This is a genomic window from Streptomyces sp. RKND-216, assembly GCF_004795255.1.
Classification (GTDB): Bacteria; Actinomycetota; Actinomycetes; order Streptomycetales; family Streptomycetaceae; genus Streptomyces; species Streptomyces hazeniae.
This window is the reverse complement of sequence record NZ_SSBQ01000002.1, coordinates 1,295,344-1,410,686: the sequence shown is the minus strand read 5'-3', so window position 1 is coordinate 1,410,686 and position 115,343 is coordinate 1,295,344. Positions and strand designations below refer to the sequence as shown.

93 protein-coding genes, 3 tRNA genes and 1 pseudogene (1 of these 97 running past the window's edge) are annotated in these 115,343 nt (G+C 72.7%); 80 read left to right on the top strand and 17 right to left on the bottom strand.

Annotation, left to right across the window (positions count from 1 at the left end; all coding sequences use genetic code 11):
• Nucleotides 1–116: 116 nt before the first annotated feature.
• Nucleotides 117–782, top strand: a complete 666-nt coding sequence (locus E4198_RS06040; RefSeq protein WP_247597865.1) for an N-acetylmuramoyl-L-alanine amidase — start codon at nt 117–119, stop codon at nt 780–782.
• Between the two features lie 374 nt (nt 783–1,156).
• Nucleotides 1,157–2,068, top strand: a complete 912-nt coding sequence (locus E4198_RS06035; RefSeq protein ID WP_136182259.1) for an aminoglycoside phosphotransferase family protein — start codon at nt 1,157–1,159, stop codon at nt 2,066–2,068.
• Between the two features lie 343 nt (nt 2,069–2,411).
• Here the strand turns inward: E4198_RS06035 and E4198_RS06030 are convergent, their stop codons facing one another.
• Nucleotides 2,412–4,520: a glycogen debranching N-terminal domain-containing protein gene (locus tag E4198_RS06030; RefSeq protein ID WP_136182258.1), complete on the bottom strand. Its 2,109-nt coding sequence runs from the start codon at nt 4,518–4,520 to the stop codon at nt 2,412–2,414.
• A 116-nt stretch (nt 4,521–4,636) separates the two neighbouring features.
• Between E4198_RS06030 and E4198_RS06025 the strand changes: the two genes are divergently transcribed.
• The 5 genes from E4198_RS06025 (at nt 4,637) to E4198_RS06005 (ending at nt 9,932) form a co-directional block, all read left to right on the top strand.
• A complete protein-coding gene (locus E4198_RS06025) occupies nt 4,637–5,683 on the top strand; it encodes a LacI family DNA-binding transcriptional regulator (protein WP_136182257.1) in 1,047 nt (348 codons plus the stop codon).
• 32 nt (nt 5,684–5,715) lie between these two features.
• Nucleotides 5,716–6,951 (top strand): extracellular solute-binding protein, encoded by a 1,236-nt coding sequence (locus tag E4198_RS06020; RefSeq protein WP_136182256.1) that lies wholly within the window; start codon nt 5,716–5,718, stop codon nt 6,949–6,951.
• Nucleotides 6,948–8,063 (top strand): sugar ABC transporter permease, encoded by a 1,116-nt coding sequence (locus E4198_RS06015; protein WP_136182255.1) that lies wholly within the window; start codon nt 6,948–6,950, stop codon nt 8,061–8,063. The genes E4198_RS06020 and E4198_RS06015 overlap by 4 nt, the downstream gene beginning before the upstream one ends.
• Complete coding sequence (locus E4198_RS06010) at nt 8,060–8,983, top strand: carbohydrate ABC transporter permease (RefSeq protein WP_168711376.1); 924 nt, start codon at nt 8,060–8,062, stop codon at nt 8,981–8,983. The genes E4198_RS06015 and E4198_RS06010 overlap by 4 nt, the downstream gene beginning before the upstream one ends.
• An 88-nt stretch (nt 8,984–9,071) precedes the next feature.
• A complete protein-coding gene (locus E4198_RS06005) occupies nt 9,072–9,932 on the top strand; it encodes a methyltransferase domain-containing protein (RefSeq protein WP_136182254.1) in 861 nt (286 codons plus the stop codon).
• A gap of 28 nt (nt 9,933–9,960) precedes the next feature.
• Here the strand turns inward: E4198_RS06005 and E4198_RS06000 are convergent, their stop codons facing one another.
• Together E4198_RS06000 and E4198_RS05995 are read right to left on the bottom strand one after the other, a co-directional pair.
• Nucleotides 9,961–11,139, bottom strand: a complete 1,179-nt coding sequence (locus E4198_RS06000) for a cysteine desulfurase family protein (RefSeq protein ID WP_136182253.1) — start codon at nt 11,137–11,139, stop codon at nt 9,961–9,963.
• Between the two features lie 96 nt (nt 11,140–11,235).
• Nucleotides 11,236–11,712 (bottom strand): DNA starvation/stationary phase protection protein, encoded by a 477-nt coding sequence (locus tag E4198_RS05995; protein ID WP_136182252.1) that lies wholly within the window; start codon nt 11,710–11,712, stop codon nt 11,236–11,238.
• A gap of 256 nt (nt 11,713–11,968) precedes the next feature.
• On the opposite strand from E4198_RS05995, the gene E4198_RS05990 reads away from it, so the two are divergent.
• Entirely contained in the window at nt 11,969–13,615 is a 1,647-nt protein-coding gene (locus E4198_RS05990; RefSeq protein ID WP_247597569.1) for a class I SAM-dependent methyltransferase, read from the top strand.
• A gap of 63 nt (nt 13,616–13,678) precedes the next feature.
• Here the strand turns inward: E4198_RS05990 and E4198_RS05985 are convergent, their stop codons facing one another.
• Complete coding sequence (locus tag E4198_RS05985; protein WP_136185205.1) at nt 13,679–15,646, bottom strand: NAD-binding protein; 1,968 nt, start codon at nt 15,644–15,646, stop codon at nt 13,679–13,681.
• Between the two features lie 94 nt (nt 15,647–15,740).
• On the opposite strand from E4198_RS05985, the gene E4198_RS05980 reads away from it, so the two are divergent.
• The 13 genes from E4198_RS05980 to E4198_RS05920 all read left to right on the top strand — a co-directional run bounded on the left by E4198_RS05980 (nt 15,741) and on the right by E4198_RS05920 (nt 33,717).
• The gene (locus E4198_RS05980; protein WP_136185204.1) at nt 15,741–16,265 is read left to right on the top strand and encodes a TIGR00730 family Rossman fold protein; all 525 of its coding nucleotides are present in this window, start codon (nt 15,741–15,743) and stop codon (nt 16,263–16,265) included.
• A gap of 14 nt (nt 16,266–16,279) precedes the next feature.
• Complete coding sequence (locus tag E4198_RS05975; RefSeq protein ID WP_037790977.1) at nt 16,280–16,987, top strand: SDR family oxidoreductase; 708 nt, start codon at nt 16,280–16,282, stop codon at nt 16,985–16,987.
• Nucleotides 16,984–18,030, top strand: coding sequence for a methionine synthase (locus E4198_RS05970; protein ID WP_136182250.1), 1,047 nt, complete (start codon nt 16,984–16,986; stop codon nt 18,028–18,030). The genes E4198_RS05975 and E4198_RS05970 overlap by 4 nt, the downstream gene beginning before the upstream one ends.
• A 32-nt stretch (nt 18,031–18,062) precedes the next feature.
• On the top strand, nt 18,063–20,255 hold the full coding sequence (gene ligA, locus E4198_RS05965; protein WP_136182249.1) for an NAD-dependent DNA ligase LigA: 2,193 nt from the start codon (nt 18,063–18,065) through the stop codon (nt 20,253–20,255).
• A 248-nt stretch (nt 20,256–20,503) separates the two neighbouring features.
• Entirely contained in the window at nt 20,504–22,603 is a 2,100-nt protein-coding gene (locus tag E4198_RS05960; protein ID WP_136182248.1) for a bifunctional diguanylate cyclase/phosphodiesterase, read from the top strand.
• Between the two features lie 147 nt (nt 22,604–22,750).
• On the top strand, nt 22,751–23,047 hold the full coding sequence (gene gatC, locus E4198_RS05955; RefSeq protein WP_136182247.1) for an Asp-tRNA(Asn)/Glu-tRNA(Gln) amidotransferase subunit GatC: 297 nt from the start codon (nt 22,751–22,753) through the stop codon (nt 23,045–23,047).
• 5 nt (nt 23,048–23,052) lie between these two features.
• Complete coding sequence (gene gatA / locus E4198_RS05950) at nt 23,053–24,546, top strand: Asp-tRNA(Asn)/Glu-tRNA(Gln) amidotransferase subunit GatA (protein WP_136182246.1); 1,494 nt, start codon at nt 23,053–23,055, stop codon at nt 24,544–24,546.
• Nucleotides 24,543–24,794, top strand: a complete 252-nt coding sequence (locus E4198_RS05945; protein WP_136182245.1) for a hypothetical protein — start codon at nt 24,543–24,545, stop codon at nt 24,792–24,794. The genes gatA and E4198_RS05945 overlap by 4 nt, the downstream gene beginning before the upstream one ends.
• Before the next feature lie 15 nt (nt 24,795–24,809).
• Nucleotides 24,810–26,318: an Asp-tRNA(Asn)/Glu-tRNA(Gln) amidotransferase subunit GatB gene (gene gatB, locus E4198_RS05940; RefSeq protein ID WP_136182244.1), complete on the top strand. Its 1,509-nt coding sequence runs from the start codon at nt 24,810–24,812 to the stop codon at nt 26,316–26,318.
• Nucleotides 26,319–26,484: 166 nt separating this feature from the next.
• Complete coding sequence (locus E4198_RS05935) at nt 26,485–27,744, top strand: AAA family ATPase (RefSeq protein ID WP_168711375.1); 1,260 nt, start codon at nt 26,485–26,487, stop codon at nt 27,742–27,744.
• 179 nt (nt 27,745–27,923) lie between these two features.
• Entirely contained in the window at nt 27,924–30,176 is a 2,253-nt protein-coding gene (locus tag E4198_RS05930; RefSeq protein ID WP_136182242.1) for an MMPL family transporter, read from the top strand.
• Nucleotides 30,177–30,355: 179 nt separating this feature from the next.
• The gene (locus E4198_RS05925) at nt 30,356–30,541 is read left to right on the top strand and encodes a hypothetical protein (RefSeq protein ID WP_136182241.1); all 186 of its coding nucleotides are present in this window, start codon (nt 30,356–30,358) and stop codon (nt 30,539–30,541) included.
• Nucleotides 30,542–30,636: 95 nt separating this feature from the next.
• Entirely contained in the window at nt 30,637–33,717 is a 3,081-nt protein-coding gene (locus E4198_RS05920; RefSeq protein ID WP_348771287.1) for an AAA family ATPase, read from the top strand.
• A 94-nt stretch (nt 33,718–33,811) separates the two neighbouring features.
• Here E4198_RS05920 and E4198_RS05915 read toward each other — a convergent pair whose 3' ends face one another.
• From E4198_RS05915 to E4198_RS05905, 3 genes are all read right to left on the bottom strand, one after another.
• Entirely contained in the window at nt 33,812–34,048 is a 237-nt protein-coding gene (locus tag E4198_RS05915) for a DUF6191 domain-containing protein (protein WP_136182240.1), read from the bottom strand.
• 70 nt (nt 34,049–34,118) lie between these two features.
• Entirely contained in the window at nt 34,119–35,225 is a 1,107-nt protein-coding gene (locus E4198_RS05910; protein WP_247597864.1) for a PQQ-dependent sugar dehydrogenase, read from the bottom strand.
• A gap of 181 nt (nt 35,226–35,406) precedes the next feature.
• Nucleotides 35,407–36,402, bottom strand: a complete 996-nt coding sequence (locus E4198_RS05905) for an aldo/keto reductase (RefSeq protein ID WP_136182238.1) — start codon at nt 36,400–36,402, stop codon at nt 35,407–35,409.
• 83 nt (nt 36,403–36,485) lie between these two features.
• Between E4198_RS05905 and E4198_RS05900 the strand changes: the two genes are divergently transcribed.
• The 6 genes from E4198_RS05900 to serA all read left to right on the top strand — a co-directional run bounded on the left by E4198_RS05900 (nt 36,486) and on the right by serA (nt 46,945).
• Nucleotides 36,486–37,475 (top strand): 2-hydroxyacid dehydrogenase, encoded by a 990-nt coding sequence (locus tag E4198_RS05900; protein WP_136182237.1) that lies wholly within the window; start codon nt 36,486–36,488, stop codon nt 37,473–37,475.
• 410 nt (nt 37,476–37,885) lie between these two features.
• Complete coding sequence (locus E4198_RS25315; RefSeq protein WP_247597863.1) at nt 37,886–41,137, top strand: diguanylate cyclase; 3,252 nt, start codon at nt 37,886–37,888, stop codon at nt 41,135–41,137.
• Between the two features lie 263 nt (nt 41,138–41,400).
• Nucleotides 41,401–43,257 (top strand): acetolactate synthase large subunit, encoded by a 1,857-nt coding sequence (locus E4198_RS05885; RefSeq protein ID WP_136182236.1) that lies wholly within the window; start codon nt 41,401–41,403, stop codon nt 43,255–43,257.
• Between the two features lie 20 nt (nt 43,258–43,277).
• Complete coding sequence (gene ilvN, locus E4198_RS05880) at nt 43,278–43,802, top strand: acetolactate synthase small subunit (RefSeq protein WP_027764919.1); 525 nt, start codon at nt 43,278–43,280, stop codon at nt 43,800–43,802.
• A 122-nt stretch (nt 43,803–43,924) separates the two neighbouring features.
• Nucleotides 43,925–44,923 carry a ketol-acid reductoisomerase gene (gene ilvC, locus E4198_RS05875; protein ID WP_136182235.1) on the top strand — a complete coding sequence of 333 codons (999 nt, stop codon included), beginning with the start codon at nt 43,925–43,927 and terminating at the stop codon, nt 44,921–44,923.
• Nucleotides 44,924–45,355: 432 nt separating this feature from the next.
• On the top strand, nt 45,356–46,945 hold the full coding sequence (gene serA, locus E4198_RS05870) for a phosphoglycerate dehydrogenase (protein WP_136182234.1): 1,590 nt from the start codon (nt 45,356–45,358) through the stop codon (nt 46,943–46,945).
• A 72-nt stretch (nt 46,946–47,017) separates the two neighbouring features.
• On the opposite strand, the gene E4198_RS05865 is transcribed toward serA, so the two are convergent.
• Nucleotides 47,018–48,358 carry a helix-turn-helix domain-containing protein gene (locus E4198_RS05865; RefSeq protein ID WP_136182233.1) on the bottom strand — a complete coding sequence of 447 codons (1,341 nt, stop codon included), beginning with the start codon at nt 48,356–48,358 and terminating at the stop codon, nt 47,018–47,020.
• A gap of 183 nt (nt 48,359–48,541) precedes the next feature.
• On the opposite strand from E4198_RS05865, the gene E4198_RS05860 reads away from it, so the two are divergent.
• The 9 genes from E4198_RS05860 (at nt 48,542) to E4198_RS05820 (ending at nt 59,075) form a co-directional block, all read left to right on the top strand.
• On the top strand, nt 48,542–49,468 hold the full coding sequence (locus E4198_RS05860) for a proline dehydrogenase family protein (RefSeq protein ID WP_136182232.1): 927 nt from the start codon (nt 48,542–48,544) through the stop codon (nt 49,466–49,468).
• Between the two features lie 115 nt (nt 49,469–49,583).
• On the top strand, nt 49,584–51,215 hold the full coding sequence (gene pruA, locus E4198_RS05855) for an L-glutamate gamma-semialdehyde dehydrogenase (RefSeq protein WP_136182231.1): 1,632 nt from the start codon (nt 49,584–49,586) through the stop codon (nt 51,213–51,215).
• A 72-nt stretch (nt 51,216–51,287) separates the two neighbouring features.
• Nucleotides 51,288–51,989, top strand: coding sequence for an HAD family hydrolase (locus E4198_RS05850; RefSeq protein WP_136182230.1), 702 nt, complete (start codon nt 51,288–51,290; stop codon nt 51,987–51,989).
• Nucleotides 51,990–52,292: 303 nt separating this feature from the next.
• Complete coding sequence (locus E4198_RS05845) at nt 52,293–52,430, top strand: hypothetical protein (protein ID WP_136182229.1); 138 nt, start codon at nt 52,293–52,295, stop codon at nt 52,428–52,430.
• A gap of 140 nt (nt 52,431–52,570) precedes the next feature.
• Nucleotides 52,571–53,608 carry a 3-isopropylmalate dehydrogenase gene (locus tag E4198_RS05840; RefSeq protein ID WP_136182228.1) on the top strand — a complete coding sequence of 346 codons (1,038 nt, stop codon included), beginning with the start codon at nt 52,571–52,573 and terminating at the stop codon, nt 53,606–53,608.
• Nucleotides 53,609–53,848: 240 nt separating this feature from the next.
• A complete protein-coding gene (locus E4198_RS05835) occupies nt 53,849–54,955 on the top strand; it encodes a branched-chain amino acid aminotransferase (protein ID WP_136182227.1) in 1,107 nt (368 codons plus the stop codon).
• 378 nt (nt 54,956–55,333) lie between these two features.
• Complete coding sequence (gene cimA, locus E4198_RS05830) at nt 55,334–56,977, top strand: citramalate synthase (protein WP_247597568.1); 1,644 nt, start codon at nt 55,334–55,336, stop codon at nt 56,975–56,977.
• 245 nt (nt 56,978–57,222) lie between these two features.
• Entirely contained in the window at nt 57,223–58,788 is a 1,566-nt protein-coding gene (locus E4198_RS05825) for an acyl-CoA carboxylase subunit beta (RefSeq protein WP_136182226.1), read from the top strand.
• A gap of 62 nt (nt 58,789–58,850) precedes the next feature.
• Complete coding sequence (locus E4198_RS05820; RefSeq protein ID WP_136182225.1) at nt 58,851–59,075, top strand: acyl-CoA carboxylase epsilon subunit; 225 nt, start codon at nt 58,851–58,853, stop codon at nt 59,073–59,075.
• 88 nt (nt 59,076–59,163) lie between these two features.
• On the opposite strand, the gene E4198_RS24805 is transcribed toward E4198_RS05820, so the two are convergent.
• On the bottom strand, nt 59,164–59,340 hold the full coding sequence (locus E4198_RS24805; protein WP_168711374.1) for a hypothetical protein: 177 nt from the start codon (nt 59,338–59,340) through the stop codon (nt 59,164–59,166).
• A 548-nt stretch (nt 59,341–59,888) separates the two neighbouring features.
• On the opposite strand from E4198_RS24805, the gene E4198_RS05815 reads away from it, so the two are divergent.
• From E4198_RS05815 to E4198_RS05755, 13 genes are all read left to right on the top strand, one after another.
• Entirely contained in the window at nt 59,889–63,329 is a 3,441-nt protein-coding gene (locus tag E4198_RS05815; RefSeq protein WP_136182224.1) for a nitrate- and nitrite sensing domain-containing protein, read from the top strand.
• Between the two features lie 9 nt (nt 63,330–63,338).
• A complete protein-coding gene (locus E4198_RS05810; protein ID WP_136185200.1) occupies nt 63,339–63,752 on the top strand; it encodes a roadblock/LC7 domain-containing protein in 414 nt (137 codons plus the stop codon).
• Nucleotides 63,753–63,819: 67 nt separating this feature from the next.
• On the top strand, nt 63,820–64,233 hold the full coding sequence (locus E4198_RS05805) for a DUF742 domain-containing protein (protein WP_027765239.1): 414 nt from the start codon (nt 63,820–63,822) through the stop codon (nt 64,231–64,233).
• A 73-nt stretch (nt 64,234–64,306) separates the two neighbouring features.
• Nucleotides 64,307–64,834, top strand: a complete 528-nt coding sequence (locus tag E4198_RS05800; RefSeq protein WP_136185199.1) for an ATP/GTP-binding protein — start codon at nt 64,307–64,309, stop codon at nt 64,832–64,834.
• A gap of 502 nt (nt 64,835–65,336) precedes the next feature.
• Nucleotides 65,337–68,291, top strand: coding sequence for a nitrate- and nitrite sensing domain-containing protein (locus tag E4198_RS05795; protein WP_247597567.1), 2,955 nt, complete (start codon nt 65,337–65,339; stop codon nt 68,289–68,291).
• A 10-nt stretch (nt 68,292–68,301) separates the two neighbouring features.
• On the top strand, nt 68,302–68,715 hold the full coding sequence (locus E4198_RS05790; RefSeq protein ID WP_037791334.1) for a roadblock/LC7 domain-containing protein: 414 nt from the start codon (nt 68,302–68,304) through the stop codon (nt 68,713–68,715).
• A 131-nt stretch (nt 68,716–68,846) separates the two neighbouring features.
• Nucleotides 68,847–69,533: a DUF742 domain-containing protein gene (locus E4198_RS05785; RefSeq protein WP_136182222.1), complete on the top strand. Its 687-nt coding sequence runs from the start codon at nt 68,847–68,849 to the stop codon at nt 69,531–69,533.
• The gene (locus tag E4198_RS05780) at nt 69,514–70,098 is read left to right on the top strand and encodes an ATP/GTP-binding protein (protein WP_136182221.1); all 585 of its coding nucleotides are present in this window, start codon (nt 69,514–69,516) and stop codon (nt 70,096–70,098) included. The genes E4198_RS05785 and E4198_RS05780 overlap by 20 nt, the downstream gene beginning before the upstream one ends.
• Nucleotides 70,099–70,223: 125 nt before the next feature.
• Nucleotides 70,224–70,991 (top strand): fumarylacetoacetate hydrolase family protein, encoded by a 768-nt coding sequence (locus tag E4198_RS05775; protein WP_136182220.1) that lies wholly within the window; start codon nt 70,224–70,226, stop codon nt 70,989–70,991.
• A complete protein-coding gene (gene gltX / locus E4198_RS05770) occupies nt 70,984–72,504 on the top strand; it encodes a glutamate--tRNA ligase (RefSeq protein ID WP_136182219.1) in 1,521 nt (506 codons plus the stop codon). The genes E4198_RS05775 and gltX overlap by 8 nt, the downstream gene beginning before the upstream one ends.
• A gap of 213 nt (nt 72,505–72,717) precedes the next feature.
• Nucleotides 72,718–72,789: transfer RNA gene (locus tag E4198_RS05765), tRNA-Gln, on the top strand.
• Between the two features lie 37 nt (nt 72,790–72,826).
• Nucleotides 72,827–72,899: transfer RNA gene (locus E4198_RS05760), tRNA-Glu, on the top strand.
• A 28-nt stretch (nt 72,900–72,927) separates the two neighbouring features.
• A tRNA-Glu gene (locus tag E4198_RS05755) sits at nt 72,928–73,000 on the top strand.
• Between the two features lie 94 nt (nt 73,001–73,094).
• Here the strand turns inward: E4198_RS05755 and ndgR are convergent.
• Nucleotides 73,095–73,829, bottom strand: a complete 735-nt coding sequence (gene ndgR, locus E4198_RS05750; protein WP_027763835.1) for an IclR family transcriptional regulator NdgR — start codon at nt 73,827–73,829, stop codon at nt 73,095–73,097.
• A gap of 160 nt (nt 73,830–73,989) precedes the next feature.
• Between ndgR and leuC the strand changes: the two genes are divergently transcribed.
• The 4 genes from leuC (at nt 73,990) to E4198_RS05730 (ending at nt 77,219) form a co-directional block, all read left to right on the top strand.
• Nucleotides 73,990–75,414: a 3-isopropylmalate dehydratase large subunit gene (gene leuC / locus E4198_RS05745; RefSeq protein WP_136182218.1), complete on the top strand. Its 1,425-nt coding sequence runs from the start codon at nt 73,990–73,992 to the stop codon at nt 75,412–75,414.
• Between the two features lie 3 nt (nt 75,415–75,417).
• Nucleotides 75,418–76,011: a 3-isopropylmalate dehydratase small subunit gene (leuD, locus tag E4198_RS05740; protein ID WP_027763837.1), complete on the top strand. Its 594-nt coding sequence runs from the start codon at nt 75,418–75,420 to the stop codon at nt 76,009–76,011.
• 135 nt (nt 76,012–76,146) lie between these two features.
• Nucleotides 76,147–76,437: a hypothetical protein gene (locus tag E4198_RS05735; RefSeq protein WP_136182217.1), complete on the top strand. Its 291-nt coding sequence runs from the start codon at nt 76,147–76,149 to the stop codon at nt 76,435–76,437.
• Between the two features lie 128 nt (nt 76,438–76,565).
• Nucleotides 76,566–77,219 (top strand): HU family DNA-binding protein, encoded by a 654-nt coding sequence (locus tag E4198_RS05730; RefSeq protein WP_027763838.1) that lies wholly within the window; start codon nt 76,566–76,568, stop codon nt 77,217–77,219.
• Nucleotides 77,220–77,559: 340 nt separating this feature from the next.
• Here E4198_RS05730 and cofC read toward each other — a convergent pair.
• A pseudogene (cofC, locus tag E4198_RS05725) lies at nt 77,560–78,216 on the bottom strand (2-phospho-L-lactate guanylyltransferase); the annotation flags it as partial.
• A 191-nt stretch (nt 78,217–78,407) separates the two neighbouring features.
• On the opposite strand from cofC, the gene E4198_RS05720 reads away from it, so the two are divergent.
• The 3 genes from E4198_RS05720 to E4198_RS05710 are packed head-to-tail and all read left to right on the top strand — an operon-like array spanning nt 78,408 to nt 81,475.
• The gene (locus E4198_RS05720; RefSeq protein ID WP_136182215.1) at nt 78,408–79,268 is read left to right on the top strand and encodes a lysophospholipid acyltransferase family protein; all 861 of its coding nucleotides are present in this window, start codon (nt 78,408–78,410) and stop codon (nt 79,266–79,268) included.
• Nucleotides 79,265–80,266, top strand: coding sequence for an NAD(P)H-dependent glycerol-3-phosphate dehydrogenase (locus E4198_RS05715; RefSeq protein ID WP_136182214.1), 1,002 nt, complete (start codon nt 79,265–79,267; stop codon nt 80,264–80,266). Before E4198_RS05720 ends, E4198_RS05715 begins: the two co-directional genes overlap by 4 nt.
• Before the next feature lie 39 nt (nt 80,267–80,305).
• Nucleotides 80,306–81,475 carry a D-alanine--D-alanine ligase family protein gene (locus tag E4198_RS05710; protein WP_136182213.1) on the top strand — a complete coding sequence of 390 codons (1,170 nt, stop codon included), beginning with the start codon at nt 80,306–80,308 and terminating at the stop codon, nt 81,473–81,475.
• A gap of 71 nt (nt 81,476–81,546) precedes the next feature.
• On the opposite strand, the gene E4198_RS05705 is transcribed toward E4198_RS05710, so the two are convergent.
• Nucleotides 81,547–82,002, bottom strand: a complete 456-nt coding sequence (locus E4198_RS05705; RefSeq protein ID WP_247597861.1) for a DUF3515 domain-containing protein — start codon at nt 82,000–82,002, stop codon at nt 81,547–81,549.
• Nucleotides 82,003–82,103: 101 nt separating this feature from the next.
• Complete coding sequence (locus E4198_RS05700; RefSeq protein ID WP_027763842.1) at nt 82,104–82,337, bottom strand: Lrp/AsnC ligand binding domain-containing protein; 234 nt, start codon at nt 82,335–82,337, stop codon at nt 82,104–82,106.
• A gap of 188 nt (nt 82,338–82,525) precedes the next feature.
• On the opposite strand from E4198_RS05700, the gene E4198_RS05695 reads away from it, so the two are divergent.
• Nucleotides 82,526–83,521, top strand: coding sequence for a thiamine-phosphate kinase (locus tag E4198_RS05695; protein ID WP_136182211.1), 996 nt, complete (start codon nt 82,526–82,528; stop codon nt 83,519–83,521).
• A 33-nt stretch (nt 83,522–83,554) separates the two neighbouring features.
• Complete coding sequence (gene thiD / locus E4198_RS05690; RefSeq protein ID WP_136182210.1) at nt 83,555–84,358, top strand: bifunctional hydroxymethylpyrimidine kinase/phosphomethylpyrimidine kinase; 804 nt, start codon at nt 83,555–83,557, stop codon at nt 84,356–84,358.
• A 147-nt stretch (nt 84,359–84,505) separates the two neighbouring features.
• Here thiD and rpmB read toward each other — a convergent pair whose 3' ends face one another.
• Entirely contained in the window at nt 84,506–84,691 is a 186-nt protein-coding gene (gene rpmB / locus E4198_RS05685) for a 50S ribosomal protein L28 (protein ID WP_027763845.1), read from the bottom strand.
• Nucleotides 84,692–84,956: 265 nt separating this feature from the next.
• Between rpmB and E4198_RS05680 the strand changes: the two genes are divergently transcribed.
• From E4198_RS05680 to mutM, 9 genes are all read left to right on the top strand, one after another.
• Nucleotides 84,957–86,630 (top strand): DAK2 domain-containing protein, encoded by a 1,674-nt coding sequence (locus E4198_RS05680; RefSeq protein ID WP_136182209.1) that lies wholly within the window; start codon nt 84,957–84,959, stop codon nt 86,628–86,630.
• 58 nt (nt 86,631–86,688) lie between these two features.
• Nucleotides 86,689–89,004: an ATP-dependent DNA helicase RecG gene (gene recG, locus E4198_RS05675; RefSeq protein ID WP_136182208.1), complete on the top strand. Its 2,316-nt coding sequence runs from the start codon at nt 86,689–86,691 to the stop codon at nt 89,002–89,004.
• A 112-nt stretch (nt 89,005–89,116) separates the two neighbouring features.
• Nucleotides 89,117–89,716, top strand: a complete 600-nt coding sequence (rsmD, locus tag E4198_RS05670) for a 16S rRNA (guanine(966)-N(2))-methyltransferase RsmD (RefSeq protein WP_136182207.1) — start codon at nt 89,117–89,119, stop codon at nt 89,714–89,716.
• Complete coding sequence (gene coaD / locus E4198_RS05665; RefSeq protein WP_136182206.1) at nt 89,710–90,219, top strand: pantetheine-phosphate adenylyltransferase; 510 nt, start codon at nt 89,710–89,712, stop codon at nt 90,217–90,219. The genes rsmD and coaD overlap by 7 nt, the downstream gene beginning before the upstream one ends.
• 39 nt (nt 90,220–90,258) lie before the next feature.
• On the top strand, nt 90,259–91,479 hold the full coding sequence (locus E4198_RS05660) for a cell division initiation protein (RefSeq protein ID WP_348771286.1): 1,221 nt from the start codon (nt 90,259–90,261) through the stop codon (nt 91,477–91,479).
• 178 nt (nt 91,480–91,657) lie between these two features.
• Complete coding sequence (locus E4198_RS05655; RefSeq protein WP_136182205.1) at nt 91,658–92,293, top strand: DUF177 domain-containing protein; 636 nt, start codon at nt 91,658–91,660, stop codon at nt 92,291–92,293.
• Between the two features lie 2 nt (nt 92,294–92,295).
• On the top strand, nt 92,296–92,469 hold the full coding sequence (rpmF, locus tag E4198_RS05650; protein WP_023527756.1) for a 50S ribosomal protein L32: 174 nt from the start codon (nt 92,296–92,298) through the stop codon (nt 92,467–92,469).
• Between the two features lie 19 nt (nt 92,470–92,488).
• On the top strand, nt 92,489–93,283 hold the full coding sequence (gene rnc, locus E4198_RS05645) for a ribonuclease III (RefSeq protein ID WP_136182204.1): 795 nt from the start codon (nt 92,489–92,491) through the stop codon (nt 93,281–93,283).
• A 118-nt stretch (nt 93,284–93,401) separates the two neighbouring features.
• Nucleotides 93,402–94,334, top strand: coding sequence for a bifunctional DNA-formamidopyrimidine glycosylase/DNA-(apurinic or apyrimidinic site) lyase (gene mutM / locus E4198_RS05640; RefSeq protein WP_136182203.1), 933 nt, complete (start codon nt 93,402–93,404; stop codon nt 94,332–94,334).
• On the opposite strand, the gene E4198_RS05635 is transcribed toward mutM, so the two are convergent.
• On the bottom strand, nt 94,328–95,311 hold the full coding sequence (locus tag E4198_RS05635) for a CAP domain-containing protein (RefSeq protein ID WP_136182202.1): 984 nt from the start codon (nt 95,309–95,311) through the stop codon (nt 94,328–94,330). The genes mutM and E4198_RS05635 overlap by 7 nt on opposite strands.
• A gap of 168 nt (nt 95,312–95,479) precedes the next feature.
• Here E4198_RS05635 and E4198_RS05630 point away from each other — a divergent pair, with 168 nt between their 5' ends.
• The 5 genes from E4198_RS05630 to ftsY all read left to right on the top strand — a co-directional run bounded on the left by E4198_RS05630 (nt 95,480) and on the right by ftsY (nt 103,472).
• Complete coding sequence (locus tag E4198_RS05630; protein WP_281728003.1) at nt 95,480–95,794, top strand: acylphosphatase; 315 nt, start codon at nt 95,480–95,482, stop codon at nt 95,792–95,794.
• A gap of 316 nt (nt 95,795–96,110) precedes the next feature.
• Nucleotides 96,111–96,317, top strand: coding sequence for a hypothetical protein (locus E4198_RS05625; RefSeq protein WP_027763854.1), 207 nt, complete (start codon nt 96,111–96,113; stop codon nt 96,315–96,317).
• Between the two features lie 278 nt (nt 96,318–96,595).
• Nucleotides 96,596–100,465, top strand: coding sequence for an AAA family ATPase (locus tag E4198_RS05620; protein WP_136182200.1), 3,870 nt, complete (start codon nt 96,596–96,598; stop codon nt 100,463–100,465).
• A 156-nt stretch (nt 100,466–100,621) separates the two neighbouring features.
• Nucleotides 100,622–102,058, top strand: a complete 1,437-nt coding sequence (locus E4198_RS05615) for a sugar porter family MFS transporter (protein WP_136182199.1) — start codon at nt 100,622–100,624, stop codon at nt 102,056–102,058.
• Nucleotides 102,059–102,260: 202 nt separating this feature from the next.
• Nucleotides 102,261–103,472: a signal recognition particle-docking protein FtsY gene (gene ftsY / locus E4198_RS05610; protein WP_136182198.1), complete on the top strand. Its 1,212-nt coding sequence runs from the start codon at nt 102,261–102,263 to the stop codon at nt 103,470–103,472.
• Between the two features lie 185 nt (nt 103,473–103,657).
• Here the strand turns inward: ftsY and E4198_RS05605 are convergent, their stop codons facing one another.
• Entirely contained in the window at nt 103,658–104,401 is a 744-nt protein-coding gene (locus E4198_RS05605; RefSeq protein ID WP_136182197.1) for a bifunctional DNA primase/polymerase, read from the bottom strand.
• Between the two features lie 312 nt (nt 104,402–104,713).
• Here E4198_RS05605 and E4198_RS05600 point away from each other — a divergent pair, with 312 nt between their 5' ends.
• The 8 genes from E4198_RS05600 to E4198_RS05565 all read left to right on the top strand — a co-directional run bounded on the left by E4198_RS05600 (nt 104,714) and on the right by E4198_RS05565 (nt 114,744).
• Nucleotides 104,714–106,297 (top strand): hypothetical protein, encoded by a 1,584-nt coding sequence (locus E4198_RS05600; RefSeq protein WP_136182196.1) that lies wholly within the window; start codon nt 104,714–104,716, stop codon nt 106,295–106,297.
• A gap of 273 nt (nt 106,298–106,570) precedes the next feature.
• Nucleotides 106,571–107,893 (top strand): ammonium transporter, encoded by a 1,323-nt coding sequence (locus E4198_RS05595; protein WP_136182195.1) that lies wholly within the window; start codon nt 106,571–106,573, stop codon nt 107,891–107,893.
• The gene (locus tag E4198_RS05590; RefSeq protein WP_027763861.1) at nt 107,890–108,228 is read left to right on the top strand and encodes a P-II family nitrogen regulator; all 339 of its coding nucleotides are present in this window, start codon (nt 107,890–107,892) and stop codon (nt 108,226–108,228) included. The genes E4198_RS05595 and E4198_RS05590 overlap by 4 nt, the downstream gene beginning before the upstream one ends.
• Before the next feature lie 134 nt (nt 108,229–108,362).
• Entirely contained in the window at nt 108,363–110,867 is a 2,505-nt protein-coding gene (locus E4198_RS05585; RefSeq protein WP_136182194.1) for a [protein-PII] uridylyltransferase, read from the top strand.
• 76 nt (nt 110,868–110,943) lie between these two features.
• Nucleotides 110,944–112,497 (top strand): signal recognition particle protein, encoded by a 1,554-nt coding sequence (gene ffh, locus E4198_RS05580; protein ID WP_136182193.1) that lies wholly within the window; start codon nt 110,944–110,946, stop codon nt 112,495–112,497.
• A gap of 26 nt (nt 112,498–112,523) precedes the next feature.
• Complete coding sequence (locus tag E4198_RS05575) at nt 112,524–113,042, top strand: GNAT family protein (protein WP_136182192.1); 519 nt, start codon at nt 112,524–112,526, stop codon at nt 113,040–113,042.
• 140 nt (nt 113,043–113,182) lie between these two features.
• Nucleotides 113,183–113,590, top strand: a complete 408-nt coding sequence (locus E4198_RS05570) for a YciI family protein (RefSeq protein ID WP_136182191.1) — start codon at nt 113,183–113,185, stop codon at nt 113,588–113,590.
• A gap of 8 nt (nt 113,591–113,598) precedes the next feature.
• Nucleotides 113,599–114,744 (top strand): DUF6596 domain-containing protein, encoded by a 1,146-nt coding sequence (locus tag E4198_RS05565; RefSeq protein WP_136185198.1) that lies wholly within the window; start codon nt 113,599–113,601, stop codon nt 114,742–114,744.
• Between the two features lie 87 nt (nt 114,745–114,831).
• Here the strand turns inward: E4198_RS05565 and E4198_RS05560 are convergent, their stop codons facing one another.
• Nucleotides 114,832–115,343, bottom strand: partial view of a class I SAM-dependent methyltransferase gene (locus tag E4198_RS05560; protein WP_136182190.1) — the 3' portion only. 310 nt of this gene lie beyond the right edge of the window; 512 of the gene's 822 nt are visible here — the last part of the coding sequence; its start codon lies off the right edge, out of view; its stop codon occupies nt 114,832–114,834.

The window sequence follows — 115,343 nt, the reverse complement described above, 5'->3', positions numbered from 1 at the left end:
CCCTCCAGGGTACGGCCCGCCGTGGAACCGAACGGGGTCCCGTCCGCGTTGTTCCGGCCGTGAGCCGCACCACAGAATCCCAGTCCGGATCCCCCCGCCGCGCCGACGGCCGTCACGTGCAGCGCCGCCGGAGGCCCGGCCGCGGGCCCGGTCGCCGCGCCGTCGTTCTCGGCGCCGTCGCCGCGACACTCGGCGGCGCCGGCTACCTCGTCCACGAGGACCTCGAACGGTGGTGGTGGCGGATGCCCGGCAACCAGCGCGACCGCGAGCCCGGCGCCGTCGACCACCCCGGCGCCGAATGGGTGCCCGCCTCCGAGGAGAACTACAACCTCGCCGACCGCCCGTACGACTGGGAGATCGACAAAATCGTCGTCCACGTCGTGCAGGGAAGCTACGCCGTGGCGCTCAAGGTCTTCCAGGACCCGGAACACGGCGCCGCCGCGCACTACGTGGTGCGCGCCGAGGACGGGCACGTCGCGCAGATGATCCGGGAACTCGACGTCGGCCACCACGCCGGCAACATGGAGTACAACCGGCGCAGCATCGGCATCGAACACGAGGGCTTCGTCGACCGGCCCGAGGGTTTCACGGACGCGATGTACGAGTCGTCGGCGAAGCTCGCCGCCGGCATTTGCGCCCGGTACGGCATACCCGTCGACCGGGAGCACATCATCGCCCACCACGAGGTGCCGGGGGCCGACCACACCGACCCGGGGCCGCACTGGGACTGGGACCGGTACCTGTCGCTCGTACGGCGCGCCACGGCTTCTCGGCGGGGGTGACGGGGTGGGGGGTGTTGGGGCTCGGTGTGGGCGCGGGGCGGTGGCTGGTGTGTGGGGTGCGGGTCGGGGGCGTGGGCTGCGGTCCGGGCCGATGACCCGGAAACCCATGATTTACGGGTCGCGTTCTCGGCGAACAGAGGGCACGACTCGTATGTCGCGGCCCACACATCACGGGCAGGTGTTTCCGGGCGCATCGGCCCTGCCCTCCGCCCACGCCCCCTCACGTCCCACGCCGCCGCCCCCGGCCCACCCCCGTGCCCCTGGGGGAGGGGTAGGTCGCAAGGGGAACCCGGCGCAGTCCCGTGCCCTCCCGCCGGGCGACCCGGGGGGAGATGTGAGCGCTTGCGGGCCGGGGCTCGCTAGGGTCGCACCGCATGGGACACGGGGAGATCGACATCGACGCGGGACTGATCCGGGACTTGCTTCGGGAGCAGCACCCGGACTTGGCCGGGCAGCCGGTGCGGCTCGGGGCGCGGGGCTGGGACAACCAGTTGTGGCGGCTGGGGGACGATCTGGCTGTCCGTCTGCCCTGGGCGACGGAGTCCGCGGACGAGCTGCTGCGCAAGGAGCATGCCTGGCTTCCGGCTCTCGCCCCGCACCTTCCGCTGCCCACTCCGGTTCCGCAGCGGCTGGGGGAACCCTGCGAGCGGTTTCCGCGGCCGTGGATCGTCACCACCTGGGTGCCGGGGGAACCTGCCGACCGTGCGCCCGCCACGAACGGAATCGGTGCGGCCGACTCCTTGGCCGCCTTCCTGACGGCTCTACACAAGCCCGCTCCCGCCGGGGCCCCCGTCGGTCTCCGCGGAGGTCCGCTGGCCGACCTGGCGGAGGGGTTCGCCCGGCATCTTGCTATGGCGGACGGGCTGGGGCTGATCCCCGAGCCGGACGCCGTCCGCGCGATCTGGGAGGACGCCGCCGCCGCGCCCGCATGGGACGGGCCCACGCTGTGGATTCACGGCGACCTGCATCCGGCCAACGTCCTGACCGCGGGCGGCACCTTCTGCGGGGTGATCGACTTCGGTGAGCTCTGCGCGGGAGACCCCGCCTGCGACCTCGCTGCTCCGTGGGCGCTGCTGCCGGACGGCGCCGTCGACCGGTTCTACGGTGCCTACCGGCCGACCCCGGACGCGGCGACCCTGCGGCGCGCCCGCGGCTGGGCGGTGCTGCGGGCTCTGGTATGCATCCTGATCGGCGACGCAGGAGTCCACGGCCGTCCTGGCGGCAAACCGTCCTGGGGCCCGCCTGCCCACGCCACCCTGCGCCGCCTCACCACGACGACTGGCTGAGAGCCCACCTTCCTGCCTCGGGTCGCCCTGCGGGAGGGTACGGTCCTGCGCCGGGTGCCCCTTGCGACCTACCCGTCCCCCAGGGGCACGGGGGTGGGCCGGGGGCGGCGGCGTGGGACGTGAGGGGGCGTGGGCGGAGGGCAGGGCCGATGCGCCCGGAAACACTTGCCCGTGATGTGTGGGCCGCGAAGTACGAGTCGTGCCCTCTGTTCGCCGAGAACGCGGCCCGTAAATCATGGGTTTCCGGGTCATCGGCCCGGACCGCAGCCCACGCCCCCGACCCGCACCCCACACACCAGCCACCGCCCCGCGCCCACACCGAGCCCCAACACCCCCCACCCCGTCACCCCCGCCGAGAAGCGGCGGAAACCGGGGCCGCCGTCGTGGCCCGCACCTCACCCCCCACGTCGACAGCCACCGACAACGCGTGGCCCGCCACGGACAGCTCCTCGGCCCGCAGCGGACGCCAGCACTCCGCGACGGAGTCCGCCACCCGGAGCGTGCCGCCCGGGACGTCGGCCTCCAGCCCGAGCAGCGCCCGCAGCATGTGGACTGAGGACGCGGCCGCCCACGCCTGGGGCCGGCAGGCCGCCGGGTACGGGGCGGGCCCCGTGTCCACGCCGCTGCCGTGCCCGGCGAACAGTTCCGGCAGGCGGGCGTCGAACGTCTCGGACGCCGCGAGCAGGCCGCGTACCAGGGAGTCGGCCTCGTCCGGGAACCCGGCCCGCGCGAGGCCGTGCACGGCGATGGCCGTGTCGTGGGGCCAGACGCTGCCGATGTGGTAGCCGAGCGGGTTGAAGCCGGTGGCGCCGGTCTCCAGGGTGCGCAGCCCGAAGCCGCAGTCCAGTTCGGGGGAGGCGAGGCGGCGGGCGAGCAGCCCGCTCTCCTCCTCCGTGAGCAGCCCGGTGCCCAGCAGGTGCCCGTGGCTGGAGGTGTCCGTGTCGAGGGGGCGCTTCTGCCCGTCGAGCGCTGCCGCGCAGTAGGGGCCGCGCGCGTCGTCGAGCCAGAAGCGGTCGCGGAAGCGGTCACGGAGCCGGGCCGCCCACGCCTCCCAGCGGTCCGCCTCCGGCCGTCCGAACGCCCGCAGCAGTGCCGCGCCGCCCACCGCGGCCTCGTGCGCGTAGGCCTGGACCTCGCTCAGGGCGACCGGCGCGACGGCCAGGCGGCCGCTGCGCCAGCGCATCGAGTCGCCGGAGTCCTTCCAGCCCTGGTTGGCCAGGCCTTTGCCGGTGCTGTCGACGTATTCCAGTAGGCCGTCGCCGTCGGCGTCGCCGTGTTCGGCCATCCAGGCCAGGACGCGTTCGGCGTGCGGGAGGAGGGCTTCCACTTCGGTCTCGGCGAGGCCCCAGCGCCACGCGTCGTGCAGCAGGGCGACCCAGAGGGGGCCGGCGTCGACCGTGCCGTAGTAGAGCGGGGGGAGGGTGGTGCCCTCGTCCAGCAGCTGCGACGTGCGGCGGACTTCGTGCAGGATCTTGCCGGGCTGCTCCTCGGTGGCCGGGATGTCGCGGGTGCCCTGGCGGCGGGCGAGGGTGCGGAGCGTGCCGGCCGCCAGGTCGGTGCCGAGCGGCAGCAGCATGCGGGCGGCCCACAGGGCGTCGCGGCCGAAGAGGGTGAGGAACCAGGGCGCTCCGGCGGCGAGGAAGGTGTCCTGCGGGTGTTCGGGGTCGGTGAGCAGGAGGCCGGCGAGGTCGTCGAGGGAGCGGTCGAGGAGGCGGGGGAAGCGGTGGTCCGGAACGCGCAGCCGCGGCCGGCTCCACGGCACCCGGCGCGTGGGGGCCGGGGCGAACGGGAAGCCGTCGCGGTCGACGGCCGCGCAGTCGAGGTCCACGCGGGCACGGCCGCCTGGCGGCAGCGTCAGCCGGTAGTGCGCGCGGACGGCGGTGCCGCCCTCGTCGTCGACGGAGTCGGGGGCGGGGGTGGAGGTGAGGCGGGACTCCCACTCCTGCCAGTGCCAGCGCAGTGCGCCGTCGGCGCGGCGCACGCCGGGGGGCGCGGCCCGACGGCCGGCCTTCACGTCGTCCATGGCGGCGAAGTCGGCGTCGAGGGAGAGGGCCAGAGGCACGGTGACGTCGAGGGGACCGGCGTTGTGGAACTCGAAGGACTCACGGAGTCCTTCGGGGTGGACGGTGCGGGTGTGGCGAAGCGTCACGGCGGGGTCGGCGGTCTGCTCGCCGACCCCGCGCAGCACGGTGCGGAAGGCGGCCGTGGAGGCGTCGGAGTGTCCGGTGCGCACGGGGGCCAGGGGCACGCCTTCGACGTCGGCGACCAGGCGGGAGAGGAAGCGGCGGTCGCCGCGGAAGAAGCCGTCCGCGCCGGAGCGCATGGCGCCGGCGGGCCGGGAGAGCGCCACGGCGGGCGCGGCCAGCACCACGCAGGCGTCGTGCAGGAAGGGCTGCAGTCCTGTCGCGGCGCCGGAACCCGTGGGCGCCTGACTCTTGACAGTGGTGTCCATCGGCGGCCAATCTCTTCGCTCATTGGATCGATCAAACCGCCCTGACGATATTTCCCCGTCCACGCATGGGGGAAGAGGTTTGATCGATCCAATTCAGACCACCGAGGAGGCCGGGCATGCCGAGGGACGACGTGAAGGGCGACGGGGGACCCGTCACGATGGCCACCGTCGCGGCACGGGCGGGCGTCAGCCGGCAGACCGTCTCCAATGCGATCAACACCCCCGAGCTGCTGCGCCCGGAGACCCTGGCGCGCGTCAACGCCACCATCCGTGAGCTGGGTTACCGCCCGCACCGGGCGGCGCGTTCGCTGCGCACCCGGTCGAGCAGGCTCATCGGGTACGCCGTGCGGCCGGTGGCCGCCGCCGTGCCGACTCCGGTGCTGGACCGCTTCCTGCACGCCCTCACCGAAAGCCTCGACGACGCCGGCTACCGGGTGCTGCTCTTCCCCTCGCCCGGCGGCGAGGAGGAGACCGGCACCTACGCCGAACTGCTCCGCGAGGACTCGGTCGACGCCTTCGTGCTGACCAACACCGTGGTCGGCGACCGGCGGCAGAGCTGGCTGCACGAACGCGGAATCCCGTTCGTCGCGTTCGGCCGCGCCTGGGGCACCCGGGACGCCGGGGACTGGGTGGACGTGGACGGTGCGCACGGCACGACCGCGGCCGTCGACCATCTCGTCGCGCGGGGGCACCGGCACATCGCGTTCCTCGGCTGGCCCGAGGGCTCGGGTGTCGGCGACGACCGCGCGCGGGGCTGGCGCGAGGCCCTGGAGCGGCACGGACTGCCGTCGGAGGGCCTGCGCGCCCGGGCGGACGGTTCGATCGAGGCCGCGGCCGACGCGGCGCACCGGCTGCTGGACGACACCCCGGCCACGGCCGTCGTAGCCGCCAGCGACTCTCTGGCCATGGGCTGCTACCGCGCGCTCGACGCACGCGGCGAACCGCCCGCTCGGCTGGCCGTCGTCGGCTTCGACGACGCCCCTTTCGCCCCGCTGCTGCGGCCCTCCCTGACCACCCTGCGGCAGCCGCTGGAGTTCCTCGGCCGCGAGTGCGTACGGCTCCTGCTGCAGCGCATCGGCGAACCCGACGCCCCCGACCGGCACGCGCTGGTCGCGCCCGAACTGGTCGTGCGCGACAGCTCACCGGCGCCTCCCACCGCCTGAACCGCCCACCCCCCTGTGACGGAGGAAGACCCATGCGACCCCCGATACGCACCGCCGCACTGCTCACCGGCGCCGCGCTCGTCCTCTCCGGCTGCGGATCGCAGTTCGGCAGCAGCGAGAAGACCGCGCAGGACGACTCGGCCCGGCAGAAGCTGGCGATGATGATCGCCGCCTCCACCGACGCCGAGGCCGACTCCCTCAAGAAGGCCGTCGCCCGCTGGGAGAAGAAGACCGGCCACCAGGTCAGGGTCCAGGTGGCGCAGGACCTCAACCAGCAGCTCGGGCAGGCCCTCGCGGGCGGCGAGCCGCCGGACGTCTTCTACGTCACCTCCGACCAGTTCGCCAACTACGCCGACGGCGGCTCGCTGTACGCCTACGGCGACCAGGTGGAGGCGGACGGCTTCGTCGAGGGACTGCGCGCCTCGTTCAGTCACGAGGACGAGCTGGTGTGCGTGCCCAAGGACTCCTCCACGCTCGCCCTCGCGATCAACAACGACCTGTGGAAGAAGGCGGGGCTCACCGACGACGACGTTCCCACCGACTGGCAGGAACTGGAGGACGTCGCCGGGAAGCTGACGAAGGGCGACGTCACCGGCCTCGTCTTCGACCCGACCTACAACCGGGTCGGCGCCTTCATGCGGCAGAGCGGCGGCTGGATCACCGACGACGGGCAGCAGAAGATGGCGGCCGACACCCCGGAGAATCTGCGCGCCCTGACCTACGTCAAGGACATGCTGCGCAGCGGCTCGCTGAAGTACTCCAAGCAGGTCGACTCCGGCTGGGGCGGCGAGGCGTTCGGCAAGGAGCGCGCGGCCATGACCATCGAGGGCAACTGGCTGACCGGCGCGCTGCGCAACGACTACCCGGACCTGGACTACCGGACGGTCGAGCTGCCCGGGGGCCCGGAGGGCCAGGGCACGCTCTCCTTCAGCACCTGCTGGGGCGTCGCCGAGAAGAGCGCCCACCACGAGGCAGCCGTCGACCTGGTGGAGGCCCTGACCGCCCCGGACCAGCAGATGACGTTCGCCGAGGCGTTCGGCGTGATGCCCTCGCGCACCGAGGCGCTGGGGGAGTACGGGACGGCGTTCCCGGAGAGCGGCGCGTTCGTCGCGGGCACCGGGTACGCCGAAGGGCCGGTGACGCTGCCGGGGTTCGCCAAGGTGCTCCAGCAATTCGACACCGACCTGGCCGGCCTGCGTACCGGCGACCCGGAGAAGATCCTCGCCGAGCTGCAGCGCAACGGTGAGCAGGCGCTGGCCGACCGATGAGCGCGCTCACCACCCCGTCGGCCCGCCGTTCCGGCCCGCTCCCCGGAGGGCGGAACGGCGGCCGCCGCGGCCGCGAGGGCCTGTGGGGCTGGCTGTTCGTCACCCCGGCCGTCACCGTGCTGGGTCTCTTCCTGCTGGCGCCGATCCTGATGGCGCTGTGGGTGAGCCTCCTCGACTGGGACGGGCAGTCCAACCCTTTCACTGGCACGGAGAACTTCGTCGGCCTGGACAACTACGCCGACCTGCTGGCCCGGGACGGCCTCGACCGCGAACAGCTGATGACGTCCCTGCGCAACAACTTCTTCTACGTCCTGCTGGTGGTCCCGCTCCAGACGGTCGTCTCGCTGGGCCTCGCCCTCGCGGTCAACCAGCGCGTGCTGAAGGCGAAGAGCGCCTACCGGACGGCCTTCTACTTCCCGTCGGTGACCAGCTCCATCGCCATCTCGACCATCTTCCTGTTCCTCTTCCAGGGCAGCGGAGCGGTCAACACCGTGCTCTCCCACGTCGGTGTGGACGGACCGAACTGGTTCACCGACGCCCGGGGCCTCACCTGGGTCGTCCTGGACGGCCTCGGTCTCGTCGACGCCGCCCGCCCGCCGCAGGCGCTGGCCGGCAACGAGGTGCTGGGACTGAGCTGGTGGGACTGGCTGGCCGGGCCCTCGGTCGCGATGACCACCATCATCCTGCTCGCCGTCTGGACCACCTCAGGCACCTTCATGCTGATCTTCCTGGCCGCACTCCAGGACGTTCCCGCCGAGCTTGAGGAGGCCGCCCGCATCGACGGTTGCGGCCGCTGGGGCGTCTTCCGGCACGTCACCCTGCCTGCCCTGCGGCCGGTGACCTTCCTCGTCCTCACCCTGGGACTGATCGCCACCTGGCAGGTCTTCGACCAGGTGTACGTGATGAGCCAGGGCGCCCCCGCCAACACCACCCTCACACCCGCCTACCTCTCCTACACCGAGGGCTTCGACAACGCGCAGTACGGCAAGGGCGCCGCCATCGCCTTCCTGCTGCTCGCGATCATCCTGGTCTTCACCGCCCTCCAGCGGTACGTGCTGCGCGACCGGGACGCGGAAGGGACGACACGGAAGCAGAGGAGCCGCACCCGGTGAGCACCGACACCCCCACCCGCCTCCGTACGCGCCCGGCGGCGGCCGCCCCCCGCCGCCGCCCCGTCGCCCGCGGCACCTCCGGACGGCCGCTGCGCCTGGCCGGCTACCTGCTGATCACCCTGGGCGCGCTGCTGTACGTCTTCCCCTTCGCGGTCCAGGTCGCGACCTCCTTCAAGACCACCCCGGAGGCCGCGGCCGACCCGCTGTCCCTGATCCCCGGCGCCGCGACCCTGGACGCGTACCGGCGGCTGTTCGGGCTGGGCGGAGTCGACGGGGTGCCGTTCCTGCGCTGGCTCGGCAACTCGGTGGTCGTCACCCTGCTGGTCACGGCCGGCCGGGTGCTGTTCGACTCTGCGGCCGGATACGCCCTCGCCCGGCTCGACTTCCGCGGCCGCTCGCTGCTCTTCGCCGCGCTGCTGTCGGTGATGGCGGTGCCCGGCGTCGTCCTGCTCATCCCGAAGTTCCTGGTGTTCAACACGCTGGGCATCTTCGACAGCTACCTCGCCATGATCGTGCCGCTGATGGCCGACGCGGCCGGGATCTTCATCATGAAGCAGTTCTTCACGTCCATCCCGCGCGAGATCGAGGACGCGGCCCGGATCGACGGCGCGGGCGTCGTCCGCACCTTCTGGTCCGTCGTGCTGCCCATGGCCCGCCCGGCGCTCATCACGCTGACCATCCTGTCCTTCCAGGGGTCCTGGAACGAGTTCACCCACTTCCTCGCCGCCACCCAGTCCCCCGAGTACGAGACCCTCACCACCGGCCTCGCACGCTTTGTCGCGGGGGGGCTGGGACAGGGCACGCAGTACCCGCTCAAGCTCGCCGCGGCGCTGCTGTCCACGATTCCCGTGGCCCTGCTCTTCCTCTTCTTCCAGCGGCACTTCATCCGCGGCGCCAACGCCGGAGCCGTCAAGCAGTGAGCCCGGCGGCGCCGGTCGGTCTCCTCCGGTTGCCGCCCACGGCTCAGGTGCCAGGCTGAGAGGAGGGGCCCTCGGCCAAGGAGGAGCCATGACCACCGGAGGAACCAGGGGAGCGGCCGCCGCCCCCGTCGACGACAGGGCGATGAAGGCGGCGCACCGCGAGATGTGGGCCCTGGGCGACTATCCGAAGATCGTTCGCACTGTCATCCACGAGTTCGGTCCGCGCCTGGTCCGCGCCTGCGGGATCGGGCCCGGCATGCGCGTGCTCGACGTGGCCGCCGGCACGGGCAACGTGGCGCTCCGGGCCGCCGAGGCCGGCGCCGACGTGGTCGCGTCCGACCTCACTCCCGCACTGCTGGCGGCCGGCCGGCAGGAGGCCGAGGCCCGCGGCCTCACGCTGGAGTGGCGGGAGGCCGACGCGGAGGCGCTGCCCTTCGAGGACGGCGCGTTCGACGTGGTCACCTCGGCGGTCGGTGCCATGTTCGCGCCCCACCACGAGGCCGCCGCCGGCGAGATGCTGCGCGTGTGCCGCCCCGACGGCGTCATCGGGATGATCAACTGGACGCCCGAGGGCACCATCGGCCGGTTCTTCCGCACCCTCGGGGCGTACGCGCCACCGCCCCCGCCGGACGCCGAGTCACCGCTGCTCTGGGGCACCGAGGAGCACGTACGCCGGATGCTCGGCGGCCGGGCGCGTGCGGTGGAGACCTCACGCGAGGTGATCACCAGCGGTCCGTTCGAGGACCCGGAGGCGATGTGCGCGTTCTACAAGGAGAACTTCGGCCCGGTGATCAACGTCTACCGGGGTCTCGCCGACGACCCGACGCGCACCGCCGAACTCGACCGCGACTACCTGGAGTACGCCCGGAGCACCAACCGCGGCCGCCCCGGCGAACCGGCCCGCTACGAACTGGAGTACCTGCTGGTCGTGGCCCGCAGGGCGGGCTGAGCGGACGCGCCCCCGGCCGCCGCGCGGCTCAGCTCAGGCCCGCGGAACGCGCCCGCTCCACGGCCGGGCCGATCACCGCCGCCAGCGTCTCCACCTCGTCCTTCGTCGAGGTGTGGCCCAGCGAGAAGCGCAGCGTGCCGCGTGCGAGGTCCGGTGCGGCCCCCGCCGCCAGCAGCACGTGACTGGGCTGCGCGATGCCCGCCGTGCACGCCGACCCCGTCGAGCAGGCGATGCCCTGGGCGTCCAGGAGGAGCAGTAGAGAGTCGCCCTCGCAGCCCGGGAAGGAGAAATGCACGTTCGCCGGAAGCCGCCCGGCGGGGTCGGGGTCGCCGTTCAGCACCGCGTCCGGCACGGCCTCGGCCACCGCCGCCACCAGTAGGTCCCGCAGCGCGCCGACGTCCCGGGCGAAGTCCGCGGTACGGGCGGTGGCCAGTTCGGCGGCCGTGCCCAGGGCCGCGATCGCCGGCACGTCCAGCGTGCCGGACCGCACGTCCCGCTCCTGCCCTCCGCCGTGCAGCAGCGGCACCGGCGCGTACTCCCGCCCCAGCAGGAGCGCCCCCACTCCGTACGGGCCGCCGATCTTGTGACCGGTCATGGTCAGCGCGGCGAGACCGGATCCGGCGAAGTCGACCGGTACCTGCCCCACCGCCTGCACCGCGTCGGAGTGCAGCGGGACGTCGAACTCGGCGCATACGGCAGCCAGTTCGGACACCGGCTGAAGGGTCCCGATCTCGTTGTTCGCCCACATCACCGTCGCCAGGGCGACGTCGGACGGATCGCGGGCGAGCGCCTCGCGCAGCGCCTCGGGGTGCACCCGGCCCAGCGAGTCGACCGGCAGCCATTCCACCACCGCGCCCTCGTGGTCGGCCAGCCAGTGCACCGCGTCGAGCACCGCGTGGTGCTCCACCGGGCTCGCCAGCACCCGCGTACGCGCCGCGTCCGCCGCCCGGCGGGCCCAGTACAGGCCCTTCACGGCCAGGTTGTCCGACTCGGTGCCGCCCGCGGTGAACACCACCTCGCTGGGGCGTGCGCCGAGCGCGGCGGCCACGGTCTCCCGCGCCTCCTCGACGGTGCGACGCGCCAGCCTTCCGGCGGCGTGCAGCGAGGAGGCGTTGCCGGTCACCGGGAGGTGGTCGGTCATCGTCCGGACCGCCTCCGCGTACATCGGAGTGGTGGCGGCGTGATCGAAGTAGGCGGAGTCAGCCATGATGCCCCCGATTCTACGAGCCGCCGGGGGCACGCCTCCGGCCCCGGCGGCGGAAGAGTCCGCCCCCCGGGGCCGGAAACCGGCAGGAGTGCCCGGTCAGCGCTGGTTCTCGGCCTCGAACATCCAGCGGTGCTTCTCGAGGTCACCGGTGAGCTGGATGAAGATGTCCTCGGTGACCGGGTCCACCTCGCCGACCGCCGTCATCCGCGTGCGCGCCCTCGTGATCACGGCGTAGAGGGCGTCGGCCATCGTCCGCACCGCGTCGGAGTCCTGGAGCCAGCCCTCCTTGACCGTGTCGATGACGGTGCCCGAGGCGACCGTGGAGGAACGTCCGTCGGGCGCGACGCCGAGCGCGGACGCACGTTCGGCGACGGTGTCGGTGTACTCGCGGGCGTCCGTGACGACCTCGTCGAGCTGGAGGTGGACGGAGCGGAAGCGGGGGCCGACCACGTTCCAGTGGATCTGCTTGGCCACGAGAGAGAGGTCCACCAGGTCGGTGAGGGCACCCTGCAGCGCCTCGCCGACGACCTTGAGGTCCCCCTCCGGGAGCGTGCTCTTGACTGCGTACGACACGATGGTTCACTTTCTCTCGAACTGCACCTTGGGTCTCTTTCGTCCCCCGGGTGCCCCGGGCGCCGCAGGCCCACACACCAGGGATTCGAAGGCATGGACCCGCCCCGCACTGGACAGGGATCGCCTTGGAGCTCCCGGCGTGGTTCCCCGCGGACCTCCGGGTGAGGGCGGGAACGCGCGGTGCTCCCGCCGCCGTCGACAACCGGGAGGTCTCGTCATTTCAGCGCGCCCCGCACAGGAATTCGGTGAGAACCCCGTGGAGGTCCGGGACACCGGGCACTACACTGAGGAGTACATACCCGGCTTCGTCGAGAAATGGGACTCCCTGATCGACTGGGAGAGGAGGAGGCAGAGCGAGGGAAGCTTCTTCGTCGACCTGCTGCGGAAGCGCGGCGTGAAGAGCATCCTGGACGTGGCCACCGGCACCGGTTTCCATTCCGTGCGACTGCTCGACGCGGGATTCGAGACGGTCAGCGCCGACGGCAGCGCGGAGATGCTGGCCCAGGCGTTCGACAACGGCGTGCGCTACGGGAACCACATCCTGCGCGTCGTGCAGGCCGACTGGCGCTGGCTCAACCGCGACGTGCACGGCCAGTACGACGCGATCGTGTGTCTCGGCAACTCCTTCACGCACCTCTTCTCCGAACGCGACCGGCGCAGGGCGCTGGCCGAGTTCTACGCCATGCTGAAACACGACGGAATTCTCGTGCTCGACCAGCGCAACTACGACGCGATGCTCGACCGCGGATTCTCGACGAAACACACCTACTACTACTGCGGCGAGGACGTCGCGGTGGAACCGGAATACCTGGACGACGGACTGTGCCGCATGCGGTACACCTTCCCCGACGATTCGGTCTACCACCTCAACATGTTTCCGCTGCGGAAGGACTACACGCGGCGGCTCATGACGGAGGTCGGATTCCAGCACGTCGAGACGTACGGCGACTTCCAGCACACCTACCGTGACGAACAGCCCGATTTCTTCGTCCATGTCGCGGAGAAGGAGTACCGGATGGACACCGCAGACCTCGGCGCCGCCTACTCGCCGGCGGTGACCACCGCCCGCAGCTACTACAACTCGGCGGACGCCGACGCGTTCTACGCCTCGGTCTGGGGCGGCGAGGACATCCACATCGGCCTCTACGAGCGCCCCGACGAGCCGATAGCCGACGCGAGCCGGCGCACGGTCGCGCGGATGGCGGCGCGGCTGGGCCCGGCCGGGGAGGAGGCGGGGACGGGCCTGGGGGAGAGCACGGTGGTCCTCGACCTCGGCTCCGGGTTCGGGGGCAGCGCGCGCCACCTGGCGACGGAGTTCGGGTGCCGTGTGCTGGCGCTCAACCTCAGCGAGGTGGAGAACGCGCGGCACCGCGCCCTGAACGCGGAACGCGGCCTCGACGACCGGATCGACGTCGTCGACGGCTCCTTCGAGGCCGTCCCGTTCGAGGACGCGAGCGTCGACGTCGTCTGGTCCCAGGACGCGTTCCTGCACAGCGGCAACCGGCTGCGGGTCCTCCAGGAGGCGGCGCGGGTGCTGCGGCCGGGAGGGCAGCTGATCTTCACGGACCCGATGGCCGCCGACGGCGTGCCCAAGACCCGGCTGCAGCCGGTCCTGGACCGCATCCACCTCGACACGATGGGATCACCCGGCTTCTACCGCCGCGAGCTGGCGAAGCTCGGCTTCACGCCGGTGGGGGACGACGGCGGTTTCGCCGAATACCGCGAGCAACTGGTCCGCCACTACGCGCGCGTGCTGGAGGAGACCGAACGCCAGGAGGCGGAGGGCCTGGGCACGAAGGTCAGCGCGGACTATCTGACGCGGATGAAGAAAGGGCTCGCCGACTGGGTCCGCGGCGGGCGCGCCGCCGACCTCACCTGGGGCATCCTCCACTTCCGCCGCTGATCCCCGGCCCGCTCGCGCCTGCCCCTCGCCGTCGCGGTGTCCGGCCACGACAGCGGAGGGCGGTCAGGGCCGGGTCTGGCGGGGGAGGCCAGGAGGCTCGTCCGCGGCGGCGGAAGCCGCTTCGGGAGGCGCTCCGGCGAGCAGCGTCGCCAGGCCCTGCCGCGTGGCCGCCACGACCACCCGGTCATCCTGCCGCAGCACGTAGCCCGGGTGCAGCCGCCAGGTCAGCTCGCCGACGCCGACCGCGTGCGACGCGCCGTCGTCGTACGCGCCCGCTGGAGTGGTCCCCGGGGCGTCGGCCGGGCGGGGCGTGCCCTCGCGGGAGCGTTCCATGACGTCGAGCGCCAGCACCCGCCACGCGTCGCGCCGGAAGGCCTCGGCGACCGTTCGGCCCTCCAGGAGCGGATTGCCCCGGACGTCGAGGGCGGCGAAGACCAGGACCCGGCGCCCGACCGGGATCGCCCCGAGCACCTGCCGGCCCATCATGGCACCGGCGAACGCGGGCGCGGCCAGCGCGGACACGGAGCGGCTCCTGGTCTGCGCCAGCGGGTAGGTGTCGCGCAGCGTCCGGTAGACGGTGAGCGCGAACTCGTCGTCGAACAGCCGCATCGCGACACGCAGTTCGGGCTTGACCTGGCGTGCGTACAGCACGGCCTCCAGGTTGGTGCCGTCGTCGCTGGTGAGCGCGAGCAGCGCGCGGGCGCGCTTTATGCGTGCCTCCTCCAGCACGCCGCCGTCGTCGGTGACGTCCGCGATCAACGTCGGCACCCGCCGCGACCGGGCGAGCGCGATGCCCCGCGCCTCGGGGTCGCGTTCGATGCAGACGACGGGGATGTCGAGTTCGAGCAGCCGGTCCAGCACCCGGGTGCCGACCTTGCCGAGGCCGAGCAGCACCACGTGGCCGGTGAGCCCGCGCGGGGGACTGCGCAGCGAGGTGGCCCTGCGGAAGGCGCCGTAGCTCTCCAGCACGACCGCCAGCAGCAGCGGCAGCATCATCAGCCCCGCGAAGCTGGCGAGGAGTTGCAGGAACTGCTGCGGGTCGGGCTCCTTGACGTTGGGCTCGTTGATGGCCAGGAAGTCGAGCAGTGTGAGGTACGCGGCGTGCAGTGGACCGCCGTTCCCGAAGCGCCAGTTGAGTCCGGCGAGCACCGTGACCAGTAGGGCCATGGTGCCGAGGGAGGCTCGCAGCCGCGGGGAGAACAGGGTGCCCAGGTCGCGGACGGCGGGTAACCGGGGGAGGCGCCCGGTGACCGGGTTGGGCCGGTCGCGGGGCGTGATGGCCTCCAGTACGACGGCGCCGCGGCCGGGCGCGAGGCCCTGCAGTTCGGCCTCGTCGGGCAGCAGGACGGGGCCGATCCCGTCCACGTCCTCCTCGGCCGCGTCCTCTGCGGCGTACTGCCTCGCCCGGGCGCCGCGCCGCCGCCCGCCCTCGGGAAGCAGCGCCAGGGTGCACAGGGGCTCGCGGTCGCCCCGGCTGCCGGGGCGGGAGACGGCCCCCAGTGCGCGTTCCTTGGCCCGCAGGAGCATCCCGTCGGCGTGGACGATCTTGTCGCTGCCGACCACGGCCGCGGCCACCAGTGACGGCGCGGCGGTGTCGGAGTCGGACAGCACCGTGGTGGAGGCGTCGACGGCGGAGGGGTCCAGCTCCGGGTGCGCGACCTCCACGGCGCGGTCCAGGAGCTTCTCCAGGTAGTCGCCCAGCGTCCGGTTGAACATCCGGATGACCAGCCGCAGCCGTGGGTTGAGCCGCCGTGCGCGCAGCGCGATGTGCACGTTGAGCTGGTCGTCGCCCGAGGTGAGGGCGAGCGCGGCGGCCTCCGTGACCCCGGCGGCGCGCAGCGCCGCGTCGTCCGGAACACGTGCCTCGACGGCGGTGACGGCGGTGGCCGGGTCGCCGACGAGGGCCGCGATCTGCGGCCCGTGGTCACCGCCGCGCAACGACGGCAGCACGACGGTGACCCGCTGCTCGTACACGACGGCGAGCTCCCGGGTGAGCCGCTGGGCCAGCGCGTTGTCGCCGCACACCACCATGTGGCGGCGCGGCGCCGTCGGCACGCCTACGCTGCTGCCCATGGTCTCCACGGACAGTGCCTCCCCCCTGAAGCCCCCGCAGGGTCTGCGGCCGCTGAACATCTGCGTCTTCTGCTCCGCCGCCGAGCTCGACGAGGTCTACACCGGCGCGGCACGCGAGTTGGCCGAGCTTATCGGCAAGCGCGGACACACGCTGGTGTGGGGAGGAAGCGACTGCGGCCTGATGAAGGTGGTCGCCGACGGCGTGCAGGGTGCCGGCGGGCGGCTGGTGGGCATCTCGGTGGAGTTCCTCCACCACAGGGCGCGGGTCGCCGCCGATGAGATGATCATCACGGCGACGCTGGCGGAACGGAAGGCGCTGCTGCTGGAACGCGCCGACGCCGTGGTGGTGATGGTCGGCGGTACCGGCACCCTGGACGAGGCGACGGACATCCTCGAGCTGAAGAAGCACGGCCTGCACGGCAAGCCGGTCGTGGTGCTCAACACCGCCGGCTTCTACGACGGTCTGCGGCGGCAGATGGAACGGATGGACGCCGAGGGCTTCCTGCCGGTGCCGCTGCCGGGCCTGGTCACCTTCGCCGACGATGCCGAGGCGGCCATCGCCGCGCTCGGCGCGTGAGGGACGATGTCGGCATGTCGACCCACACCTCCCCCGCCACCCACCTGATCACCGGAGCCGGCTCCGGCATCGGCGCCGCCGTCGCCCGCCGGCTGCTGGACCGCGGCGACGTGCTGTGGCTGCTCGCCCGCGACGCGGGCCGCGCGAAGGAACTGGCCGCCGAGTTCCCCGGCGCGCACACCGTCGTCGGCGACCTCGCCGAGCCGGAGCGGCTGTCCTGGGCGCTGAGCCACCAGACCCTGCCCGACCGGCTGGACTCGCTCCAGCACATCGCCGGAGTGGTCGAGCTGGGGTCGGTCGGCGACCTGACGCCGAAGGTCTGGAACGCCACGCTGGCCGCCAACCTGGTGGCGCCGGCGGAGCTGACCCGGCTGCTGCTGCCGCAACTCCGCCTGGCCCAGGGCCACGTGCTGTTCGTCAACTCCGGCGCCGGCCTGCGAACGAACGGCGAGTGGGGGGCGTACGCGGCGAGCAAGCACGGCCTGAAGGCCCTCGCGGACGCGCTGCGCTGGGAGGAGAGCGGCAACGGCCTGCGCGTCACCTCCGTGTACCCCGGCCGCACGGCCACGCCGATGCAGGAGAAGGTGCACCGGCAGGAGGGCAGGGACTACGACCCGGAGCGCTGGATCACCCCGGACGCGGTCGCCACGACCCTGCTCACCGCCCTGGACCTGCCGCGCGGCAGCGAGGTCACCGACCTGTCCGTGCGCCCGACCGCATGAGCGCGCCCGACCGCACCGCCGGACACGTGTGGGGTCCGGGCGCGGCGACCGGCATCGGCTCGATGCCCGGCGGCGACGCGCGCGAGACCGCCAAGGCAGTCACGGGCACGCTGGAGGCGTTGCCGTACCTGCCCGAACTGCCCGCGCGCGGGCCCGGCGCCGACATGACCGGCCGGACCGCCGGGATGCTCGCCGAGCTGTACGCACAGCTGGAGCCCAGCGGCTGGCGCCTGGCTGACCGGCCGGGGCGGGACACCCGCCGGGCCCGGGCCTGGCTCCGCGAGGACCTGGACGCCCTGGAGGAGTTCACCCAGGGCCACACCGGCGCCCTGAAGGTCTCCGTGGTGGGGCCGTGGACGCTCGCCGCCGCCCTCCAGCTGCGCGGGGGCGAGGCGATGCTCACCGACCCCGGTGCCTGCCGGGACCTGGCCGCCTCACTCGCCGAGGGTGTGCGCGCGCACCTCGACGACCTGCGGCGACGCGTGCCGGACGGGCGGCTGGTGCTCCAGCTGGACGAGCCGTCGCTTGCCGCCGTGCTGCGCGGACGGGTGCCCACCGCGAGCGGCTACCGCACCTACCGGGCGGTGGACCGGGCCGTGGTGGAGGGGACGCTGCGCGACCTCGTGGGGGTGCACGACGGGCCGGTGATCGTGCACTCGTGTGCCGCGGAGGTGCCGTTCGCACTCCTGCGCCGGGCCGGTGCGGCGGGCGTGTCGTTCGACTTCGGCCGGCTCACGTCCGGCGGCACGGACACGGAGAGTGTCGAGGACGCGATCGGCGAGGCCGCCGAGGCGGGCACGGCGCTCTTCGCCGGCGTCGTCCCGGGCGACGGCGCGGATGCCGCGTCGTTGTCAGACCCGGCGAGTAGCGTCATGGGTGTCAGGTCGCTGTGGCGCAGGCTGGGGCTGTCGCCGGCTCTGCTGACGGAGTCGGTGACGGTCACTCCGGTGTGCGGTCTCGCGGGCGCCTCCCCGGCGTACGCGCGGGCCGTCCTGGAGCACTGCGTACGGGCCGCGAGATCACTCGCTGACAACCCTGAGTGACGGGGCTACGGGACGCACGGGAGGACGAGACGGTGGTCGGCGCACAGCAGTCGGAGCAGAGCGGCATCCCCGCCGAAAAGCGGGAGGAGCACCAGCTGCTCGCGGAGCAGATCGAGGAACACCGCTTCCGTTACTACGTCAAGGACGCGCCGGTCGTCAGCGACACCGAGTTCGACCGGCTGCTGCGCACGCTGGAGGCCCTCGAGGAGGAGCACCCGGGGCTGCGCACGCCCGACTCGCCGACGCAGAAGGTCGCCGGGCAGTACGAGACGGAGTTCACCGAGGTCGCGCACCGGGAGCGGATGCTCTCCCTGGACAACGCCTTCGACGAGGAGGAGCTGGAGGGCTGGGGCGACCGGCTGGCGCGCGAGCTGGAGGGCGTGCCGTACCGCTTCCTGTGCGAGCTGAAGATCGACGGCCTCGCCGTCAACCTCACCTACGAGCACGGCCGTCTCACGCGTGCCGCGACCCGCGGCGACGGCCGGACCGGCGAGGACATCACGCCGAATGTCCGCACCATCGCGGACATCCCGCAGCGGCTCACCGGCGCGGACGTTCCGGCCCTGGTCGAGGTGCGCGGCGAGGTCTTCTTCCCGATGGAGGGCTTCCAGGAGCTCAACGCGAGGCTGGTGGAGGCCGGTGACAAGCCGTTCGCCAACCCGCGGAACGCCGCGGCCGGCTCGCTGCGGCAGAAGGACCCGCGGGTCACCGCGTCCCGCCCGCTGCACATGGTGGTGCACGGCATCGGCGCCCGCGACGGCTTCCGTATCGACCGGCTCTCCGAGGCGTACGACCTGCTGCGCGGCTGGGGCCTGCCGGTCTCCCCGCACATCCGGGTGGTCGACGACCTGGCGGGGGTACGGACGTTCATCACCGAGTACGGCGACCGGCGCCACTCCGTCGAACACGAGATCGACGGCGTCGTGGTGAAGCTGGACGAGATCCCGCTCCAGGGCCGGCTCGGCTCCACCTCCCGCGCGCCGCGCTGGGCCATCGCCTGGAAGTTCGCCCCCGAGGAGGTCAACACCAGGCTTGTCGACATCCGGGTGGGCGTCGGCCGCACCGGCCGGGTCACGCCGTTCGCCGTGGTCGAACCGGTCACCGTCGCCGGCTCCGAGGTCGAGTTCGCCACCCTGCACAACCAGGACGTGGTGAAGGCCAAGGGCGTCCTCATCGGGGACACCGTGGTGCTGCGCAAGGCCGGTGACGTCATCCCGGAGATCCTCGGCCCGGTCGCCGACCTGCGGGACGGCTCGGAGCGCGCCTTCGTGATGCCCGCCGAGTGCCCGGACTGCGGGACGGCGCTGCGCCCCATGAAGGAGGGCGACGTCGACCTGCGCTGCCCAAACGCCCGGTTCTGCCCGGCCCAGCTCCGCGAGCGGATCTATTACCTCGCCGGACGCAAGGCGCTGGACATCGAGCACTTCGGCTACGTCGCGGCCACCGCGCTGACGCAGCCGCTGGAGCCGGCCGAGCCGCCGCTGCGCGACGAGTCCGGCCTGTTCGAGCTGACCGTCGAGGAGCTGCTGCCGATCCGGTCGCACGTCCTGGACCAGGACACCGGGCTCCCCAAGCGCGACCCCGACACCGGCGAGGCGAAGGTCGTCACCTTCTTCGCCAACAAGCAGGGCGAGCCGAAGCGCAACACCCTCGCGCTGCTGGAGAAGATCGAGGAGGCGAAGCGGCGGCCGCTGGCCCGCGTCATCACCGGGCTGTCCATCCGGCACGTCGGTCCGGTCGCGGCGGAAGCCCTGGCCCGCGAGTTCCGGTCGCTGGACCGCATCATGGCGGCGAGCGAGGAGGAGCTGGCGGCCACCGAGGGCGTCGGGCCGACCATCGCGGCCTCGCTGAAGGACTGGTTCGCGGAGGACTGGCACCGCGAGATCGTGGAGCGCTGGCGCACCGCGGGTGTGCGGATGGAGGAGGAGCGGCCCGAGGGCGACGAGGGCGTCCGGGCCCTGGAGGGGATCACCGTGGTGGTCACGGGCACCCTCGCCTCGCACACCCGGGACGGCGCCAAGGAAGCTCTGCAGCAGCAGGGCGCCAAGGTGTCCGGGTCGGTCTCCAAGAAGACCGGATTCGTCGTTGTGGGTGATAACCCTGGCTCAAAATATGACAAGGCGGTCCAGTTGAAGGTGCCGATTCTCGACGAGGACGGCTTCGCCGTCCTGTTGGCCCTAGGCGCCGACGCCGCCCGCGAGGCCGCCCAGGCGCCACCCGAGTAGCCCGCCCGCATGCCCGTGCCGCCTGCGCGTTCGCCGGCACCCGGCCCGGCGGGGCGCCGGCAGGTGGCAGCTCGCGCAACGAGGTTTGGACACCACCCGATCGGCCTATACCAGAGGGGAGTCCACGACCGGACGGCATTCGGGCAACCGCGGCAGATCGGTGCCCCTGGCAGCCAGTTCCGGCCTACTGTTGAACGGTGAGCCTGTCGTGGCGGCGTCAGGCGCGGACGGTCGTGAGAGGGACGGGCATGCAGGAACCCCGCGGTGCCGAGACCGTGTCATGGCTGCGGCGCGTCTTCCCGTTCGGCGTGCCCGGTGTGGCGCCCGCCGTGGTCGCCCTCGCGGCCGTCGCCCTCGCGGCCGGCGTGTACCGGGTGCTGCACGGCGGACACGCCCTCTTCCCCGACGGCGCCGCCGGCTGGTCGTTCGCGATCCTCACCGGCCTCGTGGTGGTGCACCTCGTCGCCCTCGGACGTGACCGGTGGTGGGGCGGCACCGGCTCCGGCGCAGCCCTCACCCTGGCCATTCTGCTGCTGTACGGCTGGGTGCCCTCGGTGCTGGTGTCCCTGGCCGTCGTCACCCTGGTCGGTGCCGCCCGCCTGAACCGGTGGCGCCAGGCGCTGGTCCACGGCGCCTCGGACATTCTCGCCGTCGGCGGAGCCGCCCTCACACTGGGGCTCTTCGAGGTCAGCGCCTCCGTCGAGGACCCGTGGACGCCGGCCGACTGGGACGCCTACGCGGTGCCCGAACTCATCGGTGCCGCCACCGTCTACCTGCTTCTCAGCCGGGCCCTGCTGTGGTGCTGCTTCGCCTCCCCGGCCGCCGACCTCGTCGGCTGCGCCCGCACCGCGCTGCTGCGGCAGGGCCTGGTCGTCGTCGCGTTACTCGGGATCTCCCCGCTGATCGTGGTCGTCGGCGTCCACATGCCGCTGGTGCTGCCGTTGTTCGCCGTCCCGCTGATCGCCCTCGACTCCACCCTGTGGATCGCCCGCGCCCGCGCCGAGGAACAGCTCCGCGACCCGCTCACCGGTCTCCCCAACCGCCAGTGGCTGATGCAGCGCGCCCGGTCCGCGCTCGGCGAGGCCGGCCGCGCGGAGAGCCGCACCGCACTGCTGCTCATCGATCTCGACCGGTTCCGTTCCGTCAACGACACCCTCGGCCACCCGGCGGGGGACCGGCTGCTGCTCCAGATCGCCGACCGGCTCCGCGCCGTCCTGCCGCGCGGTGCCGAGGCGGCCCGGCTCGGCGGCGACGAGTTCGCCGTCCTGCTGCCGAGGGTCGACTCCACCACCAGCGCCCAGCGCGTCGCCCGCCACGTGGTCGGCGCGCTCGGCTCCCCGCTCGACCTGGACGGGCTCACCCTCGTCCTGGAGGCCAGCGCCGGCGTCGCCGTCTTCCCCGAGCACGCCCAGGAGGCCGAGGGGCTGCTGCGGCGCGCCGACGTCGCCATGTACGAGGCCAAGCGCGACCGCTCCGGTGTCGAGGTGTACGAGGCCACCCGCGACGGCAACACCCCCGACCGCCTCGGGCTCCTCGCCGACCTGCGCCGCGCCCTGGACGCCGGCGAGGTCGAACTCCACTACCAGCCCAAGGTGGGCTTCGACGGCCGCGTCCTCGGCCTGGAGGCCCTGGTCCGCTGGAAGCATCCGGACCGCGGCCGGGTCCCCCCGGACGAGTTCATAGCGATCGCCGAGACGTCCGGCCTGATGCCGCGGCTCACCGAGTACGTGCTGGAGACCGCGCTGGCGCAGGTCGCCCGCTGGCGCGCCGCCGGACTCACCGTGCCGGTCGCCGTGAACGTCTCCCCGCGCGACGTGCGCAGCCCCGGCTTCGCCGGCGCCGTCGCCGCGCGCCTCGCCCGGCACTGCGTACCGCCGAGCGCCCTGCAGTTGGAGATCACCGAGCACGTGCTGCTGGAGGAGCCCCAGCGCGCCGCCGACACTCTCGCCGCCCTCGTCGGCCACGGGGTGCGGATGTCGCTCGACGACTTCGGCACCGGCTACTCGTCGCTGGTCCACCTGCGGCGGCTCCCGGTCGGCGAACTCAAGATCGACCGCTCGTTCGTGGCCCGCCTCGCCGTCGACCCGGAGGACGCGGAGATCGTGCGCTGCACGGTCGACCTCGCGCACTCACTCGGGCTGCAGGTCGTCGCCGAGGGCGTCGAGGACGACGAGACGTGGGAACGGCTGCGTGACCTGCGCTGCGACGCGGTGCAGGGGTGGCTGGTGGCCGCCGCCATGCCGCCCGTGGAGGCCACCGCATGGCTGCGCTCGCGCGGCGCCGGCCCCGCGAAGCCCCGCGCCCTCCCGGCCGCGCCCCTTCGCGGCGCCGACCAGCCGGCCCTCTGACCCGCACCCTCGGTCCCGCGCCCGCTGACGCCCCGTGCTCCCGCCGCGCCGACGAGCGGCCGCCGGGCAAACGGTTTAGGCCACAGGCCGCGGTCGCCATAGGATTGGGCGGAGCCCACCACACGCAACTCACCCTCGAGGATCCGCATGCCTGGCATCACGCGCGAGGAGGTCGCCCACCTCGCCCGGCTGGCACGTCTGGAGCTGAAGGACGAAGAGCTCGACCACTTCGCCGGACAGCTCGACGACATCATCGGCGCCGTCGCCGCCGTGTCCGACGTCGCCGACGAGGACGTACCGCCGACCTCCCACCCGCTGCCGCTGACCAACGTCATGCGCCCGGACGAGGTCCGTCCGAGCCTGACGCCCGAGCAGGCGCTCTCCGGCGCACCCGCGCAGGAGCAGCAGCGTTTCAAGGTGCCGCAGATCCTGGGGGAGGACTGACCGCCATGAGTGAACTGATCAAGCTCACCGCCGCGGAGATCGCCGCGAAGATCGCCTCCGGCGAGGTCACCGCCGTCCAGGTCGCCGAGGCCCACCTGGCCCGGATCGACGCCGTCGACGAGAAGGTGCACGCCTTCCTGCACGTGGACCGCGAGGGCGCGCTCGCCCAGGCGCGCGAGGTCGACGCGAAGCGGGAACGCGGCGAGAAGCTCGGCCCGCTGGCCGGCGTGCCCCTCGCGCTGAAGGACATCTTCACCACCGCGGGCATCCCCACGACCGTCGGGTCCAGGATCCTCGAGGGCTGGATCCCTCCGTACGACGCCACCGTGACCCGCCGCCTCAAGGAGGCGGACGTGGTCATCCTCGGCAAGACCAACATGGACGAGTTCGCCATGGGGTCCTCGACCGAGAACAGCGCCTACGGCCCGACCGGCAACCCGTGGGACCTGACCCGCATCCCCGGCGGCTCTGGCGGCGGCTCGTCCGCCTCCCTCGCCTCCTACCAGGCGCCGCTGGCGATCGGCACGGACACCGGCGGCTCGATCCGCCAGCCCGCCGCCGTCACCGGAACGGTCGGCGTCAAGCCGACCTACGGCGGCGTCTCCCGCTACGGCATGGTCGCCTTCTCCTCCTCCCTCGACCAGGGCGGCCCGTGCGCCCGCACGGTGCTGGACGCGGCGCTGCTGCACAGCGTCATCGCGGGCCACGACCCGATGGACTCGACCTCCATCGACCAGCCGGTCCCGGACGTCGTCGAGGCCGCGCGGAACGGCGGTGTCGAGGGCCTGCGCGTCGGAGTGGTGAAGGAGTTCCGCGGCGAGGGCTACCAGGCCGGCGTGATGCAGCGCTTCGACGAGGCCGTCGAGCTGCTGAAGGAACTGGGCGCCGACGTCGTCGAGGTGTCCTGCCCGTCCTTCACCAAGGCCCTGGCCGCTTACTACCTGATCGCGCCGAGCGAGTGCTCGTCCAACCTGGCCCGCTTCGACGCCATGCGCTACGGCCTCCGCGTGGGCGACGACGGCACCCGTTCCGCCGAGGACGTGACCGCGCTGACCCGCGAGGCCGGCTTCGGCGACGAGGTGAAGCGCCGCGTGATGCTGGGCACCTACGCGCTCAGCTCCGGCTACTACGACGCCTACTACGGCTCCGCGCAGAAGGTCCGCACCCTCATCACGCGCGACTTCGAGAAGGCGTACGAGCAGGTCGACGTACTCGTCTCGCCGACGACCCCGACCACCGCCTTCCCGATCGGCGAACGGGCCGACGACCCGATGGCGATGTACCTCGCAGACCTGTGCACCATCCCGTCCAACCTGGCCGGCAACGCCGCGATGTCGCTGCCCTGCGGCCTGGCGCCGGAGGACGGGCTCCCGGTGGGGCTGCAGATCGTCGCCCCCGCCATGGCCGATGACCGTCTCTACCGTGTCGGTGCCGCCGTCGAGGCCGCGTACCAGGCACGTTGGGGACACCCGTTGCTCGAGGAGGCTCCGTCGCTGTGAGTGGAAAGCTGCAGAAGGCCAAGGGATTCAAGAAGTCCCGGACCGGCATGTACATCTCCATCGCCACCTCGCTGTTCGGCGTCGTGGGCACCGTGAAGCGTGGCAAGCAGGCCCGTGCGGAGGGCGACACCCTCCAGCTCGTCGACGTGGCCGTGTCGGCCGCCGGCATCGTCACGGGCGTCGCGCTGCTCGTCCGCGAACTGCGCCGGATGGACCTGGAAGACGTCGTGGACGACGTCCTCGACTGAGAGGCTTGAATTTCCGTGACCGTCACTGAACTGGTGTCCTACGAGGACGCCCTGGCCGACTTCGACCCCGTGATGGGGCTTGAGGTGCACGTCGAGCTCGGCACCAGGACCAAGATGTTCTGCGGGTGCTCCACCGCCCTGGGCGCGGACGCCAACACCCAGACCTGCCCCACCTGTCTGGGGCTGCCCGGCTCGCTGCCGGTCGTCAACGCGACCGGCGTCGAGTCCGCCGTGCGGATCGGTCTCGCGCTGAACTGCGAGATCGCCGAGTGGTGCCGCTTCGCCCGGAAGAACTACTTCTATCCGGACATGCCGAAGAACTTCCAGACCTCCCAGTACGACGAGCCGATCGCCTTCGGCGGCTACCTCGACGTGCAACTGGAGGACGGCGAGGTCTTCCGCGTGGAGATCGAGCGCGCCCACATGGAGGAGGACACCGGCAAGTCCACCCACATCGGCGGCGCGACCGGCCGTATCCACGGCGCCTCGCACTCGCTGCTGGACTACAACCGGGCCGGCATTCCGCTGATCGAGATCGTCACCAAGCCGATCACCGGCGTCGGCGCGCGCGCCCCCGAGGTCGCCAGGGCGTACGTGGCCGAACTGCGCGAACTTATCCGCGCGCTGGACGTCTCCGAGGCCCGCATGGAGATGGGCCAGATGCGCTGCGACGTCAACCTGTCGCTGCGCCCGCACGGCCGGGAGACGTTCGGCACCCGTTCCGAGACCAAGAACGTCAACTCGCTGCGGTCCGTCGAACGGGCGGTCCGCTTCGAGGTGCAGCGGCACGCGGGCGTACTCGGCGGCGGCGGGACGATCGTGCAGGAGACCCGCCACTTCCACGAGGAGGACGGCTCCACCACCTCCGGGCGCGTCAAGGAGGAGGCGGAGGACTACCGGTACTTCCCGGAGCCCGACCTCGTCCCGGTCGCCCCGTCCCGCGAGTGGGTGGAGAAGCTCCGCGCCGAGCTGCCCGAACTGCCGCGCGTGCGCCGCAACCGGCTGCGCGAGGAGTGGGGCATCTCCGAGCACGAGATGCAGTCGGTGCTCAACGCGGGCGCGGTCGGCCTGATCGTCGCCACCATCGACGCCGGCGCCCCGTCCGACCAGGCCCGCAAGTGGTGGATGGGCGAACTGGCGCGCCGCGCCAACGAGCAGGAGGCCGAACTCGGCGACCTGCCCATCACGCCCGAGCAGGTCGCCCGGCTCTGCGCGCTGGTCGCCGAGGGGTCCCTCAACGACAAACTCGCGCGGCAGACCATCGAGGGCGTCCTCGCCGGAGAGGGCGGCCCGGACGAGGTCGTGGACAAGCGCGGCCTCAAGGTCGTCTCCGACGAGGGCGCACTGGGCAAGGCCGTCGACGAGGCCATCGAGGGCAACCAGGCGATCGCGGACAAGATCCGCGGCGGCAAGGTCGCGGCGGCCGGAGCCCTCGTGGGCGCGGTCATGAAGGCCACCCGAGGCCAGGCCGACGCCGCGCGCGTGCGCGAGCTCATCCTCGAGCGGCTTGCCCCGAGAGAATGACCGAGCACAGTCTCGAGAAGCTCGGCGTCGAGGGCTGAGCACCGGCGCGGGCACGTGAGCAGGACGGTGAAGGGCGGTTCCGCAGCAGCGGAGCCGCCCTTCCGCCGCTCCGGGGGCTAGGGTGGCGGTGGCTGTCCGCGCAGGTCCGTTAGGAGGAGGTGGAAACGTGATCACCCGGGTGGAGATCGACGGGTTCAAGTCGTTTCTGAATTTCGAGTTGGACGTACACCCGTGCACGGTGCTCATGGGCACCAACGGTTCGGGGAAGTCCAACCTGCTGGACGCGCTGGACTTCGTCCGCAAGGCCGTCACCAGTGGCTTCCCCTCGTCGCTGGGCACCGACCCGCCGCTCGCCCCGCGGCACCTGTTCCACCACGCCGCCGGCAGCGACGGCACGTACTCCTCCACCGTGATGAGCATCAAGGTCGGCATGATCGTGCCGTCCGCCGACGGTCCGCTGCCGATGGTCGTGTGGCTGGAGGTGGAGCGCGACACGCGGCCGCCCGAGTCTTCCCGGGCGACGCCGCTGCCGGTGCGCGCCAGCGTCTGGGTCAGCAGCATGGACCGCACCGGCTGGATGGGCCGCCTGGGCATGCCCGAGGAGCTGAAGGCCGCCCTGTCCGAGGCGCGCGAGAAGTTCCTCAAGCGCACCGGCACCGACTGGGTGTCGCTGGACGCCGAGTCCGCCGGGGCCGGCCGGGACGGCGCCGAACTGCTGGCCCTGCTGCACCGGGAGTGCGCCACCTGGCAGCCCATCGCCCTCGACCCGGCCGCGCTGCGCAGGCCGTTCGGCGGCAGCGAGGTCGCGCCGCTCCAGGCGGACGGCGGCAACCTGGCCGCCGTGCTGCACCGCGTCGGCCGTGACGAGCGCAGCGCCATGGAGGCGGACCTGGCCGCGCTGATCCCCGAGACCGACGGCATCCGGCCGCTGTTCGACGAGCGGCGCGGGGAGTACGACTTCGACGTGCTGTTCAGCCACACCGGCTGGACGTCGCCGCCGATGCTGTCCGGCGGCACGCTCCGCGTGCTCGCGCTCCTCGCCGCCTGGTACGACGACCGGCGGGCCGGCGTCCTGGCCGTCGAGGAGCTGGAGAACGGCCTGCACCCGTCCCGGCTGCCGGAGTTGGTGCGGCGGCTGCTCCGCGGGGTCGACGGGTACGACGACCTGACCCGGCGGGCCACGCAGGTCAGCGGCTTCCGCCAGCTCATCGCGACCACGCACTCGCCCGCGCTGCTCTCGGCGCTGCGCGACGAGACCTCCGGCGGGCTGGTCTTCCTGGAGCCGGACTCCCGCGTCGACGCGGACTCGCACACGGTGTCCACGGTCACCCGGGCCCGTCCGGTGCGCGAGCGCCGCCCCGGCGAGGACGCGGACGCGACCGTCTCCGTCGACGAGGCGATCGCCCAGCTCGGCGCCACGGCCTGACCTCCGCCGAAAGAGCGCTTCGCACGGCTTCCCCCGGATTCCGCCCCCGCGCGGGTCCGGGGGGAAGCCGTGTCGGACGGCACGTGTGACGAGCGGCACGAAAGCCGCAAACGATCACGTCCGGATGGCACAGTACGGCCCTGGGGAACCGCAATCGGAAAACCAGGAAAGCACACGGTATGGCCGCTCTCGCCCGCTGGTGTCTGCGACGCCGCCTCGTCGTCGCCGCGCTGTGGCTCCTCGCCCTCGCCGGCACGGCGGCCGCCGTCACCGCCGTCGGGACCGCCTACACCAGCGACTACGGCGTCTCCGGCACCGAGTCCTCCCGCGCCCACGACCTGCTGCGCCAGGGTTTCCCCGACACCGCCGGCGAGAGCGACACCGTGGTGTGGCACGTGCCCGCCGGCCGGGACGGCGACGGGGTGAGCGAACCGGCCGTGCGGGAACGGATGGGGCAGGCGCTCCGGCAGATCGCGGACGTCCCCACCGTCTCCGGCGTCACCAGCCCCTACGCCGAGAACCCCCGCGCGGGCGACCGGATCAGCCGCGACAAAGAGACGGCCTATGCCACGGTGCACTTCGACCCGGCCGTCGAGGAGGTGCCGCAGGCGGACAGCGCACGCGTCGCCGACCTGGCCGCGGCCGCGGCCGCGGACGTCCCCGGCCTCCGGACGGCCGTCGGCGGTGCGAACGTCCCGGAGGCCGACACCGGCTCCACCCGCCTCAGCGAGGCCATCGGCGTCGCCGCCGCGGCCGTGGTGCTGCTCTTCGCCTTCGGCTCCCTGGCGGCCATGCTGCTGCCGCTCATCACCGCCGTGGTCAGCGTCGGCACCGCCTACCTGGTCACCGGCCTGCTCGGGCACGTCATGACGCTGGCCGACTTCGCACCCATGCTGGGCACCCTGATCGGACTCGGCGTGGGCATCGACTACGCCCTGTTCATCGTCACCCGGCACCGGCGCGGGCTGCGCCGCGGACTCACCGTCGCCGAGGCCGCCGAGGACGCCGTCTCCTCCGCCGGCCGGGCCGTGATCTTCGCCGGCGCCACCGTGTGCATCGCCCTGCTCGGCATGCTCGTGCTGCGTCTGGACTTCCTCGTCGGCGTCGCGGTCGCCGCCTCGGTGACCGTGCTGCTCGCCGTGCTCGCCTCGATCACCCTGCTGCCCTCCCTCCTCTCCGTCATCGGCGTGCGGGCCCTCAGCCGCCGCGAGCGGCGCAGGCTGGCGCGGTCCGGCCCGGCGGCCGAGGAGGGGACCGCCGGGCCGGCCGCGCGCTGGTCCGCGTTCGTCGAACGCCGCCCCCGCGTGCTCGGTGCGCTCGCCGCCGCCCTCATGGTGGTGCTCGCGCTTCCGGTGCTGGGCCTGCACCTGGGCACCGCCGACGGCGGCACCGCCCCGGCGGGCTCCTCCACCCGGCAGGCGTACGACCTGAGGGCCGACGGCTTCGGGCCCGGCATCAACGGGCCGCTCACCCTGGTCGCCGAGATCGACGGCCCCGAGGACCGCTCCGCGCTCGAACGGCTTCCGGGCGCGCTGCGCGACGCGCAGGGCGTCGCCGGCGTCACCGGCCCGGCGGTGAGCGAGCGCGGCGGTGTCGGCACCGTCACCGTGCTGCCCGACTCGGCCCCGCAGGACGTACGGACCTCGCAGCTCGTCGAACGGCTGCGCGCCGACGTGCTGCCCCGGGCTCTGGACGGGGCGCCGCTCACCGTGCACGTCGGCGGGCTGACCGCGAGCTACGACGACTTCGCCGACACCATCCTGGAGAAGCTGCCGCTCTTCCTCGGCGTCGTCGTCGCCCTCGGTTCGGCGTTGCTCCTGCTCGCCTTCCGGAGCATCGGTATCCCGGTCAAGGCGGCGCTGATGAACGTGCTGGCCGTGTCCGCGTCGTTCGGCGTGGTGGTCGCGGTCTTCCAGTGGGGCTGGGGCAGCGAGGGGATGGGTCTGGGAGGCGCGGGGCCGATCGAGCCCTTCCTGCCGGTCATCATGATCTCGGTCCTCTTCGGCCTGTCCATGGACTACCAGGTCTTCCTGGTCAGCCGCATGTACGAGGAGTGGCGCCGTACCGGCGACAACCGGCGCTCGGTGCGGGTGGGGCTCGCCGAGACCGGCCGCGTGATCAACTGCGCGGCGGCCATCATGATCGCGGTCTTCAGCGCGTTCGTGCTCAGCGGCGACCGGATCATCGCCATGTTCGGCATCGGCCTGGCGACGGCCGTCGCCCTGGACGCGTACGTCCTGCGCACCCTCCTGGTGCCCGCGCTGATGCACCTGCTCGGCGGCGCGAACTGGTGGCTGCCGAAGTGGCTGGACCGCATCCTGCCCCGGGTCACCATCGAGCCCCCGGAGCGTCCGGAGGCCGTCGGACCGGGCGCCGGCGAGCCGGCGTTCGTCCCGCACCAGCGGGACGGGGACCGCGTCTCCTCCGGCTGAGCCCCGGCCGCGCCCGCTCTGAGGTCCCTCGCAGCCCGCCTAAGACCTCCGCTCGCGGAACTAAGGCCCCCGCCGCCCCCGGAACGCGTCGGTCGCCCGATGTGCCGCACCCCCCTCACGGCGGAGGCTGGAGGTCGTCCGGGAGAACCGGACTCCGCACTCCAGGAGGGAAGCCCGACATGCTCGCTCAGGACTACGACCCGTACGCCGACGCACACCTGCTCCGCGCCGCCGACCTCCGGCGCCGCGCCGAGGCCGAGCGCCGCGCCGACGCGGCACGCGCCGCCCGGCGGGAGCGCCGGCTCAGCGACGAAGCGGAGGGGCGGGTGAGGCGGCTGCGCGACCGGTTCGTGCACGCGGCCTGAGGTCCGTCGTGACGGCCGCGCCCGCCACCGTCCCCGACCGGACGCCGGCATCCGCGCTCACCCGGATGCCGGCGTCCGGTGTCATGCTGGGGTCCGTGCTGAACGACATCGCCGGAAGCCCGGTTTTCGTCGGTCGCTCCCAGGAGCTGGCCGCCCTGCTCGACGCGCTGGCCCGGGCGGGGTCCGGCGAGCCGCAGGCGCTGCTCGTCGGCGGTGAGGCCGGCGTCGGCAAGACCCGACTGCTGGACGAGTACCTCGCTCGTGCACGCGCCGCCGGGGCCGTCACGGCGGTCGGCGGGTGCCTCGAACTCGGCGCGGACGGCCTGCCGTTCGCGCCCTTCGCCACCGCCCTGCGTGCCCTGCACCGCACCCTCGGCGCGGACGCCCTGAGCGTCGCCGCGGGCGGGCGCGAAGCCGAACTCGCCCGGCTGCTCCCCGACCTCGCCCCCGCGCATCCCGGTGCGGCCGCGGAAGGGCGGGCTCTCCGGGAGGCGTGGGACGAGGAGGACGGCCGGGCCCGGCTCTTCGAACTCACCGCCCAGCTGCTCGAACGCCTCACCGCCGAGCGCACGGTCGTCCTCGCGCTGGAGGACCTGCACTGGGCCGACCGGTCCACCCGCGAACTCCTCGGCTACCTCTACCGATCGCTCCAGGCGCCGTCCCGCCTGGTGCTGCTGGCCACCTATCGCGCCGACGACATCCACCGGCGGCACCCGCTGCGGCCCTTCCTCGCCGAGACCGACCGGCTGCGCACGGTCCGCCGCATCGACCTGCCCCGGCTGAGCCGGGACGAGGTGCGCGCGCAGATCGCCGGAATCCAGGGCGTGGCCGAGCCGCCCCGCGACCTCGTCGCGTCGGTCTACGCACGCACCGACGGGAACCCGTACTTCGTGGAGGAGCTGACCCACCACGGCGCGACCTGCTCGCTCAGCGACACCCTGCGGGACCTGCTGCTGGTCCGTGTCGAGGCGTTGCCCGAGGAGGCCCAGCAGGTGGTGCAGGTCGCGGCGCAGGGCGGCTCCGCGGTCGAGCACGCGCTGCTGGCCGCCGTCTGCGGGCTGCCCGCCGAAGAACTGCGCGGCGCGCTGCGCGCGGTGGTCGGCGCGAACGTGCTGATACCGACGGACGACGGCGACGGCTACCGCTTCCGGCACGCGCTGCTGCGCGAGGCCGTCAGCGAGGACCTGCTGCCCGGCGAGGGCGCCGGGCTCAGCCGGCAGTACGCCCGCGCCCTCGAGGCCGACCCTTCGCTGGTCCGCGCGGAGGTGCGCGCGACCCGGCTGGCCCACTACTGGTACCGGGGCCGTGACGCGGCGAAGGCGCTGCCCGCGGTGCTGGCCGCTTCCGTGGAGGCCCGCGCCCGGCACGCCTTCGCCGAGCAGCACCAGTTGCTGGAGCGCGCCGTCGAGCTGTGGGACGACGTCCCGGAGGACGTACGGGTCGCGCTGCGGCCCGTCGACCACGCCGAGGTCTATCCGCCGTGTGCGGGCGATCCGGGAGAGGGGTCGCTGCGCTTCATGGACCTGCTCGCCGAGACGGTGGTCGCGGCCCGGGTGGGCGGCGCGCTGGAGCGGGCCCTGGCCGTCGCCAAGCGGGCTCTGGCGTTGCTCGACGAAGGCCGCGACCCGCTGCGCGCGGCCTGGTTCTGGGTGCAGCGCGCCCGTCTCGCCGAGGGGCTGGCGCGGGGCGACGGCTGGGACGAGATCTCCCGCGCCCAGGAACTCGTGCGCGGCCTGCCGCCCTCGGCGGTGCACGCGGAGGTGCTCGCCTCGGCGGCCGGCTGGGGCATGAAGCACGATCCCGGGCCGGACACCCTGTCCACCGCCCTGCAGGCCGTCGGCCTCGCCCGCGTCGTCGGCGCCCGCCACATCGAGCAGAACGCCCGGATCACCCTGGGTGTGCTGATGGTGCAGGGCGGAGACGTGGGAGCGGGGCTGGCGGAGATCGGCATCGCCCAGGAACGGGCCGCCGGGATGGGCGAGTTCGGCCTGGTGATCCGCGCGGGGACCAACCTGGCCGCCGAACTGGAGTACGTCGGGCGGTCGGAGGAGGCCGTGGCCGCCGCGGCCGGCGCGGCCCGTACCGCGGCGGCGCACGGACGCCGGAACCAGCGAGCCTTCGCCCTCGGCAACCAGGCGGAGTCGCTCCACGCGCTGGGCCGGTGGGACGAGGCGGCGGAGGTGGTCGAGGAGGCGCGACAGCTCGCGGTGTGGCCGCACACCCGCGCCTCGCAGGAGGTGCACGCGGGCGAACTCGCCCTGGACCGGGGCGACCTGGCCGCGGTGGAGGCCGCCCGCCGCACTGCCGTCGAGCAGTACGCGCGGCAGCGCCGGCCGGAGCCTCAGAGCGAACTGCCGCTGCGGCGGTTCGCCCTCGCCCTCGCCGCCGGCCGGGGCGACTGGCGGGCCGCGCGGGCGGAGACGACACGGGTGCTGGACGAGGGCCTCCCGGTCGGGACGCACCCGTACGTCTGGCCGCTGCTGCACACGGCGGTCAGAGCGGAAGCGGACCTTCTGGGGCTGCCGGACGCCGAGGACGGCCGCTCGGAACTGCTGGCGCGGCTGCGGGTCGCGGCACGCAGGCTCCCGCACCCGGCGCCCGTGTGGACGGCGTGGTCGCTGCTGGTCGCCGCCGAACTCGACCGCGCGGAGGGCCGCTCGGACCCGCGGCGCTGGGCGGAGGCCGTCGCGGCGTTCGCGTCGCTGGAGCGCCCCTTCCAGCTGGCGCAGGCCCGCCAGCGGCTGGCCGAGGCGCTGCTGGACGACGGTGGCGACCGTGCCGAGGCGGCCCGGCTGCTGCGCGCGGCGCACGGAACGGCGCGGCGCCTCCGCGCCCGGGTGCTGCTGGAGGAGACCGCACAGCTCGCCGCACGGGCCCGCATCGCGGTGAACGGCGACACGCCCCGGGGGGAAGAGCAGGAGCCGGCTCCCGGCGACCCTGCGGACTCGTTCGGGCTCACGGCCCGCGAACGCGACGTGCTCGGCCTGGTCGCCGCCGGGCGCAGCAACCGTCAGATCGCGGAGCGGCTGTTCATCTCGCCGAAGACAGCCAGCGTGCACGTGTCCCGCATCCTGGCGAAGCTGGGCGTCGCAGGGCGCGGCGAGGCGGCGGCGATGGCGCACCGGCTCCGGCTCGTGGGGCCGGAACCGGAGTCGGAGGCGGCAGCACGGCGCTGACCGGCGGACGGTGCGCGGGACCACACCCCCGGGGGCGCCCGGGCCGTTCGGACGCCGGGGCGTTCCGACGTCCGGGCGTTCAGCGTCGGGCCGTTCAGACCTCCGGCTCGTCCTCGTCGTCCTCGGCCTGCTCCTCCACTCGAACCTTCGGCGGAAGGATCATGCCGGCGTCCGACGGCACCATCAGGACCGTGCCGGAGTCGAGGTCGACCGGACCGCAGCCCGGCTCGTGGTCGCCCTCGGCGACGCGGGTGTGCTCCAGCCGCTGCCGCTCGTCCTCGGTGTGCTTGGCGCTCGGGTTGAACAGCTCGTTGACCGCACCCAGGTCCATGCCAGCCCTCCCCGTGCCCGCTCCGGGCAACGTCGTGTGCGCGCGTCGTGTCCCTCGGCCCGGTGCGCGCTCAGCGCACCGTCAACCTCAGGATACGGTCGTCACCCTCTTCGGGGGTGCCGCGCGTGTCCGTCTCGTTGGTGACCAGCCACAGCCCGCCGTCGCCGTCGGCCACGACGGTGCGCAGTCGCCCGTACTCGCCTTCCAGGAACGCCTGAGGGGCTGCCGAGGGTTCCCCGCCGTTCAGCGGGATGCGCCAGAGCCGTTCGCCGCGCAGGCCGGCCATCCACACCGAGCCCTCGGCGACGGCGACCCCGCTGGGCGACGCCTCGGACGGACGCCACTGCGCGACCGGGTCGACGAAGCCCTCTTCCCCGGCCTTCCCCTCGACCTCCGGCCAGCCGTAGTTTCCGCCGGCCTCGATGCGATTGAGCTCGTCCCAGGTGTTCTGTCCGAACTCCGCGGCCCACAACCGGCCGTCCTCGTCCCACGCGAGCCCCTGCACGTTCCGGTGGCCGGAGGAGTAGACGACCGAGTCGTCCCGGGGATTGCCCTTCGCGGGGGGCTCGCCCTCGGGGGTCATGCGCAGGATCTTGCCGGCCGGGGAGGACGCGTCCTGCGCGAGCCCTTCGTCGCCGGTTTCTCCGGTGCCGACGTACAGCATGCCGTCCGGGCCGAAGGCGATCCGGCCGCCGTTGTGGATGGCGCCCTTGGGGATGCCCTTGTAGACGGTGTCGGGGGCGCTCAGCCGTTCACCGGCCGGGGCGCGGTCGTCGTACCGCATCCGCACCACGCGGTTGTCGGACGCCGTCGTCACGTACGCGTACAGGCTGCGGGCGTCGTCGCGAGGGAGGGCGATGCCCAGCAGGCCGCCCTCGCCGCCCGGTTCGGCGCCGGGCACACCACCCGCCGGGGTCTTCTTCCCCGTCTCCCCGTCGACGTGCACGATCTCCCCGGTGTCCCGGGAGGAGACCAGCAGATCGCCGTTCGGCAGCGGCGCCAGACCCCACGGGGACCGCAGGTCGGTCGCGACGGTGCTCCCGACGTCGACCGAGCCCTTCGCCGGCGGCGCGTCGCGGGTCGGCGACGCCGATCCGGACGTCGTGGGCCCGCCCTGCCCGGTGCGGCCCTCGTCCGGCTGCGCGCCGTCCTCCGCGGAGCAGCCCGCCGCGAACAGCGCGAACGCCGCGAGCGCGGCCGCGCAGGCCGTACGGGTGCGTGCCCGGTCCGGTTGTCCGGCCGGTCGATGCGTCCCCACGATCAGTGCCTCCTGACGTCGCCGGGCGGTCACCGACGGTCCGTCACCGGTGAGCGCTTCCCCCTCCAGCAGACCACATGCCGCGGCTCCCGGGGCCGCGTCAGTCCCACGAGCCCTGCGCGGGCGGCAGCGTGTCGATCTCCAGCAGGTCCTCCGCGGTGAGGCGCAGACCGGCGGCCGCCGCGTTCTCCGCAGCCCAGCGCGCCTTCTTCGCCCCCGGCACCGGTACCACGTGACGCCCGCGCGTGAGCAGCCAGGCCAGCGCCACCTGCGCCGGCGTCGCCTCGCCGTGGCGCTGGGCGACCCTCCGGAGCCCGGCCACCAGCGGCTGGTTCGCGGCCATCATCTCGCCGGTGAACCGCGGGTGCCGGGCGCGTACGTCGTCCGCCTCGAAACCGCCGCCGGTGGTCAGCGTGCCGGTCAGGTAGCCGTTGCCCAGCGGCATCGCGGCGAGGAATCCGACCCCGCGCGATTCGCACCACGGCAGCAGCGCGTCCAGCGCCTCCCGCGACCAGACCGACAGCTCCGCCTGCACGCTGCTCACGGGGAAGACCTGCTGGACCCGGTGCAGCAGGTGCAGCGTCGCCTCGTGGATGCCCGTGCCGGGGCGCCGGTCGGCGCGGGCGCCCATCGCGCTGAGCCCGAGCGCCCGCACCTTGCCCGCCCGCACCAGCTCCGCCATCGCGCCCCAGGTCTCCTCGACGGGAACCTCCGGGTCGGCGCGGTGCAGGTGGTAGAGGTCGATCACGTCCGTCTGCAGCCTGCGCAACGAGGCGTCGCAAGCCCGTTTCACGTACCCCGGGCGGCCGTTGGCGACGATGTGCTGGTCGCCCACCAGCAGGCCGCATTTGGTGGAGACGAACGCGTCCCCGCGCCGCTCCTTCAGCACCCGTCCGAGCAGCAGCTCATTGGTGAACGGGCCGTACATGTCGGCGGTGTCCAGCAGCGTGGACCCCCGGTCCAGAGCGGTGTGCACCGTGCGCAGCGACGACTCGCCGTCCTGCTCCGAGGTGGAGTAGGCCCAGCTCATCGGCATGCAGCCGAGGCCGACGGCCCCCACCTCCAGTGCGGCGGCACCGATCGTCCTGCGCTCCACCTGGCCGCCACTCCTCCCCGCGTCCGCTCCGACGGCACCAAACTAGCGGGTGGCTCCGCCGACGTTTCGCATAGCCTCTGGCCATGGCTTCCGATACCTCCGCGACCATCGCACAGCAGGCCACGGACGTGTGGCTGCCCGTACCGCCCGCCGAGATCGACGGTCTGCCCGAGGGGCCGGCGTACCACTTCTGGGACGGCGCTGAGGAGTTCCCCGCCGACCCGGCGCGCTGCGGCTTCTACGTGGTGCCGTACATGAAGGGCCCGGTCGTCGCCGCACGCCCGCTGCCGGACATGACGCACGTTAGGGTGGTGCAGACCCTCACCGCGGGCATCGACCACGTCGTGCCCGCCGTCCCGGGGCTGCCCGAGGGCACCGTGCTGTGCAACGCCCGCGGCGTGCACGACGCGAGCACCGCCGAGCTCGCCCTCGCCCTCACGCTGGCCTCGTTGCGCCGCATCCCGGAGTTCGTCCGCGCCCAGCCGTCCGGCGACTGGCTCCAGGGCATCTACCCGGCGCTGGCCGACCGGACCGTGCTGATCGTGGGCTACGGCGCGATCGGCGCGGCCATCGAGGACCGGTTGCTGCCGTTCGAGGTCGCCGAGGTGCTGCGGGTCGCGCGTACGGCGCGCACCACGGCGCGCGGCCCGGTGCACGCGCTCGCCGAGGTGGCGGAACTGCTGCCGCGCGCCGACGTCGTGATCCTGTGCACCCCGCTGACCGACGAGACCCGCGGCCTGGCCGGAACGGGATTCCTCGGCCGCATGCGGGACGGGGCCCTGCTGGTCAACATCGCGCGCGGGGGAGTGGTCGACACCGAGGCGCTGCTCGTCGAGCTGGAGTCCGGTCGGCTGCGAGCAGCCCTGGACGTCACCGACCCGGAGCCGCTGCCCTCGGAGCACCCGCTGTGGCGGGCGCCCGGCGTGCTGATCAGCCCGCACGTGGGCGGTCCCACGAGCGCGTTCCTGCCCCGCGCGAAGCGGATGCTGCGGGCCCAGTTGACCCGCTGGGTCGCCGGCGAGCAGGTCGAGCACGTCGTCGCGACCGCGGGGAGGGAGCAGGGCGAGAGGTGACGGGATGAGGGGGCGAGGGGGAGTGACGGGGCGACGCCCCTGCGCCCGCGCGCTTGTCACGTCCCGCAGCACGGGAGCCGCTCATCACCCCAGGTCGTCACGTTCTGTATCGGAAGTATGTCCCTGCGTGACGAATCTGGTGTATCGTCCCGTCGGGGGCCGAACCAGGACACCGAGGGGGGCGACGGGCGCATGCGGGACCGAGGGACGAACCGCCGAAGGCGGCACGCACAGTGCGGAGTACGCAGACGGTCCCTCCGGCACGGGACGACGCATCCACCGTCCCGGGAGGACCGGTGAACACCCAGGGCGGCCCCGGCACCTGGGCGCGGCCCAAGGTGCACGGCGCGGCCGGCGGGGACGGCGCTGACGTCCCTCCGGCCCCCCGCTGCGGCGCCGGACCGCGACTCCTGCTCGCCGCCGTCTGCGGCGCCTACGCCACCGGCGCCGCCTTCGGCTGGGGTTCCCCCCGCATGGCCCTGATCATGGGGGACTTCGGCCTCGCCGCAGCCGCACTGCTCGCCGCCGCCTCCTGCTTCTGGTACGCCCGTACGCGACGCGGCGGCCGCTTCCGTCCGGCCTGGTACCTCTTCGCACTGTCCTCCGCCATGGCGGCGCTGGGCAACGGCGTGTGGGGATGGTACGAGGTGGTGCTCGCGGCGCCCGTGCCGCACCCGTCCGTCGCCGACTTCTGCTTCCTGCTCTTCGCGCCGCCGGCCGTGGTGGGCCTGCTGGTGCTGGCCAGCCGGCCCGTGACCCGGGCCGGCTGGGTCTGCCTCGGCCTCGACGCCTGGCTCATCGGCGGCTCCCTGCTGACCGTCTCCTGGTCCCTCGCGCTCGCCCACACCGCATCCCCGCAGGGCGACTCGGTGGCCTACGCGGCGCTCACGCTCACCTACCCGCTGCTCGACATCGTGCTCGTCAGCATGGTGCTGGCCCTGCACTTCCGCCGCACGGCTGCCGACCGGTCCGCGATCAACACCGCGATCGGCGCACTGGCGCTGACAGTACTGTGCGACGCGTTGTTCACCTCGCCCCTGCTGCGTGAGCACTACAGCTCCGGGCAGCTCCTGGACGCCGGCTGGTTCGCCGGCTCGCTGCTCCTCGCCTACGCCCCCTGGGTCGGTGCCCGCCGCTCGGCGGGCGCTCCCGCTGCGGCCGCCGGGCGCGCCCGTTCGCCGCAGGGCGGGGAACCGGCCCGCACGGACACCGGGGCCGGGCGCGCGGCCCAGGCGCGTCAGCCGCAGGGCCGCCCCCTCGCCGGCTCCCTCGCTGCCCTCACCCCCTATCTGGCCGCAGCCGTCTGCACGCTCAGCATCATCTACAACTCCCTCAATGGGCGCGCCGTCGACCGGGTGGTGCTCCTGACGGGCTGCACCGTGGTCCTCGCGCTGGTGGTGCGGCAGGGCATCATGCTGCTCGACAACATCACCCTCACACAGGAACTCGCCCAGAAGGAGAACCACTTCCGCTCCCTGGTGCAGGGCTCCAGCGACGTCATCATGATCGCCGCCTCCACCGGCGTGCTGCGGTACGTCTCGCCCGCCGCCGCCGGCGTCTACGGCCGGGACGGCGACCAGCTCGTCGGCTCCGAACTCGCCTCCCTGATCCACCCCGAGGACCTCGCACGCGTGTTGCACGAGATCCGTCGTTTCCTGGCCGCGCCACCGGAGTCCGAGCACTCCACGCGCATCGAGTGCCGCTTCCGGCACGGCGCCGGCCACTGGCTCAACGTCGAGTCGACGGTCAACCGCTACCAGGGTGGGCTCATCCTCAATAGCCGCGACGTCACCGAACGCGTAAGGCTCCAGGACCAGTTGAAGCACAACGCCTCGCACGACCCGCTCACCGACCTGCCCAACCGGGCGCTGTTCACCGACCGCGTCCGCCAGGCGGTCGCGGGGCGCCGCGGAGGGGACGGGGACACCGCCGTCCTCTACATCGACCTGGACGGCTTCAAGGCGGTCAACGACACCGTCGGCCACCACGCGGGCGACGAACTGCTGGTGCAGGCCGCCCAGCGGCTGCGGGAGTCGGTGCGGGCCGGTGACACGGCGGCCCGGCTCGGCGGCGACGAGTTCGCCGCGCTGATCCTGGGCGATCCGGCCACCGCGCACGACACGGAGGCCCGCGAGCGCCGCGTCCTGGAGATCGCGGACCGGCTGCGGCTCACCCTCTCCCAGCCCTACCGGGTGCATGACGGCACCGAGGTCCGCGTGGCCGCGTCCATCGGCGTCGCGTTCGCGGAGTCCGGCGTCACCCCGGCCGTCCTGCTGCGCCACGCGGACCTCGCCATGTATCGCGCGAAGCAGTCCGGAAAGAACCGCGTCGAGTTGCACCGCCCGCAGACGCCGCAGGCGACCCGCCGTGCGGCGGCCGGCGAGGCGCCGACCGCGAGGCCGAAGGCCGCGGCAGTACCAGCCGCGGAAGTACCGGCGGCCGGAGCGCGCGCCTCCGGAGTGCCGCTGCTCCCGCAGCAGCCCGGCCCCGAGCGTCCCGTGGCCACCGGTCCCGCCGCCCCGCCCGCCTCTGTGCCGGCCGCAGCGTCGGCACCCGTACGCCCCGCCTCCGCGGCACCCGGACGCGTCGCAGGTCCGCCCCCCGACGGGCCCCGGGACGGCGGCTTCGCCCTGCTGCACCAGCCCGTGGTCGAGCTGAGCACCGGGCGCGTCACCGCCGTCGCGGCACAGCCGCGCTGGCGTTCACCGCAGGGCATCCTCTTCACCCCCGGCGAGTACCTGCGCACCGATGGGCGCCCCAGGCTGGAGAGAGCCGGGGAACGCGCCGCGCCGGGGAGCCGCCGGCTGATCGCGGAGGCCGTCGCCCAGGCCGCCGACCGGCACCGCGCCGGCCTGACCGCCCCGGTGACGGTACGGGTGTCCGCGCGCGGCCTGACCGCTGCCGCGCTGCCGGGCTGCGGCGTCGAGGAGCTGCTCGACCGGCACGGCCTGCCGCCGTGCGGGCTGGTGCTGGAGATCTCCGTCGGCGACCCGCGCACCGCGCTCGACGAGCTGGCACAACGGCTGACCGGTCTGCGGGACCACGGCGTCCGGGTCGCGCTGGACGGCATCGGCAGCGGGTACGCGGCGCTCGCCGCGCTCCGGCGCCTCCCCCTGGACGTGCTCTGCCTCGACCAGGGTCTCGTCGAAGGGCTCGTGGAGTCCCCGCGCCTGCGGAAGATCACCTCCGGCCTGCTGCGCATCGCCGACGACATCGGACTCACCTCCGTCGCCGACGGCGTGGACCTCCCCGAGCAGGTGCTCGCCCTGCGCGCGATGGGCTGCACCCACGGCCGGGGCGCCGCGTTCTCCGGGGCGCTGGACGAGCACCGGCTGCGCCGCGCCCTGACCGTCGGCGGCTATCCGCTCCCCGTGCCGTCCGTATGCGGAGTGGGTGGGGCGGGCGGGGCGCACACGGGTGAACCGCGAGGAGCGGACACGCGCGCGGGGGAGACGCACCGGGGTGACTCGCGAGGCGGTGACCCGGGGGGGCACCGTCCCGTCGTGGCGGCGGGCAGGCTGCCGGTCCGTCGCGGCGGCCTGAGCGGTCCCGACCCGCTCACCCACCACTCCGCGCTCGGCTCCCCGGGCGCACCCTCCGCCGGACCCTCCGGCGGACCACCGTACAGTTCACATACTGAGACACCCGTCCCACCCACTTGACACCCCGAGGGGGCCAGGAGGAAGGTCATGCCATGCGCACCCGAATTCTCGTACTTGGCAAGCGCGTCGGCTGAACGGGGCCTCGAAGACCCCGCGACCCTCACCGACGCGCTCCCCTCGCCTGCCTCACGGCACGAGGGGTTTTTTGTTGCACCGGTGCCCGGGAGCAAACCCCTCCCACCCGGCACAGACCGTTGGCAAAGCCACCGGCAACACCCACACCACGAGCGCCATCACCCTCACTCTCCGGGAAGAGAGAACCGATGACCGAGCAGGCCACCGGGGCCCCCAAACCGCAGCCGCGGCCCCGTACCGGCGGACAGCAGCAGCCGGGCGCACCGGCGCCCACCCCCGAGACCGTGACGGGCGCGCAGTCCCTCATCCGGTCCCTGGAGGAGGTCGGCGCCGACACGGTATTCGGGATTCCCGGCGGCGCGATCCTGCCCGCGTACGACCCGATGATGGACTCCTCCCGGGTGCGCCACGTCCTCGTCCGGCACGAGCAGGGCGCGGGTCACGCCGCCACCGGCTACGCCCAGGCCACGGGCCGCGTCGGCGTCTGCATGGCCACCTCCGGCCCCGGCGCCACCAACCTGGTCACCCCCATCGCCGACGCGCACATGGACTCGGTGCCGCTGGTCGCCATCACCGGGCAGGTCGCCTCCCGGTCGATCGGCACCGACGCCTTCCAGGAAGCCGACATCTGCGGCATCACCATGCCGGTCACCAAGCACAACTTCCTGGTCACCGACCCGGCCGAGATCCCCCGGACGATCGCCCAGGCCTTCCACATCGCCTCCACCGGACGCCCCGGCCCGGTCCTCGTCGACATCGCCAAGGACGCGCTCCAGGCTCGGACGACGTTCGCCTGGCCGCCGCAGCACGATCTGCCCGGCTACCGTCCCGTCGTCAAGCCGCACTCCAAGCAGATCCGTGAGGCCGCCCGGCTGATCACCGAGTCCCGGCGCCCGGTGCTGTATGTCGGTGGTGGCGTCCTGAAGGCCGGTGCCACCACGGAGCTGAAGGTGCTCGCCGAACTGACCGGCGCTCCGGTCACCACCACCCTGATGGGCATCGGCGCCTTCCCGGACAGCCACCCGCAGCACCTGGGCATGCCCGGCATGCACGGCACCGTCGCCGCCGTCACCGCGCTCCAGAAGGCCGACCTGATCGTCGCCCTCGGAGCCCGGTTCGACGACCGTGTCACCGGCAAGCTGGACTCCTTTGCCCCGCTCGCCAAGATCGTCCACGCGGACATCGACCCGGCCGAGATCGGCAAGAACCGCGCGGCGGACGTGCCCATCGTCGGCGACGCCCGCGAGGTCGTCGCCGACCTGATCGTTGCCGTCCAGGGCGAGCACGAGCGCGGCCGCAAGGGCGACCACACCGCCTGGTGGCAGCTGCTCGACCGGTGGCGGGAGACCTACCCGCTGGGCTACGACCTGCCGGAGGACGGTTCCCTCGCCCCGCAGCAGGTCATCCAGCGCATCGGCCAACTCGCCCCGGAGGGCACGGTCTACGCGGCCGGCGTCGGCCAGCACCAGATGTGGGCGGCCCACTACATCGACTACGAGCGGCCCGCCACCTGGCTCAACTCCGGCGGCCTGGGCACCATGGGCTACGCGGTGCCGGCGGCGCTCGGTGCCAAGGTCGGTGTCCCGGACAAGACCGTCTGGGCCATCGACGGTGACGGCTGCTTCCAGATGACCAACCAGGAACTGGTCACCGCCGCGCTCAACGACGTGCCCATCAAGGTCGCGATCATCAACAACGGCGCCCTCGGCATGGTCCGCCAGTGGCAGACCCTCTTCTACAACCAGCGCTACTCCAACACCAAGCTGCACGACGGCGAGGGCAGTGAGCCCTGCCGCGGCACCCGGGTGCCCGACTTCGTGAAGCTGGCCGAGGCCATGGGCTGCGTCGGCATCCGCTGCGAGGACCCCGAGCAGCTCGACGCGGTCATCGAGAAGGCCAACTCCATCAACGACCGCCCGGTCGTCGTCGACTTCGTCGTCCACGAGGACGCGATGGTCTGGCCGATGGTCGCGGCGGGCACCTCCAACGACGAGGTCATGGCGGCGCGCGGCGTGCGCCCCGACTTCGGCGACAGCGACGAGTGACGAGCGGAGCCACGCAAGCGATGTCCAAGCACACCCTGTCCGTCCTGGTGGAGAACACGCCCGGCATCCTCGCCCGGATCGCCTCGCTGTTCTCCCGCCGCGGCTTCAACATCGACTCCCTCGCCGTCGGCGTCACCGAGCACCCCGACATCTCGCGCATCACCATCGTGGTGAACGTCGAGGACCTGCCGCTGGAGCAGGTGACCAAGCAGCTCAACAAGCTCGTCAACGTGCTGAAGATCGTCGAGCTGGAGCCCGGCGGCGCCATCCAGCGCGAACTCGTTCTGGTGAAGGTGCGGGCCGACAACGAGACCCGTTCGCAGATCGTCGAGATCGTGCAGCTGTTCCGCGCCAAGACCGTCGACGTCTCCCCGGAGGCCGTCACCATCGAGGCCACCGGCGGCAGCGACAAGCTCGAGGCGATGCTGCGGATGCTGGAGCCGTACGGCATCAAGGAACTCGTGCAGTCCGGGACCATCGCCATAGGGCGCGGCGCCCGCTCCATCACCGACCGCTCGCTGCGCGCACTCGAGCGCAGCGCCTGACCCCGGACCGGGTGCCCCGCCCGCAGCGCCCCGTCCACGCTGCGGGCGGCCCCGCCCGTCGACCGCCGCTCCGCCGTACGGTGAGGCGGCACCCACCAGGAAGAAACAAGGAGAGACCCCAAGTGGCCGAGCTGTTCTACGACGCCGACGCCGACCTGTCCATCATCCAGAACCGCAAGGTCGCCGTGCTCGGCTACGGCAGCCAGGGGCACGCCCACGCGCTGTCGCTGCGCGACTCGGGCGTGGACGTCCGCGTGGGCCTGCACGAGGGCTCGAAGTCCCGGGCCAGGGCCGAGGAGCAGGGCCTGAAGGTGACCACGCCGGCCGAGGCCGCGAAGGAAGCCGACGTCATCATGGTCCTCGTGCCGGACCCGGTCCAGGCCAAGGTCTACGAGGAGTCCGTCGCTCCCCACATCAAGGAGGGCGACGCGCTCTTCTTCGGCCACGGCTTCAACATCCGCTTCGGCTTCATCAAGCCCCCGGCCGGCGTGGACGTCTGCATGGTCGCCCCGAAGGGCCCCGGCCACCTCGTCCGCCGCCAGTACGAGGAGGGCCGCGGCGTTCCGTGCATCGCGGCCGTCGAGCAGGACGCCACCGGCAAGGCGTTCGAGCTGGCGCTCTCCTACGCCAAGGGCATCGGCGGCACCCGCGCCGGGGTCATCAAGACCACCTTCACCGAGGAGACCGAGACCGACCTCTTCGGTGAGCAGGCCGTGCTCTGCGGCGGCGCCTCGGCGCTGGTCAAGGCCGGATTCGAGACGCTGGTCGAGGCCGGCTACCAGCCGGAGATCGCGTACTTCGAGTGCCTGCACGAGCTGAAGCTCATCGTGGACCTCATGTACGAGGGCGGCCTGGAGAAGATGCGCTGGTCCGTCTCCGAGACCGCGGAGTGGGGCGACTACGTCACCGGCCCGCGCATCATCAACGACCAGACCAAGGCGGAGATGAAGAAGGTCCTCACCGACATCCAGGACGGCTCCTTCGCCAACAACTGGATGAAGGAGTACAACGCGGGCCTGCCGAAGTACAACGAGTACAAGAAGGCCGACGGCGACCACCTGCTGGAGACCACCGGTCGCAAGCTGCGCAAGCTCATGAGCTGGGTCGACGACGAGGCCTGACGGCCTCCGGCCCTCCGGCCGAGGGCGCACCGGGGCACACCGCGCCGGTGCGCCCCCCTTTCCGCGACCGTGGAGGGTCCCGGACGCGCCGCCCGCCCTCCAGGGCGGGCGGAACCGCCGCCCCGGGCCTCGGAGCGCGAGGGGCCGCTCTCCCGCACGCTCTCCGGCCGCGTGCGGCCCCCGCGCCAGCGGCGGGCGTTCTCGGGGGCGGCCGACCCGGGTGAAGCCGCGGGGTCGCACACGCGGGTGACCTTCGGCCGGAGGAGCGGCACAAGCCGCCCCGCCGCGGCTACACTGCGAAGCAGAAACGCGTCACAGGCTCACAGCGTCGTGTGTCTTACGCGGCTGCCAACCCTCCACCGCCTTCGGCCGTCGGGATCGGCCGTCTGCGAGGACACCGTCCGCAGAGGACAAGTGAGGACTGAGACCCCTGTGAGCAAGCCCGTAGTACTCATCGCCGAAGAGCTCTCCCCGGCCACCGTCGACGCACTCGGACCGGACTTCGAGATCCGTCACTGCGACGGCGCGAACCGCGCCGAACTCCTCCCCGCGATCGCCGGCGTCGACGCCGTCCTCGTCCGCAGCGCGACCAAGGTCGACGCCGAGGCCATCGCCGCCGCGAAGCGGCTGAAGGTCGTCGCCCGCGCCGGAGTCGGCCTGGACAACGTGGACGTCTCCGCGGCCACCAAGGCCGGCGTGATGGTGGTCAATGCCCCCACGTCCAACATCGTCACCGCCGCCGAGCTGGCCTGCGGCCTGCTGGTGGCGACGGCGCGCAACATCCCGCAGGCCAACACCGCGCTGAAGAACGGCGAGTGGAAGCGCAGCAAGTACACCGGCGTCGAGCTGAGCGAGAAGACCCTGGGCGTGGTCGGCCTCGGCCGCATCGGGGTGCTGGTGGCGCAGCGCATGTCCGCGTTCGGCATGAAGATCGTGGCCTTCGACCCGTACGTGCAGCCCGCCCGGGCCGCGCAGATGGGCGTCAAGCTCGTCACCCTGGACGAACTGCTGGCGGTGTCGGACTTCATCACCGTGCACCTGCCCAAGACCCCGGAGACGCTCGGCCTGATCGGCGACGAGGCGCTGCGCAAGGTCAAGCCGGAGGTCCGGATCGTCAACGCCGCGCGCGGCGGCATCGTCGACGAGGACGCTCTGTTCGCCGCCCTCAAGGAGGGCCGCGTCGCCGGCGCCGGACTCGACGTCTACACCAGCGAGCCGTGCACCGACTCCCCGCTGTTCGCGTTCGACCAGGTCGTCTGCACCCCGCACCTCGGCGCCTCCACCGGCGAGGCGCAGGAGAAGGCCGGCATCTCGGTCGCCAAGTCCGTGCGTCTCGCGCTCGCCGGTGAACTCGTGCCGGACGCGGTGAACGTCCAGGGCGGCGTCATCGCCGAGGACGTGCGTCCGGGGCTGCCGCTCGCCGAGAAGCTGGGCCGCATCTTCACGGCGCTGGCCGGCGAGGTCGCCCACCGGCTCGACGTCGAGGTCTACGGCGAGATCACCCAGCACGACGTGAAGGTGCTGGAGCTCTCCGCCCTCAAGGGCGTCTTCGAGGACGTCGTCGACGAGACGGTCAGCTACGTCAACGCGCCGCTGTTCGCGCAGGAGCGCGGCGTGGAGGTGCGGCTGACCACCTCCTCCGAGTCCCCGGAGCACCGGAACGTGGTGGTCGTGCGCGGCACCCTCGGCAACGGGGAGGAGATCTCCGTCTCCGGCACGCTGTCGGGCCCCAAGCACCTGCAGAAGATCGTCGCCGTCGGCGAGCACGACATCGACCTGGCCCTCGCCGACCACATGGCCTTCCTGCGCTACGGCGACCGCCCGGGCGTCGTCGGCACGGTCGGCCGGGCCCTGGGCGAGGCGGGTCTGAACATCGCGGGGATGCAGGTGTCCCGGTCGGCGGCCGGTGGGGAGGCGCTCGTCGCGCTCACCGTGGATGACACCGTCCCGGCTTCGGTACTGGCGGAGATCGCCGAGGAGATCGGCGCCACGTCCGCCCGCACGGTCAACCTGGAGGACTGACCGCGCGGTTCCGCGCCTGACGAGGGGCCGGCGCGAGCGCGTCGGCCCCTCGTCCTTTTCCGGAAGTCCGACTCAGGACAGCCGGGCCGCCTTCAGGGCGACGTGCAGCAGCAGCCGGTCGGCGCCGTCGTCGAGGTCCAGCCCGGTCAGCCGCTCCACCCGCCCCAGGCGGTAGTACAGCGTCTGCCGGTGGATTCCCAGGTCCGCCGCCGTTCGGCCGGCCTGACCGGCGCGGTCGAGGAACGCCTCGGCCGTGCGCGCCATCTCGCGGTGCGCCGGCTCCAGGAGCTCCCGCACCGAGGGGTCCGGTGCCGCGTCCGCGGGGAGCCGTCCGAGCAGGCGGTACGGGCCGATGTCCGCCCATTCGGCGACGGAGCCGAATCGCTCCGGTTCGGCCGCCGCCGCCCGTGCGGCGACCAGCGCCTCTCGCCACGCGGTGTGAGCCGTTGCGGCCAACTCGCCCCGCACCGTCCCGATTCCGGCGGCCAGACGGGACGGGCCCGGCGAGCGCTCCGGGGACGCCGGGCGCGCGGCCGGGCCCACGTCGTCCGAGGGCGGGAGACCCAGCAGGCGCCGCCCGACCGCGTGCGCCGGCGCGAGTACGGCGGCGGCACGCAGACGGGTCAGCACGGCCAGCGCGCCCCCGGCAGTCTTGGCTTCCGCCGCGCCTGTCGCCCCGGACCCGGACCCGCCTGCGGTGCCGCTCGCCTGGTCGAGCCCGTCGCCCGTCCGGGTGCCACCAGCGCCGGGCACCAGGCAGTGGGCCGCCACGCCGGGCAACGCCGCAGGCCCGCCGCCCGGCGAGGTGAGGGTTCCGGTGTCGGGGGCCGTTTCCGACGCCTCCCACGGGGACACCGCCACCACCGCCAGCGGCCCTTCCAACGTGGCGCCCAGCGTGGTCCGCAGCTCCTCGGCAGCCCTTGCCCGCCCGGCCGCCGGGCCGGTGAGCAGCTCGCGCAGCAGGGCCCCCGCGTGGGCGCCCGCCTGCGCCTCGGCAGCCAGCAGGGCGCCGATCCGGGTCGCTGTGTGCTGGGCCCGGGCCACCCGCGGGTCGCGCAGGTCGAGCGCGCCGTCGTCCAGCAGCCAGACGTAGCCGTACACCACGCCGCCGTGCCGCACGGGCAGGCAGAGGCGCCCGGTCCGCACCCCGGCCGCCGGGTCCGGCGGAATGCGTACCGGTTCCCGCGCGCGGGTGATGCCGAAGTTCTCGAACCACTTCCGTACCGCCGCCGTGGAACGTCGCTGGAGGATGGTCCGCGTGCGGACCTGGTCCAGGTCCGCGTCCGGGCCGCGCTCCTCGTCGCCCTCGTGGGCGGCGAAGGCGATCAGGGTGAAGTCGCGGTCCTCCAGCGTCGCCGGGGTCCCGAGTGAGGCGGAGACGTCGTCGACCAGCGTCTGGTAGTCCTCGCGCATCCGGCTCCGCCTCCTGTCCCGTCCCCGAGTGCTCCTCCGCTCATTCTCATACATCTGTCTGAGATCAGGGACACGGATACGTGACAGCTGTCGATGGCCCGGTACCGGAGCGATCCTTAACTTTGCACGGTGGGCGGCTCACCCCTGTCGTCCGAGGAAACACCGTGAAAAGTGGAGGTGCCCGTGCTGGGTCCCGTGCTTCTCGCCGCCGCACGCAGCGATGCCATCCGTCGCGCGGTCTCGGCCGCGCCCGTCACCCGGCCGGTGGTCGACCGTTTCGTCGCGGGGGAGCGGCTCGACCAGTCGCTGACCGCCGTACGGGACCTCGCGGATCGCGGCCTGGAGGTGACCCTCGACCACCTTGGCGAGGACATCACGGACCGCTCGGAGGCCGTGCGGAACCGCGACGCCTACCTCACCCTGGCAGAGGCCCTGGCCGGGGAGGGGCTGGGGGAGCGGGCCGAGATGTCCGTGAAGCTCTCCGCTTTCGGCCAGGCGCTGCCCGGCGGCGAGGACATCGCCTACGGCAACGTGCTCCCGGTCGTCGAGGCCGCCGCGCAGGCCGGCACCACGGTCACCCTCGACATGGAGGACCACACCACGGTCGACTCGACCCTCCGCATCCTCTCCGAGCTGCGCGGGCGCTTCCCGCAGACGGGCGCCGTCGTGCAGAGCTACCTCTTCCGCACCGAGGAGGACTGCCACGCGCTGGCCGGGGAAGGCTCCCGGGTGCGACTGGTGAAGGGCGCCTACAAGGAGCCCGCCGAGGTCGCCCACCAGGACAAGCGCGAGGTCGACCGGGCGTACGTCCGCTGCCTGAAGATTCTCATGGCGGGTAAGGGCTATCCGATGATCGGCTCGCACGACCCGCGGATGGTCGCCATCACGCAGGAGCTGGCGCGTACCGCGGGCCGCAAGATCGACAGCTACGAGTTCCAGATGCTCTACGGCATCCGCGAGGCGGAACAGGAGCGGCTGGCCGCGGCCGGTCACCGTATGCGCGTCTACGTGCCCTACGGCACCGACTGGTACGGCTACTTCATGCGGCGCCTCGCGGAGCGCCCGGCGAACCTCGCCTTCTTCCTCCGGAGCCTGATCAGCCGCCGCTAGCGGCGGCTCGCCCCGGGGAGGGGCCGTTAGCCTCGAAGCGGGGCCGTCACCCCCGGCCCCCTCCGCACCGACTCTGCCTTCAGACAACCTCGAACCGCGAAGGAGCACGCGACCCATGGACGCCGTGACCCACGTCCCCGCCCCGTACAACGAGCCGGTGCACACCTACGCACCCGGCAGCGCCGAGCGGGCCCGGCTGGAGAAGAAGCTCAAGGAGCTCTCCGAGAACCCGATCGACCTCCCCATGACCATCGCCGGGGAGAAGCGGATGGGCGGCGGCGAGCGCTTCGACGTCGTGCAGCCGCACGACCACAAGGCGGTCATCGGCACCTACGCCAACGCCACCCGCCAGGACGCCCAGGAGGCGATCGACGCCGCTCTGGCCGCCGCCCCGGCCTGGCGCGCGATGTCCTTCGACGACCGCGCGGCCATTCTGCTGAAGGCCGCCGACCTGCTGGCCGGCCCGTGGCGCGAGACCATCGCCGCCTCCACCATGCTGGGCCAGTCCAAGACCGCCCAGCAGGCCGAGATCGACGCTCCCTGCGAACTGATCGACTTCTGGCGCTTCAATGTGCACTTCGCCCGCGAGCTGCTGACCGAGCAGCCCCCGATGCAGCCGCACGGCGTCTGGAACCGGCTGGACCACCGTCCGCTGGAGGGCTTCGTCTACGCCATCACGCCGTTCAACTTCACCGCCATCGCGGGCAACCTGCCGACGGCTCCGGCGCTGATGGGCAACGTCGTGGTGTGGAAGCCGTCGCCCACGCAGACGCACTCCGCCATCCTGCTCATGGAGCTGCTGGAGGAGGCGGGCATGCCCAAGGGCGTGATCAACCTCGTCACCGGCGACGGCAAGGAGGTCTCCGAGGTCGCGCTGCCGCACCCGGACCTGGCCGGCGTCCACTTCACCGGCTCCACCGCCACCTTCCAGTACCTGTGGAAGTCGGTCGGCGAGAACATCGAGAAGTACCGCTCCTACCCGCGCCTCGTCGGCGAGACCGGCGGCAAGGACTTCATCGTCGCCCACCCCAGCGTGGACCGCGCCGTGCTGAAGACCGCCATGATCCGCGGCGCCTTCGAGTACCAGGGCCAGAAGTGCTCGGCCGCGTCCCGCGCCTACATCCCGCGCTCGGTGTGGGAGGACGGCTTCAAGGACCAACTCGTCGCCGAGACCGAGGGCCTGACGATGGGTGACGTCAGCGACCTGTCGAACTTCGTCGGCGCCGTCATCGACGCCCGCGCGTTCGCCAAGAACAAGGCCGCGATCGACCGCGCCCGTCAGGACCCGACCTGTGAGATCGTCGCGGGCGGCACCTACGACGACTCCGTCGGCTACTTCGTCCGCCCGACGATCATCGCCTGCACCGACCCGGAGAACGAGCTCTTCTCCACGGAGTACTTCGGCCCGATCATCGGCGTCCACGTCTACGAGGACGCCGAGTGGGAGACGATGCTCGACCAGATGGAGTCCGTCTCCGCGTACGCCCTGACCGGTGCCGTGCTGGCGCAGGACCGGCAGGTGCTGGCCGAGGCGAGCGCCAAGCTGCGCTTTGCGGCCGGCAACTTCTACCTGAACGACCGTCCCACCGGCTCCATCGTCGGGCAGCAGCCGTTCGGCGGCGCCCGCGCCTCCGGCACCAACGACAAGGCGGGTTCGAAGTTCAACCTGCTGCGCTGGATGTCGCCGCGCTCCATCAAGGAGACGATGGTGGCCCCGACCGACTACCGCTACCCGCACATGGGCTGACCCCTACGGGCTCCGGCCCTTGGAAGGCCCGCGCCCCTTCGGGGCGCGGGCCTTCGCGCTACCGTGGGCCGCATGCCGATCCGCGCCGTGCTCTGGGACGTCAACGACACCCTGTTCGACTACACCGGTTCCGACGACGCCGCGGCGCTCGCCCACATCGAGGCGGAAGGGCTGCTTTCCCGGCACGCCTCGCCGGAAGCGGCGCTCGCCCGGTGGCGGGCGGTGATGGAGGAGCAGTACGCCCGGTTCACCTCCGGCGAGATCGCCTTCCTCGACCATCGCCGCGAACGCGCCCGGCAGTTCCTCGGCGCACGGCTCTCCGACGAGGACGCCGACGCCTGGTTCGGCCGGTACGTGACCCGGTACGAGGCGGCCTGGACGCTCTTCCCCGACACCGTCGCCGCGCTGGACGCGCTGGCGCGCAGCCACCGGCACGGCGTGCTCTCCAACTCCTCCGTGCGCAACCAGGACCGCAAGCTCACCCGGCTTGGCATCCGCGACCGGTTCGAGGTGCTCCTGTGCTCAGACCGGCTCGGCGTCGCCAAACCGGACGCCGCCGCCTTCCTCGCCGGCTGCGCGGCCCTGGACCTGCCGCCGCACGAGGTGGCGTACGTCGGGGACCGGCTGGACCTCGACGCGGAGGCTGCCGTCGCTGCGGGGCTGACGGGCGTGTGGCCGGACCGTAACGGTGGTTCGGCCGCCGCCTTCTCGCCACGCATCAGCGTCCTCACGGACCTGCCCGCCGTGCTGGAGACGGCGTCGGCGTCGCCCTGACACCGCGCCGGCCCCCCTCCGGTCACGGAGAGAAACCGCAGGTCGGAGCTTTCAGCGTCTCAGATAGTAGGAAGCCCAAGTAAAAACGAGACATCGGGGCCCCGGGCTCTTACCGTGGTAGCAGCCGATATGTTTCGTCGCTCCATCAGCGACCGGCGGACGAGGCGCGGTGCCCGTACGCAGGTGATCCCTGCCGCACCGTTCGCCCCCGCCCCTTCCGGCGCGTTGCATCCGCATCCCCAGCCCCGAGGCATGCCCGCCCCGGCGCTCCGCAGAACTCGACGCCTCGCAGAAGGAGCCCCCATGCACGAGACAGCCCGCCGCCGCGCCCGCCACGCCGCCGTCCGCCGCACCCGCCGCGACAGCGACCGCCAGAACGCCGCCGCCGCGCTCCAGCGCGCTCTGGACCGCCGGGACAACGGCGGCGCCACCGGCCACTGAACCGCCGTACCCCGGACAGGAAGCATGCGTACCGGCGTCCTCCCGGCGCGCACCTGCCCCGGAGCAGAACGCCACGACACGACGCGTCCGGATGCTGGACGCGTCGTGTCGGTGGATGGGACGGAGAGTAGGGTCCCGGTATGTCTCGCAGCCTCAGCCTCGCAGTGATCCCCGGTGACGGCATCGGCCCGGAGGTCGTCACCCAGGGCCTCAAGGTCCTCGGCGCCGTTCTCCCGCCGGACGTGAAGCTGGAGACCCGGGAGTACGACCTCGGCGCCGCCCGCTGGCACGCCACCGGCGAGACCCTGCCGGACGCGGAGCTCGAACGGCTCGCCGGGCACGACGCGATCCTGCTCGGCGCCATCGGCGACCCGACCGTGCCCTCCGGCGTGCTGGAGCGCGGCCTGCTGCTCAAGCTGCGGTTCGCCTTCGACCACTTCGTCAACCTCCGTCCGTCGAAGCTCTTCCCGCAGACCGCGACGCCCCTTCAGGGCAGCCCGGACATCGACTTCGTCGTCGTCCGCGAGGGCACCGAGGGCCCGTACACGGGCAACGGAGGCAGCCTGCGCACCGGAACACCGGCCGAGGTCGCCACCGAGGTGAGCGTCAACACCGCGTACGGCGTGGAGCGTGTGGTGCGCGACGCGTACGAGCGGGCGCGCGCCAGGCCGCGCCGGAAGCTGACCCTCGTCCACAAGAACAACGTGCTGGTGCACGCGGGCCACCTGTGGAAGAACACCTTCGACCGGATCGGCCGCGAGTACCCCGAGGTCGCCACCGACTACCTGCACGTCGATGCGGCGACGATCTTCTTCGTCACCGATCCCGCACGGTTCGACGTGATCGTCACCGACAACCTGTTCGGCGACATCCTCACCGACCTGGCCGCGGCCGTCACCGGCGGCATCGGCCTCGCCGCCTCCGGGAACATCAACCCCACCGGCACGTTCCCCTCGATGTTCGAGCCCGTGCACGGCTCCGCGCCCGACATCGCGGGCACCGGTCAGGCCGACCCGACGGCGACGATCCTCTCCGTCGCCCTGCTGCTGCGGCACCTCGGCCACGAGACCGAGGCCGCCCGGGTCGAGGACGCCGTGACCGCCGACCTCGCCGAGCGATCCGGCCCGCGCAGCACCGACGGGACGGGCGACGCCATCGCCGCCCGGGTCACCGGCTAGATCCGACCGAGTACGGAGTACGTTCGCGGACCGGCGCCCGCCGCCCGTCCGCTGGGCAAGCACGCGGCCGGGTGCCACCATGCACCCAGGACCGCCACCCCCGTCCGCCCGACGGCGGCCCGCGCGCGATAATCGGATGCGGGACCGCGCAGGGAGGGAAGCTCGGACGTCCTACTACTCCCGGGAACAGGGGTAACGGCGTCGCGGTCCGCCACGACACTCACCGAAGGACGCGCTCACATGACGACGACGCCCCGCATCGACTTCGACCTGAAGCCCTCAGCGCAGCCGCTGTCCGCCGCCGAGCGCGAGGCCGTGCTCGCCGATCCCGGCTTCGGCCGCCACTTCACCGACCACATGGTCACCATCCGCTGGACCGAGGGCCGCGGCTGGCACGACGCGCAGCTCCAGCCGTACGCGCCGCTGTCCATCGACCCGGCGAACGCGACGCTGCACTACGCGCAGACGATCTTCGAGGGCCTCAAGGCCTACAGGCAGGCGGACGGCTCCATCGCCAGCTTCCGCCCCGACGCCAACGCGCGCCGCTTCCAGCGCTCCGCCCGGCGCCTGGCCATGCCGGAGCTTCCGGTCGAGACCTTCGTCGAGGCCTGCGACCTGCTGGTGAAGCAGGACCGCGAGTGGGTGCCGAGCGAGGGCGAGCAGTCGCTCTACCTGCGCCCCTTCCTGTTCGCCACGGAGGTGGGGCTGGGCGTCCGCCCCGCGAACGAGTACCTGTTCATCGTGATCGCCTCGCCCGCCGGCGCCTACTTCCCGCGCGGCGTGAAGCCGGTCTCGGTCTGGCTCTCCGAGGAGTACGTCCGCGCCGCCCCCGGAGGCATGGGCGAGGCCAAGACCGGCGGCAACTACGCCGCCTCCCTGGTCGCCCAGAAGGAGGCCGCCGCGCAGGGCTGCGACCAGGTGGTCTGGCTGGACGCATTGGAGCGCCGCTACATCGAGGAGATGGGCGGCATGAACCTCTACTTCGTCTACGGCAGCGGAGCGGACGCCCGGATCGTCACGCCCGAGCTGACCGGCACCCTGCTGCCCGGCATCACCCGTGACTCGCTGCTCAGCATCGCCGAGGACCTCGGCCACAAGACCGCCGAGGCGCGCATCTCCACAGAGGACTGGCGCCGCGGCAACGAGGACGGCACCCTCACCGAGGTCTTCGCCTGCGGCACCGCCGCCGTCATCACCCCGGTCGGCCATGTGAAATCGGCCCGCGGCGAGTGGGCCGTCGGGGACGGCGAACCCGGCGAGGTCACCATGAAGCTGCGCGAGGCGCTGCTCGCGCTCCAGACCGGCCACGCCCCCGACCCGCACGGCTGGATGCACCGGCTCGGCTGAACGACGCCACGGCTCCGGACGCGCGGTTCCACCGCGCGTCCGGCGTGCTGTGCGGAGCGGTGTCCGGGACGGCGTCCGGGCGATGTCCGCATGGTGAGATGCGATGGTGGGCCGGACCGACCTGTGCCACGCTCGTCGCGTGCTCTCGTTCACCATGATTATCGGTGACAGCGCGCCGGTCCGCTGTGACCGCTGACCGCATCCGACCGGATGCGTCGGCGACCACCGTGTCCCAGACCCGCGCGCAGACCTCTCGCGACCAGCGAGGGGTCTTTTCGTTTTCCGGCCCACCCCGCAGGAAGCGGAGCGCGAGGGATGATGGGGACAAGTGGAGCCGTGCCTTCCGGATCGCTCATCCCGACAGGAGCCCTGACCACCATGCCGCAGGACGCCCCCAGCGACGCCGTCCCCCGGGACGCCCTCCCCGGAGACGACTTCCACGTCTTCGACACCACGCTGCGCGACGGAGCACAGCGCGAAGGCATCAACCTGAGCGTCGCCGACAAGCTCACCATCGCCCGGCACCTGGACGACTTCGGCGTCGGCTTCATCGAGGGCGGCTGGCCGGGGGCCAACCCGCGCGACACCGAATTCTTCCAGCGCGCCCTGGCGGAGATCGACTTCCGGCACGCGCAGCTCGTCGCCTTCGGCGCCACCCGCCGTCCGGGCGTCGCGGCGACCGACGACCCGCAGGTCGTCGCCCTCGCCGAGTCCGGTGCTCCGGTCGTCACGCTGGTCGCCAAGTCCCACGACCGGCACGTCGAACTCGCGCTGCGCACCACGCGTGAGGAGAACCTGGCCATGGTGCACGACACCGTCGCCCACCTCCGCGGTCTGGGCCGCCGGGTCTTCGTCGACTGCGAGCACTTCTTCGACGGCCACCGCGCCGACCCCGCGTACGCCACGCAGGTCGTGCGGACCGCGCACGAGGCGGGCGCGGACGTCGTGGTGCTCTGCGACACGAACGGCGGCATGCTCCCCGGCGACGTCCAGGCCGTGGTCCGCGCGGTGCTCGCGGACACCGGCGCCCGCCTGGGCGTGCACGCCCAGGACGACACCGGCTGCGCCGTCGCCAACACCCTGGCCGCCGTCGACGCCGGTGCCACCCACGTGCAGTGCACGGCCAACGGGTACGGCGAGCGCGTCGGCAACGCCAACCTCTTCCCCGTCGTGGCCGCCCTGGAGCTCAAGTACGGCCGCCGGGTGCTCCCGGAGGGTGCACTCGCTGAGATGACCCGCATCTCGCACGCCGTCGCCGAGGTGGTGAACCTGACCCCGTCCACCCATCAGCCCTACGTCGGCACCTCCGCCTTCGCGCACAAGGCGGGCCTGCACGCCTCCGCGATCAAGGTCGACCCCGACCTGTACCAGCACATCGACCCCGAACAGGTCGGCAACTCCATGCGCATGCTGGTCTCCGACATGGCCGGCCGCGCCTCGGTCGAACTCAAGGGCAGGGAGCTGGGGTACGACCTCAGCGGCGACCGCGACCTCGTCGGCCGGATCGTCGAACGGGTCAAGGAGAAGGAGCTGCGCGGCTACACCTACGAGGCTGCCGACGCGTCCTTCGAACTGCTGCTGCGCGACGAGGTGCACGGTGGGCCGGACCGCAGGGCCGAGCGCTTCTTCCGGCTGGAGTCATGGCGCGCCATCGTCGAGGACCGCCCCGACGGCTCGCATGCCAACGAGGCGACGGTACGGCTGTGGGCCAAGGGCGAACGCGTCGTCGCCACCGGAGAGGGCAACGGCCCGGTCAACGCGCTGGACCGCGCGCTGCGCGTGGGCCTGGAGCGCATCTACCCCGGACTTGCCCGGCTGGAGCTCGTCGACTACAAGGTCCGCATCCTGGAGGGCACGCACGGCACCGAGTCCACCACCCGCGTGCTGATCTCCACCTCGGACGGCGCCGCCGAGTGGTCCACGGTCGGCGTCGCCGAGAACGTCATCGCGGCCTCCTGGCAGGCGCTGGAGGACGCCTACACCTACGGACTGCTGCGCGCGGGAGCGACACCGGGGGAGTAGGGTCCCGACAACGCCCGGCGGGCTCGGGCGCGTCCGGGTGCGGCCAGGGAGGTGAACCCCCGCGCGCCACCCGCACGCCTTCCGTCCTGTAGGGATCCCACAGCTACAGCCCCCTGTCGTGGGAGAGTTCGCTGTGTCGCGTGGCGGGAAGCGCCAGGTTCTGTTCGTGGCGGCCATTTATCCGGCGCGGAGACTGTACGAATCTGACGAGGGCACGAGGCGGGGTCGTTTCGTAGGGTCTGCACATGACCGATTTGCCTCAGGACTCCCGCGGCCGAGTGGCCGAGCTGCACGCGATCCGTGACGAGGCCCTTGGGGGGCCGAGTGAGCGGGCGACGGAGGCGCAGCATGCGAAGGGCAAGCTGACGGCTCGGGAGCGGATCGATCTGCTGATGGATGCGGGGTCGTTCCGTGAGGTGGAGACGTTGCGGCGGCATCGTGCGTCGGGGTTCGGGCTGGAGGCGAAGCGGCCGTACACCGATGGTGTGGTGACGGGGTGGGGTGAGGTCGAGGGGCGGACGGTGTTCGTGTACGCCCACGATTTCCGGATCTTCGGTGGTGCGCTGGGGGAGGCGCATGCGGCGAAGATTCACAAGATCATGGATATGGCGATTGCGGCGGGTGCGCCGTTGGTGTCGTTGAACGACGGTGCGGGGGCGCGGATTCAGGAGGGTGTTTCGGCGCTTGCGGGGTATGGGGGGATTTTTCAGCGGAACACGCGGGCGTCGGGGGTGATTCCGCAGATCAGTGTGATGCTGGGGCCGTGTGCGGGGGGTGCGGCGTATTCGCCGGCGTTGACGGATTTCGTGTTCATGGTGCGGGAGACCTCGCAGATGTTCATCACGGGTCCGGATGTGGTGCAGGCGGTGACCGGTGCGCAGGTGTCGCAGAACGGTCTGGGTGGTGCGGATGTGCACGCGGCGACGTCGGGTGTGTGTCATTTCGCGTACGACGACGAGCAGACGTGTCTGGAGGAGGTCAGGTACCTGCTGTCCCTCCTCCCGCAGAACAACCGCGAGAACCCGCCCGTGGTCCAGACCTCCGACGAGGTCGCCCGCCGCACCGACTCCCTCCTCGACCTGGTCCCGGCCGACGGCAACCGCCCGTACGACATGCGCGCCGTCATCGAGGAACTCGTCGACGACGGTGAGCTGCTGGAGGTCCACGAGCGGTGGGCGGGGAACATCCTGTGCGTGCTGGGGCGGATGGGTGGCCAGGTCGTGGGGATCGTGGCCAATCAGCCGCAGGTGCTGGCGGGTGTGCTGGACATCGAGGCCAGTGAGAAGGCGGCGCGGTTCGTGCAGATGTGCGACGCGTTCAACATCCCGATTGTGACGCTGCTCGACGTTCCGGGTTTTCTCCCAGGAGTGGACCAGGAGCACGGCGGGATCATCCGGCACGGGGCGAAGCTGCTGTACGCCTACTGCAATGCGACGGTGCCGCGGATCTCGGTGGTGCTGCGCAAGGCGTACGGGGGTGCGTACATCGTGATGGATTCGCAGTCGATCGGGGCGGACCTGACGTTCGCGTGGCCGACGAACGAGATCGCGGTGATGGGCGCGGAGGGCGCGGCGAACGTGATCTTCCGGCGGCAGATCGCGGCGGCGGACGATCCGGAGGCGATGCGGGCCCGGATGGTCAAGGAGTACAAGGCGGAGCTGATGCACCCGTACTACGCGGCCGAGCGGGGGCTGGTCGATGACGTGATCGACCCGGCGCAGACGCGGCAGGTGCTCGTCGACTCGCTGCGGATGCTGCGCAGCAAGCACGCGGACCTGCCCTCCCGCAAGCACGGCAACCCGCCCCAGTGACAGGCCCGTCCCGCACCGCGAAGCACACCCCGACCGACCGACGCAGAGAGACGGAGTACGAAGTGAGCACTGCAGGCACCCGACTGGTCCGCGTCGAGAAGGGCCACGCGAGCGACGAGGAACTCGCCGCCGTCACCGCCCTGCTGCTGGCGCGTGCGACCGCCGCCCCGCTGCGGGCCGCCGCCGGCCACAGCGCGGCCGCCGCCCGCGGTGCGGCCGGCAAGGCGGGCTGGCGCCGCCTGGAGCGCACCCCGGGCTTCCGGGCCCCGCACAGCTGGCGCCACTGATACACCGGCTGTCCCGGGAGACGGCACGACGAAGCCCCGCACACCGAGGTGTGCGGGGCTTCCTCGTGTGCGCCGCGGCCGTGGGTCGTCAGCTGCGCGGGTCGTCCATCAGCACGGTGCGGAGCGGATTCGCGGTCTGCAGGGGAAGTTCCGTCTCACCCTGCCCCTCGACCGACTGCGGCGCCAGCTCGTCCGCGCTGTCGAGGTGCGCGAGAGTGGTGCGGCGGGGGTTGGCTATGGTGCTGATGCGCATCGTCGTCTTCACGTGTCGAGTTCCCCAGCGAGTCGCTTGTCGTTTCGGTACGGCGTGTAAACGCCGAGCGTAGGCCTCCGATTCCCCAGAGCCATGTGATTCAGACAACCCCTGGCTTGTGAGTTTCCTCACTTACTCACCAATAAAACCGGCATACCGGTCAGGCTGCGGGGAGTGATGAAAGGGGCGAATGTGAGGATCGTGATCAAGTGCGTCGCACTGCGCGCTACCGGGGCAGGGGGGTGAGCCGCCACGCTCGTGCGGATACATCCGGCATGTCGGGTGGGCGTCCGCACGGGAGGTGATCGCATGTCTCCAGGGCGTCACGTATGTCACAGGGTCATCCACAGGCCTTGTTGCAGATCCGGCACTGTGCTGGAATTCCACGGACCGCCGCGGGAGAACAGCCGGCGCGCAGGGGGCGCACAGGAGCGCCGCGCGGCGGTGGAACGGGACGCGCCGGCCACTCACGACCGCCCTGGGGGCCCGGGAAACCCCCTTATCGATACCGTCCCGCTGCGCTGAGCGGGGGGACGCCTGGTCCAGAGGTTGCGACGCTAGTGCAGGGACGTTTCAAGAGGGATGGCAGCGCTGCGGGAGACCCGGAGCTGCGCGGTGCGACCGACCGCGGCTCCTCGCCCCAGCGTGCCCGGGAGAGCAGCCCGACGGCGGCCGTCCAGGAATCCGAGACCACGGAGACGCTGTCCAGCGGCCGGTCCGCGGGCGACGGCGGCACCGCCGGCGGCAGGGGCCGGGAGTCCGGCGGGCCGGGGTCCCGACTGGCCCTGCGCAACTGGCGGATCAGCACGCGCCTGGTCTCACTGCTGGCCCTCCCCGTAGTCGCGGCCACCACCCTCGGCGCCCTCCGCATCGAGGACTCCCTCTCCAACGTCGACCAGCTCGAAAACATGCGGCTCCTCACCGAGATGACGGAGCACGCCACCGAACTCGCCGCCGCCCTCCAGGAGGAGCGGGACAAGGCGGCCGGCCCGCTGATCAGCACGGGCAACGAGAAGGACGACTCGGTCGTCTCGACCCGCGAGGCCACGGACCGGGCGCGCGCCGCCTTCCGTGCGGCCTCCGGTGACATCAACCCCGACGACCGGGTGCTCGCCGGTGTCCAGGCCACGGTGTACGACATCAGCCGTCAGCTCCAGGACCTCAAGAGCATCCGCGAGAACGCGTACGAGAACTCGAAGTACACGTCGCAGACCGTTGACCGGTACAGCCGGCTCATCGACTCGCTGCTGTCCCTCTCCCAGGACATGGCGCAGGCGACCAGCAACCCGGACATGATCCAGAGCACCCGCGCGCTGGCCTCCTTCTCCTCCGCGAAGGAGTACGCCTCCATCCAGCGGGCCATCATCAGCGCCGGCCTGGCCCACAAGGGCGGGCCGGAGCTGTCCGAGAACGACCGTCTGTACGCCAAGAGCGCCATGGAGGCCGAAGCCTCCAGCCTCGGCTCGTTCCGCGCCGTCTACGGACCGCAGGCATCCGAGGACCTGCTGGAGCCGCTGGACGGCGGCATCGTCAACATCAGCGCTGCGAACACCTACCGCGACCGGGTCCTCAGCTCCGACGACGGCATCGCGCAGGAGGACCGCTCCTACCTCGACTGGTACGACCAGGACTCCACCAAGATCTACGAGATGGAGAAGATCGAGGAGTCCCTGCTCAACGACATGGAGCAGGAAGCCCGTACGCTCCGCTCCGAGTCGCAGCGCAACGCGATCATCAACGGTGCCCTCATCCTGCTCGTGCTGGGCATCTCGCTGGTCGGCGCCTTCGTCGTCGCCCGCTCGATGGTCCGGTCGCTGCGCCGCCTCCAGGACACCGCCCAGGACGTCGCCCGCAAGCGGCTTCCCGAGCTGGTCAAGCAGATGTCCGAGGCCGAGCCGCAGGACGTCGACACCTCCGTCGAGTCCGTGGGCGTGCACAGCCGGGACGAAATCGGCCGGGTGGCCGCGGCGTTCGACGACGTCCACCGCGAGGCCGTGCGGCTCGCCGGCGAGCAGGCCCTCCTGCGGGGCAACGTCAACGCGATGTTCACCAACCTCTCGCGTCGCAGCCAGGGCCTCATCCAGCGCCAGCTGTCGCTGATCTCCGAACTGGAGTCCCGCGAGGCCGACCCGGACCAGCTGTCCTCGCTGTTCAAGCTGGACCACCTGGCGACCCGCATGCGCCGCAACGGCGAGAACCTCCTCGTCCTCGCGGGCGAGGAGCCGGGACGCCGCTGGACCCGGCCGGTCCCGCTCGTCGACGTGCTCCGCGCCGCGGCCTCCGAGGTGGAGCAGTACGAGCGCATCGAACTCAACTCGGTGCCCTCCACCGAGGTCGCCGGCCGTGTGGTCAACGACCTGGTCCACCTGCTCGCCGAGCTGCTGGAGAACGCCACCTCGTTCTCCTCCCCGCAGACCAAGGTCAAGGTCACCGGCCACGCGCTGCCCGACGGCCGGGTGCTGGTCGAGATCCACGACACCGGCATCGGTCTGTCTCCCGAAGACCTCTCCTCGATCAACGAGCGGCTTGCGAACCCGCCGACCGTGGACGTCTCCGTCTCCCGCCGCATGGGTCTGTTCGTGGTCGGCCGCCTGTCCCTGCGGCACGGCATCCGGATCCAGCTGCGGCCCTCCGACTCGGGCGGCACCACCGCGCTGGTCATGCTTCCGGTCGACGTCGCCCAGGGCGGCCAGGCGCCCAAGGGCAAGCCGGGCGCCCGCGCAGGCGCCCCCAAGGGCGGCGGAGGCCTTGCCGCGGCGCTCCAGCGCCAGCCTCGCGGCGGCGCGGGCTCCCCGTCGGCCGGCCAGTCCCCGCTCGGCGCCGGCGGCTCCCGCGGGCAGGTCGGGGGAGGCACGGCCCGTCCTGCCTTGCCCGGCGGTGAGCCGGGCGGCAGTCCTTCCGGTCTGCCCAAGCGTCCCGTCGGCGGCGGAACGCCCGTCGGCGCGGGCTCCGGTGCCCCGCAGGCGTCCGGCGGCGACTTCTTCGGCGGCGGCGCGCCGGGAGCCGGTGCGGGCGGCCCGCAGCGCCCCGGACTACCCGTGCGCGGCGGCGGCTCCGCGGGCGAGTCGCCCGGCGGCGGCGCCGCGTCCGCAGCGGGTGCCGGCGGCTTCCCGAGGCCGCAGAGCGGCGGCCCGGGCCGCCCCGGCGGCCCTGGTGACACCGCCCAGTTCGAGCGCCCCGACTTCGACGGACCGCCCCCGGCGGTCCGCCCGGCGCCCGGCGGCGCGCTGGAGCCGCCCCGGCCGAGCTGGGCTGCGGCGGACAGCCCGCGCGGCCACGACGAGCCGGTCACCGGCGACTACCCCCGGGCCGCACACCCGCAGGCCGGGCCGCAGGACACCGGAGAGTTCGCCCTGCCCGCCGGACCGTCCGCGTCCGGGCCGGACCAGGGCGGCCCCTCCTACGGGGGCCCGTCGTACGGCGGCCCGTCGTACGGGAACGACGACTTCGGTATCCCCGCAGGGCCGTCGGCCGGCGCCGACACCCGTACCCCGATTTTCGAGTCGATGGAATCGAGTTGGTTCCGCGGCTCCTCTGGGTCCCAGAACCGGAACGCCGGTACCCCGGCGTCCGCGAACGGTGACCCGCAGTCGCAGGCGCACACCCCGCGCCCCGGCCCCGCCTCCGCTGAGATGGCGCCGCAGCGGCCCGCGCGCGGCATGCCGAACGGCGAAGGCCCCGGCACCGGTGGCTCCCACGACACGGGAGCCAACTGGGGTGCCGCCCCGAACGACGAGCGCTGGCGTCAGGCGGAACAACTGCGCCAGCCCGCCGCCGGGGGCGTCACCACGTCCGGCCTGCCGCGTCGCGTGCCCCGTGCCAACCTGGTGGCGGGGACCGCGCAGCAGCAGGACGGCCCCGCCCGGTCCGGTCCCCAGGTCTCGCGTGCGCCCGATGACGTGCGCGGGCGGCTGACGAATCTCCGTCGTGGCATCCAGCAGGGCCGTCAGGCCGGTGCGGACGGCCGCGGCATCGGTCCCACCTACCAGCAGGAGCGTTAGTTGAGTCCGATGAGCCAGGCGGCGCAGAACCTGAACTGGTTGATCACCAACTTCGTGGACAACACCCCCGGGGTGTCCCACACGGTGGTGGTCTCCGCGGACGGACTGCTCCTCGCGATGTCCGAGGGCTTCCCCCGCGATCGTGCCGACCAGTTGGCGGCGGTCGCGTCCGGGCTGACCTCGCTGACCGCCGGGGCCTCTCGTATCTTCGAGGGCGGCAGCGTCAACCAGACCGTCGTGGAGATGGAGCGCGGCTTCCTCTTCATCATGTCCATCTCGGACGGCTCCTCCCTCGCCGTCCTTGCCCATCCCGATGCCGATATCGGCCTCGTCGGGTACGAGATGGCCCTCCTCGTGGACCGCGCGGGCACCGTCCTCACCCCGGACGTCCGCGCGGAACTGCAAGGCAGCATCCTCAACTGAGTGTCAGCTCCCCCCACATGAGCAGCACAGTCCGCATCGCCGACAGAATGCCTCGCCCGGAGGAGCCATGATCCCGCCGCACGCCTCGCCCGGCCCGTACGGTGCGCCGCAACACCACGCCTCCTACGGCGATGACGGCGATCAGCCGCTGGTGCGTCCGTACGCGATGACGGGCGGCCGTACGCGTCCGCGCTACCAGCTGGCGATCGAGGCGCTGGTGAGCACCAGCGCCGACCCCGCGCACCTCCAGGGCCTGCTCCCGGAGCACCAGCGAATCTGCCACCTGTGCCGTGAGGTCAAGTCGGTCGCGGAGGTCTCCGCGCTGCTGGCGATACCCCTGGGCGTGGCCCGGATTCTCGTCGCCGACCTCGCCGAGGCCGGGATGGTGGCCATCCACCAGCCCGGCGGCAACGCCGAGCCCGGCGGCGCCCCCGACGTGACCTTGCTGGAAAGGGTGCTCAGTGGACTTCGCAAGCTCTAGCCCGCAGGCGGGGCAGCCGGCGTACGGGGGCGGAGGCGGAGTCCCCACCCCCCGGTCCACGACTTCGGCCAAGATCGTGGTGGCCGGCGGCTTCGGTGTGGGCAAGACGACGTTCGTCGGCGCGGTCTCGGAGATCAATCCGCTGCGTACCGAGGCCGTGATGACCTCCGCGTCGGCCGGCGTGGACGATCTGACCCACACCGCGGACAAGACCACGACCACGGTGGCGATGGACTTCGGCCGCATCACCCTGGACGACGATCTGATCCTGTACCTCTTCGGTACGCCGGGGCAGGACCGGTTCTGGTTCATGTGGGACGACCTGGTGCGCGGTGCGATCGGTGCCGTGGTGCTGGTGGACACGCGCCGGCTGGCGGACTGCTTCCCGGCGGTGGACTACTTCGAGAACAGCGGTCTGCCGTTCGTGATCGCGCTCAACGGCTTCGAGGGTCATCAGCCGTACACGCCGGAGGAGGTGCGGGAGGCGTTGCAGATCGGACCGGACGCGCCGATCATCACCACCGATGCCCGGCACCGCGCCGACGCCAAGAGCGCGCTGATCACCCTGGTCGAGCACGCGCTACTGGCCCGCCTCAAGTGACGCTCCTTGCGATCAACTCGTCCCGCAGCGGGCCGAGTTGATCCACCCGGCCGTTCCGGTCCCGAGTGTGTTCTTCGCCATGGTTGAGACACGTTTCATAACGTTTCCGCAGCTGATTGACGACCTGTCGACACGCCGGGCGAGCAGAGCGTTTCGTTCTGCGCACAGATATTTGAGTTTTCGCACCCCTTGTCCCTTTTGTGACAATTTGAACCTTGCGTGCTGCCACGAATCGAGGGCTCCGTCAAGTGTTTGGAAAGCGGCGCCTTCACGTGCTGGAATTCGCTGAACTCAGCAGTAGGTACGGCTTCATCCAATTCGAGGGGCCGCGCGCCGAGAGGTGAGAAGTCGAGTGAGGCGTAGGAACGAGGACTCCGCTCCGCGGGACACGGGCGGGTCACGGGGCAATTTCACCCCGCCCGCCCGCGTGTCGACGGAGCGTGGACGGCCGTCCGAGCCGGTCCCGCCGAGCGGCAGCCGGCTGTCCGTGCGCAACTGGCGCGTGCCCACCAGACTGAACGCGATCCTGCTGATTCCCGTGCTGGTCGCGCTCGTCTTCGGCGGATTCCGGGTGCAGAGCTCGGTCGACACCTGGAACGAGGCCGAGGAGGCGCACGACATCGCCCGCCTCGTCGAGGCCGCGTACGACTACAGCAACGCCCTGCTCAACGAGCGTGATCGCTCCGCCGAACCCCTCCTCGACGGGCGCAGGAACGATCCGACGGTCCTCAAGCTGCGCGCGGCCACGGACCGTGCCAAGGAGGCGTTCGACGCCGAGGCCGAGAACATGCCGTCCAAGCCGGGTCTCGAGCGCCGCCTGGAGCAGTTCCGCGAGGCAGAGCCGCAGCTGGAGAAGCTGCGTCAGGTCGCCTACACGGGCAGGCTCGACGGTGTGAAGACCGAGGAGGGCTACACCGAGGTCCAGCACTTCCTGATGCAGTTCGCGAACGAACTGGGTCTCGGCTCCGGCAACGTCACCTCCTACGGCCGGTCGGTCTACGCCGTCGCTCTCGCCAAGGGCGCCGAGTCGCTCCAGCGTTCCATCGGCATGCACCTGCTGCTGAAGCCCGCCGAGGACCCCGCCGAGCTGAAGCGCCAGCTCACGGCCTTCTCCTCGTACGCCTACCTCGAGCGGATCGCCGTGGAGGAGTTCGTCGGCGGTGGGCGCCCCCAGGACATCGCGCTCTTCGAGAACAAGATGCGGCAGGCGCAGCAGGCCGGCAAGGAGAAGGCCGCCGCCGCCCGGCAGGCGGCTGAGGCCCAGGGCAAGCCGTTCGTCGCCCCGCCGCCGATGGAGGACATGATCCGGGCGATCGCCGGCGGTGCCGAGGCGAGCGAGCTGCGCCGGCAGGGCGTCACCCCGCAGACCTGGTCCGCCGCCGCCACGGCCAAGTTCGACGCCTACCGGACCGTGGAGACCGAGCTGGTCGACAGCGCCGTGGCCGAGACCGAGCAGATCGCCGCCGAGTCCCGGATCGACACCTTCGTCACCGGCGCCATCGTGCTCACCGCGCTGCTGATCGCCTTCGCGCTGGCCGCGCTGATGGCCCGCTCCATGAGCCGCAGCATGCTCTCGCTGCGGACGGCCGCGTTCGACGTCGCCGAGCAGCGCCTGCCGATGCTCGTCGACCAGCTCTCCCGGACCGAACCCGGCCGGGTCGACACCCGCGTCGAGCCCATCCCCATCACCAGCACCGACGAGATCGGCGAGGTCGCCCGCGCCTTCGACCAGGTGCACCGCGAGGCCGTCCGGCTCGCCGCGGAGCAGGCGCTGCTGCGAGGCAACGTCAACGCGATCTTCACCAACCTCTCCAGTCGCAACCAGGGGCTCATCGAGCGCCAGCTCGCCCTGATCACCGAACTGGAGAACAACGAGGCCGACCCCGACCAGCTGGAGAACCTCTTCCGGCTGGACCACCTGGCCACCCGCATGCGCCGCAACGGCGAGAACCTGCTGGTCCTCGCCGGTGAGGAGCCGGGCCGCAGCTGGAGCCGGCCGGTGCCGCTGGTGGACATCCTGCGGGCCGCTTCCTCGGAGGTGGAGCACTACGAGCGGGTCGGGATGTCCTCCGTCCCGGACAGCGAGATCCACGGCGCGGCCGTGACGGACCTCGTGCACCTGCTGGCCGAGCTGCTGGAGAACGCCACCTCCTTCTCCTCGCCGCAGACCCGGGTCGAGGTCGCCGCCACGCGCCTGCCGGACGGCCGGGTGATGATCGAGATCCACGACAAGGGTATCGGCCTGACCGCGGAGGACTTCGCGGACATCAACCACAAGCTGGCCAACCCGCCGACCGTGGACGCCGCCGTCTCCCGCCGGATGGGCCTGTTCGTGGTCGGCCGTCTGGCCGACCGGCACGGCATCCGCGTGCAGTTGCGGCCCTCGGGCGAGCAGGCCGGCACCACCTCTCTGGTCATGCTTCCGGAGGCCATCACGCAGGGTGGCGGCGCGGAGGAGATCGAGCAGGACTTCACCGTCTCCAGGATCATGCCCGAGCAGCCCGCTGCCGCGCAGCCGGTCTTCGACCAGCACCTGCGCTCGGCCGCCGACCTGGGCTTCGACGACTCGCGTTTCGCCTCCGAGGGCGAGCCGGTCCCCGACGGGGCGCAGTACGACGCCCTCGGCCGCTCCCTCCTGCGTGAGGAGCGCCGCGCCGCGCTGGAGGGCCGCCGGCCCGACGAACCGGAGGGTGCCTGGAACGAGACCGGCGACGGGTACGAGTACGGCGACGGCCACGGAGCCGGCGACGGTTACGCCGCCCGTACCGGGTACGAAACGGACGGCGGGTCCTCGAGCGGCGGCTATGCCGCGGGCACCGCAGACCGGTCCGGATACGGGCAGAGCGGATACGACCCCGGCCCGGAGTTCCCGGCCGGTGACCAGCCCGGTTATGATCACCGGACCTCGGGCTGGCCGGAAGCGGAATCCGCTCCCGGCGTTCACGAGGGCACCGGTGAGCGCGTAGGCTTCGAACGACCGGGCCCCTCACCGAGCAGCTACCACTCCACGACCGGCGCGGGACTCCCGCGGCGGGACCCGGGGCGACGGCCGCACGAAGAGGGACCGGCAGCGCAGCACCAGGTCCGAGCGGAATCTCCGTCCCAGCAGCCGCAGCAGTCCCTGCCGCAGCAGCCGGGCTCCCCGGAGAACACCGGCGGCCAGTGGAGTTCGACCAACGACGACCGCTGGGGCCGGGCCGAGAAGCTGCGCAACCCGCAGGCCGGCGGTGTCACGCACTCCGGCCTCCCGCGACGGGTGCCCAGGGCCAACCTGGTCGAGGGCACCGCGGCGCAGAGCCCGCAGGGCGGCCCTCAGGTCTCCCGCGCCCCCGAGGACGTACGCGGCAGGCTCAGCAACCTGCACCGCGGCGTCCGGAGGGGACGCAACGCGAGCGATGCCCACCAGAACGACCGACAGGGCTTCGGCCCCGGCAGCACCTACGATCAGGAGCGTTAGTGTGAGCCCGATGAGCCAGGCGGCGCAGAACCTGAACTGGTTGATCACCAACTTCGTGGACAACACCCCCGGGGTGTCCCACACCGTGGTGGTCTCCGCGGACGGACTGCTCCTCGCGATGTCCGAGGGCTTCCCCCGCGATCGTGCCGACCAGCTGGCGGCGGTCGCGTCCGGGCTGACCTCGCTGACCGCCGGGGCCTCTCGTATCTTCGAGGGCGGCAGCGTCAACCAGACCGTCGTGGAGATGGAGCGCGGCTTCCTCTTCATCATGTCCATCTCGGACGGCTCCTCCCTCGCCGTCCTTGCCCATCCCGATGCCGATATCGGCCTCGTCGGGTACGAGATGGCCCTCCTCGTGGACCGCGCGGGCACCGTCCTCACCCCCGATCTGCGTGCTGAATTGCAGGGATCCCTTCTCAACTAGGCATCGAAAAGGCGACCAGGCAGTGCGCATCGCGTCTCCGCCCCATAGGGTGCCGGGGACGCGGTGCCACCGGGAAACCGTGGCAGCAACTGGCAGTTGTGGCCCGCTAGTCCGTAGCCGGAGGAGGAAACGTGACAACGTCACCAGGCGGACCGTCGTACGGCGACGGCCGGGAACAGCAGCAGGGCTCACCCCTGAAGCGGTTCAACTTCCCCTCCGCGCCCAGCGAGCGCGTGGCCTCCCGGCCCGCCCCTGCGCAAGCGCCGGCGGATCCGCAGCCGTATGACACCTCGCCCCACTACGACGAGCAGCCGCAACGGCCGGAACGCCCGCTCCCCCCTCAGCCGCAGCACCACTCCCCGACGCCACCGCCCCACCGGATCGAGCCGGTGCAACCGCCGCAGCACCGGCCCGAGCCCGGCTCGGGCGGTCCGCGGGGCGGTGACTTCGACGTCGACGACGGCCGCAGCGACCAGCAGCCGTTGGTGCGTCCCTACGCCATGACGGGTGGCCGAACCCGTCCCCGCTACCAGCTGGCCATCGAGGCCCTGGTGCACACCACGGCGGACTCCGCACAGCTCCAGGGCCAGTTGCCCGAGCACCAGCGGATCTGCCGGCTCTGCTACGAGATCAAGTCGGTCGCCGAGATCTCCGCACTTCTCTCCATTCCCCTCGGCGTCGCACGGATCCTCGTGGCGGATCTGGCGGAGGCCGGCCTCGTCGCCATCCACCAGCCCGGTGGCGGCGACTCCGGCGCCGATGGCCAACCAGACGTGACACTGCTCGAAAGGGTGCTCAGTGGACTTCGCAAGCTCTAGCGGCGGTGCTGCTGCCCGCTCCACCACTTCCGCGAAAATCGTGGTGGCCGGCGGCTTCGGCGTGGGCAAGACCACCTTCGTCGGCGCGGTCTCGGAGATCAATCCGCTGCGTACCGAGGCCGTGATGACCTCCGCGTCGGCCGGCATCGACGATCTGACCCACACCGCGGACAAGACCACGACCACGGTGGCGATGGACTTCGGCCGCATCACCCTGGACCAGGACCTGATCCTGTACCTCTTCGGTACGCCGGGGCAGGACCGGTTCTGGTTCATGTGGGACGACCTGGTGCGCGGTGCGATCGGTGCCGTGGTGCTGGTGGACACGCGCCGGCTGGCGGACTGCTTCCCGGCGGTGGACTACTTCGAGAACAGCGGCCTGCCGTTCGTGATCGCGCTCAACGGCTTCGAGGGTCATCAGCCGTACACGCCGGAGGAGGTGCGGGAGGCGTTGCAGATCGGACCGGACGCGCCGATCATCACCACCGATGCCCGGCACCGCGCCGACGCCAAGAGCGCGCTGATCACCCTGGTCGAGCACGCGCTGATGGCCCGGCTCCGCTGACAGAAGCCACCGATCCCCGCGGACACCGGACGGGCTCCGGCAGGGCCGAGCCCGTCCGGCGTCCGCGGAGGCGTGCAATAGGCTGAGGGGCGGACCCGCAGACGCCGATCCCCAAGGAAATCCCCGTGCGCATCGCCCGCTTCTCCCTCGACGGCAACGTCGCCTTCGGCGTCGTCGAGGGCGACGAACTCGAGATCATCAAGGGCCACCCCTTCGCCGACTTCGAGCGCTCGGGCCACAAACTCCCTCTCGGCGCCGAACAGGTCCGCCTGCTCTCCCCGGTGCTCCCGAACAAGGTCGTGGCCATCGGCCGCAACTACGCGGAGCACGCCAGGGAGCTGGGTAACACCGTCCCGGACGTCCCGGTCGTCTTCTTCAAGCCCTCGACCTCCGTCGCCGGGCCCGGAGATCCTGTCGTCTACCCCGGCTTCTCGTCCGAGGTGCACCACGAGGCTGAGCTCGCCGTGGTGATCGGCCGCTTGTGCAAGGACGTGCCCCGCGAGCGCGCGCGTGACGTGATCCTCGGCTACACCTGCGCCAACGACGTCACCGCCCGTGACGCACAGCGCGCGGAGAGCCAGTGGGCGCGGGCGAAGGGCTTCGACACCTCCTGCCCGCTCGGGCCCTGGGTCGAGACGGAGCTGGACCCCGCGGACCTGGCCGTGCAGTGCACGGTCAACGGCGAGCAGCGCCAGCTGGGCCGCACCAGCGAGATGGTCCGCCCGGTGGAGGACCTGATCGTGCACATCACCGAGGCCATGACGCTGCTCCCGGGTGACGTCGTCCTCACGGGCACCCCGGCAGGGGTCGGCCCCCTCCACCCCGGCGACGAGGTCGCCGTCACCATCGAAGGCATCGGCACTCTCACCAACAAGGTTGTCAACCGTGGCTGACGCAAACGTACGCGTCCGATTCTGTCCCTCGCCGACCGGCAACCCGCACGTCGGGCTCGTTCGCACCGCGCTGTTCAACTGGGCCTTCGCCCGGCATCACGGCGGCACGCTGGTCTTCCGTATCGAGGACACCGACGCCGCCCGCGACTCGGAGGAGTCCTACGAGCAGCTGCTGGACGCCATGCGCTGGCTCGGCCTGGACTGGGACGAGGGCCCGGCGGCCTTCGACGGCGCCTCCGGCGGGGAGGTCGGCCCGCACGGCCCGTACCGCCAGTCGCAGCGCATGGACCTCTACCGGGACGTGGCCGGGAAGCTGCTCGACGCCGGTCACGCCTACCGCTGCTACTGCACCGCCGAGGAGCTGGAGACGCGCCGCGAGCTGGCGCGGGCCGAGGGCCGTCCGTCCGGCTACGACGGTCTGTGCCGCGACCTGCCGGCCGAGCAGGTCGCCGAGTACGAGGAGGCCGGCCGTGCCTCGATCGTCCGCTTCCGGATGCCGGACACGCCGATCACCTTCACCGACCTGGTGCGCGGCGAACTGACCTTCCAGCCGGAGAACGTCACCGACTACGGCATCGTGCGCGCGAACGGCGCCCCGCTGTACACGCTGGTCAACCCGGTCGACGACGCGCTGATGGAGATCACGCACGTGCTGCGCGGCGAGGACCTGCTGTCCTCCACGCCGCGCCAGATCGCGCTGTACCGGGCGCTCGCCGAGATCGGCGTGGGCGGCGGCACCGTACCGGCGTTCGGTCACCTGCCGTACGTGATGGGGGAGGGCAACAAGAAGCTCTCCAAGCGGGACCCGCAGTCCTCGCTCAACCTCTACCGCGAGCGCGGCTTCCTGCCCGCCGGTCTGCTCAACTACCTCTCGCTGCTGGGCTGGTCGATCGCCGAGGACCGGGACGTCTTCACCCTGGAGGAGATGGTGGCGGCGTTCGACGTGGCGGACGTCAACGCCAACCCGGCGCGCTTCGACCTGAAGAAGTGCGAGGCCATCAACGCGACCCACATCCGGGAGATGTCCGACGCCGACTTCGCCGCCGCCTGCGCGCCCTGGCTGCGCGACCCGTTCGCGCCCTGGAAGCCCGAGGCGTTCGATCAGGAGGCGTTCGACACGCTGGCACCGCTGGCCCGGACCCGGCTGACGGTCCTCTCGGAAATCACCCAGAACGTCGACTTCCTCTTCCTCGAGGAGCCGGTGCGGGACGAGAAGTCCTGGCAGAAGGCGATGAAGCCGGGGGCCGCGGCCGTGCTGCGGTCCATCCACTCCCGCCTGGCGGAGCTGGACGGCCCCTCCTGGGCGGCCGACCCGCTCAAGGAGGCCGTGCTGGCCGCCGGCGAGGCCCACGGTCTCAAGCTCGGCAAGGCGCAGGCGCCGCTGCGCGTGGCCGTCACCGGACGTACCGTCGGCCTGCCGCTGTTCGAGTCGCTGGAGGTGCTCGGCCGCGAGCGCACGCTCGCCCGGGTCGACGCCGCGCTGGCCCAACTCGCCGCCCAGCCCGAGGGCTGAGACCCGCGCCCGGCCCGGTGAGGGGCCCCAGACGTCCTGGCGGCGTCCCCGGCCCCTCACCGGCGTACGGGCCTGTGGCCGAGCGGGAACCCGTTTTGGAGCACGGTCGTCGATCGGGTAATGTTCTTCCTGTCGCCGAACGGGGCGGGCCGGAAGGCCGGACCACCGGGAGGCGGCCACCCGGACACAATCCCCCAGGGGTTTGCGTTTTGGTGGGCTATGGTGTAATTGGCAGCACGACTGATTCTGGTTCAGTTAGTCTAGGTTCGAGTCCTGGTAGCCCAGCGCGATCTCGCAGAGCAGCAGCTTCTCGCAGATCGATGCCCCCGTTGTGTAGCGGCCTAGCACGCCGCCCTCTCAAGGCGGTAGCGCCGGTTCGAATCCGGTCGGGGGTACGGATCCTCTCCGGAGGATCAGCGGTAAGCCCCCGTTGTGTAGCGGCCTAGCACGCCGCCCTCTCAAGGCGGTAGCGCCGGTTCGAATCCGGTCGGGGGTACACGGTCGCGAAGACCTCCCGCTCACCGAAGAGGCCCTCCCTCAGGGAGGGCCTCTTCGCGTTCCGCGGCCCCCGGGGGGTCGGCCGCGAGAGCTCAGCTTCCGCCGCTGCGCCGCAGCGACTCGCTCAGCCGCGCCGCCGCGTCCACGATCGCTTGCGCGTGCATACGCCCCGGGTGCCGCGTCAGCCGCTCGATCGGCCCGGACACGGACACCGCCGCGACCACGCGGTTCGACGGGCCGCGCACCGGCGCGGACACCGAGGCCACCCCCGGTTCCCGTTCGCCGATCGACTGCGCCCAGCCGCGCCGCCGGACGCCGGACAGGGCCGTGGCCGTGAAACGGGCCCCCTGGAGCCCCCGGTGCAGCCGCTCCGGTTCCTCCCAGGCCATGAGGATCTGCGCCGCCGACCCGGCCTTCATCGGCAGCGTCGACCCGACCGGGACGGTGTCCCGCAGGCCGGACAGCCGCTCGGCCGCCGCCACGCAGATCCGCATGTCGCCCTGGCGCCGGTACAACTGTGCGCTCTCCCCGGTGATGTCCCGCAGGTGCGTGAGCACTGGGCCGGCCGAGGCGAGCAGCCGGTCCTCGCCGGCCGCCGCGGCCAGCTCCCCCAGCCGCGGGCCGAGGATGAACCGGCCCTGCATGTCCCGCGCCACCATACGGTGGTGCTCCAGCGCCACCGCGAGCCGATGGGCCGTCGGGCGTGCCAGCCCGGTCGACCCGACCAGCCCGGCGAGGGTCGCCGGCCCCGACTCCAGTGCGCTGAGCACCAGAGCCGCCTTGTCGAGAACGCCCACTCCGCTCGTGGCGCCGCTACTGTTGTCCATGCGTCGATACTCACGTCTCAAAGTATGAAACGCAAGTTCAATTTCCTCCCGGACCCTCCAGTCTGGAGTGAGAGTCGCCACGCGCCCCCCGGGGGCGCGTACGGGAGGCGAAGGGCAACGACATGTGCCCGGCGGCGCTGCCGGTCACGGAGGGAAAGCGATGGCACGGACACTCGCGGAGAAGGTCTGGGACGACCATGTCGTCCGGCGTGCGGAGGGCGAACCCGACCTCCTCTTCATCGATCTCCACCTCCTCCACGAGGTGACCAGCCCGCAGGCCTTCGACGGGCTGCGCAAGGCAGGCCGCCCCGTGCGCCGGACCGACCTCACCCTCGCGACCGAGGACCACAACACCCCCACGCTCGACATCGACAAGCCCATCGCCGACCCCGTCTCCCGCACCCAGCTGGAGACCCTGCGCAAGAACTGCGCGGACTTCGGCGTCCGGCTGCACCCGCTGGGCGACGTCGAGCAGGGCATCGTCCACGTAGTGGGACCGCAGCTGGGACTGACCCAGCCCGGCACCACCGTGGTGTGCGGCGACAGCCACACCGCCACGCACGGCGCGTTCGGCGCGCTGGCCTTCGGCATCGGCACCAGCCAGGTCGAGCACGTTCTCGCCACCCAGACCCTGCCGCTCGCCCCGTTCCGGACGATGGCGGTCACGGTGCGGGGTGAACTGCCCGACGACGTCACCGCCAAGGACCTGATCCTCGCCGTCATTGCCCGCATCGGCACCGGCGGCGGCCAGGGTTACGTCATCGAGTACCGGGGTGAGGCGATCGAGAAGCTCTCGATGGAAGCCCGGATGACCATCTGCAACATGTCCATCGAGGCGGGCGCCCGCGCCGGCATGATCGCCCCGGACGAGACCACCTTCGCCTACCTGAAGGGCCGCGACCACGCCCCGCAGGGTGCCGACTGGGACGCCGCGGTGGAGTACTGGCGGACGCTGCGCACCGACGACGACGCGGCCTTCGACCACGAGGTGGTCCTGGACGCCTCCCAGTTGGCTCCCTTCGTCACCTGGGGCACCAACCCGGGACAGGGCGCCCCGCTCTCCGCGTCCGTGCCCGATCCGGCGTCGTTCGCCGACGACAGCGACCGGTTCGCCGCCCAGAAGGCGCTGGAGTACATGGGCCTGTCCGCCGGGCAGCCGCTGCGCGAGATCCCCGTCGACACCGTCTTCGTGGGCTCCTGCACCAACGGTCGCATCGAGGACCTGCGCGCCGCCGCCGCCGTACTGGAGGGGCACCGGGTCGCCGACGACGTCACGATGCTGGTGGTGCCCGGCTCGGTGCGGGTCTCTCTCCAGGCCGTGGCGGAGGGCCTGGACAAGGTCTTCACCGCTGCCGGCGCCGAATGGCGGCACGCCGGCTGTTCGATGTGCCTCGGCATGAATCCCGACCAGCTCGAACCGGGGGAGCGGGCCGCGTCCACCTCCAACCGCAACTTCGAGGGCAGGCAGGGCAAGGGCGGTCGCACCCACCTGGTCTCGCCGCAGGTAGCCGCCGCCACCGCGGTGCTGGGCCACCTCGCCTCGCCCGCCGACCTCGCCGACGTCCCCGCACTCCAGGAGGCCTGAGCCATGGAAGCCTTCACCACCCACACCGGCCGGGCCGTACCGCTGCGCCGCAGCAACGTGGACACCGACCAGATCATCCCCGCCCACTGGCTGAAGAAGGTCACCCGGGACGGTTTCGAGGACGGGCTGTTTGAGGCATGGCGCAAGGACCCGGACTTCGTCCTCAACCAGCCGCGTTACGCGGGTGGCACCGTGCTCGTCGCGGGTCCCGACTTCGGCACCGGCTCCTCCCGCGAGCATGCCGTCTGGGCGCTTCAGAACCACGGGTTCAAGGCCGTCGTCTCCTCCCGCTTCGCCGACATCTTCCGCGGCAACTCGCTCAAGAACGGCCTGCTCACCGTCGTACTCCCGCAGGAGACCGTGGAGCGGCTGTGGCAGCTGGCGGAGCGCGACCCGCAGGCCCCGGTGACCGTCGACCTGCAGCGGCGCAAGGTCCTGGCCGAGGGGGTCGACGCCGACTTCGAACTCGACGAGAACGCGCGCTGGCGGCTCCTGGAAGGGCTGGACGACATCAGCCTCACCCTTCAGAACGAGACCGCCATCGCCGCCTACGAGAGCCGCCGCCCGGCCTTCAAGCCCCGGACCCAGGCTGCCTGACGGCTTCCGGCGAGGGCGGAACAGCCGCCACGGACGCCCCCGCGGCCCACGCGCCCCCCGCCCGCAGGTGGGGGGCGCGTCGCCGTGTTGGGTCCCCGCAAGGTGACAACTCACCTCAGATGGCACAATCGGAACATGGACAGCGACGGTCAACTCGAGCTCTACGACCGACTCGCGGCCCGGTTGAAGGAGGCGCACACACGCGTACGCACCCTGCAAGTCCCGGAGGGCGTACGGGTGGCGCTGACGCGGAAGCTGCTCGTCGTCACGGCGGCCTCCAAACATGATCCGGCGGGCGCCGAGCGGCGTCTGGCGCGGCTCATGACGGACATCGACGAGGGGCGGTTCCCGGCCGAGCGAGGCGGAGGACGCGACGGGCAACGCCGCCGTGAAACCGGTGCGGCGGGCTCCGACGGGCCTTCATGACGGTCGACTTCATTGCGGCACAAGGGTGATTCGCCCGTTTCGCGTTTGATTTGCGGTATATATCTGCCTACCGTGCGAAAAAGGCTTGGACCCGATAGTTCCGGCACCGTCTGGTTGAAGGGGAAGACGTGAACAAGGCGCAGCTCGTTGAAGCAATTCAGGATCAGCTCGGTGGACGCCAGCAGGCCGCGGACGCGGTCGATGTCGTCCTGGACGCGATCGTCCGCGCAGTGGTGGCGGGCGACCGGGTATCGGTGACGGGGTTCGGCTCCTTCGAGAAGGTCGACCGCCCGGCGCGATATGCCCGCAACCCGCAGACCGGCGAGCGGGTCCGGGTCAAGAAGACCTCGGTGCCCCGTTTCCGGGCGGGCCAGGGCTTCAAGGACCTGGTCAGCGGGGCCAAGAAGCTCCCCAAGAACGACGTGGCCGTGAAGAAGGCGCCGAAGGGCAGCCTCTCCGGTGGCACTTCCACCAAGAAGGCCGCCACCAAGAAGGCGGCGGCGAAGAAGGCCACCGCCAAGAAGGCCACCGCGCGGAAGGCCGCGGCGAAGAAGGCTCCGGCCAAGAAGACCACCGCGAAGAAGGCGACCGCGCGCAAGACCACCGCGCGCAAGACGGCCGCCAAGTCCACGGCCAAGAAGTCGGCGGCGAAGAAGACGACCGGCAAGAAGGCCACCGCCAAGAAGGCCCCGGCCAAGCGGAGCGTCGCCAAGAAGGCCCCCGCCCGCAAGACCTCGGCCCGCAAGACGACCGCGAAGAAGACCACCGCCCGCAGGCGCTGACCGCGCACCCCGGGCAGCAGGAACGTCTCCGCGCCGGGCCGGGCTCCCTCGGGGGAGCCCGGCCCGCGGGCGTTCCCCGGGACCGGGGTTCGCCCGACGGCTCTCAGAGGGTCTGCAGCGTCACCAGAACGATCCGGCGCGCGTCGGCCTCGCCCTCGACCTCAATGCGCACCCGCTGGCCGGGCCGCAGCAGCCGCAGTCCCCCGGCGTCGAAGGCCGCCGCGTCGAACGGCAGGGGCGTGCCGTCGTCCAGCAGCACGCTGCCTGTCCTGGTCCCGGGGTCGTAGGTGTACGAGGTGGCCTGCATGGCCGGTAGCGTACGCGTCGCCGGCCCGGTCCGCGCGGCGGTGTGCCGCCCCACCCCGAGCCGCAGCGCCACCCGCAGGTCCTCCGCCGTGTCCACGTCCCGTCGTACGCTCGCCACCTCCCGGCCGTCCAGTGCCGCGGCGTCCAGTTCCACGGCCCCCGACGCCAGATGACGCCTCCGGGAGGGGCCCCCGAACGCCGGTGCGAGCGGGCTGCCGGGCCGCGCGGCGAGCAGCGTCGTCCCCATGCCCGCGGCGTCCGCCAGGAACGCCCGCGGATGTGCCGCAGCCGCGTCCAGTACCCGGCCCAGCTCCTCCGGGCGCAGCGCGGGCAGATCGGCACCCAGCGCGGCCACCGGGATCCGTGCTCCCCCCGGGCCGGACCGCACCGCCTGCGCGCCGTGGGCCAGCGCCGCGTTGAGGCCGCGCCCCGGGGCGTCCGGCACCGTGTCCGCGCCCAGTGCGGCCAGTTCCGCCGCGGCGCGCGGGTCGTCCGTGACGACCACCACACCGCGAACCGCCGGGCAGGCCAGCGCCGCGCTCACGGTGTCCTGCGCGAAGGCCAGGGCGAGGCCGGGCCGTACCGCGTCGCCGGCTGTCGCGCCGAGTCTGCTCTTGGCCCGGGCCAGCGGCTTCAACGGCATCACCAGACGCCAGCCGGTGCCGCCCGCCCCCGCCACGTCGCCGTTCATCCAGCCCATTCTCCTCCGCGTCTCCGGTGCCTCCCCCGCCGCCCTCCCGGCCCGTGACCTCCCCCGGGCCCGTCCCGCTCCGGGGACCGCGGGGTTACGGTGTGCACGACAGCTATCGGCTCGACAGAGTGCGTACGGCGGCACCACACTTGGGCGGCTGTCCCGATCGGCCAAGAGGAGATGGTGTCCCGGTGTCCCGCCGCAAAATCGGCTTCTGGTACCGCCTAGCCGCGGTTTTGGTGAAACCGCCGCTACTGGTGCTGTTCAAGCGGGACTGGCGAGGAATGGAGCACATTCCGGCCGTCGGCGGATTTATCGCCGTGGTCAATCACAACTCCTATCTCGACCCTCTCTCCTACGCGCACTACCAGTACAACACCGGGCGCGTCCCGCGCTTCCTGGCCAAGAACTCCCTCTTCAAGGGCGGTTTCGTGGGTGGCTTCATGCGCCGCCTCGGCCAGATTCCGGTGTACCGGGAGACCGCGGACGCGGTGGGGGCCTTCAAGGCGGCCGTGGAGGCCATCGACGAGGGCGAATGCGTCGCGTTCTACCCCGAGGGAACGCTCACCCGCGACCCCGACCTGTGGCCGATGACCGGCAAGACCGGTGCCGCCCGCGTGGCTCTGCTGACCCGGGCCCCGGTGATCCCGGTGGCCCAGTGGGGCGCCAACCACGTCATGCCGCCGTACGCCCGGAAGAAGCGGCTCCGGCTCTTCCCCCGCAAGACCCTGACCGTGCAGGCCGGTCCGCCCGTCGACCTCTCCGCGTTCCACGGCCGGGAACCGACGGCGGAGCTCCTGCGGGCCGTCACCGACACTCTGATGGACGCCGTCGCCGCGGAGCTCGCCGACATCCGCGGCGAGACGCCGCCGGCCGAACGCTACGACCACCGCAAGGCCGTCGCCGCGCGCACCGCCCGTGCCGTACGCACCCGACCGCAGCAGGACGCCGGGCGCGCCGGTGAAGGGTCCGGCCGGGAGCCGTCCGCGGCGCAGTCGCAGCAGGCCGCGTCGCCCCGGGCCCCGCGCGCCGAGGAGGGGAGGAACGCGTGAGCCGCGTCGCCGTCTACGGAACCGGTTCCTGGGGCACCGCGTTCGGCATGGTGCTCGCCGACGCGGGCTGCGAGGTGACCCTGTGGGGCCGCCGCCCGGACCTCGCCGAGGCCGTGAACACCACCCGCACCAACCCCGACTACCTGCCCGGCGTCGAACTGCCGACCGCGGTCACCGCCACCACTGACCCGGCCGAGGCCGCCCGCGACGCCGAGTTCACCGTCCTCGCCGTGCCCTCCCAGACCCTCCGCGAGAACCTCGGCCACTGGGCGCCCCTGCTGCATCCGGAGACCGTGCTGGTCTCCTTGATGAAGGGCGTCGAACTCGGCACCGCCAAGCGGATGAGCGAGGTCATCGCCGAGATCACCGGCGCCGGCGAGAACCGGGTGGCCGTGCTCAGCGGCCCCAACCTCGCCAAGGAGATCGCCGCCCGGCAGCCCGCCGCCTCCGTCGTCGCCTGCCGCGACGAGTCCGTGGCGCGCAGGCTCCAGGCCGCCTGCCACACCCCGTACTTCCGGCCCTACACCAACACCGACGTCGTCGGCTGCGAACTCGGCGGCGCCGTGAAGAACGTGATCGGCCTCGCCGTGGGCATCGCCGACGGCATGGGGCTGGGCGACAACGCGAAAGGCTCGCTCATCACGCGCGGCCTCGCCGAGACCACCCGCCTCGGGCTCGTCATGGGCGCCGACGCGCACACCTTCGCCGGCCTGGCGGGTATGGGCGACCTCGTCGCCACCTGTTCCTCCCCGCTCTCCCGGAACCACACCTTCGGCACCAACCTGGGCCGCGGCATGACCCTGGAGGAAGCCGTCGCCGCGACGAAGCAGACCGCGGAGGGCGTCAAGTCCTGCCAGTCCGTGCTGGATCTCGCCGGGCGGCACGGCGTCGACATGCCGATCACCGAGACGGTGGTGAGCATCGTGCACAAGGGCACGCCGCCGCTGGTCGCTCTCAAGGAACTCATGTCGCGCAGCGCGAAGGCCGAGGGTGTGTGAGGGCCCACGGGCCCTCCCAGACGGTAAAGTCGACGCGATATGAGCAGCGAGACCCCCAGCACCAGCCCCAGCGCCGGCGTGTCGAAGGCCGCCGGCGACAAGCCCCGCGTCGCCGTCGTCTTCGGCGGCCGCAGCTCCGAGCACGGCGTCTCCGTCCTCACGGCGGGCGCGGTCCTGCGCGCCATCGACCGCGAGAAGTACGAGGTGCTCCCCATCGGCGTCACCGCCGACGGGCGGTGGGCGCTCACCAGCGACGAACCCGAGCGGATGGCCATCGCCGACCGCCGCCTGCCCGCCGTCACCGAGCTCGCCGAGTCCGACGCGGGCGTCGTGCTGCCGGTGGACGCGGGGAGCCGCGAGGTCGTCCTCTCCGAGCCCGGCCAGGTGCCCAAGGCGCTCGGCGAGGTCGACGTCGTCTTCCCCGTCCTGCATGGCCCGTACGGGGAGGACGGCACCCTTCAAGGGCTGCTGGAGCTCTCCGGTGTGCCCTACGTCGGCGCGGGTGTGCTGGCCTCAGCGGTCGGCATGGACAAGGAGTACATGAAGCGGGTCTTCACCTCCTTCGGGCTCCCCGTCGGCCCGTACGTCGCGATCCGGCCCCGCGAGTGGGAGTCCGACCCGGCCGCCGCGCGCAAGAAGATCGTCGACTTCGCGGGCGAGCACGGCTGGCCGGTCTTCGTGAAGCCGGCGCGCGCCGGCTCCTCCATGGGCATCAGCAAGGTCGACGACCTCGCCGGTCTCGACGATGCGGTCGCAGAGGCCCGCTGCCACGACCCGAAGATCATCGTCGAGTCGCTGCTGCGCGGCCGCGAGATCGAGTGCGGAGTGCTGGAGTTCGAGGACGGCCCGCGTGCCAGTGTCCCGGCGGAGATCCCGCCGGTCTCCGCGCACGACTTCTACGACTTCGAGGCCAAGTACATCGACTCCGCGACGGGCATCGTCCCGGCGCCGCTCACCGAGGAGCAGACCGCACGCGTCCGGGAGCTGGCCGTCGCCGCGTTCGAGGCCGTCTCCTGCGAGGGCCTGGTCCGCGCCGACTTCTTCCTCTGCGAAGACGGCGAGTTCGTGATCAACGAAATCAACACGATGCCGGGGTTCACGCCGATCTCCATGTACCCGCGGATGTGGCAGGAGGCCGGCATCGGCTACCCGGAGCTCGTCGACCGTCTCCTCCAGGCCGCGCTCCGCCGCCCGACCGGCCTGCGCTGACCGCCGCGCGCGCCCGGCGCGCGCCAACGACGCTTCCGCGCCCCCGTCCGGCAGAGCCGAGACCGGGAAGGTCAGGAGGCCTGGCGGGGGACGGCGGAGCGGACGGCGTCCGCGAGGTCGGTCAGCGCGCCGATCTCCGGCGCGTACGCGGCCGGAACGGTCACCTCCACACGCGGCGCCCGCTCCGTCGTCGTGAAGCGGTATCCATCGTCCTGCTCCTCCAGAAGCCAGGAGACGCCGTTCACCTCCGCCGCGTCGGAGGTGGGGTTGTAGTGTTCACTCCCGGGCCTGAGCACTTCGGGCTTCGCCACTCCGCACCGCAGCTCGACCGCCGGGTCGCCCCACGTGGCCGTGTACGGGGAGCTCTCCCGGGCCTCCCCGCGCTCCAGCCCGGCGACCCGTTCCGGCAGAGCCGCGTGCAGCGTCCGGCACGCCTCAGCGGCCTCGCCGGACGGAGCCGGGACGGCGGGACCGGCGTCGTCCGTGGAGCAGCCCGCCACCGCCCCGCACAGGGCGGACGCGAGCAGCAGCCGCCCGTACACAGGGAGGAACCGGTGGGCTGCGCGACGGCGGTACGAGGCGGACGATGTGGACGATGCGGAACTCACCGGGCGAGCATACGGGGGAGCTAGAGATGAACGACCGGGCAGGTCAGGGTGCGGGTGATCCCCTCCACGCGCTGCACCTTCGCCACCACCAGGCGCCCGAGATCATCGACCGTGTCGGCCTGCGCACGCACGATGACGTCGTACGGGCCGGTCACGTCCTCCGCCTGGATCACGCCCTCAATCCCGGCGACGACCTCGGCGACGGTCGACGCCTTGCCGACCTCGGTCTGGATGAGGATGTACGCCTGTACCACGGGACCTCCAGGGCGGCTGCGGCGACCGGTTCGCCGGTCGCTTCGGGGATCATGGTGGGGAAGAGGGAGGTTACGGTACCGCGCCGTCGCCGGTGCCGGGAGACCCACGGGTGCGCCGGCGCGGGCCGCCCGGCGGATGAGGACCGTGGAGCGCGCGCAGCGCGTGCGGAACGTGAAGGGGCAGAGGCATGCTGAGTTCTCCGGGGGGAAACCCCCACCACCCCAGCACCGTGGCCGAACTCGGCGAGTTCGGACTCATCCGGGAACTGACGTCCCGCCTGGACACCACACCGTCCGTGCACCTGGGACCCGGCGACGACGCGGCGGTGGTGGCGGCTCCCGACCGGCGCGTGGTGGCGACCACCGACATCCTGCTCGAGGGGCGGCACTTCCGCCGCGACTGGTCCACAGCGTACGACGTGGGGCGCAAGGCCGCAGCTCAGAACCTGGCGGACGTCGCGGCGATGGGCGCGGTGCCCACCGCGCTGCTGCTGGGCCTCGTCGTGCCGGCCGAACTGCCGGTGAACTGGCCGACGGAGCTGATGGACGGAATCCGCGACGAGGCCCGCGTCGCCGCAGCCGCGGTGGTCGGCGGAGACGTGACCCGCGGCGACGTGATCACCGTGGCCATCACCGCGCTCGGCGACCTCCGGGACAAGGCGGCCGTCACCCGCTCCGGAGCCCGAGCCGGCGACGTGGTCGCCGTGACCGGCTGGCTCGGCTGGTCGGCGGCCGGGCACGCCGTACTGTCCCGCGGCTTCCGTTCGCCGCGCGCGTTCGTCGAGGCCCACCGCCGTCCGGAGCCGCCGTACCACGCGGGGCCGGCCGCCGCCGGGCTCGGCGCCACCGCGATGACCGACGTCAGCGACGGGCTGATCGCAGACCTGGGCCACATAGCCGTCGCGAGCCGCGTGCGGATCGACGTACGGTCCCGGCAGCTGGACGTGCCGCTCCAGATGTCGGACATCGGCCAGGCGGTCGGCGTCGACCCGCTGCAGTGGGTGCTCACCGGGGGAGAGGACCACGCGATCGTGGCCACCTTCCCGCGCGACCGCAAACTCCCGGCGCGCTGGCGGGTGATCGGCGAGGTGCTTCCCCCCACGGGCACTCCGCAGGTGACCGTCGACGGCGCGCCGTGGGACCGGGCCGGCGGCTGGGACCACTTCGGCCCGGACCAGGACTGAGCCGCCGTGGCCGGGCCGAGTACATTCGCAGCCATGACCACGCCACCGTCCGCGCCCCCTTGCGTGCTGACCGTCGCCGGGTCCGACTCCGGGGGCGGCGCCGGCATCCAGGCCGACCTGAAGACCATGCTGGCACTGGGCACCCACGGCATGAGCGTGCTCACCGCCGTCACCGCGCAGAACTCGCTGGGCGTCCAGGGCGCCTGGGACCTGCCCGAGGAGGCGGTCCGCGCCCAGTTCCGCAGCGTCGTGGACGACATCGGAGTGCGGGCGGTGAAGACCGGCATGCTGTCCTCCGCCACACTGGTGCGGACGGTGGCCGACCTGCTCGCCGAGGTCGCCGTCCCCGTCGTGGTGGACCCGGTGGGGGTCTCCAAGCACGGCGACGCGCTGCTCGCGTCCGACGCTCTGGACGCTGTGCGCGACGCGTTGCTCCCGGCCGCGACCGTCGCCACGCCCAACCTGGACGAGGTGGCGCAGCTCACCGGTGTGCGGGTGCGGGAGGTGGACGACCTGCGGAAAGCCGCCGAGGCGGTCCTCCACCACGGACCGCGCTGGGCGCTGATCAAGGGCGGGCATCTTCGCGGGGACGCCGTCGACCTCCTCACCGACGGCGAGGAGGAACACTGGCTGCGCACCCCCCGGCACGACAACCGCCACACACACGGCACCGGCTGCACCCTGGCGAGCGCGCTGGCCGCGGAACTGGCGAAGGGCCGTACGGTGCCGGACGCGGCCGCCGCCGCCAAGGACTACGTCACCGGGGCGATCGCCGCAGGTTTCGCGCTGGGCGGCGGCATTGGTCCCGTCGACCACGGTTGGCGCACCCGCCGCTGAGCTCCGGCAGGCGACGCCCCCGAGCTCGGGGGCGTCGCCTGCCGGAGCTCAGCGCACACGAACGCGTACGTTCCGCGCACACGAGAAAGCCGGCCCGCCTTCGAGGCGGACCGGCTTCGCAGCAACCAGCAGGTGGCCGCGCTGACGTCAGCGCGAGACCTTGCCGGCCTTGATGCACGAGGTGCAGGCGTTGAGGCGCTTCGGCGTCCCGCCGACCACGGCACGCACGCGCTGGATGTTCGGGGTCCAGCGACGCGGCGTACGGCGGTGCGAGTGGGAGATGTTGTTGCCGAAGCCCGGCCCCTTGCCGCAGACGTCGCAGTTGGCAGCCACGGGTCACTCCAAAGACTTCAGATGCGCTTACGGTGAATCCCGGCGTCGCTGGTGCAGGAGTCTGACCGGCGGGGCCCGGGAAGAGTTCGCGCCCGACCACATCGGGCAACCGGAGCAGCATACAACGGTCCCACGCGAACAGTGAAACCGGCTCCGCTCTTCCGGAGGGGGAGCGGTGCAGGCGAGGCGGCGGCGCGCGCCCCACGCCCCCGGACAGGTCCTAGCATGGCGCGCGTCCCGTCCCCACTCCCAAGGAGGCTGCCCCGTGCCGTCCACGCTCGATCCCGCAGCGGTACGGCACTGGTGCACCCGCGCCCTGGACGCGCTCCGGCGCGGCCGCGAGGAGATCGACACCATCAACGTCTTCCCCGTCGCCGACGGTGACACCGGGAGCAACCTCTGCCTGACCCTCGCCGCCGCGGACCGCGCGCTGCGCACGCCGGAGGCCGAGTGCCGCACCGCCGCCGAAGCGATGCGGACGGCCGCGCACGGCGCACTGCTCGGCGCCTGCGGCAACTCCGGCACCATCCTGGCCCAGCTGATGCGCGGCATGGCCGAGGTCTACGCCGACCCCGACGGCAGAGGGGAGCCCTCCGGCGCGGACCTGCTCCGGCGCGGCCTGCGCCGGGCCGCCGACGCCGCGTACGAAGCGGTCGCCCATCCCGTCGAGGGCACCATGCTGTCGGTGGCCCGCGCCGCCGCCGACGCCGCTGCGGCCACCCCGGGGAACGACGGCGCGGCCGTCGCCCGAGCCGCGCGTGACGGCGCGCGAACGGCCCTGGCCGCCACTCCCGGCCAGCTCGCCGTACTGGCCCGCGCCGGAGTCGTCGACGCCGGGGGGCGCGGCCTGCTCGTCGTCCTCGACGCCCTCGCCGCGACCCTCTCCGGCGACGAGCCCGACCCGCCGGAACCGGCTCGGCCGCTTGCCGCACCGGACACCCCTCGCCGTTCGGCCCCGGAGCCCCGGCACGCCCCGCGCGGAGACGGAGAGGAGCAGACCTCTCCGGCGTTCGAGGTGATGTACCTGCTCGATGCCGACGAGGACGCCGTGCACCGCCTGCGGGGCGCTCTCGACGCCCTCGGAGACTCCCTCGTCGTCATCGGCGGCGAGGGCCTGTGGAACGTCCACGTGCACGTGGACGACGCGGGCGCCGCCGTGGAGGCCGGGATCGCCGCCGGGCGGCCGCACCGCGTCCGCATCACCCACCTCGCCTCCGCACCGGACCGGCACGCGGCCGGGGCGACGCCAGACTGCGCGGGGGAGCCGCCGCCGGAGCGGACCCGCGCCGTGGTCGCCGTCGTCCGCGGCGAGGGTCTGGCCGGGCTGTGCGAGGAGGCCGGAGCCTGCGTCGTCCGTGCACCGGCCGGCGGCGGCGCCGACGAGGACACTCTGACCGCGGCCGTACGCGGCTGCGGAGCACGGGAGATCGTGCTGCTCCCCAACGACCCGGAGTTGCACGTCACCGCCGTACGCGCCGCCGAACGCGCGCGCACCCACGGCGTGCGTGTCGCCGTCGTCCCCACCCGCGCCGCCGTCCAGGGCATCGCCGCCCTCGCCGTGCACGACCCCGGCGCGCGGTTCGACGAGGACGTCGTCGCCATGACCTCCGCGGCCGGCGCCACCCGCTACGGCGAGGTGGCGGTGGCCGCGCGCGAGGCGTGGACCACGGCCGGCGTCTGCCAGGCCGGGGACGTCCTGGGCCTGGTCGAGGGCGACGTCGCGGTGATCGGCGACGACGTCGCCCGCACCGCCTCCGACGTGCTGGAACGCATGCTCGCCGCGGGTGGCGAGATGGTCACCCTGGTCGTCGGCCCCCACGCCCCGGACGGGCTCGCCGCGCGCCTGGAGGCGCAGGTGCGCCGCGGTCACCTGGGCGTGGACACGGTGGTCTACGAGGGCCGTGCGGGCGCCGGCCCGCTGCTCGTCGGCGTGGAGTGACCCGGGAGGGAGGCTCCCGGCGGCGGCGTACGCCGCACTGTCACCGTCATGGTGTGCAATGGAGCACGTGCCCTCGCTCGACGAACCCCTGAAGAAGGCCCTCGGCGGCAACACCGCGAAGGTGATGGCCGACCACCTCGACCTGCACACGGTCGGCGACCTGCTGCACCACTACCCGCGCCGGTACGCGGAGCGCGGCGAACTCACCAAGCTCGCCGACCTGCCGCTCGACGAGCACGTCACCGTCGTGGCCCGCATCGCCGACGCCCGCGTGCACTCCTTCAATCGCGGCCGCGGCCAGCGCCTGGAGGTCAACCTCACCGACGGCAGCGGCCGCCTCCAGCTCGTCTTCTTCGGCCGCGCGGTGTTCGCCGCCAAGCAGAAGCTGCTTCCCGGCCGCCGCGGCATGTTCGCGGGCAAGGTCGGCGTCTTCAACAGGAAGCTCCAGCTCTCCCATCCCGAGTTCAAGCTGCTCGATGACGACGACGGCGACGACCGCGAAACCGTCGAACGGTTCGCGAGCGCGCTGCTGCCGCTCTACCCGGCGTGCGCCCAGCTCTCCTCCTGGAAGATCGAGCAGGCCGTGGACACTGTGCTGACCTCCATGGAGGCCACCGGCTGGTCCGCCCTCACCGACCCGCTGCCCGCCCCGCTCCGCGACGCGCGCCGGCTGATCCCGCTCCCCGAGGCCTTCCGCAAGGTGCACCGGCCGCACACGCGGGCCGACCTCCACGACGCTCGGGCGCGGCTGAAATGGGACGAGGCGTTCGTCCTCCAGACCGTGCTCGCGCGGCGCCGGCTCGCCGAGTCGCACCTGCCCGCCGTGCCGCGCCGTCCGGCCCAGGACGGACTGCTGCACGCCTTCGACGCACGCCTTCCGTTCACCCTCACCGAAGGACAACAGCAGGTCAGCCGCGAGATCCTGGACGACCTGGCCGGCGAACACCCCATGCACCGTCTCCTCCAGGGAGAGGTCGGCTCCGGCAAGACCCTGGTCGCGCTGCGCGCGATGCTCACCGCGGTGGACGCCGGCGGCCAGGCCGCCCTGCTCGCCCCGACCGAGGTCCTCGCCCAGCAGCACCACCGGTCGATCACCGAGATGATGGGCGAACTCGCCGAGGGCGGCATGCTCGGCGGCGCCGAGCACGGCACCAAGGTCGTGCTGCTCACCGGCTCGATGGGCACCCCGGCCCGCCGCCGCGCGCTGCTGGAACTCGCGACCGGCGAGGCCGGGATCGTCATCGGCACCCACGCCCTGATCGAGGACAAGGTGCAGTTCCACGACCTGGGCCTGGTCGTCGTCGACGAGCAGCACCGCTTCGGGGTGGAGCAGCGTGACGCGCTGCGCTCCAAGGGCAAGCAGCCGCCGCATCTGCTGGTGATGACCGCGACCCCGATCCCGCGCACGGTGGCCATGACCGTCTTCGGCGACCTGGAGACGTCCGTGCTGGACCAGCTGCCGGCGGGGCGTTCGCCCATCGCCAGCCACCTGGTGCCCGCCGCCGACAAGCCGCACTTCCTCGCCCGTACGTGGGAGCGCGTACGGGAGGAGGCCGAGGCCGGGCACCAGGCGTACGTGGTGTGCCCGCGGATCGGGGACGAGGACGAACCGGCTGCCGGGGCACGGGAGAAGACCGGGAGCGACACCGCGGAGGACGGCGCTTCCACGGCGGTCTCCGCAGACGCCTCCGCAGACGCCTCCGGGGGCGCCTCCGCAGACGCCTCCGGGGGCGCCGCCGCGGACGCCGACGGCGAACGCCGGCCGCCGCTCGCCGTCCTCGACCTGGTCGAACAGCTCGGCTCCGGCCCGCTGTCCGGGCTCCGCGTCGCCGCGCTGCACGGCCGCATGCAGCCGGACGCCAAAGAAGGGGTGATGCGCGCCTTCGCCGACGGCGAGGTGGACGTGCTGGTGGCGACCACCGTCATCGAGGTCGGCGTCAACGTCCCCAACGCCACCGTCATGGTGATCATGGACGCCGACCGGTTCGGCGTCTCCCAGCTCCACCAGCTCCGCGGCCGGGTCGGCCGCGGAGCGGCGGCCGGACTCTGCCTGCTGGTCACCGAGGCGCACGAGGCCTCGCCCGCCCGCACCCGGCTGGAGGCGGTCGCAAGCACCACCGACGGCTTCGCGCTCTCCCGCATCGACCTCGAACAGCGTCGCGAGGGCGACGTGCTGGGGCAGGCGCAGTCCGGGGTGCGCTCGTCGCTGCGGATGCTCGCGGTCATCGACGACGAGGACGTCATCGCCGACGCCCGCCGGGAGGCCACCGCCCTGGTCGCCGGGGACCCTGAGCTGGCGGCCCACCCGGAGTTGCGCACCGCGCTGGACGCCCTGCTGGACAAGGAACGGGCCGACTACCTGGACAAGGGGTGAGGCGCCGCCGCCGGGCGGCCACGCCATATCGTGGACCGTGCCCGCGGGGCCGCGCACGCGGCGCCCGCGCGGCCGGCACGACCGCACCGCACCGCACGGAGGACCCGAGCCCATGACCCGCGTGATCGCCGGCGTCGCCGGCGGCAGACGGCTGGCGGTGCCGCCGGGTACCGGCACCCGCCCCACGTCCGACCGGGCCAGGGAGGGCATGTTCTCCAGCTGGGAGGCCCAGCTCGGCGGTCCGGCCGCCTGGCGCGGCCTGCGCGTGCTGGACCTGTACGGCGGCTCGGGCGCGGTCGGTCTGGAGGCGCTCTCGCGCGGCGCGTCCCACGTCCTGCTGGTCGAGTCGGACGCGCGCGCGGCGCGCACCATCCGGGAGAACGTGCGGGCGCTCGGACTGCGCGGCGCTCAGGTGCGTGCGGCCCGCGCCGAGCAGATCCTCGCCGGGCCCGGTCCGGAGGAGCCGTACGGGCTGGTCTTCCTCGACCCGCCCTACGCCGTGTCCGACGACGACCTCCGCGAGATCCTCCTCACACTCCGTACCCGGGGCTGGCTGACCGAGGGCGCTCTCGCCACCGTGGAACGGAGCACCCGGGGCGGCGTTTTCGGCTGGCCGGAGGGGTACACCGGGCTGCGGTCCCGCCGCTACGGCGAGGGCACGCTCTGGTACGGTCGCGCCGCCGCACGGGAGGTTACTCCCCAGTCATGCTGAGTTCCGAGAGCGAGGAGACGCCAGTGCGCCGCGCCGTCTGTCCGGGGTCGTACGACCCGATCACCAATGGGCACCTCGACATCATCGGCCGGGCCTCGAAGCTGTACGACGTGGTGCACGTCACGGTGATGATCAACAAGTCGAAGCAGGGCGTCTTCACCGTCGACGAGCGCATCGACCTCATCCGCCAGGTCACCGCCGACTACGGCAACGTGGAGGTCGAGGCCTTCCACGGCCTGCTGGTCGACTACTGCAAGCAGCGCGACATCCCGGCCATCGTCAAGGGGCTGCGCGCCGTCAGCGACTTCGACTACGAACTCCAGATGGCGCAGATGAACAACGGCCTCTCCGGCGTCGAGACGCTCTTCGTGCCGACCAACCCCACCTACTCGTTCCTCTCCTCCAGTCTGGTCAAGGAGGTCGCCGCCTGGGGCGGGGACGTCTCGCACCTGGTGCCGCCGCAGGTGCTGACCGCGCTGAACGAACGGCTCTCCCGGAAGTAGCGTCGCCCCTGCGGGCTCCCGGGCCGTACAGTCACACCCGTGGACGTACAGCAGAGACTCGACGAGATCGTGGCCACCGTCGACGGTGCCCGGTCGATGCCCATGTCGGCCTCCTGCGTGGTGAACCGGGCCGAACTGCTCGCCATGCTCGAAGAGGTGCGGGCGGCGCTGCCAGGCTCCCTCGCGCAGGCGCAGGAACTGCTCGGCGGCCGGGAGCAGATGGTCGCCGAGGCCCAGCAGGAGGCGCAGCGCATCATCGAGGGCGCCCGCGCCGAACGCGGCTCGCTGGTCGCCGGCACCGAGATCGCCCGGCAGGCGCAGCAGGAGTCCGACCGCATCCTCGCCGAGGCCCGGAGCGAGGCGGAGGAGATCCGCGCGGAGGCCGACGACTACGTCGACAGCAAGCTCGCCAACTTCGAGGTCGTGCTGAGCAAGACCATCGGCTCCGTCGAGCGGGGCCGGGAGAAGCTGCTCGGCGGCGCGCAGGGCGGGTACGACGACGCCGACGACGACGCGCCGGAGCGCACCGCCGACCCGGAGGAGCTGCGGCACCGCGCCGACGAGTATGTGAACGCCCGCCTCGGTTCCGTCGCGGCCGTGCTGACCAAGACGCTGGAGGCGGTCGGCCGCGGGCGGCAGAAGCTCCTCGGGCACCGCCCGGTCGACGAACTCGGCGCCCACCTGGCCGCGCAGGACCTGGGCGGAGACCAGGCGCCGCACACCAGCGACGCGGACTACCTCGCCGGTCTGGCGGACGTGCCGGCGCAGGCGTCCCCGGCGGCCGCCGTGCCGCCGCAGGCGCCGGATGCGATGCCGCCGGGAACGGTCCCGCCCGGGGCCGTCCCGCAGCAGCCGGCCGACCCGTACGCGCAGCCGGCCGCGGCAGGGCAGGACCCGTACGGCCAGGGCGCCTACTACGACGCCGGGCAGGGCGCCGGCTACCCGCAGGACGCTTACTACGGCGCGCAGCAGCCCGGCTACGGCGCGCAGCAGTACGGAGGACAGCCTGCCGCGGCGCTGGACGAGACCAGCTTCTTCGACACCGGGATGATCGACCTGGACCAGGTCGCCCGCTACGAGCAGCAGTACACCGCCGGCCAGTACCAGCAGGACGGGGGCTACCCGCCGCAGTACGGCCAGGAGCAGGACCCGGCCTACCGGGACGGCGGCACGTACCAGGGCGACCATGGGTATCCGCAGGACTACGGTCAGTCCTACGATCCCGGCCCGTACGGCCCGGGCGGCGACGGCCGCGGCTGACCCGCCCCGGGCAGGCGAGGTCCGCCCCGTTCCGAATTGGGTACCGGGCGCCCCGTGCCGTATCCTGTCTCTTCGGCCGTACCTGCGCCCGCGCTGCGGGCTGCCCGGACGGCGTCCACACCGCGGGCCTTGACCGGTCCCGGACGGCACCAGCCCACCCCGTAGAAGGCAGGAAGCTCTGAACGCCCCGCTCGACCACCGCGACCCGCTCGTGTTCGACACACGCGAGCTGGGCAGGCGGCCCGGTGCGATGAAGCGCCTGTCCCGCTCGGTTCCCGCCCCCGCGGACATGGGGGTGGAGTTCCTCGGGGTGCCGCAGGGTGCGGCCGTGGAGCTCGATCTCCGCCTGGAGTCGGTCATGGAAGGTGTGCTCGTCACAGGCACCGCACATGCGCCGCTGCGGGGGGAGTGCGTAAGGTGTCTGGAGCCGCTGGAGCAGGAGGCCGAGGCGGACTTCCAGGAGATGTTCTCCTACCCCGACGCCGACGACCGGAGCCGCGGAAGCGCGGAGACCGGCGACGACGCCGAGGAGGAGGACACACTCTTCCTCGAGGGCGACCTTTTCGACCTCGAGCCCGTGCTGCGGGACGCGGTGGTGCTGTCACTGCCGCTGCAGCCGGTGTGCCAGGACGACTGTCCGGGCCTGTGTCCCGACTGCGGGGCGCGGCTCGCGGACGAGCCGGACCACGGGCACGACGACGCCGTCGACATCCGTTGGGCGGCACTGCAGGGACTCGCCGAGACCATCCGGGACGGCGAGAAGGACGATCAGAACGGCGCCGCACCGGGCGCCGACGAGAAGCAGGAGAAGTAGCCGTGGCTGTTCCGAAGCGGAAGATGTCGCGCAGCAACACGCGCCACCGCCGGTCGCAGTGGAAGGCTGCGGTCCCGACCCTGGTGAAGTGCGAGCGCTGCCAGGAGCCGAAGCAGCAGCACATCGCGTGCCCGAGCTGCGGCACCTACAACAAGCGTCAGGTTCTCGAGGTCTGATCGGCGGGTGACACGCTCCATGTCAGACGCCACGACGCCGCCCGAGGCGGCCCCGGCGGACCTGGTGGACGCGGCCTCGTCCCTCACGCTTCTGGAAGGGCGGCTCGGGTACCGACTCGAGTCCGCCCTTCTGGTGCGTGCGCTGACACACCGCTCGTACGCGTACGAGAACGGTGGGCTGCCCACCAACGAGCGACTGGAGTTCCTCGGCGACTCCGTCCTCGGCCTCGTGGTCACCGACACCCTCTACCGGGCGCACCCCGACCTGCCCGAAGGTCAGCTCGCGAAGCTGCGCGCCGCCGTGGTCAACTCCCGCGCCCTCGCGGACGTCGCCCGCGGCCTCGAACTCGGCTCCTTCGTACGGCTCGGACGCGGCGAGGAGGGCACGGGCGGACGCGACAAGGCGTCCATCCTGGCCGACACCCTCGAAGCGGTCATCGGTGCCGTCTACCTCGACCAGGGCCTGGAGGCGGCGTCCGCGCTGGTGCACCGGCTCTTCGACCCGCTGATCGAGAAGTCGGCCGGACTCGGTGCCGGACTGGACTGGAAGACCAGCCTCCAGGAACTGACCGCCGCCGAGGCGCTCGGCGTCCCGGAGTACGCGGTCACCGAGACCGGGCCCGACCACGAGAAGACCTTCACGGCTGCCGCCCGCGTCGGTGGTGTCGCGTACGGCACCGGCACCGGCCGCAGCAAGAAGGAAGCGGAGCAGCAGGCCGCGGAGGCGGCGTACCGCGCCATCCATGCCGCGGCCCAGTCGGCCGCGGACGGTTCTGCCGCCACGCCGGCTCCCGAACCGCCCCCGGCTTCCTGACCGCACACGCCCGGTGGCGCCGGGCGGGCCTGTTTTCGCAGACCCGCCCGCCGCTTCCGGGAACGGCGTCCGGGCCGGAAGCGGAGCAGGCGCCTTCCACCCTCCGGAGGAGAGCCCGTTGCCCGAGCTGCCCGAGGTCGAAGTCGTGCGCCGCGGCCTGGAACGGTGGGCCGCCGCGCGCACCGTCGCGGCCGTCGAGGTCCGCCACCCCCGCTCCGTCCGGCGCCACCCCGCCGGCGCGGCCGACTTCGCCGCGCGTCTCACCGGTCACACCCTCGGTACCGCCCACCGCCGCGGCAAGTACCTGTGGATTCCCCTCGCAGGCGAGGGCACCTCGATCCTCGCGCACCTCGGCATGAGCGGGCAACTGCTGATCCAGCCCGAGGACGCCCCGGACGAGAAGCACCTGCGCATCCGCTTCCGGTTCGCCGACGACGCCCGCACCGAGCTGCGCTTCGTGGACCAGCGCACCTTCGGCGGCCTGTCCCTCCACCCGGAGGCCCAGGGCGCCTCCGACGGGTTGCCGGACGTCATCGCCCACATCGCCCGCGACCCGCTCGACCCGCGATTCGACGAGGGCGCGTTCGCCGCCTCGCTCCGCCGTCGCCGCACCACGATCAAGCGCGCGCTGCTCGACCAGTCGCTGATCAGCGGGGTCGGCAACATCTACGCCGACGAGGCACTGTGGCGGGCCCGGCTGCACTACGACCGGCCGACCGCGACCCTCACCCGGCCCCGGTCCGCCGAACTCCTCGGCCACGTCCGGGACGTGATGCACGCGGCACTGGCCGTCGGCGGTACCAGCTTCGACAGCCTGTACGTCAACGTGAACGGCGAATCGGGCTACTTCGACCGCTCGCTGGACGCGTACGGCAGGGAGGGCGAGCCGTGCCGGCGCTGCGGCACGGCGATGCGCCGCAGGCCGTGGATGAACCGGTCCAGCTACTTCTGCCCGCGCTGCCAGCGGCCGTACGCGCCGCGCTCACTCCGTCCGGCCGGTACGAGCGGCGACGGCACCGGCACGGCCGGTCCCGCCGCCAGCCGTCAGTAGCCGAACGCCTGCGTCCACCAGGGGCCGCCCTGCGCGAAGTGCGCGCCCACGCCCATAGTCCGGAAGTCGCAGTTCAGTATGTTCGCGCGGTGGCCGTCGCTGTTCATCCAGGCGTCCATGACGGCCTGGGCGTCGGACTGGCCGCGGGCGATGTTCTCGCCGCCCATGTTGTCCACGCCCGCAGCATCGGCCCGGTCCCACGGGCTCCTGCCGTCCGGCGTCGTGTGCGAGAAGTAGCCGCGCTCGGCCATGTCGCGGCTGTGGCCCTCGGCCAGCGCGGCCAGCTCCGAGTCGGCTGTCAGCGGCGAGCAACCCACCTTCGCGCGCTCCGCGTTGACCAGGCTGAGCACCTGCGCCTCGGCGGAGGTGTCCTGCGACGAGCCGCCGCCCGATCCCCCACCGGAGCCGCCGGTTCCCGGGTCCGCGGAACGGGTCCGGGCGGGGGCGCTCCGGGTCTCGGCGCCGTCGGAGGCGCTGCCGCCGGGCGAGCCGGTCCGGCTCGGGCTGTCCGACGGCTCGGCCGTCTTCGTCGGTGCGGCGGACTTCTCGTCCTTCTTCCGCTCCTCCGGCGTCTTCGACGCCTTGTCGGAAGGCGAGGCGGACCCGTCCCGCAGCCCGTCACGCTCGGCGCCGCGCGACGCGCGGTCCGAGGGGGAACCGGAGGTTCCGCCGTAGGGGGTGACGGAGGCGCCGTCAGCCTGCACCCGTCCACTCGTTCCGGTGTCCCCGACGGTGAACACACCGTCGGGCCCCGGTATGAGGCCCGAGGAGACGCCTACCGCGCCGACGGCCAGCGCCGCCGACGCGCCCAGCAGGCCGGTGCGCACCGGGGCGGGCCGGCGGCGCGCCCCCCGGTGCCGGCCGTAGCGGGGTGCCGGGTCCGGCGTCCGTACGGTTCCCGCGGCCGGGTCGCCGACTGCGGTCCGGGAGCGCTGAGGGGCGGGGCTGGTGGGGGTGGCACGTCTGTGGCGGCCCATCTCTGCCGTCCTCGCATGACTCGGCTACAGGGGGGGCACTCACCCGTACGGGTGATTCCGTTGCCCCGGGAGACTACGGCATTCACCCCCGCCCCGCTGGAACTACCGGACCAATCGCCGGATACCTTTCCGGACGTGCAGGTGGCGACAGGAGACGAGGGACGACAGGTGACGGAGGGCACGTCGCGAACGGCCGCTCCCGGGGCGGAGTCGGTACGCATGACGGTGTGGGTACGCGGACGCGTCCAGCGGGTGGGCTTCCGCTGGTTCACCCGGGAGGCGGCGCTGCGCATCGGTGCGCTCGAGGGGTTCGCCGTCAACCTCGGCGACGGACGGGTTCACGTCGTGGCGGAGGGGGCACCCGCGCTCTGTGAAGAGCTGCTCGACTGGCTCCGCGCCGGCGACACGCCGGGACGCGTGGACGGCGTCACCGAGATCTGGGGATCTCCCAGAGGAGGGTACGAAGGCTTCGAAATCCGATGATCGACGAGCGTGTCAAGGACTGGTTGCCATTTCTGGCCAGGCATGCAAGGCTTCCGCGGAAGGTGATCTCCGCAGTTCCCCGGGGCGCCGCCTCCGGCTCATGAGCACGACAGTCCGAGCCGTCGAGACGAGGCCCCCCGGGTGGCGGAGTGTGATCGTGTTGACCGTCCCCGCATTTGGTGAGACCCTGGAATCACCCCGCGCACCTGATTTGTGTGCCCTGAAGAGACAAGTGCAGAGCAGACACCGCGGGTGCAATTCCCTCACGACCCACCACCCGTTCCGGTCGGTCATTCAGTGTGGAGGACCATCCATCATGGCAAAGGCGCTTCTCGGTTACGTCGGCGGCTCCGACCCCCGAGTCCTCTCCGAGATGCGACGGCTTCAGCAGCGTGTACAGGACCTGGAATCCGAGATCGTACGGATCCAGGCGGAGAACGACGCGCTGTCCGCTGCCGCACGTCGCGAAGACTCGCTGCTCGAAGGCATCGACGTGTCCACGGCGGAGCCCGCGCTCACCTGACACCGCCCCACAAGGGCAGGTCGGTCATGCGCACGCCGGTCAACTCCCGGCGTACGGCACCGCTCAGGGAACTCAAGGGACGCTCCGGCGTCCCTTCGTCGTTCCTCCTTCGCCTCGCCCTGCGGTGCCCCCCTTCGTCTCCCGGCTACCGTCCGTTCCCGGCCCGCTTACCGTGTGATGTGCCCCCGGCCCGACGGGCCGAAACCAAGAGCATCCGGCGGGGCGTGCCGGGGCGGGAGACGGCGTCCGGGCGGACCTGAACGGTAGAGTCCGACGGCGTGCACCTGAAGAGCCTCACCCTGCGAGGATTCAAGTCCTTCGCCTCCGCCACCACGCTGCGCTTCGAGCCCGGCATCACCTGCGTGGTCGGCCCCAACGGCTCCGGCAAGTCCAACGTCGTCGACGCCCTCTCCTGGGTGATGGGCGAACAGGGCGCCAAATCGCTGCGCGGCGGCAAGATGGAGGACGTCATCTTCGCCGGCACCACCGGGCGTCCGCCGCTCGGCCGCGCCGAGGTCTCGCTCACCATCGACAACGCCGACGGCGCCCTGCCCATCGAGTACGCCGAAGTCACCATCACGCGGATCATGTTCCGCAACGGCGGCAGCGAGTACCAGATCAACGGCGACACCTGCCGGCTGCTCGACATCCAGGAACTGCTCTCCGACTCCGGCATCGGCCGGGAGATGCATGTCATCGTGGGCCAGGGCCAGCTCGACGGCGTCCTGCACGCCGACCCCACCGGCCGCCGGGCGTTCATCGAGGAGGCAGCGGGCGTCCTCAAGCACCGCAAGCGCAAGGAGAAGGCGCTGCGGAAGCTCGACGCGATGCAGGCCAACCTCGCCCGCGTACAGGATCTCACCGAGGAACTCCGCCGCCAGCTGAAGCCGCTCGGCCGCCAGGCCGCCGTCGCCCGCCGCGCGCAGGTCATCCAGGCCGACCTGCGCGACGCCCGCCTCCGCCTGCTCGCCGACGACCTGGTGACGCTCCGTGAGGCGCTGAAGGCCGAAGTCGCCGACGAGGCCGCGCTGAAGGAGCGCCGCGAGTCCGTCGAGGCCGCGCTGAAGACCGCGCTCAAGCGGGAGTCCGACCTCGAACAGGAGGTGCGCACCCTCGCCCCCCGGCTGCGCCGCGCCCAGGAGACCTGGCAGGAACTCTCCCAGCTCGCCGAGCGCGTACGCGGCACCGTCAGCCTCGCGGACGCACGGGTCAGGAGCGCCACGTCGCAGCCGGAGGAGGAGCGACGCGGCCGTGATCCGGAGGATCTGGAACGCGAGGCCGACCGCGTACGGGAGCAGGAGGCCGAACTGGAAGCCGCGTTGGAGGCGGCATCCCGCGCCCTGGACGACACGGTGGAGCACCGCGCCGAGCTGGAACGCCGGCTGCACGAGGAGGACCGGCGCCTCAAGGACGTCGCGCGCGCACTCGCCGACCGCCGCGAAGGACTCGCCAGGCTCAACGCGCAGGCGGGGGCGGCCCGTAGCCGCGCCGCGTCGGCGCAGGCCGAGATCGACCGGCTCGCCGCCTCCCACGAGGACGCGCTGACGCGCGCCGCTCGGGCAAGGGAGGAGCACGAGGCACTCCAGGCGGAGGTCGACGGGCTGGACGCCGGAGACGAGGAACTCGCCGCCGCACACGAGGCGGCCAAGCGCCGCCTCGCCGACGCCGAGACCGCCGCCGGTGCCGCGCGCGACGCGGCGGTGGCCGCGGAACGCGAACACGCCGCCACCTCCGCCCGGCACGACGCGCTGGCCCTCGGCCTGCGCCGCAAGGACGGTTCCGAGGCCCTGCTCGCCGCCACCGACCGGCTCAGCGGCCTGCTCGGCCCGGCCGCGGAACTCCTCACCGTCCGGCCCGGACACGAAGTACCGGTCGCCGCCGCCCTCGGCGCGGCGGCCGACGCGCTGGCGGTCGCCGACCCGGCCACCGCCGCGGACGCGCTGCGGCTGCTGCGCAAGCACGACGCGGGCCGCGCGTCCCTGCTGCTCGCCGGCCCGGTGGACGTTCCCGCCCAGCGCACCGACGCCGCTCCGCCCGCTTCCGCCCCTGACAGCGGCGACACCCTCACCGCCGACACCGTTCCGCCCGCCCGCCGCCACGGCGGCGACCCGCCCGCGGCGCTCCCCGCCGAGACCCGCCCCGCCTGCGAGGCGCACGTGTCCGCCGCCGGACCGCCGGGGGAGGGCTCCGTACGGACGGGCCGGCCGCCCTGCGGTGAGGGCCCCGGCGACGGGGAACGGGACGCGGCCGGAGCGCCGCAGTCGACGCCCGGCGGGACGCCCGTGCCGTCAGGACCTCCGGCGCCGCGCCCCGGCGGTACGCCCCCGGGGCAGCCGCCGTCCCCGTGGCCCGCCGCAGGCGATCTGGTGCAGGGCCCGGCGGAGCTGATGCCCGCCGTACGGCGGCTGCTGCGCGACGTGGTCGTGGTCGGCACCTTGGAGGACGCCGAACTGCTCGTCGCCACCCACCCCGAGCTGGTCGCCGTGACCGCTGAGGGCGACACCCTCGGCAGCCACTTCGCCCACGGCGGCTCGGCCGGAGCACCCAGCCTCCTCGAGGCGCAGGCGGCCGTGGACGAGGCCGCCGCCGAACGGGACGAACTGGCCATCCGCTGTGAGGAGACCGCACGGGAGAAGGAGCACGCCGCCGAGGCGCGCCGCGCCCGTGCCGTCGAGGTCGAGGAACTGGGCGGTCGCCGCAGTGCCGCCGACCGGGAGAAGTCCAAGGTCGCCGGGCGTCTCGGCACCCTCGGGGGGCAGGCCCGCGCCGCGGCCGGCGAGGCGGAACGTACCGCCGCCGCCGTGACCCGCGCCGAGGAGGCGTTGCAGCGGGCCACCGAGGAGGCCGAGGAGCTCGCCGAGCGCCTCGCCGTCGCCGAGGAGGCGCAGGAGGAGGACGACGAGCCGGACACCTCCTGCCGCGACCGGCTGGCCGCCGACGGAGCGAACGCGCGGCAGACCGAGATGGAGGCGCGCCTCCAGGTGCGCACGCACGAGGAACGCGTGAAGGGGCTGGCGGGACGGGCCGACGCGCTGACCCGTGCGGCGCGCGCCGAGCGGGAGGCGCGGGCGCGCGCCGAGGCGCGCCGCGCCCGGATGCGCCGGGAGGCCGAGGTGGCGACCGCGGTCGCGTCCGGTGCCCGGCAGCTCCTCGCGTACGTCGAGGTCTCGCTCAGGCGGGCCGACGAGGAACGGCAGCACGCCGAGCGGGCCAAGGCCGCACGCGAACAGGCGCTGGCGGCCGAACGGAACGAGGGACGCGAGCTGAAGGACGAGCACGACAAGCTCACCGACTCGGTGCACCGCGGGGAAGTGCTCGGCGCGGAGAAGCGTCTGCGTATTGAGCAGTTGGAGACCCGGGCACTGGAGGAACTCGGTGTGGAGCCGGCCGGACTGGCCGCCGAGTACGGTCCCGACCAGCTCGTGCCGCCCTCCCCGCCGGCCGAGGGCGAGGAACTGCCCGAGGACCCCGAGCACCCCCGCAACCAGCCGGTGCCGTTCGTCCGCGCGGATCAGGAGAAGCGGCTGCGCGCGGCGGAGCGGGCGTACACCAAGCTGGGCAAGATCAACCCACTGGCGCTGGAGGAGTTCGCGGCGCTGGAGGAGCGGCACCAGTTCCTCAGCGAGCAGCTGGAGGACCTGCGGAAGACCCGTGCCGATCTGCTCCAGGTGGTGAAGGAGGTCGACGAGCGGGTCGAGAAGGTCTTCACCGAGGCGTACCACGACACCGCGCGGGAGTTCGAAGGCGTGTTCTCCCGTCTCTTCCCCGGCGGCGAGGGCCGCCTGGTGCTGACCGACCCGGACGACATGCTGGCCACCGGCGTCGACGTGGAGGCCCGTCCGCCCGGAAAGAAGGTCAAGCGGCTGTCGCTGCTCTCCGGCGGCGAGCGTTCGCTGACCGCCGTCGCACTCCTGGTCTCCATCTTCAAGGCGCGACCCAGCCCGTTCTACGTGATGGACGAGGTGGAGGCGGCGTTGGACGACACCAACCTCCAGCGGCTGATCCGGATCATGAAGGAGCTGAAGGACAGCTCCCAGCTCATCGTCATCACGCACCAGAAGCGAACGATGGAGGTCGCGGACGCGCTGTACGGCGTGTCGATGCAGGGCGACGGCGTCTCCAAGGTGATCAGCCAGCGCCTCGGCTGATCCGGCTGACCCCGCTCGCGCCCCGTTTCGCTCTTCCCGCGATCTTCACATCGTGAAGGTGTTCTTCGAGGTCAACCGCCGCTGCTGCGTGACACATCGCACTCTTGACTTCGGTTGTTGAATGCATAGTGTCTGCGGAGTCGTTCTTACGTTCACATGGAGAACACCGTGACCAGCGCCACTCGGGTGCCGTCGGATGCGCAGGGCGCCCGGCCACAGCACCTCAGCCATGTCGTCTTCATCGCCGCCGCCGCGGCCATGGGCGGGTTCCTGTTCGGCTACGACAGCTCCGTGATCAACGGAGCCGTGGTCGCCGTCCAGGACCGCTACGCCGTCGGTGCCGAGGTCCTGGCGCAGGTGATCGCCGCCGCTCTGATCGGCTGTGCGGTCGGCGCCGCCACCGCCGGGCGGCTCGCCGACCGGGTGGGCCGTATCCGCGTGATGCAGATCGCCGCCGTGCTCTTCACGGTGAGCGCCGTCGGCTCCGCGCTGCCCTTCGCCCTGTGGGACCTCGCGCTCTGGCGCGTCCTGGGCGGCGTGGCCATCGGCATGGCGTCCGTCGTCGCCCCCGCCTACATCGCCGAAGTCGCCCCGCCCGCCTACCGCGGCCGGCTCGCGTCCTTCCAGCAGGCGGCCATCGTCATCGGCATCGCCGTCTCCCAGCTGGTCAACTTCGGCATCCTCAACCTCGCCGACGGCGACCAGCGGGGCGTTCTCGCCGGCCTGGAGGCCTGGCAGTGGATGCTCGGCGTCATGGTCCTCCCCGCCGTCCTCTACGGCCTGCTGACCTTCGGCATTCCCGAGTCGCCCCGCTACCTCATCGCGGCCGGTCGCTCGGCCGAGGCCCGCGGCGTCCTCGCCCGCGTCGAGGGCGCCGACGTCGACCTGGACGCCCGCGTCGCGCAGATCCAGGAGTCGATGCGCAGCGAGCACAAGCCCACCCTGCGCGACCTGTTCGGCGGACGCTTCGGTCTGCTGCCCATCGTGTGGATCGGCATTGGCCTGTCCGTCTTCCAGCAACTCGTCGGCATCAATGTGATCTTCTACTACAGCGCCTCGCTGTGGCAGTCGGTCGGCATCGACCCGGCGGGCTCGTTCTTCTACAGCTTCACCACCTCCATCATCAACATCGTCGGCACCGTCATCGCGGTGCTGCTCGTCGACCGGGTCGGGCGCAAGCCGCTCGCACTCGTCGGCTCCGTCGGCATGGCCGTCTCGCTCGGCCTCGCCGCCTGGGCGTTCTCGTACAAGTCCGGCGGCGGGGAGGACATCACCCTCCCCGACCTCCAGGGGGCCGTCGCGCTGGTCGCCGCGCACAGCTTCGTGCTGTTCTTCGCGCTCTCCTGGGGCGTCGTCGTCTGGGTGCTCCTGGGCGAGATGTTCCCCAGCCGCATCCGCGCCGCCGCCCTCGGCGTCGCCGCCTCGGCCCAGTGGGTGGCCAACTGGCTGATCACCGTCAGCTTCCCGAGCCTCTCCGACTGGAACCTCTCGGGCGCGTACGTTCTCTACACCGTCTTCGCCGTGCTCTCCGTCCCGTTCCTGCTCAAGTGGGTGCCGGAGACGAAGGGCAAGGCGTTGGAGGAGATGGGCTGAACCCCGCTGCCCGCTCCTCGGTACCACCGCGGCCCCGGCTCCCCGTGAGCCGGGGCCGCGGGTTCTCCACAGGCGGAGGCGGGCTCACCGCCCGGTCCGGACCCTTCTGGGATACTGGGCGGGCGCCGAAGGGCCCCGCCACCGGCCCCGTCCCGACAACCGGAACCGGCACCGCCGGTCCTCGCCCGTTCGAAAGGCACCGATGGAAATCGTCATCCTCGCCGCGGTGATCGCCGTGCTCGCGCTCGCCGCGATCGCCGGGCTCGTGGTCAGCGGCCGGAAGAAGAAGGCCGCCGGATCCCGGGACACCAGGACCACCACCGCGCCCCCCGCGGAACCGCACCTCGGCGAGGACGCCGAGACCCGGCTCGAGGAGCCGCGCAGAACGATCGAGGAGGTCGGGCTCCCGGAGGCGGAGGCCCCCGGCACCGTCGCCGGGCCCGAGGCGGCGCCCGCCCCCGTCGCACCGGAGATCGAGACCCCCGAGCCCACCGCCGGGCGGCTGGTGCGGCTGCGCAACCGCCTGTCCCGCTCGCAGAACGCCCTGGGCAAGGGCCTTCTGACGCTGCTCTCCCGCGAACACCTCGACGAGGACACCTGGGAGGAGGTCGAGGACACCCTCCTCGCCGCCGACGTCGGCGTCGCCCCCACCCAGGAACTCGTCGAACGGCTGCGCGAACGGGTCAAGGTCCTCGGCACCCGCACACCGGAGGAACTGCGCGGCCTGCTGCGCGACGAACTCCTCACCCTGGTCGGCCCCGACGAGGACCGCACCGTCCACACGGAGACGCGCGGCGCGGTCGACCGGCCCGGCGTCGTCCTGGTCGTCGGCGTCAACGGCACCGGCAAGACCACCACCACCGGCAAGCTCGGCCGGGTGCTCGTCGCCGACGGCAAATCCGTGGTGCTCGGCGCCGCCGACACCTTCCGCGCCGCCGCGGCCGACCAGCTCCAGACCTGGGGCGAGCGCGTCGGCGCCCGCACCGTGCGCGGTCCCGAGGGCGGCGACCCGGCATCCGTCGCGTTCGACGCCGTCAAGGAGGGCACCGACGAGGGTGCCGACGTGGTCCTCATCGACACCGCCGGCCGCCTGCACACCAAGACCGGCCTGATGGACGAACTGGGCAAGGTCAAGCGGGTCGTCGAGAAGCAGGGCCCGGTCGACGAGGTGCTGCTCGTGCTCGACGCCACCACCGGCCAGAACGGACTGGTCCAGGCCCGGGTCTTCGCCGAGGTCGTGGACATCACCGGCATCGTGCTCACCAAGCTCGACGGCACCGCGAAGGGCGGCATCGTGGTCGCCGTCCAGCGCGAGCTGGGCGTCCCGGTCAAGCTCGTCGGCCTCGGCGAGGGCGCGGACGACCTCGCCCCCTTCGAACCCGAAGCCTTCGTGGACGCCCTCATCGGCGACTGACCCCGCCGGGACGGGCCGTGCGCCCGGCCCGTCCCGGCCCACGCTCCTCGCCGGTGCACCCGAGGGCCGCCGCCCAGAGGTGGCCGGCCCGCAGCGGGGGAAGCCAGCCTCAGCCCGTGCCCCTCGGTCGGCCTGACGAGGCGCCGGTCTCGGCCGCACGGTCGGCCGCTCGCGATGCGGAGGGCTCAGCCCAGTCGTCCGGGCGCCCCGCGCAGCGGCAGCGCCCGGTGGCTGACGTAGGCGAGCGTGCCCAGCAGCAGTCGGGCCTCCGGCGGGCACGCAGCCTGCTCCAGCCCGGGTGCCCGCAGCCACCGCACCGGCCCCAGACCGCCGTGGTCGGACGGGGGTGCGGTGATGTGGTCGCCCTTGCCGAGGCAGCGCAGGTCGAGCCCGGTGGTGTCGTCCCAGCCCATCCGGTACAGCAGCTCCGGCAGGTCCTCCGCAGCCCCCGGCGCCACCAGGAACCACGCGCGCCCGTGCGGGGCGATCGCCACCGGCCCGGTCGGCAGTCCCATCCGCTCCAGCCGCACCAGTGCCCGCCGGCCGGCCTCCTCGGCGACCTCCAGCACGTCGAACGTCCGCCCCGCGGGCAGCAGCATCGCCGCCCCCGGTGTCCGTGCCCACACCCGCGTCGCCTCGTCCAGCGTGGCGCCCGCCGGCACCTCGTCGGCCCCCGGCAGCGGGTGCGCGCCCGGCTCCGGGCAGCGGGCGGAACCGCACGAGCACGCGGTACGCCCCCCGGCCGGAGCCCCACGGCCGCCTCGCCCGGCACGCGCGCCCGGCACCACCGCCCAGCCCCACAGCCCGGTGTACTCCGCCACGGCGGTGCCCTCCGGCGCGCGCCCGCGCCGCCGTCCGCCGGGTCGGGTCTCGCGGAGATCCCGCATCTCCCGGATGCCGCTGCCGATGGCGCCGATCGTGAAGCCCATGCTCCCTCCAACGGGTCCCGGGTGCCGATGGTTACGACCGCTGGTGACGTCCGCACAGCGGAGGGTGACGGAGGAGTGCGCCAGGGTGCGGCCTCGCGACCCCGTCCCCGCGTCAAGTGAAGCGCGTGTGCCTGGCGAAAGGTTCATTCGAAGGGGTGGCGAATGGTGGCGATTTCGCTCTCGCCCTCGCGGAGACAGTGATCGTAGGATTACTTTCGGTGCTCACAGCGACGGAAGATCGCTCGGCGAACGCCTATGCCGGAGGCACGTGGGCTCCGGGAGCGGCGGCCGGGCCGGATGGGGGCGTGACACGTGACCGGCGACGGTGGCGGTGACAGTAGCGCGCGGAAGCGCCCGAACGAGCTGCTCGGCTCGTGGTTCGTGCGCAGCGGCTGGTCGAAGGGCGAGCTGGCGCGCCAGGTGAACCGCAGGGCTCGCCAGATCGGCGCCCACCACATCAGCACGGACACCTCGCGGGTGCGGCGCTGGCTGGACGGCGAACAGCCTCGCGAGCCGATCCCGCGGATCCTCTCCGAGCTGTTCTCCGAGCGCTTCGGCTGCGTCGTCGCCGTCGAGGAGCTGGGGCTGCGATGCGCGCGGCAGGCGCCCACCGCCTCGGGTGTCGACCTGCCCTGGGCGGGCCCCCAGACGGTGTCGCTGATCAACGAGTTCTCCCGCAGCGACCTCATGCTGGGCCGTCGCGGGTTCCTCGGCCCGTCGCTGGCGATGGCCGCCGGACCGGCGCTGGTCGAGCCCATGCAGCGCTGGCTGGTGCCGTCGCCCGGCGGCGGCCCCGCTGTACCGGGCGCTCGCGTGGAGGCGGGTGTGTACCCCCTGCCCGTGCCCGCGCAGTCCCGCGGACAGGCTGCGGGCGACGCGGCGCGCGAAGGCGGCGGCCCAGGAGAACGCCGCAGCAGGCTCTCCGGCCCGGAGCTGGAGCTGCTGGAGCAGACCACCGTGATGTTCCGCCGCTGGGACGCGCAGTGCGGGGGCGGGCTGCGCCGGAAAGCCGTCGTCGGCCAGCTGCACGAGGTCACCGACCTGCTCCACGAACAGCTCGCCCGCCGCGACCACGAGATCACCGTCCGGCTGTTCCGGGTGACGGCCGAGCTGGCCGAGCTGGCCGGCTGGATGACGTACGACATCGGGATGCAGCCGACCGCGCAGAAGTACTTCGTGCTCGCGCTGCACGCCGCGAAGGAGTCGGGCGACCGGCCGCTCGGCTCGTTCATCCTCTCCAGCATGGCCCGGCAGATGATCCACCTCGGCCGCGCCGACGACGCCCTGGAGCTCGTTCACCTGGCCCAGTACGGCAGCAGGGACGGCGCCACCGCACGCACCCAGGCGATGCTCCACGCCATGGAGGCCCGGGCCTACGCCAACATGGGCCAGCCCGGAAAGTGCCGGCGCGCCGTGCGGATGGCCGAGGAGACCTTCGAGGACCGCGGTGCCCCCGACGGCGAGCCGGACTGGATCCGGTTCTTCTGCGAGGGGGAGCTGAACGCCGAGATCGCGCACTCCTACCGCGATCTCGCCTACTCCTCCGGCCGCAGCCCCACCTACGCCTCGCTCGCCGAGCCCGGGATGGAACGAGCGGTGGAACTCTTCGGCCGGGAGGCCGCCCAGGAGGGCGGGGGACACCAGCGCAGCTACGCGCTGAACCTCATCGGCCTGGCCAGCGTCCACCTGCTCCAGCGTGAGCCGGAGCGCTGCGCCACCCGCGCCACAGAAGCGATGACCGTGGCCCGCCGTATCCGCTCCGAACGGGTCAACAACCGGCTCCGCAAGACCACCGCGACGGCGACCCGCGATTTCGGGCACGTCCCCGAGGTCGTCCGCCTCGCCGAGCGCCTCGCCGACGAACTGCCCGAAGGAGAGACCGCGGCGGCCTGTTGAGCCGCCGCCCCCGAACACCGGCCGCGACCGCCACCCCGGACTGCCCGACTCGGCTCCCCCGCCAGGTCACACCGGGTGGCGTCGCGGCCGGTCCCCCTTCCCACGAGGGCGCCCGGACGCACGCGGTCACCCGCCCGTAACACCGCGGTCGTCTTCGTCACCACGGCGAAACAACGCGCCACCACGGCCGAAACGCGCCCCCGGGACTCTGGGCTGAACCGGTCCCCAGATCTGTGTCCCACGGGTCGCAAACCGTGTAAGGAGACGCCCACAGTGAACGGCGCGGATACCGCATTCGTACTGATCAGCGCAGCGCTGGTCATGGTGATGACCCCTGGCCTGGCCTTCTTCTACGGCGGCATGGTCCGGGTGAAGAGCGCACTCAACATGCTGATGATGTCCTTCGTCTCGCTGGGTGTAGTCAGCATCCTGTGGGTGCTCTACGGCTACTCCCTCGCCTTCGGCACGGACCACGGCGGCGTCATCGGCAGCCTGGAACACATCGGCCTCCAGGGCGTCACCGTGGAGTCCCTCACCGGAGGCGACGAGGGTATCCCGGTCTTCGCGTACGCCCTCTTCCAGCTGATGTTCGCCGTCCTGACGCCCGCGCTGATGAGCGGCGCGCTCGCCGACCGCGTGAAGTTCAGCGGCTGGGCGCTCTTCATCGGCCTCTGGGTCACCCTGGTCTACTTCCCCGTCGCGCACTGGGTGTGGGCCGAGGGCGGCTGGCTGTACGAACTCGAGGTCATCGACTTCGCCGGCGGCACCGCCGTGCACATCAACGCCGGCATCGGCGCGCTCGCCGCCGTGCTGGTCGTCGGCAACCGGATCGGCTTCCGCAAGGATCCGACGCGTCCGCACAGCCTCCCGCTGGTGATGCTCGGCGCGGCCCTGCTGTGGTTCGGCTGGTTCGGCTTCAACGCGGGCTCCGCGCTCGCCGCCGACGGCACGGCCGCCACGATGGCGCTGAACACGCAGGTGGCCACCGGCGCCGCGATGCTCGGCTGGCTGGCCTACGAGCGCATCCGGCACGGCGCCTTCACCACCCTCGGCGCCGCCTCCGGCGCCGTCGCCGGCCTCGTCGCCATCACCCCGGCCGGCGCTCACGTCAACGCGCTGGGCGCGATCCTCATCGGCGTCGTCGCCGGCGCGGTCTGCTCGGCCGCGGTCAGCCTGAAGTACAAGCTGCGCTACGACGACTCCCTCGACGTCGTCGGCGTCCACCTGGTCGGCGGCCTCGTCGGCACACTGCTGGTCGGCGTGCTCGCGACCGACGGTGTGGGCGGCCTCACCCAGCTCGGGAAGCAGGCGGTCGGGGCGTTCTCCGTGCTGGGCTTCTCCTTCGTCGCCTCCTGGCTGCTCGCCAAACTGGTCCAGGTCACCATCGGCTTCCGCGCCACCGAGGACGACGAGACCACCGGCGTCGACCACGCCTACCACGCCGAGACCGCGTACGACTTCAGTGCGGTCGGCGCCACGGCGGTGGCCCGTGCCGCGTCGCCCGCGTCGCCCGCGACGCCCGGCGGCGCCGCCCACGACGAACCGGCCGCGGCCCCGCAGGCCGGGAAGAAGACGACCAGGAAGGTGGACGCGTGAAGCTCATCACCGCAGTCATCAAGCCGCACCGTCTCGACGAGGTGAAGGAGGCCCTCCAGGCGTTCGGCGTCCACGGCCTGACAGTCACCGAGGCCAGCGGGTACGGGCGCCAGCGCGGCCACACCGAGGTCTATCGCGGCGCCGAGTACACCGTCGACCTCGTGCCGAAGGTGCGGGTGGAGGTGCTCGTCGAGGACGACGACGCCGAGCAGATCGTCGACGTGATCGTGAAGGCGGCGCACACCGGGAAGATCGGCGACGGCAAGGTGTGGTCCGTCCCCGTCGACACCGCGGTCCGCGTCCGCACCGGCGAACGCGGCCCCGACGCGCTCTGACGCTCAGCGGGCGTTCCGCCGCGCTCCCCTGCGCGGCGGACGCCCCGGGCTTCCGGCACGGGCCGGTGTCTCACCACCCGCGCGCGCCGACCGCGCCCGCCCCGCGGACCCAGGACGGAGTAAGGAGGCTCACCGTGACCGAGTACGCCACCCTCCGGGACCGCACGCTCCACGGCGACCCCGTCGGCTGCGCGGGCCCGGCGCGCCGGGAGGCCCTCGCCAGGGCCACCGACGAATGGCTCGTCACCCTCTTCCACGGCGCCGGGCAGCCCCCGGCCGGCACCGCCCTCGCCGCCGCCGGCGGCTACGGCCGCGCCGAACTCTCCCCGGCCAGCGACCTCGACCTGGTCCTCCTCCACGAGCCGCGCGCGGGCGGGGGCGCCGGCGCGGCAGCCGTCGCCTCCCTGGCCGACCGCGTCTGGTACCCGGTCTGGGACCACGGCATCGCACTGGACCACTCCGTGCGCACCCCCGCCGAGGCGGCGAAGGCCGCCGCCGGGGATCTGAAGGTGCAGCTCGGCCTCCTCGACCTGCGCCACATCGCCGGCGACCCCCGGCTCACCGCCTCCGTACGCGGTGCCGCCCTCGCCGCGTGGCGTGCGGACGCCCACCGCCGCCTCCCCGGACTCCGCGAACTGGTCCGCGAACGCACCCACCGGCACGGTGAACTCCGCTTCCTCCTCGAACCCGACCTCAAGGAGGCGTACGGCGGTCTGCGCGACGCCGTCGCGCTGCGCGCCGTCGCCGCGTCCTGGCTCGCCGACGCTCCGCGGGAGGGCCTGGCCGACGCCCGCACCGCCCTGCTCGACGTGCGCGACGCCCTCCATCTCGCCACCGGCCGCACCACCGACCGGCTCGCCCTCCAGGAACAGGACCCGGTCGCCGCCGCTCTCGGCCTGCCGGACGCCGACGCGCTGCTGCGCCGCGTGTACGAGGCGGCGCACACCATCGGCTACGCCGCCGACGTCACCTGGCGGGACGTCTCCCGCGTCCTGCGTGCCCGCGCCGCACGCCATGGTCGCCCGCGCCTGCTCGCCGGGCGGCGCGCACCGGGCGGCGCGCAGCCGGAGCGGACGCCGCTGGCCGACGGCGTGGTCGCGTTCGACGGCGAGGTCTCCCTGGCCCGTACCGCTCGCCCCGACCGCGATCCGGTTCTCCCGCTGCGCGCCGCCGCGGCCGCCGCCCAGGCGGGACTGCCGCTCAACCCGTCCGCCGTGCGCCGGCTCGCACGCGACGCGGCGCCCCTGCCCGTGCCCTGGCCGCCGGGTGCCCGTGAGGAGCTCGTCAGCCTGCTCGGCGCCGGGCCGCAGACGGTGCCGGTGTGGGAGGCGCTGGACGCGGTGGGGCTCACGGACGTGCTGCTGCCGGACTGGGAGCGGGTGCGCTGCCGTCCGCAGCGCACCCCCGTGCACCGCTGGACCGTCGACCGGCACCTGGTGGAGACCGCCGTACGCGCCTCCGCGCTGACCCGGCGGGTGCAGCGCCCCGATCTGCTGCTCGTGGCCGCGCTGCTGCACGACCTGGGCAAGGGGTGGCCGGGCGACCACTCCGTCGTCGGGGAGATCATCGCGCGGGACGCCGCCGCCCGGATGGGCTTCGGCCCCGACGACGCGACGGTCCTCGCCATTTTGGTCCGGCACCACCTGCTGCTCGCCGAGACCGCGGCCCGGCGCGATCCGGACGATCCCGCCACCGTGCAGGCGGTGGCGGCCGCCGTGGAGCGTCGCGGCACGCTGGAACTGCTGCACGCCCTCACCGAGGCGGACGCGCTCGCCACCGGGCCCGCCGCATGGTCCACTTGGCGCGCGTCGCTCGTCGCCGACCTGGTCAAGCGCGTGGACGCGGTGCTCGCGGGGGAGGCGCCCGAGACGGCTCCCGGGCTCCAGGACCCCCGCACCGCACGCCTCGTCGAACGGGCCCGGCGCACGGGCGCGCCGGTGCTGGAACTCTTCCCGGAACCGGACCCCGGACCTCAGGACGCCGAGGCGGTCACCGCACCGCACGGCGCGCACCTGCTCGTCGCGCTGCCCGACCGGCCGGGCGGCCTCCCCGCCGTCGCCGGCCTGCTCGCCCTCCACCGCCTCACGGTGCGCACCGCCGAGGTCCGCACCGACCCCGACCCGGCAGATCCCGACCCGGCAGATCCCGGCGCCGGCGGAACCTCGGCCGACCCCGGCGACCCGACCGTGCTGCTCCTCGGGTGGCGGGTCGCCGCCGCGTACGGGCGGCTGCCGGAGGCCGAACGGCTCCGGGCCGACCTGCACCGCGTGCTGGACGGCGGACTCCGCGTCGAGGCGCGCCTCGACGAGCGCGAGGCGGCGTACCGCACGCCCCGGCGCGGCATGGCGGCCCCGCCGGCCCGTGTCACCGTCGCCACGCCGGAGGCCTCCCGCCGCGCGACCGTGCTGGAGGTGCGTGCGCAGGACGCCCCCGGCCTGCTGTACCGCATCGCCCGCGCACTGGAGCAAGCCCGGGTACGGGTCCGCAGTGCGCACGTCGGCACGCTCGGCGCGAACGCGGTGGACGCCTTCTACGTCACCGACGTCCAGGGCGCGCCGCTGCCGCCAGCGGCGGCCGACGAGGTCGCCCGCGCCGTACAGCGCGCGCTGGCCGAACGGGCCACGGCCGAGGGGACCTGACCGCACCCGGTGCGGGCGGATACCCTTGGGGGTCGACCGTCCGCACCACATCCGACGCGAAGGATCCGCGACCGCCGTGTTCGACACTCTTTCCGATCGCCTCGCAGCGACCTTCAAGAACCTCCGAGGCAAGGGCCGCCTGAGCGAGGCGGACATCGACGCCACGGCACGCGAGATCCGCATCGCCCTGCTGGAGGCCGATGTCGCCCTTCCGGTCGTCCGGTCGTTCATCAAGCAGGTCAAGGAGCGCGCGCTCGGCGCCGAGGTCTCTCAGGCGCTGAATCCCGCCCAGCAGGTCGTCAAGATCGTCAACGAGGAGCTGGTTGGCATCCTCGGCGGCGAGACGCGCCGGATGCGGTTCGCCAAGAACCCGCCGACCGTGATCATGCTGGCAGGCCTCCAGGGCGCGGGCAAGACCACCCTGGCCGGCAAGCTCGGCCGCTGGCTCTCCGCGCAGGGACACGCTCCGCTGCTGGTGGCCTGCGACCTCCAGCGTCCCAACGCGGTCAACCAGCTCTCGGTCGTTGCCGAGCGCGCCGGTGTGGCGATCTTCGCCCCGGAGCCGGGCAACGGCGTCGGCGACCCGGTGAAGGTCGCCGAGGACTCGGTGTCCTACGCCCGCGACAAGCAGCACGACGTGGTCATCGTCGACACCGCCGGACGTCTCGGCATCGACGAGGAACTGATGCGGCAGGCCGCGGACATCCGCGACGCCGTACGGCCGGACGAGATCCTGTTCGTCGTCGACGCGATGATCGGTCAGGACGCGGTCACCACCGCGGAGGCCTTCCAGAGCGGTGTCGGCTTCGACGGCGTGGTGCTCTCCAAGCTGGACGGGGACGCCCGGGGCGGTGCCGCCCTGTCCGTCGCGCAGGTCACCGGCAAGCAGATCATGTTCGCCTCGAACGGCGAGAAGCTGGACGACTTCGACGCGTTCCACCCGGACCGCATGGCGTCCCGCATCCTCGGCATGGGCGACATGCTCACGCTGATCGAGAAGGCCGAGCAGACCTTCAGCCAGCAAGAGGCCGAGAAGATGGCCGCCAAGCTGGCTAAGGGACCGAAGGAGTTCACGCTCGACGACTTCCTGGCCCAGATGGAGCAGGTCCGCAAGATGGGCTCCATCTCCAAGCTGCTCGGCATGATGCCCGGCATGGGCCAGATGAAGGAGCAGATCAACAACCTCGACGAGCGGGACGTCGACCGCACCGCCGCCATCATCAAGTCGATGACCCCCGGCGAGCGGGCCGAGCCCACGATCATCAACGGCTCCCGCCGTGCGCGCATCGCCCGCGGTTCCGGCGTCGACGTCAGCGCCGTCAAGAACCTGGTGGAGCGCTTCTTCGAGGCCCGCAAGATGATGTCGAAGATGGCGCAGGGCGGCGGCATGCCCGGTATGCCCGGTGTTCCGGGCATGCCCGGCGTGGGCGGGGGGCGGAAGAAGGGCAAGCAGCAGAAGAAGGCCAAGGGCAAGCGCCAGTCCGGCAACCCGATGAAGCGCCGGCAGGAGGAGCAGGCCGCGGCCGAACGGCGTGCCGCCGGCGGTGCGTTCGGCATGCCCGGTGCGGGTCAGGACGCCGGCGACTTCGAGCTGCCTCAGGAGTTCAAGGACATGCTCCCGCCGAAGTGAGAGGGGGGCGGGGGATGATGTGACCCATGCGCGTCTACATCCGTCCCCCGCGTCCTGAGGACGAGCGGGTCTACAGCGAGGCCGTCGTCCGGTCGGCCGACCATCTGCGTCCCTGGAACCCGGTCGAACCGGACGGCCTGCCCGACCTGGTACGCCGCCAGGGACCGGTGCTGCGGTCCTTCCTGATCTTCGACCGCGAGGACGACGGACTGGTGGGACGCGTGAACGTGGCCAACATCGTCCGCGCGCGCTTCCGTAACGGCTCGCTCGGCTACGACAGCTACCTGCCCTACGCGGGCACCGGACGGATGACCGAGGGCATGCGGCTGATCGTCGACCGCTGCTTCGCCGAGGGACCGGACGGCCTGGGGCTGCACCGGCTGGAGATCAACGTCCAGCCCGAGAACGAACGCTCGCTCGCCATGGCGAAACGGCTCGGCTTCCGGCACGAGGGCTTCTCGCCGCGCATGCTCTTCCTCGACGGAGCCTGGCGCGACCACGAGCGCTTCGCGCTCACCGCCGAGGAGTGGCCCGGCGCAGCCTGACGGCGGCACCGGGCGCGCCGGGGCCCTTTCGGAAAGAGCCCGAAAAAAAGCCGGGCGGAGATGTCGAGAACCCGCGTCCGGCTCCGTCCCCGGGGTGAAGGCGGCCACAATGGGCCGCACGAGCACCGAGGAGAACCATCATGGCCAAGTACCTGCTGCTGAAGCACTACCGCGGCGCCCCCGCCCCGGTCAACGACGTGCCGATGGACCAGTGGAGCCCCGAGGAAATCTCCGCGCACGTGCAGTACATGAACGACTTCGCGGCCCGGCTGGAGAAGACCGGCGAGTACGTCGACGGCCAGGCACTCGCCCCCGACGGAGCGTGGGTCCGCTACGACGGTGAGGGACGCCCGCCGGTCACCGACGGGCCGTTCGCGGAGACCAAGGACCTCATCGCCGGCTGGATGATCGTCGACGTCGACGACTACGAGCGCGCCGTCGCACTGGCCGGGGAACTGTCGGCCGCCCCCGGGGCGGGCGGGGAGCCGATCCACGAGTGGCTCGAGGTGCGCCCCTTCCTGACCGAGCCCCCCACCATCACGGAGTGACCCCGCCAATGGACGAGGCCCTGCTCAGGAGCCTCACGCCGAGCGTGCTCACCGCCCTTGTCCGCCGCGGAGCCGACTTCGCGGCGGCCGAGGACGCCGTGCAGGACGCCCTGATCGAGGCGCTCCGGGTCTGGCCGGCCGACCCTCCGCGGGATGCGAAGGGCTGGCTGGTCGCCGTGGCCTGGCGCAAGTTCCTCGACGCGACCAGGGCGGCGGCCTCCCGCCGCCGGCGCGAGGACCGCGTCGAGGAGGAGCCGGCACCAGGACCGACTCCCTCGGCGGACGACACCCTTCAGCTCTACTTCCTCTGCGCCCACCCGTCGCTGACCCCGGCATCGGCGGTCGCGCTCACCCTGCGCGCCGTCGGAGGGCTGACCACCCGCCAGATCGCCGAGGCCTACCTGGTGCCCGAGGCGACCATGGCGCAGCGCATCAGCCGGGCCAAGCGCACCGTCTCCAGAGCGCGCTTCGACCGGCCGGGCGACGTCTCCACCGTGCTCCGCGTCCTCTACCTCGTCTTCAACGAGGGCTACTCGGGCGACGTCGATCTCGCCGCCGAGGCCATCCGGCTCACCCGGCAGCTCGCGGCCGCGATCGACCACCCCGAGGTGGCCGGGCTGCTCGCGCTCATGCTGCTCCACCATGCCCGGCGGGCTGCGCGGACTGGGTCCGACGGCAGCCTGGTGCCGCTCGCCGAGCAGGACCGCGACCGGTGGGACACCGCGTCGATCGCCGAGGGCGTAGGAATACTCCAGGCCGCCCTGGCACGTGACCGGCTGGGCGAGTACCAGGCCCAGGCCGCGATCGCGGCACTCCACGCCGACGCCCCGACGGCCGGCGAGACCGACTGGGTGCAGATCGTGGAGTGGTACGACGAGCTCGCGCGCCTGACCGACAACCCCGTCGTCCGGCTCAACCGGGCGGTCGCCGTCGGGGAGGCCGACGGACCGCGTGCCGGTCTGGCGGCCCTCGCGCCGCTGGACGCCGCACTGCCCCGCCACACGGCGGTCGCGGCATACCTCCACGAGCGCGACGGCGACCTGACGACGGCGGCCCGGCTGTACGCCGAGGCGGCCCACAAGGCACCCGACCTCGCCGAGCGCGACCACCTCACGCGCCAGGCCGCCCGGCTCAACGCCGTCCGGTCCCGCTGACCGGCCGGCATCCGGCACCTCCCCCCGCAGGAAGTGTCCTCCGCCGTGCTGGACCTCCGGTTTCTGCGCGCGGCATCCGGGAGGGCGTCAGACCCGTGCGATCACGTACCGGAAGAGATTCGGCATCCACACCGTGCCGTCGCCGCGCCGGTGGGGGGCGAGCGCCTCGATCAGCTCCGCGCGCACCACCCCCTCCTCCGCGGTCCGCTCCGCACGGTCGTACAGCCCGGTGGACAGCAACCCGCGGACGGCACTGTCCATGTCGGCGTAGCCGAACGGGCAGGAAACCCGCCCGGAGCCGTCCAGCCGCAGACCGGCGGTGCGGGCCAGCTCCTCCAGGCCGTCCCGCCCACCGGGCTGCCAGCAGCCCGGCATATGCGGCGGCTCCCCAGCTTCCCCGTCCTGCAGGTCCGCGGTGTCCGCCGTCCGCTCCGCCACCCGCAGCACCGACGCTGCTCCGCAGCGTTCGGCAGGCCCCCACCCGGCCAGCACCACCGGCGTGTTCCGTTCGAGAGACGCCACGGTCCGGGACAGCACCTCCGGGTCGGGCAGCGCCTCGAACGCGGTCACCACCGTGGGCAGCGGTTCGTGCAGCGGCA

Bases quoted from the DNA above. Each gene is read 5' to 3' on its own strand.
- E4198_RS06035 (WP_136182259.1), top strand. From the start codon at position 1,157: ATGGGACACGGGGAGATCGACATCGACGCGGGACTGATCCGGGACTTG.
- E4198_RS06030 (WP_136182258.1), bottom strand. From the start codon at position 4,520: ATGGACACCACTGTCAAGAGTCAGGCGCCCACGGGTTCCGGCGCCGCG.
- E4198_RS06025 (WP_136182257.1), top strand. From the start codon at position 4,637: ATGCCGAGGGACGACGTGAAGGGCGACGGGGGACCCGTCACGATGGCC.
- E4198_RS06020 (WP_136182256.1), top strand. From the start codon at position 5,716: ATGCGACCCCCGATACGCACCGCCGCACTGCTCACCGGCGCCGCGCTC.
- E4198_RS06015 (WP_136182255.1), top strand. From the start codon at position 6,948: ATGAGCGCGCTCACCACCCCGTCGGCCCGCCGTTCCGGCCCGCTCCCC.
- E4198_RS06005 (WP_136182254.1), top strand. From the start codon at position 9,072: ATGACCACCGGAGGAACCAGGGGAGCGGCCGCCGCCCCCGTCGACGAC.
- E4198_RS06000 (WP_136182253.1), bottom strand. From the start codon at position 11,139: ATGGCTGACTCCGCCTACTTCGATCACGCCGCCACCACTCCGATGTAC.
- E4198_RS05985 (WP_136185205.1), bottom strand. From the start codon at position 15,646: ATGGTGGTGTGCGGCGACAACGCGCTGGCCCAGCGGCTCACCCGGGAG.
- E4198_RS05975 (WP_037790977.1), top strand. From the start codon at position 16,280: ATGTCGACCCACACCTCCCCCGCCACCCACCTGATCACCGGAGCCGGC.
- E4198_RS05970 (WP_136182250.1), top strand. From the start codon at position 16,984: ATGAGCGCGCCCGACCGCACCGCCGGACACGTGTGGGGTCCGGGCGCG.
- E4198_RS05960 (WP_136182248.1), top strand. From the start codon at position 20,504: ATGCAGGAACCCCGCGGTGCCGAGACCGTGTCATGGCTGCGGCGCGTC.
- gatC (WP_136182247.1), top strand. From the start codon at position 22,751: ATGCCTGGCATCACGCGCGAGGAGGTCGCCCACCTCGCCCGGCTGGCA.
- gatA (WP_136182246.1), top strand. From the start codon at position 23,053: ATGAGTGAACTGATCAAGCTCACCGCCGCGGAGATCGCCGCGAAGATC.
- E4198_RS05930 (WP_136182242.1), top strand. From the start codon at position 27,924: ATGGCCGCTCTCGCCCGCTGGTGTCTGCGACGCCGCCTCGTCGTCGCC.
- E4198_RS05925 (WP_136182241.1), top strand. From the start codon at position 30,356: ATGCTCGCTCAGGACTACGACCCGTACGCCGACGCACACCTGCTCCGC.
- E4198_RS05915 (WP_136182240.1), bottom strand. From the start codon at position 34,048: ATGGACCTGGGTGCGGTCAACGAGCTGTTCAACCCGAGCGCCAAGCAC.
- E4198_RS05900 (WP_136182237.1), top strand. From the start codon at position 36,486: ATGGCTTCCGATACCTCCGCGACCATCGCACAGCAGGCCACGGACGTG.
- E4198_RS05885 (WP_136182236.1), top strand. From the start codon at position 41,401: ATGACCGAGCAGGCCACCGGGGCCCCCAAACCGCAGCCGCGGCCCCGT.
- ilvN (WP_027764919.1), top strand. From the start codon at position 43,278: ATGTCCAAGCACACCCTGTCCGTCCTGGTGGAGAACACGCCCGGCATC.
- E4198_RS05865 (WP_136182233.1), bottom strand. From the start codon at position 48,358: ATGCGCGAGGACTACCAGACGCTGGTCGACGACGTCTCCGCCTCACTC.
- pruA (WP_136182231.1), top strand. From the start codon at position 49,584: ATGGACGCCGTGACCCACGTCCCCGCCCCGTACAACGAGCCGGTGCAC.
- E4198_RS05850 (WP_136182230.1), top strand. From the start codon at position 51,288: ATGCCGATCCGCGCCGTGCTCTGGGACGTCAACGACACCCTGTTCGAC.
- E4198_RS05845 (WP_136182229.1), top strand. From the start codon at position 52,293: ATGCACGAGACAGCCCGCCGCCGCGCCCGCCACGCCGCCGTCCGCCGC.
- E4198_RS05840 (WP_136182228.1), top strand. From the start codon at position 52,571: ATGTCTCGCAGCCTCAGCCTCGCAGTGATCCCCGGTGACGGCATCGGC.
- E4198_RS05835 (WP_136182227.1), top strand. From the start codon at position 53,849: ATGACGACGACGCCCCGCATCGACTTCGACCTGAAGCCCTCAGCGCAG.
- cimA (WP_247597568.1), top strand. From the start codon at position 55,334: ATGCCGCAGGACGCCCCCAGCGACGCCGTCCCCCGGGACGCCCTCCCC.
- E4198_RS05825 (WP_136182226.1), top strand. From the start codon at position 57,223: ATGACCGATTTGCCTCAGGACTCCCGCGGCCGAGTGGCCGAGCTGCAC.
- E4198_RS05810 (WP_136185200.1), top strand. From the start codon at position 63,339: ATGAGCCAGGCGGCGCAGAACCTGAACTGGTTGATCACCAACTTCGTG.
- E4198_RS05805 (WP_027765239.1), top strand. From the start codon at position 63,820: ATGATCCCGCCGCACGCCTCGCCCGGCCCGTACGGTGCGCCGCAACAC.
- E4198_RS05790 (WP_037791334.1), top strand. From the start codon at position 68,302: ATGAGCCAGGCGGCGCAGAACCTGAACTGGTTGATCACCAACTTCGTG.
- ndgR (WP_027763835.1), bottom strand. From the start codon at position 73,829: ATGGACAACAGTAGCGGCGCCACGAGCGGAGTGGGCGTTCTCGACAAG.
- leuC (WP_136182218.1), top strand. From the start codon at position 73,990: ATGGCACGGACACTCGCGGAGAAGGTCTGGGACGACCATGTCGTCCGG.
- leuD (WP_027763837.1), top strand. From the start codon at position 75,418: ATGGAAGCCTTCACCACCCACACCGGCCGGGCCGTACCGCTGCGCCGC.
- E4198_RS05735 (WP_136182217.1), top strand. From the start codon at position 76,147: ATGGACAGCGACGGTCAACTCGAGCTCTACGACCGACTCGCGGCCCGG.
- E4198_RS05710 (WP_136182213.1), top strand. From the start codon at position 80,306: ATGAGCAGCGAGACCCCCAGCACCAGCCCCAGCGCCGGCGTGTCGAAG.
- E4198_RS05695 (WP_136182211.1), top strand. From the start codon at position 82,526: ATGCTGAGTTCTCCGGGGGGAAACCCCCACCACCCCAGCACCGTGGCC.
- thiD (WP_136182210.1), top strand. From the start codon at position 83,555: ATGACCACGCCACCGTCCGCGCCCCCTTGCGTGCTGACCGTCGCCGGG.
- recG (WP_136182208.1), top strand. From the start codon at position 86,689: ATGGAGCACGTGCCCTCGCTCGACGAACCCCTGAAGAAGGCCCTCGGC.
- rsmD (WP_136182207.1), top strand. From the start codon at position 89,117: ATGACCCGCGTGATCGCCGGCGTCGCCGGCGGCAGACGGCTGGCGGTG.
- coaD (WP_136182206.1), top strand. From the start codon at position 89,710: ATGCTGAGTTCCGAGAGCGAGGAGACGCCAGTGCGCCGCGCCGTCTGT.
- rnc (WP_136182204.1), top strand. From the start codon at position 92,489: ATGTCAGACGCCACGACGCCGCCCGAGGCGGCCCCGGCGGACCTGGTG.
- E4198_RS05635 (WP_136182202.1), bottom strand. From the start codon at position 95,311: ATGGGCCGCCACAGACGTGCCACCCCCACCAGCCCCGCCCCTCAGCGC.
- E4198_RS05625 (WP_027763854.1), top strand. From the start codon at position 96,111: ATGGCAAAGGCGCTTCTCGGTTACGTCGGCGGCTCCGACCCCCGAGTC.
- E4198_RS05615 (WP_136182199.1), top strand. From the start codon at position 100,622: ATGGAGAACACCGTGACCAGCGCCACTCGGGTGCCGTCGGATGCGCAG.
- ftsY (WP_136182198.1), top strand. From the start codon at position 102,261: ATGGAAATCGTCATCCTCGCCGCGGTGATCGCCGTGCTCGCGCTCGCC.
- E4198_RS05605 (WP_136182197.1), bottom strand. From the start codon at position 104,401: ATGGGCTTCACGATCGGCGCCATCGGCAGCGGCATCCGGGAGATGCGG.
- E4198_RS05575 (WP_136182192.1), top strand. From the start codon at position 112,524: ATGCGCGTCTACATCCGTCCCCCGCGTCCTGAGGACGAGCGGGTCTAC.
- E4198_RS05570 (WP_136182191.1), top strand. From the start codon at position 113,183: ATGGCCAAGTACCTGCTGCTGAAGCACTACCGCGGCGCCCCCGCCCCG.
- E4198_RS05565 (WP_136185198.1), top strand. From the start codon at position 113,599: ATGGACGAGGCCCTGCTCAGGAGCCTCACGCCGAGCGTGCTCACCGCC.